The sequence below is a fragment of the Rhizobium sp. BK538 genome, from assembly GCF_014197575.1.
Taxonomy (GTDB): domain Bacteria; phylum Pseudomonadota; class Alphaproteobacteria; order Rhizobiales; family Rhizobiaceae; genus Rhizobium.
The window spans coordinates 171,167-268,215 of record NZ_JACIFT010000007.1; the positions used below are offsets into that span (position 1 = coordinate 171,167).

General features: G+C 58.9%; 96 protein-coding genes, 1 tRNA gene, 4 pseudogenes and 2 riboswitches (1 of these 103 cut by a window edge). Of the genes and pseudogenes, 45 read left to right on the top strand and 56 right to left on the bottom strand.

Annotated elements, in window-relative coordinates:
- The 7 genes from FHX09_RS10810 to epmA all read right to left on the bottom strand — a co-directional run.
- Positions 1-571 carry the beginning of a glycoside hydrolase family 2 protein gene (locus FHX09_RS10810; protein WP_132588639.1) on the bottom strand. It extends 1,904 nt beyond the left edge of the window, so 571 of the gene's 2,475 nt are visible here — the first part of the coding sequence; the start codon lies at positions 569-571; the stop codon falls past the left edge of the window.
- Positions 572-587: 16 nt separating this feature from the next.
- Entirely contained in the window at positions 588-1,550 is a 963-nt protein-coding gene (locus FHX09_RS10815) for a DUF1839 family protein (protein ID WP_184449924.1), read from the bottom strand.
- Between the two features lie 8 nt (positions 1,551-1,558).
- Complete coding sequence (locus FHX09_RS10820) at positions 1,559-2,467, bottom strand: amino acid--[acyl-carrier-protein] ligase (protein WP_184449926.1); 909 nt, start codon at positions 2,465-2,467, stop codon at positions 1,559-1,561.
- A gap of 4 nt (positions 2,468-2,471) precedes the next feature.
- Entirely contained in the window at positions 2,472-3,653 is a 1,182-nt protein-coding gene (locus tag FHX09_RS10825; RefSeq protein WP_184449928.1) for an acyl-CoA dehydrogenase family protein, read from the bottom strand.
- On the bottom strand, positions 3,654-3,905 hold the full coding sequence (locus FHX09_RS10830) for an acyl carrier protein (RefSeq protein WP_007794604.1): 252 nt from the start codon (positions 3,903-3,905) through the stop codon (positions 3,654-3,656).
- 261 nt (positions 3,906-4,166) lie between these two features.
- The gene (locus tag FHX09_RS10835) at positions 4,167-5,219 is read right to left on the bottom strand and encodes a lysine-2,3-aminomutase-like protein (protein WP_184449930.1); all 1,053 of its coding nucleotides are present in this window, start codon (positions 5,217-5,219) and stop codon (positions 4,167-4,169) included.
- On the bottom strand, positions 5,216-6,283 hold the full coding sequence (epmA, locus tag FHX09_RS10840; RefSeq protein WP_132588643.1) for an EF-P lysine aminoacylase EpmA: 1,068 nt from the start codon (positions 6,281-6,283) through the stop codon (positions 5,216-5,218). Before epmA ends, FHX09_RS10835 begins: the two co-directional genes overlap by 4 nt.
- 152 nt (positions 6,284-6,435) lie before the next feature.
- On the opposite strand from epmA, the gene efp reads away from it, so the two are divergent.
- The gene (gene efp / locus FHX09_RS10845) at positions 6,436-7,005 is read left to right on the top strand and encodes an elongation factor P (RefSeq protein ID WP_007794613.1); all 570 of its coding nucleotides are present in this window, start codon (positions 6,436-6,438) and stop codon (positions 7,003-7,005) included.
- Positions 7,006-7,093: 88 nt separating this feature from the next.
- On the opposite strand, the gene FHX09_RS29770 is transcribed toward efp, so the two are convergent.
- The 3 genes from FHX09_RS29770 to FHX09_RS10860 all read right to left on the bottom strand — a co-directional run bounded on the left by FHX09_RS29770 (position 7,094) and on the right by FHX09_RS10860 (position 8,820).
- Positions 7,094-7,654 carry a reverse transcriptase domain-containing protein gene (locus FHX09_RS29770; protein WP_348649165.1) on the bottom strand — a complete coding sequence of 187 codons (561 nt, stop codon included), beginning with the start codon at positions 7,652-7,654 and terminating at the stop codon, positions 7,094-7,096.
- A 719-nt stretch (positions 7,655-8,373) separates the two neighbouring features.
- A complete protein-coding gene (locus FHX09_RS10855) occupies positions 8,374-8,637 on the bottom strand; it encodes a YMGG-like glycine zipper-containing protein (RefSeq protein WP_132588644.1) in 264 nt (87 codons plus the stop codon).
- A gap of 27 nt (positions 8,638-8,664) precedes the next feature.
- Complete coding sequence (locus FHX09_RS10860) at positions 8,665-8,820, bottom strand: DUF3309 family protein (RefSeq protein WP_007794620.1); 156 nt, start codon at positions 8,818-8,820, stop codon at positions 8,665-8,667.
- 515 nt (positions 8,821-9,335) lie between these two features.
- Here FHX09_RS10860 and FHX09_RS10865 point away from each other — a divergent pair.
- From FHX09_RS10865 to FHX09_RS10885, 5 genes are all read left to right on the top strand, one after another.
- Positions 9,336-12,374, top strand: coding sequence for a helicase-related protein (locus FHX09_RS10865; protein WP_184449932.1), 3,039 nt, complete (start codon positions 9,336-9,338; stop codon positions 12,372-12,374).
- Between the two features lie 3 nt (positions 12,375-12,377).
- Positions 12,378-12,782 carry an RNA-binding S4 domain-containing protein gene (locus tag FHX09_RS10870; protein ID WP_132588646.1) on the top strand — a complete coding sequence of 135 codons (405 nt, stop codon included), beginning with the start codon at positions 12,378-12,380 and terminating at the stop codon, positions 12,780-12,782.
- A gap of 193 nt (positions 12,783-12,975) precedes the next feature.
- On the top strand, positions 12,976-13,314 hold the full coding sequence (gene fdxA, locus FHX09_RS10875) for a ferredoxin FdxA (RefSeq protein WP_007794632.1): 339 nt from the start codon (positions 12,976-12,978) through the stop codon (positions 13,312-13,314).
- A 389-nt stretch (positions 13,315-13,703) separates the two neighbouring features.
- Positions 13,704-14,276: a CarD family transcriptional regulator gene (locus FHX09_RS10880; protein ID WP_007528356.1), complete on the top strand. Its 573-nt coding sequence runs from the start codon at positions 13,704-13,706 to the stop codon at positions 14,274-14,276.
- A gap of 378 nt (positions 14,277-14,654) precedes the next feature.
- Positions 14,655-15,518, top strand: coding sequence for an RNA polymerase factor sigma-32 (locus tag FHX09_RS10885; protein WP_007528357.1), 864 nt, complete (start codon positions 14,655-14,657; stop codon positions 15,516-15,518).
- 53 nt (positions 15,519-15,571) lie between these two features.
- Here the strand turns inward: FHX09_RS10885 and FHX09_RS10890 are convergent, their stop codons facing one another.
- From FHX09_RS10890 to FHX09_RS10910, 5 genes are all read right to left on the bottom strand, one after another.
- On the bottom strand, positions 15,572-17,116 hold the full coding sequence (locus FHX09_RS10890) for a M48 family metalloprotease (protein ID WP_132588647.1): 1,545 nt from the start codon (positions 17,114-17,116) through the stop codon (positions 15,572-15,574).
- 247 nt (positions 17,117-17,363) lie between these two features.
- Positions 17,364-18,080, bottom strand: coding sequence for an ATP-binding cassette domain-containing protein (locus tag FHX09_RS10895; RefSeq protein ID WP_132588648.1), 717 nt, complete (start codon positions 18,078-18,080; stop codon positions 17,364-17,366).
- Positions 18,073-19,707: a thiamine/thiamine pyrophosphate ABC transporter permease ThiP gene (gene thiP / locus FHX09_RS10900; RefSeq protein WP_183719804.1), complete on the bottom strand. Its 1,635-nt coding sequence runs from the start codon at positions 19,705-19,707 to the stop codon at positions 18,073-18,075. Before thiP ends, FHX09_RS10895 begins: the two co-directional genes overlap by 8 nt.
- Positions 19,707-20,729 carry a thiamine ABC transporter substrate binding subunit gene (thiB, locus tag FHX09_RS10905; RefSeq protein WP_132588650.1) on the bottom strand — a complete coding sequence of 341 codons (1,023 nt, stop codon included), beginning with the start codon at positions 20,727-20,729 and terminating at the stop codon, positions 19,707-19,709. Before thiB ends, thiP begins: the two co-directional genes overlap by 1 nt.
- 44 nt (positions 20,730-20,773) lie before the next feature.
- Positions 20,774-20,885, bottom strand: a riboswitch (TPP riboswitch).
- A 60-nt stretch (positions 20,886-20,945) separates the two neighbouring features.
- A complete protein-coding gene (locus tag FHX09_RS10910; RefSeq protein ID WP_132588651.1) occupies positions 20,946-22,478 on the bottom strand; it encodes an MDR family MFS transporter in 1,533 nt (510 codons plus the stop codon).
- A 134-nt stretch (positions 22,479-22,612) separates the two neighbouring features.
- On the opposite strand from FHX09_RS10910, the gene FHX09_RS10915 reads away from it, so the two are divergent.
- The 4 genes from FHX09_RS10915 to FHX09_RS10930 all read left to right on the top strand — a co-directional run bounded on the left by FHX09_RS10915 (position 22,613) and on the right by FHX09_RS10930 (position 26,417).
- Complete coding sequence (locus FHX09_RS10915) at positions 22,613-23,128, top strand: MarR family transcriptional regulator (RefSeq protein ID WP_007794649.1); 516 nt, start codon at positions 22,613-22,615, stop codon at positions 23,126-23,128.
- Positions 23,129-23,176: 48 nt separating this feature from the next.
- Positions 23,177-23,827 (top strand): thiamine diphosphokinase, encoded by a 651-nt coding sequence (locus FHX09_RS10920; protein ID WP_184449933.1) that lies wholly within the window; start codon positions 23,177-23,179, stop codon positions 23,825-23,827.
- A gap of 3 nt (positions 23,828-23,830) precedes the next feature.
- Positions 23,831-25,657, top strand: coding sequence for an ABC-F family ATP-binding cassette domain-containing protein (locus tag FHX09_RS10925; protein WP_132588654.1), 1,827 nt, complete (start codon positions 23,831-23,833; stop codon positions 25,655-25,657).
- Positions 25,658-25,799: 142 nt separating this feature from the next.
- A complete protein-coding gene (locus FHX09_RS10930) occupies positions 25,800-26,417 on the top strand; it encodes a DUF5666 domain-containing protein (RefSeq protein ID WP_132588655.1) in 618 nt (205 codons plus the stop codon).
- Between the two features lie 4 nt (positions 26,418-26,421).
- Here the strand turns inward: FHX09_RS10930 and FHX09_RS10935 are convergent, their stop codons facing one another.
- Entirely contained in the window at positions 26,422-28,248 is a 1,827-nt protein-coding gene (locus FHX09_RS10935) for an ABC transporter ATP-binding protein/permease (protein ID WP_132588656.1), read from the bottom strand.
- Between the two features lie 151 nt (positions 28,249-28,399).
- A riboswitch (SAM riboswitch) is annotated at positions 28,400-28,477 on the top strand.
- 35 nt (positions 28,478-28,512) lie between these two features.
- Between FHX09_RS10935 and metA the strand changes: the two genes are divergently transcribed.
- From metA to FHX09_RS10975, 8 genes are all read left to right on the top strand, one after another.
- Positions 28,513-29,436: a homoserine O-succinyltransferase gene (gene metA / locus FHX09_RS10940; protein ID WP_132588657.1), complete on the top strand. Its 924-nt coding sequence runs from the start codon at positions 28,513-28,515 to the stop codon at positions 29,434-29,436.
- 93 nt (positions 29,437-29,529) lie between these two features.
- Positions 29,530-30,552: an aldose epimerase family protein gene (locus tag FHX09_RS10945; protein ID WP_007794665.1), complete on the top strand. Its 1,023-nt coding sequence runs from the start codon at positions 29,530-29,532 to the stop codon at positions 30,550-30,552.
- 113 nt (positions 30,553-30,665) lie between these two features.
- Positions 30,666-31,439 carry a GntR family transcriptional regulator gene (locus FHX09_RS10950; RefSeq protein WP_007794667.1) on the top strand — a complete coding sequence of 258 codons (774 nt, stop codon included), beginning with the start codon at positions 30,666-30,668 and terminating at the stop codon, positions 31,437-31,439.
- Positions 31,436-32,467, top strand: coding sequence for an SIS domain-containing protein (locus FHX09_RS10955; protein WP_132588658.1), 1,032 nt, complete (start codon positions 31,436-31,438; stop codon positions 32,465-32,467). Before FHX09_RS10950 ends, FHX09_RS10955 begins: the two co-directional genes overlap by 4 nt.
- A complete protein-coding gene (gene nagA / locus FHX09_RS10960; RefSeq protein ID WP_184449936.1) occupies positions 32,467-33,618 on the top strand; it encodes an N-acetylglucosamine-6-phosphate deacetylase in 1,152 nt (383 codons plus the stop codon). The genes FHX09_RS10955 and nagA overlap by 1 nt, the downstream gene beginning before the upstream one ends.
- A gap of 14 nt (positions 33,619-33,632) precedes the next feature.
- Positions 33,633-34,361: an SIS domain-containing protein gene (locus tag FHX09_RS10965; protein ID WP_007794676.1), complete on the top strand. Its 729-nt coding sequence runs from the start codon at positions 33,633-33,635 to the stop codon at positions 34,359-34,361.
- Between the two features lie 142 nt (positions 34,362-34,503).
- Complete coding sequence (locus FHX09_RS10970; protein WP_007794679.1) at positions 34,504-34,650, top strand: hypothetical protein; 147 nt, start codon at positions 34,504-34,506, stop codon at positions 34,648-34,650.
- 89 nt (positions 34,651-34,739) lie between these two features.
- Positions 34,740-34,892, top strand: coding sequence for a hypothetical protein (locus FHX09_RS10975; protein ID WP_165933042.1), 153 nt, complete (start codon positions 34,740-34,742; stop codon positions 34,890-34,892).
- On the opposite strand, the gene FHX09_RS10980 is transcribed toward FHX09_RS10975, so the two are convergent.
- Positions 34,889-35,614, bottom strand: coding sequence for a beta-ketoacyl-ACP reductase (locus tag FHX09_RS10980; RefSeq protein WP_007794687.1), 726 nt, complete (start codon positions 35,612-35,614; stop codon positions 34,889-34,891). The genes FHX09_RS10975 and FHX09_RS10980 overlap by 4 nt on opposite strands.
- Before the next feature lie 68 nt (positions 35,615-35,682).
- Entirely contained in the window at positions 35,683-36,864 is a 1,182-nt protein-coding gene (locus tag FHX09_RS10985; RefSeq protein WP_132588661.1) for an acetyl-CoA C-acetyltransferase, read from the bottom strand.
- A gap of 235 nt (positions 36,865-37,099) precedes the next feature.
- Here FHX09_RS10985 and phaR point away from each other — a divergent pair, with 235 nt between their 5' ends.
- Positions 37,100-37,672 carry a polyhydroxyalkanoate synthesis repressor PhaR gene (gene phaR / locus FHX09_RS10990; RefSeq protein WP_132588662.1) on the top strand — a complete coding sequence of 191 codons (573 nt, stop codon included), beginning with the start codon at positions 37,100-37,102 and terminating at the stop codon, positions 37,670-37,672.
- 3 nt (positions 37,673-37,675) lie between these two features.
- Here the strand turns inward: phaR and FHX09_RS10995 are convergent, their stop codons facing one another.
- The 4 genes from FHX09_RS10995 to mtgA form a co-directional block, all read right to left on the bottom strand.
- Positions 37,676-38,080: a hypothetical protein gene (locus tag FHX09_RS10995; RefSeq protein ID WP_007794698.1), complete on the bottom strand. Its 405-nt coding sequence runs from the start codon at positions 38,078-38,080 to the stop codon at positions 37,676-37,678.
- A 148-nt stretch (positions 38,081-38,228) separates the two neighbouring features.
- Positions 38,229-38,414 carry a 50S ribosomal protein L32 gene (rpmF, locus tag FHX09_RS11000; RefSeq protein WP_003543812.1) on the bottom strand — a complete coding sequence of 62 codons (186 nt, stop codon included), beginning with the start codon at positions 38,412-38,414 and terminating at the stop codon, positions 38,229-38,231.
- 156 nt (positions 38,415-38,570) lie between these two features.
- Positions 38,571-39,218: a glutathione S-transferase family protein gene (locus tag FHX09_RS11005; protein ID WP_184449938.1), complete on the bottom strand. Its 648-nt coding sequence runs from the start codon at positions 39,216-39,218 to the stop codon at positions 38,571-38,573.
- Between the two features lie 254 nt (positions 39,219-39,472).
- Positions 39,473-40,219 (bottom strand): monofunctional biosynthetic peptidoglycan transglycosylase, encoded by a 747-nt coding sequence (gene mtgA, locus FHX09_RS11010; RefSeq protein WP_183719796.1) that lies wholly within the window; start codon positions 40,217-40,219, stop codon positions 39,473-39,475.
- A 135-nt stretch (positions 40,220-40,354) separates the two neighbouring features.
- On the opposite strand from mtgA, the gene FHX09_RS11015 reads away from it, so the two are divergent.
- Together FHX09_RS11015 and FHX09_RS11020 are read left to right on the top strand one after the other, a co-directional pair.
- Positions 40,355-41,269 (top strand): polyprenyl synthetase family protein, encoded by a 915-nt coding sequence (locus tag FHX09_RS11015; protein ID WP_132588666.1) that lies wholly within the window; start codon positions 40,355-40,357, stop codon positions 41,267-41,269.
- Positions 41,270-41,387: 118 nt separating this feature from the next.
- Positions 41,388-42,026, top strand: coding sequence for a LysE family translocator (locus FHX09_RS11020; RefSeq protein ID WP_183719794.1), 639 nt, complete (start codon positions 41,388-41,390; stop codon positions 42,024-42,026).
- A gap of 14 nt (positions 42,027-42,040) precedes the next feature.
- Here the strand turns inward: FHX09_RS11020 and ispG are convergent, their stop codons facing one another.
- The 3 genes from ispG to FHX09_RS11035 form a co-directional block, all read right to left on the bottom strand.
- The gene (gene ispG, locus FHX09_RS11025) at positions 42,041-43,291 is read right to left on the bottom strand and encodes a flavodoxin-dependent (E)-4-hydroxy-3-methylbut-2-enyl-diphosphate synthase (protein WP_132588668.1); all 1,251 of its coding nucleotides are present in this window, start codon (positions 43,289-43,291) and stop codon (positions 42,041-42,043) included.
- 98 nt (positions 43,292-43,389) lie between these two features.
- Positions 43,390-44,583, bottom strand: a complete 1,194-nt coding sequence (locus tag FHX09_RS11030; RefSeq protein ID WP_132588669.1) for an MFS transporter — start codon at positions 44,581-44,583, stop codon at positions 43,390-43,392.
- Between the two features lie 52 nt (positions 44,584-44,635).
- A complete protein-coding gene (locus tag FHX09_RS11035) occupies positions 44,636-45,418 on the bottom strand; it encodes a DeoR/GlpR family DNA-binding transcription regulator (protein ID WP_184449940.1) in 783 nt (260 codons plus the stop codon).
- A 246-nt stretch (positions 45,419-45,664) separates the two neighbouring features.
- Here FHX09_RS11035 and FHX09_RS11040 point away from each other — a divergent pair, with 246 nt between their 5' ends.
- The 4 genes from FHX09_RS11040 (at position 45,665) to FHX09_RS11055 (ending at position 48,339) form a co-directional block, all read left to right on the top strand.
- On the top strand, positions 45,665-46,438 hold the full coding sequence (locus FHX09_RS11040; RefSeq protein WP_007794728.1) for an amino acid ABC transporter substrate-binding protein: 774 nt from the start codon (positions 45,665-45,667) through the stop codon (positions 46,436-46,438).
- Between the two features lie 30 nt (positions 46,439-46,468).
- Entirely contained in the window at positions 46,469-46,792 is a 324-nt protein-coding gene (locus FHX09_RS11045; protein WP_184449942.1) for a hypothetical protein, read from the top strand.
- Between the two features lie 108 nt (positions 46,793-46,900).
- Positions 46,901-47,581 carry an amino acid ABC transporter permease gene (locus FHX09_RS11050; protein ID WP_037083034.1) on the top strand — a complete coding sequence of 227 codons (681 nt, stop codon included), beginning with the start codon at positions 46,901-46,903 and terminating at the stop codon, positions 47,579-47,581.
- A complete protein-coding gene (locus FHX09_RS11055; RefSeq protein ID WP_007794738.1) occupies positions 47,578-48,339 on the top strand; it encodes an amino acid ABC transporter ATP-binding protein in 762 nt (253 codons plus the stop codon). Before FHX09_RS11050 ends, FHX09_RS11055 begins: the two co-directional genes overlap by 4 nt.
- A 21-nt stretch (positions 48,340-48,360) precedes the next feature.
- Here FHX09_RS11055 and FHX09_RS11060 read toward each other — a convergent pair whose 3' ends face one another.
- The 3 genes from FHX09_RS11060 to FHX09_RS11070 all read right to left on the bottom strand — a co-directional run bounded on the left by FHX09_RS11060 (position 48,361) and on the right by FHX09_RS11070 (position 53,308).
- Entirely contained in the window at positions 48,361-48,921 is a 561-nt protein-coding gene (locus FHX09_RS11060; protein ID WP_132588671.1) for an NAD(P)H-dependent oxidoreductase, read from the bottom strand.
- A gap of 66 nt (positions 48,922-48,987) precedes the next feature.
- A complete protein-coding gene (pyc, locus tag FHX09_RS11065; RefSeq protein WP_132588672.1) occupies positions 48,988-52,452 on the bottom strand; it encodes a pyruvate carboxylase in 3,465 nt (1,154 codons plus the stop codon).
- 115 nt (positions 52,453-52,567) lie between these two features.
- Positions 52,568-53,308 (bottom strand): LuxR family transcriptional regulator, encoded by a 741-nt coding sequence (locus tag FHX09_RS11070; RefSeq protein ID WP_132588673.1) that lies wholly within the window; start codon positions 53,306-53,308, stop codon positions 52,568-52,570.
- 325 nt (positions 53,309-53,633) lie between these two features.
- On the opposite strand from FHX09_RS11070, the gene FHX09_RS11075 reads away from it, so the two are divergent.
- The 3 genes from FHX09_RS11075 (at position 53,634) to FHX09_RS11085 (ending at position 57,948) form a co-directional block, all read left to right on the top strand.
- Positions 53,634-55,397 (top strand): glucan ABC transporter ATP-binding protein/ permease, encoded by a 1,764-nt coding sequence (locus FHX09_RS11075; RefSeq protein WP_007794748.1) that lies wholly within the window; start codon positions 53,634-53,636, stop codon positions 55,395-55,397.
- 113 nt (positions 55,398-55,510) lie between these two features.
- Positions 55,511-55,864, top strand: coding sequence for a VOC family protein (locus tag FHX09_RS11080; RefSeq protein ID WP_007794751.1), 354 nt, complete (start codon positions 55,511-55,513; stop codon positions 55,862-55,864).
- Positions 55,865-56,061: 197 nt separating this feature from the next.
- Positions 56,062-57,948 (top strand): MFS transporter, encoded by a 1,887-nt coding sequence (locus FHX09_RS11085; RefSeq protein WP_007794753.1) that lies wholly within the window; start codon positions 56,062-56,064, stop codon positions 57,946-57,948.
- 67 nt (positions 57,949-58,015) lie between these two features.
- Here FHX09_RS11085 and FHX09_RS11090 read toward each other — a convergent pair whose 3' ends face one another.
- Positions 58,016-58,777, bottom strand: coding sequence for a phosphatase PAP2 family protein (locus FHX09_RS11090; RefSeq protein ID WP_132588675.1), 762 nt, complete (start codon positions 58,775-58,777; stop codon positions 58,016-58,018).
- A 117-nt stretch (positions 58,778-58,894) separates the two neighbouring features.
- Positions 58,895-60,007, bottom strand: coding sequence for a 3-isopropylmalate dehydrogenase (gene leuB, locus FHX09_RS11095; protein WP_007794759.1), 1,113 nt, complete (start codon positions 60,005-60,007; stop codon positions 58,895-58,897).
- Positions 60,008-60,186: 179 nt separating this feature from the next.
- Here leuB and FHX09_RS11100 point away from each other — a divergent pair, with 179 nt between their 5' ends.
- Positions 60,187-61,119 carry a pyridoxal-phosphate dependent enzyme gene (locus tag FHX09_RS11100; protein ID WP_132588711.1) on the top strand — a complete coding sequence of 311 codons (933 nt, stop codon included), beginning with the start codon at positions 60,187-60,189 and terminating at the stop codon, positions 61,117-61,119.
- 61 nt (positions 61,120-61,180) lie between these two features.
- Here FHX09_RS11100 and leuD read toward each other — a convergent pair whose 3' ends face one another.
- From leuD to FHX09_RS11115, 3 genes are all read right to left on the bottom strand, one after another.
- Positions 61,181-61,789, bottom strand: a complete 609-nt coding sequence (leuD, locus tag FHX09_RS11105; protein WP_007794765.1) for a 3-isopropylmalate dehydratase small subunit — start codon at positions 61,787-61,789, stop codon at positions 61,181-61,183.
- Between the two features lie 138 nt (positions 61,790-61,927).
- On the bottom strand, positions 61,928-62,356 hold the full coding sequence (locus FHX09_RS11110) for a VOC family protein (protein ID WP_184449944.1): 429 nt from the start codon (positions 62,354-62,356) through the stop codon (positions 61,928-61,930).
- A 114-nt stretch (positions 62,357-62,470) separates the two neighbouring features.
- The gene (locus FHX09_RS11115) at positions 62,471-62,713 is read right to left on the bottom strand and encodes a hypothetical protein (RefSeq protein WP_007794770.1); all 243 of its coding nucleotides are present in this window, start codon (positions 62,711-62,713) and stop codon (positions 62,471-62,473) included.
- A 113-nt stretch (positions 62,714-62,826) separates the two neighbouring features.
- Between FHX09_RS11115 and FHX09_RS11120 the strand changes: the two genes are divergently transcribed.
- Together FHX09_RS11120 and FHX09_RS11125 are read left to right on the top strand one after the other, a co-directional pair.
- On the top strand, positions 62,827-63,735 hold the full coding sequence (locus FHX09_RS11120; RefSeq protein ID WP_184449946.1) for a CoA ester lyase: 909 nt from the start codon (positions 62,827-62,829) through the stop codon (positions 63,733-63,735).
- A 13-nt stretch (positions 63,736-63,748) separates the two neighbouring features.
- Positions 63,749-63,955: a DUF1737 domain-containing protein gene (locus tag FHX09_RS11125; RefSeq protein ID WP_132588678.1), complete on the top strand. Its 207-nt coding sequence runs from the start codon at positions 63,749-63,751 to the stop codon at positions 63,953-63,955.
- 8 nt (positions 63,956-63,963) lie between these two features.
- On the opposite strand, the gene FHX09_RS11130 is transcribed toward FHX09_RS11125, so the two are convergent.
- Positions 63,964-64,401, bottom strand: coding sequence for a metallopeptidase family protein (locus tag FHX09_RS11130; RefSeq protein ID WP_007794777.1), 438 nt, complete (start codon positions 64,399-64,401; stop codon positions 63,964-63,966).
- A gap of 161 nt (positions 64,402-64,562) precedes the next feature.
- Between FHX09_RS11130 and FHX09_RS29775 the strand changes: the two genes are divergently transcribed.
- Genes FHX09_RS29775 through FHX09_RS11140 form a run of 3 tightly spaced genes read left to right on the top strand, consistent with a single transcriptional unit; the run spans position 64,563 to position 70,403 of the window.
- On the top strand, positions 64,563-65,516 hold the full coding sequence (locus tag FHX09_RS29775) for a hypothetical protein (protein ID WP_246699418.1): 954 nt from the start codon (positions 64,563-64,565) through the stop codon (positions 65,514-65,516).
- 10 nt (positions 65,517-65,526) lie between these two features.
- Positions 65,527-66,972 (top strand): DNA polymerase Y family protein, encoded by a 1,446-nt coding sequence (locus FHX09_RS11135; protein WP_274533080.1) that lies wholly within the window; start codon positions 65,527-65,529, stop codon positions 66,970-66,972.
- Entirely contained in the window at positions 66,972-70,403 is a 3,432-nt protein-coding gene (locus FHX09_RS11140; protein WP_184449948.1) for an error-prone DNA polymerase, read from the top strand. The genes FHX09_RS11135 and FHX09_RS11140 overlap by 1 nt, the downstream gene beginning before the upstream one ends.
- A 594-nt stretch (positions 70,404-70,997) precedes the next feature.
- Here the strand turns inward: FHX09_RS11140 and FHX09_RS11145 are convergent.
- Positions 70,998-71,117: pseudogene (locus FHX09_RS11145) on the bottom strand (IS110 family transposase); the annotation flags it as partial.
- A 110-nt stretch (positions 71,118-71,227) separates the two neighbouring features.
- Here FHX09_RS11145 and FHX09_RS11150 point away from each other — a divergent pair.
- Positions 71,228-72,160, top strand: a complete 933-nt coding sequence (locus FHX09_RS11150) for a HEPN domain-containing protein (RefSeq protein WP_132588680.1) — start codon at positions 71,228-71,230, stop codon at positions 72,158-72,160.
- 81 nt (positions 72,161-72,241) lie between these two features.
- On the opposite strand, the pseudogene FHX09_RS29780 reads toward FHX09_RS11150, so the two are convergent.
- Both FHX09_RS29780 and FHX09_RS29785 read right to left on the bottom strand, forming a co-directional pair.
- Positions 72,242-72,391 (bottom strand): annotated as a pseudogene (locus FHX09_RS29780) (VapC toxin family PIN domain ribonuclease); the annotation flags it as partial.
- Positions 72,388-72,531 (bottom strand): annotated as a pseudogene (locus FHX09_RS29785) (type II toxin-antitoxin system Phd/YefM family antitoxin); the annotation flags it as partial. The pseudogenes FHX09_RS29780 and FHX09_RS29785, both read right to left, overlap by 4 nt.
- 126 nt (positions 72,532-72,657) lie before the next feature.
- On the opposite strand from FHX09_RS29785, the gene FHX09_RS29790 reads away from it, so the two are divergent.
- On the top strand, positions 72,658-73,032 hold the full coding sequence (locus FHX09_RS29790) for a (2Fe-2S)-binding protein (protein WP_081499037.1): 375 nt from the start codon (positions 72,658-72,660) through the stop codon (positions 73,030-73,032).
- The gene (gene bfr / locus FHX09_RS11160) at positions 72,998-73,483 is read left to right on the top strand and encodes a bacterioferritin (RefSeq protein ID WP_007528518.1); all 486 of its coding nucleotides are present in this window, start codon (positions 72,998-73,000) and stop codon (positions 73,481-73,483) included. The genes FHX09_RS29790 and bfr overlap by 35 nt, the downstream gene beginning before the upstream one ends.
- Before the next feature lie 37 nt (positions 73,484-73,520).
- On the opposite strand, the gene FHX09_RS11165 is transcribed toward bfr, so the two are convergent.
- From FHX09_RS11165 to rsfS, 6 genes are all read right to left on the bottom strand, one after another.
- On the bottom strand, positions 73,521-74,054 hold the full coding sequence (locus tag FHX09_RS11165) for an RNA pyrophosphohydrolase (RefSeq protein ID WP_184449952.1): 534 nt from the start codon (positions 74,052-74,054) through the stop codon (positions 73,521-73,523).
- 13 nt (positions 74,055-74,067) lie between these two features.
- On the bottom strand, positions 74,068-75,273 hold the full coding sequence (locus FHX09_RS11170; protein ID WP_183719780.1) for a divergent polysaccharide deacetylase family protein: 1,206 nt from the start codon (positions 75,271-75,273) through the stop codon (positions 74,068-74,070).
- Positions 75,274-75,354: 81 nt separating this feature from the next.
- Complete coding sequence (locus tag FHX09_RS11175; RefSeq protein ID WP_007791027.1) at positions 75,355-76,677, bottom strand: S41 family peptidase; 1,323 nt, start codon at positions 76,675-76,677, stop codon at positions 75,355-75,357.
- Positions 76,667-78,121, bottom strand: coding sequence for a murein hydrolase activator EnvC (locus FHX09_RS11180; RefSeq protein WP_132588684.1), 1,455 nt, complete (start codon positions 78,119-78,121; stop codon positions 76,667-76,669). The genes FHX09_RS11175 and FHX09_RS11180 overlap by 11 nt, the downstream gene beginning before the upstream one ends.
- Before the next feature lie 119 nt (positions 78,122-78,240).
- The gene (gene rlmH / locus FHX09_RS11185; RefSeq protein ID WP_007791021.1) at positions 78,241-78,723 is read right to left on the bottom strand and encodes a 23S rRNA (pseudouridine(1915)-N(3))-methyltransferase RlmH; all 483 of its coding nucleotides are present in this window, start codon (positions 78,721-78,723) and stop codon (positions 78,241-78,243) included.
- 115 nt (positions 78,724-78,838) lie between these two features.
- A complete protein-coding gene (gene rsfS / locus FHX09_RS11190; RefSeq protein ID WP_007791018.1) occupies positions 78,839-79,282 on the bottom strand; it encodes a ribosome silencing factor in 444 nt (147 codons plus the stop codon).
- A gap of 204 nt (positions 79,283-79,486) precedes the next feature.
- Between rsfS and FHX09_RS11195 the strand changes: the two genes are divergently transcribed.
- Positions 79,487-79,858, top strand: a complete 372-nt coding sequence (locus FHX09_RS11195) for a winged helix-turn-helix domain-containing protein (RefSeq protein ID WP_007791015.1) — start codon at positions 79,487-79,489, stop codon at positions 79,856-79,858.
- Here FHX09_RS11195 and modC read toward each other — a convergent pair whose 3' ends face one another.
- The 7 genes from modC to obgE form a co-directional block, all read right to left on the bottom strand.
- Positions 79,859-80,926, bottom strand: coding sequence for a molybdenum ABC transporter ATP-binding protein (gene modC, locus FHX09_RS11200; protein ID WP_132588685.1), 1,068 nt, complete (start codon positions 80,924-80,926; stop codon positions 79,859-79,861).
- Positions 80,923-81,624 carry a molybdate ABC transporter permease subunit gene (gene modB, locus FHX09_RS11205; RefSeq protein WP_007791010.1) on the bottom strand — a complete coding sequence of 234 codons (702 nt, stop codon included), beginning with the start codon at positions 81,622-81,624 and terminating at the stop codon, positions 80,923-80,925. Before modB ends, modC begins: the two co-directional genes overlap by 4 nt.
- A 74-nt stretch (positions 81,625-81,698) precedes the next feature.
- Positions 81,699-82,484, bottom strand: coding sequence for a molybdate ABC transporter substrate-binding protein (modA, locus tag FHX09_RS11210; protein WP_007791006.1), 786 nt, complete (start codon positions 82,482-82,484; stop codon positions 81,699-81,701).
- A 486-nt stretch (positions 82,485-82,970) separates the two neighbouring features.
- Positions 82,971-83,564: a nicotinate-nucleotide adenylyltransferase gene (locus FHX09_RS11215; RefSeq protein WP_210294156.1), complete on the bottom strand. Its 594-nt coding sequence runs from the start codon at positions 83,562-83,564 to the stop codon at positions 82,971-82,973.
- A gap of 37 nt (positions 83,565-83,601) precedes the next feature.
- Entirely contained in the window at positions 83,602-84,885 is a 1,284-nt protein-coding gene (locus FHX09_RS11220; protein WP_132588688.1) for a glutamate-5-semialdehyde dehydrogenase, read from the bottom strand.
- Positions 84,878-86,047, bottom strand: coding sequence for a glutamate 5-kinase (proB, locus tag FHX09_RS11225; RefSeq protein WP_132588689.1), 1,170 nt, complete (start codon positions 86,045-86,047; stop codon positions 84,878-84,880). The genes FHX09_RS11220 and proB overlap by 8 nt, the downstream gene beginning before the upstream one ends.
- Positions 86,034-87,116, bottom strand: a complete 1,083-nt coding sequence (gene obgE, locus FHX09_RS11230) for a GTPase ObgE (RefSeq protein WP_007790993.1) — start codon at positions 87,114-87,116, stop codon at positions 86,034-86,036. The genes proB and obgE overlap by 14 nt, the downstream gene beginning before the upstream one ends.
- An 84-nt stretch (positions 87,117-87,200) precedes the next feature.
- Here obgE and FHX09_RS11235 point away from each other — a divergent pair, with 84 nt between their 5' ends.
- Positions 87,201-88,064 carry an endonuclease/exonuclease/phosphatase family protein gene (locus FHX09_RS11235; protein ID WP_183719775.1) on the top strand — a complete coding sequence of 288 codons (864 nt, stop codon included), beginning with the start codon at positions 87,201-87,203 and terminating at the stop codon, positions 88,062-88,064.
- 41 nt (positions 88,065-88,105) lie between these two features.
- On the opposite strand, the gene FHX09_RS11240 is transcribed toward FHX09_RS11235, so the two are convergent.
- From FHX09_RS11240 to rplU, 4 genes are all read right to left on the bottom strand, one after another.
- Positions 88,106-88,693 (bottom strand): GNAT family N-acetyltransferase, encoded by a 588-nt coding sequence (locus FHX09_RS11240; protein WP_037082294.1) that lies wholly within the window; start codon positions 88,691-88,693, stop codon positions 88,106-88,108.
- Complete coding sequence (locus FHX09_RS11245; RefSeq protein WP_007790983.1) at positions 88,690-89,346, bottom strand: GNAT family protein; 657 nt, start codon at positions 89,344-89,346, stop codon at positions 88,690-88,692. The genes FHX09_RS11240 and FHX09_RS11245 overlap by 4 nt, the downstream gene beginning before the upstream one ends.
- A gap of 126 nt (positions 89,347-89,472) precedes the next feature.
- Complete coding sequence (gene rpmA, locus FHX09_RS11250; protein ID WP_007790980.1) at positions 89,473-89,742, bottom strand: 50S ribosomal protein L27; 270 nt, start codon at positions 89,740-89,742, stop codon at positions 89,473-89,475.
- Positions 89,743-89,777: 35 nt separating this feature from the next.
- Entirely contained in the window at positions 89,778-90,095 is a 318-nt protein-coding gene (rplU, locus tag FHX09_RS11255) for a 50S ribosomal protein L21 (RefSeq protein ID WP_007790977.1), read from the bottom strand.
- A 304-nt stretch (positions 90,096-90,399) separates the two neighbouring features.
- On the opposite strand from rplU, the gene FHX09_RS11260 reads away from it, so the two are divergent.
- The 6 genes and pseudogenes from FHX09_RS11260 to FHX09_RS11285 all read left to right on the top strand — a co-directional run bounded on the left by FHX09_RS11260 (position 90,400) and on the right by FHX09_RS11285 (position 95,537).
- A tRNA-Ser gene (locus tag FHX09_RS11260) sits at positions 90,400-90,489 on the top strand.
- 176 nt (positions 90,490-90,665) lie between these two features.
- Positions 90,666-92,210: an RNA-directed DNA polymerase gene (locus tag FHX09_RS11265; RefSeq protein WP_184449954.1), complete on the top strand. Its 1,545-nt coding sequence runs from the start codon at positions 90,666-90,668 to the stop codon at positions 92,208-92,210.
- Positions 92,211-92,291: 81 nt separating this feature from the next.
- Positions 92,292-93,382 (top strand): annotated as a pseudogene (locus FHX09_RS11270) (IS5 family transposase).
- Positions 93,382-93,726, top strand: coding sequence for a hypothetical protein (locus tag FHX09_RS11275; RefSeq protein WP_016555849.1), 345 nt, complete (start codon positions 93,382-93,384; stop codon positions 93,724-93,726). Before FHX09_RS11270 ends, FHX09_RS11275 begins: the two are co-directional and overlap by 1 nt.
- 165 nt (positions 93,727-93,891) lie before the next feature.
- The gene (locus FHX09_RS11280; RefSeq protein ID WP_184449958.1) at positions 93,892-94,431 is read left to right on the top strand and encodes an ImmA/IrrE family metallo-endopeptidase; all 540 of its coding nucleotides are present in this window, start codon (positions 93,892-93,894) and stop codon (positions 94,429-94,431) included.
- A gap of 317 nt (positions 94,432-94,748) precedes the next feature.
- Positions 94,749-95,537, top strand: a complete 789-nt coding sequence (locus FHX09_RS11285; protein WP_184449960.1) for a hypothetical protein — start codon at positions 94,749-94,751, stop codon at positions 95,535-95,537.
- 24 nt (positions 95,538-95,561) lie between these two features.
- Here FHX09_RS11285 and FHX09_RS11290 read toward each other — a convergent pair whose 3' ends face one another.
- Complete coding sequence (locus FHX09_RS11290; RefSeq protein WP_184449962.1) at positions 95,562-95,918, bottom strand: HNH endonuclease signature motif containing protein; 357 nt, start codon at positions 95,916-95,918, stop codon at positions 95,562-95,564.
- A gap of 283 nt (positions 95,919-96,201) precedes the next feature.
- Positions 96,202-97,049, bottom strand: an 848-nt coding sequence (locus FHX09_RS11295) for an IS66 family transposase (protein ID WP_184449964.1), incomplete at its 5' end; no start/stop codon positions are given.

A 97,049-nucleotide genomic window follows, 5' to 3' on the forward strand; every position in this document is an offset into this window, starting at 1 on the left:
GGCGCACGAGCGTGATGGCACGCCACGGCCCAACCGCATGAATTTCAGGACACCAACCCGGCATCCGTCCAAGCAACGTCGTGCGAACGTTCTTCAAGCCTTGCGGCGTGATCATCTGCGGACGCCAGCGGGCGCGAGGGCCGGATTCGGCCAGCTTTGGCGCAAGGGCTCGGAAGCAAAGTGCCAACTCATCGCCGCCCGAGAGCGTCACCGGTATCTCGTGCATGGTGAACATGCTTTCCGACGACAGGATTTCCTGGCCATTGAGGAAGACATGACACAGCGTTGCCAACCCCTCGAAGCGCAGGATCGCGTCGCCGGGCTGCGCGTCAAAAAGCCGGCAGAGATACCACGCGTCGCGGGTATCGAGCGGCTCCGGATTCTCGCGATCGAAGCGCCCGGCCTTTTCCAATGCCGCGGCGACAGTTCCCGGCACTTCGGCGGCGATGTACTGTGCGGATAAGGGAATGTCATGAGGGGTTGCGCAAGCGTCCGGCTCCGTCAGAACCAGATTCCAGCCTTCGGCGAGCAGAGTTTCCTCCGCGCCGACACTCGCCAACCGTCCCCGCATGCTTAGACTCCCGGCTTCACAGGCGCTCCTTGAGCGAAGCCATCATGGAATCCCATGCATCGGCTGCCGGATCAAGCGCTGCGCGCAGTGGATCATATTTCTTCCGCGTCACAGCCCGGGCGAGCTGGAACTGCACCGACTTTGCAATTTCGGAAATCCGGCGCGCATCAGCGATGGCAGACGAGAATTCGTTGCCAGAGAGCCAGGCGAGATGGTCGCCGGCAAGTTCGAAATTGGCGCCAAACTGGCGTAGCGTGTTGAACGCATACTTGTGAAAGAAGCCAAACGGCCGCTCTGCGACCGCTTCCACCTGCTGCGGAAACACTTCGGCGAAGGCCCGAATAGGATTCGAGACCGGCCGGCGACCGAAGTGACGTTCAAGAAGTTTGCGCGCGGTGGTGCTGACATGCGCAGCCTCAGGAATACGGGCGGGAAACTTTGCAAACTCCGTATATGGAAGGAACGACGGATCTTGTGGCTTCAGGTTGAGCTGGAACAGCCCATCGAAGTCTTCGCCCTCGAGCTGAAAGTAACCACCGTTGTGAAAATACTCGATGCGCTTGCCGGCGAAGTCGAGCCTGTTGATTGCGACGGTGGTCTTGCCATGCTCGGTCCGGTAGGCAGTGCCCTGCGTATCGGGCATATAGAAAGAATCCATCTCGATCAGGCAAAGACGCCCGCGTGCAATCTGCACCTCAACGTGCCGTTCGACGCGGTCGAAGATGGCAAGTTCGGTGACGCGGATGTCGTAGAGTGCCTCAAGATCCTCGAGGGGCACCTTGAAGAAGGTGAATTGATCGCCCTCGAAATCCTGGGTGAGCGTGAAGCCAAGCATCGCCTCCGGCGCAGCGCCGACGGCGTTCAGCACTTCGATCCAAAGGTCGACGTAGCAATTGGTTTCAGGCCACATGCGCTCGCTGGAGTGCAGCGGATGCGGCTGATAGCCGTCCGGGCGCACCCGTGGAAAGACGGCTCTCATCGTTTCGTTCAGCCCCACAGCGCTTGACGCACCTTGGAAGGCCAATGCTTGACCTCGAGCCCGTGGTGATGGAACAGCGCGAGCGCGATGCGTTCAAGCCCGAAGCCAACGCAGGCGGTATGCGCAACGCTGCCGTCTTCAAGATAAAGGCCCCATTTCGTGCCGAACGCATCCTGATGGTAGTTGAAGCTCATGCAGGCCGTCGGCTTAACAACCGAGGTGATCGGAATGAGCAGCTCGAACTTCAGGTTCTGATCGCGCTGATTGTTAGCCAGCATTTTGCCGGCGCGGCCGAAGAACGGATCGTTCGCGACATCGATGGCCACATCGAGGCCGACCGCCTTCATCATTTCGACGCCGCGGTCCATCCAGCGTTGACGGAAATCCGTGACGTGCTCTTCCATACCCATGCAAATATATTCACGCATGCGGAAGAGCTGCTGGCGCGCGGGATCCTGCGAAGGCTCATGGCGGAAGCAGTAGGATTGCAGATCGAAGAGGCTGCCACTCATCGGCAGTTTGCCGCGGCGAGCAACTGTCGGATAGAGCGGATAGCATGCCGCAGGAGTCAACACGATGTCAGTCGCCTGCTGATCCTTCGTCCAGTCGTCACCCACTTCCATGCATTGAAGGAGGCTGACGTGGTCGAGCTCGCTGCCACAGAAACTGTGAACGGTGCCGGCAAGCTGCGGGAAGCTCTTCATGTAGCCGCTCTTCTCGAAGAAGGCGCGATTCATCCCGGGCGGAAAACGCATCGCTTCAGCGCCGTCGGCGCCGCCGAACTTGTCGATCAGGCGTTCGAAGGCGGCGATCACATCTTCGAATTGTCCGCTGCGCCCGTAAAGACCGTCAACGCCCGTATCGATCAGGAGGCCCGATTCAAAAAGCCTGTCCAGAAACGTTGTCTGCACGTCCATGTCGTCACCCCAGTAAGCTAGTGTCCTGCTTGTGGACAAGAAGCATGCTCGACGTGTTGCCGAGGATGCGGTCGTTCGAGATCATGAGTTGTGCGGAGTGGGCATCGCGCAGATGTCGGCCGACGCTGAACGGCGTGCCATTCTTGTAGCCCATGATCCCGCAAATCAGCATCACGTGATTGACGATTTCGAGAATCGTTTCCGATGACGCAATCTTCACGTTGTTCATCGTCACGGCAAAGCCCATCGAGGAAAGCTTGTCTGCGTCGCTCTTGGCATCCTCGTAGGCCTTCAGGCCGGCGACGACGTTCGAGCGAACCATTTGCAGCAGATTGGAGACCTCGGCCAATCGCAGGGCTCCGGGCGGTGGCGCCCCTGGTGACTTGCGCGCCGCAGCGCGCACGAACGCCTGCGCCCGCCCCACGGCATCGACGGCGATGCCGTACCACACGCCGCTCCAAAGCAGGTGCGATGAAGCCAGCATGGATTGAGCCGCGATCTCCGCGAAGGGCTTCGGTAGAATTTGTCGAGCTGGGGCCTCGCCTTTGAAGAGGAAGCCATCCGAACAGGTACCGCGCATGCCGAGCGTGTTCCACGCGTGGGTCTTTTCCAGAGCGTACTGCTCCTTGAGGAAGACAGTCAGGACCTGATCGGAGGAAGCCGCATTTGCATGGGCGCGCGACGTAATCATGATCGCATCGGCGTAGGAGCCATAGGATATGACGGTCGCGTCTTTGTCGAGACGGCAACTATCACCCTCCACCTCGATCGCACAGATGCTATTCCTGAGATTGCCGCCAATGCCGCCCTCCGTCGTCGCCGATGCGATCAGCAATTGCTCGGCCGCCACGCGTTGCATGAAGGCCCGATGCCATTCGCTCTCGGCGCCGTGCTCGACAAGACTGCAGAGCTTGATGTGATGCATGGCGAAGACCATGGCAGCCGCCGAACACGCCTGCCCAAGCATCGAGCACAGCTCGGCTATCTGTACGATCGTCGCGCCTTCGCCCCCGCAATGGCGTGGGATCTGAATTCCGAGCAGTCGCTCGGCCCTCATTGCCTCCACCGCTTCGTGCGGGAACCTCCCATCAAAATCGACGGAGTCCGCATGCTTTGCCGCAATCGCTGACACACGGGCGACTCTGGAGGCAAGATCCTCTTCCGCGATTTTGACCGGAAAGTTCATTTAGGCGACCTTCCGGCTATCTTTGATCTGGTCGACAGTCTTCGCGATCGCCGCGATGCTGGCGAAAGACTTGCGATTCAAGAGATTGTCGGGAAACTCGATATCGAATGCCTCTTCGATGCCGAGCATAAGCTGCACGGAAGCGAAGGAAGTTAGGCCCACCGCATAAAGGTCGGCATCGTCGGCAACTTGGTCAACAGAGACGGGAAGCTTTCCAAATTTGACCAGGAGCTCACGGATCGTAGTATTCATTATGACTTCTCCAAGATGATCATATCTCGAGTGGCGAAACTGCCTTGTTCTCGGAATAGACGTAGTCTGGAAAAGACAAAATTCTCCTAAATGACGTAGTTAAAGTGAGCTAAGCACCTCAACTAAATTCTTATAGGAGAAACGGGATGACGTGGAACTTACGTTGGATTTCAATATCTTGCCTACGATTTATATTCTCGCGCCATGAAGAGGTCTCGCGACACATTGTTCAAGAACAACACTTCGCCCGCCCCGTTTTCACTAGGCGACCGGCGGATACAGGTGCTCGGCACCGCGATAATCCGAAACAGAATAGCACCCCTCGCCCGACTCTCTGATCGACTGCTCACCGATGACGGCCTTGCCATGGCCGCCCGGTATGTCGAGTATGTAGGTGGGTTGGCAGAGACCGGAGATCCGGCCGCGCAAAGCGGCGACGATCTTCTGCCCTTCTTCGATCGTCAGCCGAAAATGGCTCGTGCCGGGAGCGAGGTCCGGATGGTGCAGATAGTAAGGCTTCACACGCGTCTCGACGAAGGCCTTCATCAACCCTGCAAGTACTTCTGGATCATCATTGACGCCCCGCAGGAGCACCGATTGGCTGACCATGACAATTCCGGCATCGATCAGGCGGGCACACGCCGCGCGTGCCTCTTCGGTCAGTTCGCGAGGATGATTGGCATGCAGCGCCACGTAGGCGGTTTTGCCACTCGCTCTCAGGGCTGCAATCAAGGCTGCATCAACTCTTGAAGGATCCACCACGGGAACGCGTGTATGGAACCGCACGATCTTCACGTGATCGATCGATGCCAGTTCGCGAAGAATTTCTTCCAATCGTCGCGGAGACAGCACCAACGGATCGCCGCCCGTCAGGATCACCTCCCAGATTTCCTTATGGTCTCGAATGTAGGCAAAGGCTGCCGTCATTGCCTCGGGGTCTAGCGTGCCCAAGCCTTGCGGGCCAACCATCTCGCGGCGAAAGCAGAAACGACAGTAGACTGGGCAGACATGTACGGCCTTCAACAGTACCCGATCGGGATAGCGATGAACGATCCCCTGCACGGGACTATGGGCTTCGTCTCCGATCGGATCCGCACGCTCTTCGGGCACGACGTTGAGCTCGGCCGCATCTGGTACGAACTGCCTGGCGATTGGGTCTGCAGCGTCCGTGCGATCAATCAAGCGCGCGACCGCTGGCGTCAATGCAATGGCGTAGCGTGCGGCTACATCAGCCAACGCGTCCCGGTCTCTCTGACCCAGCAGCCCAGCGCTTTCCAGACCCTCGACGGTCTTGATAGGCACGATACTGTTCATCTGCCGTACTCCGCGACTGGGGCCCACATCACCTGATCGATCCGCGACGCGCCGGTTGCCAGCATCACCAACCGATCGAAGCCGAGAGCGATCCCGCTTGCCTCGGGCATGATGGCAAGCGCGTCCAGAAAATCCTCATCCAGAGGATAGCTTTCGCCGTAGATGCGGGCCTTCTCAGACATCTCGATCTCGAAGCGACGGCGCTGTTCCGCCGGATTGGTAAGCTCGCCAAAGCCGTTCGCAAGCTCGACCCCGCAAGCATAGACCTCGAAACGTTCGGCAACACGGGGATCACGAGCGGAGGGGCGCGCCAACGCTGCTTCCGACACCGGATACTCGTCAAGAATGGTCACTCGACCGAAACCCAAATGAGGCTCGACCTTCTCGACAAGGACGCGGCTGAACAGATCGGCCCAGCCATCATCGTCCGCAACACGCATGCCGATCCGCTTCATCTGGTCAGCGAGATGCGCCCGATCCGTCGCACCATCGGCGCAAACGGAAGCCAGGAGATCGATGCCGGCATAGCGTTCGAAAGCTGCGGCAACGCTTGTTCGGTCCGGCCCTGCGAACGGATCGCAGTCACTGCCTTTATAGGTGAGCCGTGCCGTCTTCATCGTTTCTGCAGCAAGCGCCAAAATGCGAACGCAGTCCATCATCAGGCTCTCATAGCTTTCGCCCACACGATACCACTCAAGCATCGTGAATTCCGGATGATGCAAGTGTCCACGCTCGCGATTGCGATAGACGTGTGCGAAACAGGCGATACGCTGCTCTCCGGCCGAAAGCAGTTTCTTGCAGGCAAACTCAGGCGATGTATGCAGGTAAAGCGGCGCCGCCGTCTGGCCGTCGGTCGTCAATGCTTCAGTGGCAAACGCATGAAGGTGCGCCTCGTTGCCTGGCGAGACCTGCAGCGTTGCGGTGTCGACCTCCAGAAAATCCTCGCTCAGGAAGTAGCCGCGCAATGCAGACTGGATCGCATTTCGTCCAATCAGGAACGGGCGGCGGTCCAAATGCATGCTCGGCGTCCACCACGGCGACACTTTGGCGATCGAGGGATTCATTGGCATTTGTCCTGACCGACCTGTCCAACCCTGGGGCTGGCTATTTGCCGGATTTTAGGTTAGTTGCGCCCCCAAAGAATAATCACTCGCGTCTCCGGGGCTGTATCGACAGTCCTCTACGACGCCAAAAGCCGAGTTACAAGGAAGTCTTAATGGTCAAGGTCATCGCCTCTTCCGTCCGCAAGGGCAACGTTCTCGACGTAGATGGCAAGCTCTACGTCGTTCTGACTGCCCAGAACTTTCATCCGGGCAAGGGCACGCCGGTTACCCAGGTCGACATGCGTCGTATCGTCGATGGCGTCAAGGTCTCCGAGCGCTGGCGTACGACCGAACAGGTGGAGCGCGCTTTCGTCGAAGACGTGAACTTCCAATACCTCTACGAAGATGGCGAAGGGTTCCACTTCATGAACCCGGCGACCTACGACCAGGTCGTCGTCGACAATGAAACGATGGGCGATCAGAAGGCCTATCTGCAGGAAGGCATGACCTGCATTCTGTCGATCCATGAAGGCGTTCCGCTTGCACTCGAGCTGCCGCGCCACGTAACTCTCGAAATTACGGAAACCGAACCGGTCGTTAAGGGCCAGACGGCTTCGTCGTCCTACAAGCCGGCAATGCTGTCGAACGGCGTGCGCACCATGGTGCCGCCGCACATCAACGCCGGCACGCGCGTTGTTATCGCGACGGAAGACAATTCCTACGTCGAGCGCGCAAAGGACTGATCGTCCGCTTCAGCGCTGAGAACTATGGCCGCTTCGGAAACGACGCGGCCTTTTCTTGTCGGCGACACGTTCGTATCGCGACCACTGTTCAAATCGGCATAGGGGGCGATCGTATTCGATCGCGCCCCTGCCACACCACCCGGCATGCGGATCCGCACCGGGCGGTTCGAGAGATTGAGGTTATGCGAGCCTGGGCATTCCGAGTTGGTCGGCCCATTTGATGGTGAGGATGCTGTTGAGGAGTTTGCCGCTGTTGCGCCACCAGCGACCGGCATTGGCTGCCACTCGCTGTGCCACAAGAGGGTTTGCCCCCTTTGCCAGCATTTCGCGGAAGATCGTCGTGCCACGCCTCCATTGTTTGAGCTGGATTGCTCACACGGTGACGCATCCATTCATCCAGCTCCAGGACGGCATCGTGCGCACTCCTTCCCGGACGGAAGCCGTAGCTGTGCTGGCTGAAGGTCGGATCAAGGATTGGCTGAAGGACTTGCAGGAGCGCCTGTTGGATCAGGCGGTCCAGCACCGTGGGGATGCCAAGCTCGCGCTCGCCGCCCCCCGGCTTCGGGATCATCACGCGACGCACCGGCTGTGGCCGATACGTCCCCTCCCGCAGCCTGTCGCGGATGGCAGGCCAGCACTGGCGTAGCATCGCGGCCGTCTGGTCGATATCCAGTCCGTCCGCGCCCGCAGCGCCTTTGTTGGCGCGCACTTGTTGGCGCGCACCTGCTTCCACGCCTGCAGAAGGTTCTCTCGCCGCAGGGCCGCCTCAAGCAGCCCAGCACCTGTGTCGTTCCCGATCCGCGGCGGGAGCGCGGCTTCGTCAAGATCGGAGCCTGGGCGGGCTTCACCCGCTTGCCCCTCCGATCTCCCGGACATTCCCGGCATCTGACGCATGACCTTGCTCATCCTTGGAGGAACTTCACTCTCTCTCGTTCAGCCCTTCGTTCGCACCTACCTGCTCCCTACTACGACCTCTGCTGACTTCTCGCTCCGGCTCGACACCGTCGCCCTTTCAGGCGCAAAACGAGATCTCCCAACAGGTAAGAACGCACTCCTTCACTGCACGACCGCCGGATTTACGCCACCGACCCTTGGTCACAAGAGCTTCGCGGTATGTTGCCCGCTCGCCCTGGTCGGCATCGCCTCATATCCGGTTCTTGTTCATCGACCCGCAGTTGCGATCCACGCTTCCTCCCCACGGTCGGTCGCCCTTCCGCAGTTGCGCTTCTCTTCGCTCGCGATGACCAGCTTACGGTGGGACTTCCACCCACAAGAATGCGCCCATGCTGGGCGCACAACAAAAAAGCGCCGATTCAGCCGGCGCTTTCGATCTCAAGATGATAAGCCTGCTAGGCGCTGGCCCGGGCCTTAGTAACGTGGGCAACGTGCTTCGTAGCGGCGGCCGTACCGATCCCTGTAGACGCAGTAGCCACGCCGCTCAACGGAGTGGCCGATCAATGCGCCAGCAAGACCACCGGCAACTGCGCCCACGGCAGCGCCGCCCCAGCTGTTGCTGACAGCACCACCGATAATGGCGCCTGTACCGGCACCGATCGCGGTACCCTGTTCAGTCGCCGTGCAGGAGGCAAGCGCACCAACGAGAGCGCCAATGAGCACAATCTTTTTCATCATGAGATATCTCCCAGTTTTTTCCGTCGCTTAGATGCGACCAAGCAGCACAAGAATAATAATAATCACGAGAACTAGCCCTAAACCGCCCGAAGGTCCATAGCCCCATCCCCGGCTATAGCCCCAATTCGGTAAGGCGCCGATCAAAAGCAGAATAAGGATAATCAGAAGTATCGTGCCAAGCATGGTTCAAGTCCTCAACGTCGTTACACTTGGAATGGACGAGAAACACACACCACCGTTTTTTGTTCCCTATGCATCAACTGTTCCGCTTTGATGGAAAAAACCAGATCGAGCCGCATTTTCCGGTTCCTCTCAGGAACGTTAGCATCATGGGGTGTCGGGGCGGGCTGGATCGATTGTCGATTTTCGGCGAAAGGCCGTTGACAGCCTAGATGCAACTCCGGCCACACGTATGGCGCGAATTTCAAGATTCAGCATCTTGTGGGAAAAAGTGATTCAAAATCAATACTTAGCCGTGAACAAACACTGAATCATCCGGAGTCAGCGATTCGTCTCCGATTCGTTCTCAAGCTGTTCCGAATCGCAAAACGAGCAATCTGCAAGCTTTTCGCGCAACAGAAAACCGCAGAGTAAATTCAAATCAGCCCTTGCGTTTGAGACAACGGCTGTCCATGTGTTGTCTGCTCTCGGAGAGGAGCTGACTTGACCTGGGGCACCCTCGCCTCACTTGCAGGACCATGACACTGACATCGCAGCCGATGATACTGAGCGGGCGCGGAGTAACCGCGGTGCTCGGGCCAACCAATACCGGCAAGACGCATTATGCCATCGAGCGCATGGTTGCGCACGGCACTGGCGTGATCGGACTACCGTTGCGGCTGCTGGCACGCGAGGTCTATACACGCGTCGCCGAAAAGGTCGGGATCCAGAATGTTGCGCTGGTAACGGGCGAGGAGAAGATATCGCCTCCCAGCGCCCGCTTTTCGGTCTGCACTGTTGAGGCGATGCCGCGCGAGACCAAAGCCGCCTTTGTCGCAATCGACGAAGTGCAGCTCGCGGGCGATCTGGAACGTGGTCATATCTTTACGGACCGTATCCTGCATCTGCGCGGTCGCGACGAGACACTGCTGCTCGGCGCCGGCACTATGCGTCCAATTTTACAGCAGCTTCTTCCGGGCATTATCGTTGTCGAGCGACCGCGACTTTCCCAGCTGTTCTACGCCGGACAAAAGAAGATCACACGCCTTCCTCAACGTTCGGCGATCGTCGCCTTCTCGGCGGATGAAGTCTATGCGATCGCCGAGTTGATCCGGAGGCAGCGAGGCGGGGCAGCCGTCGTCCTTGGAGCCCTTAGTCCACGTACCCGCAATGCGCAGGTGGCGCTCTACCAAGCCGGAGACGTGGAGTATCTGGTCGCGACGGATGCGATCGGCATGGGTCTCAATCTCGATGTCGATCATGTCGCCTTCGCGCAGGATCGCAAATTCGACGGCTACCAGTTCCGTAATCTCAATCCTGCCGAACTCGGGCAGATTGCCGGCCGCGCCGGTCGACACGTTCGCGATGGGACATTTGGCGTCACCGGCCAAGTCGATCCCTTCGATGAGGAATTGGTCGAACGCATCGAAGGTCACGAATTCGACAATGTAAAAGTGCTGCAATGGCGCTCAAAGAACCTCGACTTCGCCTCCATTCACGCGCTGCGCGCGAGCCTTGAGACCGGCCCCACCGTTTCCGGCCTGACACGCGCTCTGCCTGCCGTTGATCAACAAGCGCTGGAACACCTGTCGCGCTACCCTGAGATCATCGACCTTGCGAACAATCCGGCGAGCGTCGAGAAGTTGTGGGAAGCCTGCGCGCTTCCGGACTACCGGCGCATCGCGCCGGCCCAACACGCCGATCTCATCTCCACCCTCTTTTCCGATCTCGTCCGCTATGGCACGGTAAATGAGGACTTCCTTGCCGAGCAGGTACATCGCGCGGATCGAACGGACGGTGAGATTGACACGCTTTCGGCGCGAATCGCGCAGATAAGGACTTGGACCTATGTATCGAATCGGCCCAATTGGCTTGCCGATCCGACACACTGGCAGGAAAAGACGCGGGAAATCGAAGATCGATTGTCCGATGCGTTACATGAAAGGTTGACGAAACGCTTTGTTGATCGCAGGACATCTGTGCTCATGAAGCGCCTGAGAGAGAATGCGATGCTGGAAGCTGAAATCAGTGTAAATGGCGATGTCTTTGTTGAAGGACATCATGTGGGGCAGTTGTCGGGATTCCGGTTCACGCCCATTTCGGGAGCGGAGGGACCGGACGCCAAGGCTGTTCAGTCTGCTTCGCAGAAGGCGCTTGCTCTGGAATTCGAGGCGCGTGCGGCTCGCCTCCACGCGGCCGGCAATAGCGATCTCGCGATCAGCTCCGACGGTTCGATCCGCTGGTTGGGCGACCCGGTGGCACGACTGGCAGGCAGTGATCATGTCATGCGCCCGCGCGTCATTATTCTCGCCGACGAGCAGTTGACCGGCAATGCACGTGACCACGTGACCGCCCGTATCGAGCGCTTCGTAAATCATCATATCAGCACGGTTCTGAAGCCGCTTGACGATCTGTCCCGCGCAGAGGATCTGCAGGGCCTGGCAAAGGGCCTAGCATTTCAGCTCGTCGAGAACCTCGGCGTGCTGTTCCGGCGCGACGTGACCGAAGAAGTAAAGTCGCTGGATCAGGATGCCCGCGCTTCGATGCGCCGCTACGGTGTCCGCTTCGGTGCCTACCACATCTTCGTCCCCGCCCTTCTGAAGCCCGCCCCTGCAGAGCTCATCACACTCCTTTGGGCGTTGAAGAATGACGGTCTCGACAAGCCCGGTTATGGCGATCTCATTCCGGTGCTGGCTGCCGGCCGCACCTCGGTCGTCACCGATCCGGGTTTCGAGCGCACCTTCTACAAGCTGGCCGGCTTCCGATTCCTCGGTAAACGCGCGGTTCGCATCGATATCCTTGAGCGCCTGGCGGATATCATCCGCCCGCTGCTTCAGTGGAAGCCGGGCCAGGCAAATCGTCCCGAAGGAGCATATGACGGCCGCCGCTTCACGACGACGACCGCTATGCTTTCGATCCTTGGTGCAACACTCGAGGACATGGAAGAAATCCTGAAGGGGCTCGGCTATCGCTCCGATGCCGTCAAGGCGGAGGAGGCAGCAGCCCATCTGTCGGCTCAGGACGCCTCGGCAGCGGCGACGACGGGGACTGCGGTTGAGGATGGCGCAGAGAAGGCGGATCCCGACGATGCCGACAGCGCATCGGAGGAAGCCGCCTCGGAAGCTCCCGCTGCTGTTGAAGCAGTGGTGACCGAACAACCAGTCGCGGCAAATCCCGAAGACGCCGAGGAGCCGAAGCCGGTTCTTCTCTGGCGCCTCGGTGGCCGCACGGACAATCAGCGCCAGGCTCGCAACCCGGGCGAACGTCGCGGTGGCAACAATCGCGGCCAGGACCGGGGATCTGATCATCGCCGCCAAGGTGGTGCAAATGACGAGGGCCGAGACGGCAACCGCCAGCATCACGGCAAGGATGGCGGCAAGCCACATCAGGGACGCGGCGACCGCCACGAACAGCGCGGCGACCGTCAAGACCGTGGCGATCGCAAGGATCGCAACAACAATCGCGGCGGCCCACAGCCACTGCGCTTCGAGGCAAAGCCACCGCGCAAGGAAAAGCCGATTGATCCGGATTCTCCTTTCGCGAAGCTCGCTGCCTTGAAGGAGCAGATGAAGAAGTAGCAGATGAGCGGGGAGACACAGCCAGGAAGCGGTTCGCGGCAGCGCATCGACAAGTGGCTGTTCTTCACGCGTATGGTAAAGTCGCGCTCGCTGGCACAAAGCCACATTCAATCCGGGCATGTCCGGATCAATGGCGAGCGCGCCCTCCAGCCGAGTCAAACGGTCAAGGTGGGCGACAAGGTCGAGCTGGCACTCGAGCGGCGCGACGTTGTCCTCATCGTCAAATCAGGCGGCGAGCGGCGTGGCCCCTATGAGGAAGCCCGGCTCCTCTATGAGGATCTGACGCCACCGCCCGACGAGACAAAACGCCTGACACCTTATGAGCAGGCAATGCGGGCCACAGGGACGGGACGACCCACAAAAAAGGAACGTCGTGCAATCGACAGGCTGATGTCGGACGAGGATTAGAAAACTCTATCCGAACTGTCGAGTTCTGCGATTTCTTTATCCTTGAAATCCGCAGACAAAGCCGATACGTCACAATCAACTTGCCGGATAGCGTGAATGCCTCCCAAGCATCTCACCGCTTCCTTTCCGGTTGGGGGAAGGCGCGACGTTCCAGGTTGCCCGGCCCCATTGTATGGAAGTCCTGGAGTTCTTCATGACCTATGTCGTGACCGACAATTGCATTCGCTGCAAATATACCGACTGCGTGGAAGTCTGCCCCGTCGACTGCTTCTATGAAGGCGAAAACTTCCTCGTCATTCATCCTGACGAGTGCATCGACTGTGGCGTTTGTGAGCCGGAATGTCCCGCCGAGGCAATCAAACCGGACACGGAGCCGGGCCTCGACAAGTGGCTCAAGATCAACGCCGAGTATGCCAGCATCTGGCCGAACATCACGGTCAAGAAGGATGCCATGCCCGAAGCGAAGGAACTGGATGGCGAAACCGGCAAGTTCGAGAAGTATTTCTCGGAGAAGCCCGGAGCGGGCGACTGATCCTCCGGTAGGTCTGAAACCGGGTTCAGTGAGCTGGAAAACGCTTGAAGTGTGTCTGCGGCATATGGGTGTCATGTGTTGCGCGCATGACTCAGGCACAGTAAATTATTGATTTCCTCATATTTTTGTGATAGCTTTCTGACACTGATCCATTTTGCGGCATGAAGCATGCCCAAACCACCACGAAAGCAAAACAAATCCAAAAACGCGGTTTCCGTGACATATCAACGCCTTGAGCCGTGAGGTTCCAAGCTTGTGCGCATGGATATGTTTGCTTTTGTCCGGTGGGACCAGAAGTAAGTCACCCGACGGATCTGACCGTCTCATCCGGGCCTGACTGACCCGGCTCCGGCTGCAGCCGGAAGCGTAACAGGGAGTGTTTGAATAGAATGACGACCCAGCAGAAAAAACCTTCTTCCGCACGTCACGGCTTCAAGACCGGTGAATCGATCGTGTACCCCGCACACGGCGTCGGTACCATCAGCGCCATCGAAGAGCAAGAAGTAGCAGGCATGAAGCTTGAACTTTTCGTTATCGATTTCGAGAAGGACAAGATGCGCCTGAAAGTGCCGGTCGCCAAGGCCATGAGCATCGGCATGCGTAAGCTATCCGAAACCGATTTCGTCGAGCGTGCATTGAAGGTTGTGCAGGGCAAGGCGCGCGTCAAGCGTACCATGTGGTCCCGTCGCGCCCAGGAATACGATGCCAAGATCAATTCCGGCGACCTCATTTCCATCGCTGAAGTTGTCCGCGATCTCTATCGCGCCGAAAACCAGCCGGAACAATCCTATTCCGAACGTCAGCTTTATGAAGCTGCGCTTGACCGCATGGCACGCGAAATCGCTGCCGTGAACAAGATGTCGGAAACCGAAGCCGTCCGTCTCGTAGAGACCAACCTCAACAAGGGTCCGAAGCGCGGCAAGGCAATCGAAGAAGACGAATCTCAGGACGAAGCTGCATAAGCTCCTTGTTTTTCTTGAAAAAAAACCCGGCCTCGCGCCGGGTTTTTTATTGGAACTTTTTCCATCCTGGCGCGTTTTAGGGATGTAGCTGCGGACCGCGTCGGGAACTGACATCACCCTCGAACGCTCGCATTCCTGTAAACGTTCGATGAGGAGCGGATCATGCCTTCCACGTTCTGCCTATCCGGCAACTTGAAGAAACTGGTCCTACCCGGCCGTACTACCGGCGCATAACCCTAAGCTAGGGCCCCATCTGGAAACGTCCAGAGTTCGGGGCCTTTATACGTTCAAGACATGAATTTGGTCTGGGCAGCAATGTCCGGAAGCAAGCATTCTTTGCCCTTTTTTTGGCGTGACGCCTGAATTCAGGAGACCGATATGAAGAACATGTCAGCAGACCGGCGCATGATTAAAATCGCCATGGCGGCTCCCTACCTTGCTCGCGAAGAGGAACACGATCTCGCAATCCGCTGGAAAAACAATGATGACCGTGGCGCCCGCAATCAGATCGCCATGGCCCACATGCGTCTCGTTATCTCAATGGCGGGAAAATTTCGTAATTTCGGTCTACCGATGAGCGACCTCGTGCAGGAGGGCTACGTCGGGCTGCTGGAGGCCGCAGCACGCTTCGAGCCCGAGCGTGATGTCCGCTTCTCCACCTATGCAAGCTGGTGGATCCGTGCATCCATCCAGGATTACATCCTTCGCAACTGGTCGATTGTCCGCGGCGGTACGAGTTCTGCTCAGAAGGCCCTTTTCTTCAATCTTCGTCGGCTGCGCGCCAAGCTCGCCAGGGGTGACACACAGCTCACTCTCCAGTCCATCCACCAGGAAATCGCCGCCGCTCTCGGCGTTAGCCTCTCCGACGTCCAGACGATGGATGCAAGGCTTTCAAGCAACGACGCCTCGCTTCAAGCACCCTCGGTTTCAGGCGATGCCGACAGTGCCGAGAAGATGGATTTCCTCGTCAGCGATGAGCCGCTCCCGGACGAACAGGTATCAAACATGATCGACGGCGAGCGCCGACGCAATTGGCTCGCTTCTGCCCTGAAACACCTCAATGAGCGGGAAATGAAGATCATCAGCGCCCGCAGACTCGCGGAAGACGGCGCTACGCTTGAGGAACTCGGCGCCGACCTCGGTATTTCCAAGGAGCGCGTCCGGCAAATCGAAAGCCGGGCAATGGAAAAACTCCGCAGCGCGCTGGTCAGCGCTGACCCCTATATGGCCGCATCGGCCTGAAAGAGCTTACTCCCCCAGTGATGGAACTGGCCCGGTGAAAGCCGGGCCTCTTTTTATTCAGCGATAATCTTGACGCGGTCGCCCGGAGAAACGGAAGCACCCGTCGGCAAGGCGTTGATAAGCTTGAAGAGATCAAGCTTTCGATCCGTGCCCATCATCCGCGCAGCAAGCGTCGTGATATTTTCGCCCGGTCGTACTTTGACTACCCTGACGCGCAAAGGCTTCAGCGACGCAGTCTCCTCCGGCGTCATTCGGCGGAAGCTTGCCCGCAATACGTCGGCCGTCTGCTGCAGCGTCGGACTCCCCTTCGGCACGGCCGTCAGGAACCGGAAGATCTGCGCATTGTTGCGGATAACGGTGACGTCGAAGTCCCAGCGATCTGCACTCGCTCGCGCCGTTGCGGCTTCCATCCCGTTGACCGTGACCTGCTGGATGGTGGACGGATCAAGGCCGGTAACCCAGCCGCTGGAGATATAGTTGGTCAGGCTCTGGCTCTGATTATCCGCGACGCCATCGAAACGGATCGCGACATCACCCGGGCCGGTCGCCATGACCGCCTCGACCTTGTTGTCGATCTTGAAATCAGGTGGTACGTCGAAGCGGATACCAAGCCCGCCATGCAGGAAGGTCTGACCGCGGACATAGCCTTCCTCCGGGCTGTCACCGTAAAGCAGGCCGTCGATTCCATCGAGATAATAGTCCCTGCCCGTGTCACCAACCTTGCCTTCCTGGCCAAACGCACGGGCATGGTCGCGCGCAAGTTCGATGCGCTGCGCCGAATTCGGGTGGCTGGACAGGAAGTCGAGGCTCTGATCCGCCTCGGGATCGACCGACATGAAGCGGCTGTAGGCGGCCATCGAATCCAAGAACCGCGCAGCCGCATAAGGATCGTAGCCCGCTTCACCGAGCATGCGCACGCCGATCACGTCCGCCTGCAGTTCCTGTTGCCGCGAAAAAGCAGCCAATCGGAGCTTGCCGCGTGCCAGGGCCTGCTTTCCGGCAATATCGCTGGACAGCACCTCGGCCACGACGCGGCTGGCGATGACCTCAGCTTCCTCGCGCTTCTGCCGTTCGATGCCATGATTTGCTGTGACATGGCCCATCTCATGCGAGAGGACCGCAGCGACCTCGGAAGCGTCGTTGGCAAGCGCCAGCAAGCCGCGCGTTACATAGAGATAGCCGCCGGGCAGTGCAAAGGCGTTGATGGCCGGCGAGTTCAGGATAGTGATGCGATAGGACTGGCTGGGATTCTCGGAAACAGCCGTCAGTGCGCCCGCGATGCGGGCAACTAGGCGTTCGGTCTTTGCATCGTTGTACTCACCGCCATAGCTCGCAACGATACGTGGATGCTCACGGGCGCCCATGGCAGCGCGCGGATCGTTCTTCTGCACTTCATCGACGATCTGCGGACTGGAGGACGGTGCAACGCTCGGCTGGTAGGATTGTTCAAGGATGGACTGGCAGCCGTACAGCGCCACGCTCGTTGCACACACGAACGACACTCGTCGCGCCAGACGGCACGCAGACGAGAGCACATCACTGGAAGGCGCGGGGAATTTCCACGTCGTCATGCTGTCCAGTCTGGCTCTCCAAGTCATCTTGCTTGTCGGCCGGTCCGCTTCCGCGACCCGGTCGGTCTCATGGTGATTCAACAGGCGTCCGTCCCCGCTCTTGCACTGCACAATCGGGGACACAAGTCTTTGCTGTAACTGATTTCCGCATCGGTTGCATAGCGAGACTCTGACTAAATGTGGCGCCGTTGTATTTTAGCAAGCCTAACGTGCTTTGGAGTTTCCTCGGTCGCCTCAAATTATGGCGAAAGTGCCGTTGCGACCGCCAGATTCGTCAACTATGGAGAAATTGCGTCAATCCAGCGTGATCCTCGTGGCCCAGAAACTCATCAATCGGAGCCGCCACGACGATCCTGCCGTCCTCGATAAAAAGGCCGAAATCTGCGATGCGTTTGACTTCATCCGGATCATGAGAAACGACGACGACGGTATTGCCGGTCTCGCGATGCATATCGAGCAGCAGCGCTGCCATTCCAATTCGCAAGCCGGGGTCAAGTGCCGCGAATGGCTCGTCAAGTAGGAGCACCGGACGATTGCGAACAAGCGCGCGCGCGAAGGCCACCCGTTGTCGCTCCCCGCCGGATAGCGTCCCCGGCATTCTCCGCTCGAAACCGGCGAGCCCCACCTTTTCAAGCGAAGACGTGATCGATCGGCGATCGGCAGTCGAGAGTTTCATCGCTGGCTCAATACCCAGGCCAATGTTGGTGAAAATATCGAGATGCGCAAACAGATTGTTGTCCTGAAAGATGAGGGAGACGGGTCGTCGCGCAGGGTACTCGTCGGTCACATCTTTTCCCGCGATCAGAACGCGCCCTTGGGCAGCCGTGTCGAAGCCGGCGAGCAAATTCAGGAAGGTCGACTTGCCGGCTCCGGACGCACCCGTCACGGCAATCACGGCGCCGGCGGGAAGACGGCAATCGAAGTGAAAGTCTTGCGTGCCAAGTTGGAGGCCGACATCGTGCACTTCGATCGCGAACTGAGGATCACCCATGGACAGCCACCTCCCGGCGCGCGGGGCCCATAGTGCCGGCGATCGTGAGCAGCAGGCAGACGATGCCAAGGATCAATGCCAGCCCATCCGCATCGTTCGTCCGATAGCTACCCATGCGGCTATAGACGAGCCAAGGCAACGTGACGAAACTGTCCGAGCCGAACAGCGCGACGGCGCCGAGATCGCCGAGCGACAGCGCCATTGCAAACGAAAATGCCGTGAGCACCGGCTTGAACAGGGCTGGCATATCGATCAGACGTAGTTGCACCCAACCCATGATACCGAGGCTCGCCGCAAGTTTTTGTGTGCGGCGCTTATGAACGATGAACGCCGGCTCGAGGACACGCATCACAAAGGGCAAAGACATCAAGGCGTTGATGGCGACAATCAGCAGCGGAGCGACGGCGCTCACGTCGCCGAAACCTCTCAGCGCAAGGAACCAGCCCGTCGCAAGGACGATCGGCGGCACGAGCAACACCAATGACGACGCGCCACCCATGGCGGCAAAGAACGCTCCTGCGCCCGTAGCCCCGGAGCGCCGGAGAAGCGCCGCCCGGCGCGCACTCACCAACGTCATCGAGATCAGCAAGGCGAGGATGGCCGCAGAGATCGAAATGGCAAGGCTGGTTGCAGCCGACTGCCAGAAGATGCGTTCGCGCAGGAGCTTCATGAGATCAGACCGAAGGCCAGCCAGAAGCACCGACATCAAAGGTAGACCGAGGAACAGGGCGGCGAGCAGTAGGACGCCGCCATCCGCAAGCCGTGCACCCGGCAACCCGCCATCCGGCCGCCTGAGAGCCTTGCCGGCCGTCATCCCCTCATCCCCAGGCGCAGGAAGAAACGACAGCGCCCCAAGGATCACCGATGTAAGGACAATTTGCAGTAGGGAAAGAACGACGGCCCGGCCAGGGTCGAAATCAAAACGCAGCGATTGATAGATGGCAACCTCGACGGTCGTCGCGGCTGGCCCACCACCCAGCGTCAGCACCAGCGTGAAACTCGTGGCGCACAGCATGAAGATCAGACCGGCGATACCGGGAATGACCGAACGCAGAACCGGCCATTCAATGAAGCGGAAAATCGAGCCAGGCCGCATGCCGAGACCACTCGCCATCAACCAGTATTCCGCTGGCACGCGCTCTAATGCCGCCAGCATCAAGCGGCAAGCCAGCGGCATGTTAAAGAAGATATGCGCCAACAGGATCCCGGAAAGCCCGTAGATGCTGATCGGTTCCGCCATGCCGAGCTTGAGCAGCAGCGCGTTCATAAGGCCCTGCCGCCCCCAGATACCGACCAACCCGAGCGCCCCGATCAGAACAGGCAGGCCCATCGGCACAGCCATCAGCCGAATGATCCACATGCGTCCGGGGAAATGCTGCTGGCGCGCCAAGGCCTGAGCGACGGGAATCGCAAAAGCGATCGATAGCAGCGTCGAGAGCAAGGCCTGCAGCAAGGTGAAACGCAGGACCCGCAGGATGTACGGTTCAAGCACCGCCGCCAGAATGGACGAAGCACCGCTCGAGAGAAGCAAGGCGAAGACCGCAAGGCCGACGAAAACGGCAATGCCGGCAAGGCTTAGCGCCCCGCCCAACATCACCCGCCGCATCTCCGCCTTGGTCAAAAGCATCAATTCATGCTCATGGCAGCCAGCCACTCATCGATCCAGGCTTTGCGGTTCTCCGCGACTTCCTCCGAGCTCATCAGAAAGGTCTTTGACGGATTCACGAGCTTGCCGAACGCATCGGGCAGCGGTTGCGACGTCGCCGAAACCGGCATCATCCAGTTGTTGGTCGGAATGGTATCCTGGAAGCCCGGCGTCACCATGAATTTCAGGAAATCGCGCGCAAGCTCTTTGTCCGGCGCATTCTTAAGCAGGCCCGCCACTTCGATCTGTATGTAGTGGCCCTCTGAGAATGCAGCCGCCTGATAGCGGTCCGTATTTTCCGCAACCATGTGGTAGGCAGGCGAGGTCGTGTAGGAGAACACCATCGGCGCCTCACCCTTGGTGAAAAGTCCATAAGCCTCGGACCAGCCGGGCGTTACCGTCAACACCCGCTTTTTGAGTTTTGCCCAAGCCTCAGGCGCCTTATCGCCGTAGACGGACTTTACCCACAGCAAGAGACCGAGCCCGGGTGTCGAGGTGCGCGGGTCCTCAATGACGATCTTTTGCGAAGGGTCTCCTTCGACCAGATCCTTCATGCTCTGCGGCGGATTTTTGATCGTCCGGGTGTCGTAGATGACGGCGAAGTGGCCATAATCATAGGGCACGAATACATCGTCCTTGTAGTCCCCGGGCACTTTGAGTGCACTGACGTCGACACCACTCGCATCGAACAGGCCGGTTGCCTTCGCTTCCGTGGTCAGGTTCGTGTCCAGGCCGAGCACGACATCTGCCTTCGTACCAGTGCCTTCGAGCTTGAGGCGCGACAACAGCGCCACGCCATCAGCCACACTGACGAAATTGACGCTGCAGCCGCAGGTCTTCTCGAATGCTTCCTTGACCTTCGGCCCCGGACCCCATTCCGATGTGAAGCTCTCATAGGTGTATACGGTGAGCGTCTTGTCTGCCGCCCGTGCGCCTGGGCCGGCAAGGCCGACAGTCGCGACAAAGGCCGTGGCAAACAGCAAACAGCTTGTGAATTTGAACATGGCACCTCTCCTCTGGTTTGCTTGAAGGGGAAAAGGGCGGTGCCAGATGTCACGCGTCTAATCCCTCCGCCGGTGTTAGCCGGATCAGGTTCCGCGGGTTGGCTTTCAGCCTCTCAGCCGCGCACCGAATGGGCACGGGCACCCCGTTAGAGCGTTTGCAGATGTATCGCCACGCTTGGTGTCTTGCAAGTGGCGGCCTTAGCCCGCCACTGGCATTTATTCCGCTGCTTCGGTGCTGGCTGCCGGCCGCACCTCGGCCGCGCGCGGCAGCTGCGTCGGTTTCAGCATCAAGGCGGCGCAAAGGCCAATGAGCGCGATCGCGCAGGACGCCATGAAAAGCGGTGTGAACGCATTGGCATAGGCGTCGGCCACCGCCTGACGTGTCGACTCCGGCAAAGCCACCAGCATTTTCGGCGTCAGCTGCTCGATGTCAGTTACGCCGGGAATGGACAGTCCCGTCTTGCCGAGCTGTGAGCCAACGATCGCGCCGTAAATCGAGATAGCAATCGATGCGCCGCCCATGCGCGACAGCGTCACCGATCCCGTTGCGGCGCCGACGTCGCGCGCTGGAGCCGCATTCTGAACGCCGATGACCGGCACCTGTTGCGCAAGGCCGACGCCGAAGCCGTGGAGGGCCATCACTGCTCCGATCAGCAGGACCGGCGTTCCCGCATGAACCTGAGTGAGCAGCACGAATGCGATGGCACTGCAGGTCAGGCTTGCTACGGCAAACGGCTTGTAGCGCCCGGTGATGGAGATGATACGGCCCGCAGAAAGCGACCCGCAAACGATGCCGCCGGTCAAAAGAATGAAGAACGCGCCGGCCGCCGAGGGTGAAAGACCAGTCGTCGTCTGCAGGAACAGCGCGAAATAATTGACCATGCCGATGCCGATCGCGCCGCTCATGATCGACATAACAAGCAACAGGCTGAACGTGGAATTGCGGAACAGCGACAGCGGAACAATTGGCTCGGCGGCGCGGCGCTCGACGCGAATCCATCCGATGACTGCAGCAACGCCGAGTGCCATGATGACAAGGTTCTGCGGGGCCACCAGCGAACCGAAGAGCTGAGCGCCATCGGCAGCCAGCACGAAGCTCGCCGTCGTCCAGGCGAGCAGCAAGGCTCCGGCATAGTCGATCTTCGGACGGCGGTTCGGCTTCCGGTAAGGCAGCATGAGCACCAGACCGACAAGCACGACGAAGCCAATCGGAACGTTGACGAGGAAGATCGACCGCCAGCCGAAGAGATCGCTCATCGCACCACCGAGGACAGGCCCGATCGCACCGGATGCCATCAGCACAAGGCTGGAATAGCTTTGGTACCGCGCACGTTCGCGAGGCTCGAACAGGTCGGCGTTAACGGCGAAGATCGATACCATGATGCCGCCTCCGCCAAGCCCCTGCAACACGCGGGCTGCAATCAGCGTGTTCATGGATATGGCCAGTCCGCAGACGGCGGAGCCGATGGTGAAAATCATGATCGCGGCCATCATCACATACTTGCGGCCGAAGAGATCGCCGAGCTTGCCGTAAAGCGGCATCACCGCGCTCACGGCGAGCAGATAGGCCGAGCCGACCCAGCTGAATCGCTCGAGGTGGCCGAACTCACCGACGATTGTCGGCAGAGCCGTTGCGACGATCTGGTTGTCGAGTGTCGCCATGAACATGGCTGCCATTAGAAAAAGGAAGAGGATGAACCGCCGACGATGATCCGTCACAAGCGGCGCCGCGGCAATTTGGGTGTCCATGAAGCGTCGTTCCAGGTGATGCGTTGACTACGTTATGTGCTATTAGCATATAATTGTCAATGTCATGTTATTGACTTTGGCATATTCTCAATTGAGATGGGGCATGCTATATTTCCGGAATGAAAGAGAGCTTGATGAACCTGATCGACCCAGACGCTGCGACCGACGACCCAGGTATTCTGCGTATTGGCCAAAGCATGACCCGCATGCGCCTGATGACCGGGCGCCGACTGATCGGACGGCTCGCCATCCAGAGTGTGGCGCCCGGCCTTGAGCTGTCGCACCTTGACGTACTGGATGCCGTGCGGCGCGCACAAGAGGCCGGTGAAGTAACAGTCGGGACGATCGCCGAGATGATGCGGATCGATCCGTCGCGCGCAAGCCGCGTCGTCGCGGATATGGTCGGACGTAATATTCTGCGGCGAAAGGCATCCCAGACCGATGCGCGGCGGATCATCGTCGTGATGACGCCACTCGGACAGCGGCTGTTGTCGGAGATACGCGCGCAGAAGCTCGCATTCGTTTCCGAGGTGGTCAAAGACTGGAAACCGGAAGAGATCGAGGCATTCGGAGAACTGTTCGAAAAGTTCATTTCCGGCTACGAGGACATCTTTCAGGCGCGCATCAAGGATGTCCCTGACGAAGCCTGAGCAGCGGCCCTTTCCCTTCCCCCCTGCTTTGCGCTATGGGCAATGCGCATGAGCCAATCCACCTTTACCATTCTGCTTGGCGGCGAGTTGCAGATAACCGATCGCTTGCGTCACGCCATCTCGGGCAGCCGTTTCATTGCCGCCGACGGGGGAATGCGTCATGCGGCTGCGCTCGGCGCCGTTCCGGAGCTCTGGGTCGGTGATTTTGATTCGACGCCCGCTGACCTCGAGGGTGCTTTTCCTGATGTGCCGAAGCAACCCTATCCCGCTACAAAGGCTTCCACCGATGGCGAGATTGCGGTCTCGGAAGCGATCGCGCGTGGGGCGAAGCGTCTTGTCCTTGCAGGCGCCCTTGCGGGCGAGCGCTCCGATCATGCCATTCAGCACCTGCTCTATGCCGTCAGCCTTGCAGAACAGGGCTATGACGTACTTCTAACGTCAGGCAGCGAGGAGGCCGTGCCACTGATTGCCGGCGCAACCGAGCTGGACCTGCCGCCTGACAGCCTCTTTTCGGTTGCCGGTTTCAGCGAACTGCGCGGCCTGACGATCGAAAACGCGCGCTACCCGCTCGCCGATTTCCATTTGCCCTTCGGCTCGTCGCGTACCATTTCCAATGTCGCGAACGGCAAGGTGCGCCTTTCGCTCGAGAGCGGCCGCGCCATTGTGCTCGCCCGCCCCTGTGATCTTTCCGGAGTCTGATCTTTGGCGCCTCCCATTCTGAAACTCGATGACATCTTTCTCAGCTTCGGTGGCACACCATTGCTTGCCGGCGCCGCCCTGCAAGTGGAGCCCGGAGACAAGATCTGTCTCGTCGGTCGCAACGGCTCCGGGAAGTCGACACTGCTGAAAATCTCCGCCGGCCTCGTCGAAGCGCAGTCGGGTGAGGTCTTCCGTCACCCGTCCTCGACCGTCCGCTATCTGGAACAGGCCCCTGATTTCGCGGGCTTCAGTACCGTGCAGGCCTACGCCGAGGCTGGACTTGGTCCTGGTGACGACCACTACCGCGTGACTTATCTCCTCTCGCATCTCGGGCTGACCGGCGAGGAAGACCCCAAAAACCTCTCAGGCGGCGAAGCGCGCCGCGCCGCGCTCGCGCGTGTGCTTGCACCGGAGCCCGATATCCTGCTCCTCGACGAGCCTACCAACCATCTCGATCTGCCGACCATCGAGTGGCTGGAAGGAGAACTGCAGAAGAGCCGCAGTGCGCTCGTCCTGATTTCCCACGACCGGCGCTTCCTCGAGAAGGTCTCGACCGCAACCGTCTGGCTGGACCGCGGCACCTCGCGCCGGCTCGACAGGGGCTTTGCGCATTTCGAAGCCTGGCGCGACCAGGTGCTGGAAGCGGAAGAGCTCGAACAGCATAAGCTCGGCAAGGCGATCGAGCGCGAAGAACACTGGCTGCGTTACGGCGTCACGGCACGACGCAAGCGCAACATGCGCCGCCTCGGCGAGCTGCAAACCATGCGTTCGCAATATCGCGGCCACAAAGGCCCGCAGGGCACCGTGCAGGCAACAGTTTCCGACGCGCAGGAATCCGGCAAGCTCGTCATCGAAGCCGACAAGATCACGAAGACTTTCGGCGACCGGCCGATCGTCGCTCCCTTCTCCATTCGCGTGCATCGCGGTGATTGCATCGGCCTCGTCGGCCCGAACGGTGCCGGCAAGACAACGCTCCTGAAGATGTTGACCGGACAGCTCGCGCCGGACAGCGGCACGATCAAGCTCGGAACCAATCTGGAAATCGCGACGCTGGATCAGAAGCGCGAAGACCTCAATCCGGACGAAACGCTCGCCCATTACCTGACGGATGGCCGCGGTGAGAACTTGCTCGTCAACGGTGAACAGAGGCACGTGACGGGTTACATGAAGGAGTTCCTGTTCCAGCCTGAACAGGCGCGCACGCCGATCAGGAACCTTTCTGGCGGCGAGCGCGCGCGGCTCATGCTGGCCCGCATTATGTCGCGTCCGGCAAACCTGTTGATCCTCGACGAACCGACCAACGATCTGGATATAGAGACATTGGATCTGCTGCAGGAAATCGTTGCGGGCTTCCCCGGCACCGTCATCCTCGTCAGCCACGACCGCGACTTCCTCGACCGCACTGTGACGTCGACGATTGCGCCGGCCGTCCCGGATGCGCCTGACGGGCGCTGGATCGAATATGCGGGCGGCTATTCGGATATGCTTGCGCAGCGAAAGGGCGCCGTCGAGGAGCGGAGGAAGGCCGAAAAGGCGGCGGAACGATCGAAGCAGCAGGAAGCAGCAGATTCCGCCGAGACGGCGAAAGGAAAGGGCAAGCTTTCCTACAAGCAGAAGTTCGCGCTCGAACATCTCCCGAAGGAAATGGCCAAGGCCGAAACCGAGATCGCCAAACGCGAGGAGCGGATGGCGGACCCCGGCTTGTTCACCAAGGACCCCACCACATTCAACCGTCTGGCGGCCGAGATGGAGAAGCTCCGGGACAGTCTGACGAAAATGGAAGAGGAATGGCTGGAGCTTGAGATGCTGCGGGAGGAATTGGAGGGCTGAGGCACCCCTCGCGCCCGCTCAATCCGACCTGTCTCTGCCGCGCGAACTGGCTTTCACGTTTCATTGATTCGTCAGCGTTCGACCGGCAGGACTAAGCTGCGCCCCGTATCCGCAGCTTGCACGACGGCAAGGAAAGCAGACTATGCCACACAATCTTAAAGCATCTACCGCGCTCGTCTGGGCCGCGGGTTTCCTCGTTATTGCGTCGCACGGCGCGCTTGCCCAGGAAGCGCAGCGCGTGCGTGGCGCGATTGAAAGCCTGAGTGGCAACACGTTGGTGGTCAAAACACGCGAAGGCGCCGAGCAAACGGTGACACTGAAGCCAGACTGGAAGGTTCGCGGCATCAAGAAAGCCTCCGTCGAAGACATCAAGCCGGGCGATTTCGTTGGCGTTGCATCGCTGCCGAAAGCTGATGGCGGCGACGGCGCTCTTGAAGTGCTGATCTTTCCGGCCGCCATGAAGGGAACCGGAGAAGGCAGTCGCCCTTGGGACCTGAAGCCAAACAGCACGATGACCAACGCGACCGTCGCCAAGGCCGTGAAGGCGGTCGATGGCCACACGATCACGCTCACCTATCAGGGCAAGGAAAAGACGATATCCATCGCCGACGATACACCGATCGTCACCTTCGCCCCTGCCGGAAAGTCAGACCTTGTTGCAGGAGCGCACGTGATCGTGATGGGTGAAAGAGCACCTGATGGCACAGTGTCCGCCACAAACGTCACGGTCGGCACGAACGGGGTCGTCCCGCCGATGTAGGCGATCAGAGTGCTGGTGCGGGCGCGTTCGGCGCTTTTGCCACTACCTTCACTTCAGGCTTCGCATGCAGGGCTTCGAGATGCAGTATGCGCGGCTTGAAGGTCTCAACATAAACGTCTGACCGACCGATGTAGATCATCGCCGCGTCCGGCATGGAGGTAAGTACCTCCATCATCGTGGACTGCCATTCCGGCTCCATGCCTTCCAATACTTCGTCAAACACGATCCACTTCGGTCGTACAAGAAGCAGGCGAGCAAAACCGATCGCGCGCTGCTCGTCGGAATCAAGCAGCTTGTCCCACCGCGCCCGGGTATCAAGGCGGGAAACCAGATTGTGGAGTCCTGCCTTTTCCAGTGCCGCCACGACATCGCGGTTCTGATAGGTGTCCGCAGGCTCGGGAAACGCCAGCGCTTCACGAAGTGAACCACCCGGGATGTAAGCCGATTGCGGGACGAAAAGCATGTCGTCCGTGGGCGGCAAGCCGATCTTGCCGCCACCACACGGCCAAAGTTCGGAGAGTGCAAGGAAAAGCAGCTTACGGTTCACGTTGTGATCGCCGTTGATCATGACCTTTTCACCGGCCTTAATCGTCACCGCACTCTCGTGCACGCGGAAGCCGCCGCACTGGTCGATCTCTTCGCCAATCTTGGAAGCGATCCGCACGTGCTCCAGCGTTAGTGTTCCGGGCGGGCTGCGCTCGTAGCTGATCGTGCCCCTGAGATTGATCTCGTCGCTCATAGTGGTGAGCGCCTGCCGAAAATCGGTGACACGCATCAGCGTGGCGCGCCATTCGGCAATGGGACCGAAGTTCGCGACATACCAGCGAAGGGCCGTGTTGACCTGGTTGAAAGCACCGACCGATACCATCAGTTCGCCAAACGTCAGGCCGCCGGAGAAGTATGCCGGTGCAGCGACGATGATCGGGATGACCACAACGAGCCAGCCATAGCCGGCTGACACCCAGGTGAGGTTGACGTTGGCCATCGCCACCCGCTTGATGACGGCGAGCACCGCACTGATGTCGGTATTGATACGCTGCTGCTCATTCTCCTCGCCGCGTGCCACCGTGATCGCCGGCATGTTCTCGTTGGCATGCATCAGCGCAAAGCGAAGCTCCGCCTCCTTCGAGAAGCGATCCGCGTTGAGCTTCACAAGCTTGCGGCCCACCAGCTGGCTGAGAATGGATGCGGATGCCGCATAGAAGATTGCGGCCCAGACCATATAGCCTGGAATGGAAAAAGCGTGGGTGCCGAAGCGGAAGACAAAACCGCTGGACAAATCCCATAGCACGCCGATGAAACTGATGAGCAGGATCGTCGCCTGCACCAACCCGATCATCAGGCTCGTCGTGCTTTCCGCTAGGTTGCGGGCATCTTCGTGCAAACGCTGGTCGGGATTAACGCCGATGAGGCCGCTAGCCGAAAGCCGAAGCGCACGCTTGCGCTGGAGCCACTGGTTGACGAGATCGCGTGTCAGACCTTCGCGCATGTAGAGCGCGGTCATCTGGTTTAGCCACGCCTGCACGACGTTGAGCAGCAGCAGCATGCCTGCGATCAGCGCAAAGATCTTCAGCTGATGGAAGAAACCAGGCAGATCGCGCCGCGCGATGCTGTCATAAAAGGGCGCGTTCCACTGGTTGAGGATGACGGTCGCATAAGCAGTTGCGAGAATGATGGCAATCAGCGCAGTCGCGATCACCAGGACCCTTCCGCGCACGGAGGAATGCCAGAAGGCCGAGAACATGACCCTCAAGCGATAGCCCAGGCTCAGGTCGTATCCTACTCTGTCCCGCCCTTGAATGCTTGGCCTGCCTTCGAGGTCATCTGCCATTACGCGTCCCTAGCCATCATTCTACTTCAATAAACATGGTGATTCGCTGTGTCTACCAACAGATTCTAGCAGTCATTAACGCGGCAGTGACTTCATATCGATCCCACCCCTTCGTTTGAGCAATTGATTCGCGGCGCGAGTGACGCTATTTAAGACGCTCCGTGGTGATTTGGCCGGCCGGCTTGCAGCCACGTTAAAGAAGTTGCTAAAGGGCCGCGTGCGGACCGATAGCGATATATTCGTTGTTTTGATCGAGTGACCGCAATGCCCATCAAGATCCCCGATACCTTGCCTGCGTTTGAAACCCTGGTTCAGGAAGGCGTGCGCGTGATGACCGAGACGGTGGCTATCCGTCAGGACATCCGGCCGCTGCAGATAGGGCTTCTCAACCTCATGCCGAACAAGATCAAGACGGAATTGCAGATGGCCCGCTTGGTCGGCGCCTCTCCGTTGCAGGTCGAGCTTTCGCTCATCCGCGTGGGCAACCACAAAGCAAAGAACACCTCGGAAGACCATCTTCTCGCCTTCTACCAGACGTGGGAGGAAGTGAAGCACCGCAAATTCGATGGCTTCATCACTACCGGCGCGCCGATCGAGACGCTACCCTACGAGGACGTGAACTATTGGGGCGAAATGCAGCAGATTTTCGACTGGACGGAAACCAACGTCCATTCGTCGATGAACGTCTGCTGGGGCGCGATGGCCGCGATCTACCATTTCCACGGCGTTCCCAAGTATGAACTCAAGGAGAAGGCCTTCGGCGTCTACCGACACCGGAACCTGAAACCGTCGTCTGTCTACCTGAACGGTTTCTCGGACAACTTCGAGGTTCCTGTTTCGCGCTGGACAGAGGTCCGCCGCGACGACATCGAGAAGTCGGAAAGCCTGGAGATTCTGATGGAGTCCAGCGAAATGGGTGTCTGCCTCGTGCATGAACGGAAGGGCAAGCGGCTCTATATGTTCAATCACGTGGAATATGATTCAACGTCGCTTTCCGACGAATATTTCCGCGACGTGAATGCCGGCGTGCCGATCAAGATGCCGCACAACTACTTCCCGCACAACGATCCGTCGCTGACGCCGCAAAACCGCTGGCGCAGCCACGCGCACCTGTTGTTCGGCAACTGGATCAACGAGATCTACCAGACCACACCCTACGATCTCAACGATATCGGCAAGTGTGGCTGACAGCGTTTCTTTTTTTCGGCACACCCGTTGCGGTTTGCGGCAAATGGGGGCAGGTTCGCCGCCTCAATCGAAGATATATCAGGACGGTCAGTCATGACGGAAATGTTGAAGCGAGAAGTTTTCGGGCAGACCAAGTCGGGCGAAACTGTCTATCGCGTCGAGATCAAGGGCGGCGGGCTGACGGCCAAGATCATCAGCTGGGGTGCGGTCATACAGGATCTCCGTCTCGACGGCCATGATGCACCGCTCCTGCTTGGCTTTGACGATTTCGACAGCTATCCGGCGCATTCCTCCTACTTTGGCGCAACTCCCGGGCGCTGCGCCAACCGCATCGGCGATGGCAAATTCACGCTGGATGGCAAGAGCTATCAGCTTGATCTCAATGAGAACGGCGTGACTCACCTTCATGGAGGAAGCGACAACATCGCCAAGCAGAACTGGACGATCGTCGAGCACGATGTCGACCGTGTCGTGCTGAAGATCGTCGATCCGGATGGCCGCGCCGGTTATCCCGGCAACTGCACCATCCAGGCAACCTACTGGGTGCATGGAGACGGCGAACTCTCCGTGACCTACGAGTCGACCAGTGATCAACCGACGATCGCCAACGTTTGCCAGCACGCCTATTTCAACCTCGATGGCCGCGATGACGCGCTTGGCCACGACATCATGATCGCAGCCGACAGCTACCTCGTCACGAATGAACGGCAGATCCCGACCGGCGAGGCTCGACCCGTTGCCGGAACGGCCTTCGACTTCCGTCAGATGTCACCGATGAAGCGGTTCGAGGGTAGCGAACAGGCCCTCTACGATCACAATTTCTGCCTTTCCAACGAACGCACAGCAAAGCGCTCCGTCGCGCTTGCCCGAAGCCTGAATTCGGGCGTTTCGCTGGAAGTGCGCACGACCGAGCCTGGCGTGCAGTTCTATGCGGGCTTCAAGCTCAATGTGCCTGTCCCTGGCCTCGACGGGCGCAAGTACGGCCCGTTCGCCGGCTTCTGCCTGGAAACGCAAATCTGGCCGGATGCAATCAACCACGAGGGCTTTCCCGACGCGATCCTCCGCCCGGGCGAGGTACTGCGTCAGGAAACGGACTACATCTTCTCGAAGAGCTGACGCAAACAGATCGCCCCAACCGACAAACCCTCGCAGGCTACCTGCGAGGGTTTTTTTGTTCCGAAGTCATTTTCGACTTGCGATTGGTTCTAGATAGGTTCTATCTTCAGGGCATGGATAGAACCAGTCTGATCGCCGAACTGAACAGTCGAGGCCTGCGCGACGAGGCGCTCACAGGGCCGCTTTACAAGCGGTTGGCGCAGGCTCTGACGGGCCTGATCCAGGAGGGCCTGCTGAGACCTGGAACCGCGCTTCCCGGCGAGCGGGATCTTGCCGAGGCATTGAAGGTCGGACGCGTGACGGTCCGCACAGCTTATCGCGACCTGATGAACGCAGGCACACTTGAATCCCGGCATGGAAGCGGCACCTTCGTTTCCAGCAAGGTCGAACGCATGGAACAGTCGCTATGGCGGCTTTCTTCCTTCTCCGCCGACATGCGCTCACGCGGTCGCGCGCCTGCGGCTCGGATCTTGTCTCGAACCGTCAATACGCCATCTCCTGATGAAGCCTTTTTGCTTGGCCTCGGGCTTGATGAACCTGTGCTGCGCCTGGATCGTCTGCGTCTTGCCGACGGTCTGCCGCTTGCGATCGAACGTGCTGTCGTGCCGATTAAGTTCCTTGGAGAAAATGCCGGCGGAGAAGGATCTCTGTACGAGGCGCTCGCGGCGCGCGGCCACCGTCCCGTTCGAGCCCTCCAAAGGCTCACGGCTGTGACGCTCGATCCGTCGTCAGCGGCGGCGCTAGACGTGAAGGCGGGTGCGCCCGCCCTGCTGATCGAACGCGTCTCGCGCCTGGAGGACCAACGCGTCGTCGAATACACCCGTTCCCACTATCGTGGCGATGCATATGATTTTGTTGCAGAATTAAGAATCGGAGAAGACCTATGAGTGAAAGCCATTCGCTGATGTTGCAGGAAGCCGGCCAGTCGCCGGAGGTCGTCGCAACACTGCTTCAGAAAGAAAAGCCGGCCTTCGACGAAATTGCGAAGCTGTTTGCATCAGGCGCACCGACCATGGTGACGACGGCAGCGCGCGGGTCTTCCGACCATGCCGCGACCTTCTTCAAATACCTCTTCGAGATCACCTGTGGCGTGCCGGTTGCGTCGGTTGGCCCATCGATCGCGTCGGTCTATGGCGCGTCTCTACATCTGAAGGGCGGCATCCACTTCACGGTGTCGCAATCCGGCGCAAGCCCCGACATCATTGCCTTGCAGGATGCCGCAAAGCACGGTGGTGCGACGACGATTGCGGTCGTCAACGTCACCGATAGCCCGCTCGCCAAGCAGGCTGACATCGTTCTCGGCCTCAATGCAGGCCCGGAGAAGAGCGTAGCGGCGACCAAGTCCTTCATCGCCTCAGTCGCCGCGCTTTGCGGTGTCACGGCTGCCATCAGCGGCAAGCGCGATCTCCATACATCCTTGGAAAAGCTACCGGAAGCCCTCCAGGCGACCAGTGGGATTGATACGAAGGCAGCGGAGGATGTACTTTTCGAGGCCAGCTCGCTCTATACGGCCGGTCGCGGCCCCGCTTTCGCCATTGCGCTCGAGGCAGCTTTGAAAGCCAAGGAGACGGCCGGACTGCATGCAGAAGCCTTTTCGCTTGCCGAGCTGATGCATGGCCCGATGCGTCTTGTTCAGCCAGGCTTCCCGATCGTCGCCTTTACGCCTGATGATCCAGCATTCAGCAACAACGTCCAGGCGCTTGAGCGGCTGCGGAAGCTCGGCGCGACCACCGTGCCGTTCTCGGCCCAGCCGGTCTCTGGCATCAATCTGCAGGTGCCGACGACGGGCAGCGGCCTGCTCGACCCGCTCGTTTCCCTGCTCGTCTACTACCGCCTAATAGAGTCCGTTACGCGCCGCAAGGGCTTCGACCCTGACAAGCCAGCCAACCTGCTCAAGGTCACGGAGACGATGTGATGGTTCGCAAAATCTTCTCCGGCGCGCGGATCTTCGACGGTCAGCGCTTCCACGACGACAAGGCGCTCATAGTCTCGGACGGGCGTGTCGAGAGCATTGCGTCGACAAGCGAACTGCCAGAGGGCGAGCATACGCGCTTGGAAGGTGGCGTGCTTTCGGCAGGCTTCATCGATGCGCAGGTGAATGGCGGTGGCGGCCGAATGCTCAACGACGAGCCATCGGCAGCCTCCATGTACATGATTGCCGATGGTCATCGACCCTATGGCACGACTGCATTGCTGCCGACGCTGATCACCGATACGGCGGACGCGACCGCCGCGGCGATCGAGGCGGCCAAGGAGACCGTCAAGACGAACCGCGGCGTAGCTGGCCTCCATCTCGAAGGTCCGCATCTGGCGCCGGCCCGCAAGGGAGCCCACCTTGCTGAACTCATGCGGCCAGTCGAGGATAAGGACGTTAAAGCGTTCATTGCGGCCAAGGAAGCGATCGGCACACTGCTGGTAACGATGGCGGCCGAACAGGTCACCGCAAAACAGGTACGCGAACTCAGTGAAGCCGGTGTCACCGTTAGCATAGGCCATTCCGATTGCACCAGCGAGGCCGCGGAGGTACGCTTCGACGCTGGCGCGCGTGGCGTCACCCACCTTTTCAACGCCATGAGCCAGCTCGGCCATCGTTCACCTGGCCTCGTCGGCGCGGCCATCGATCATCCTTCGGTCTGGTGCGGCATCATCGCCGACGGCCATCATGTTGACCAGAAGGCGCTTCGGACCGCTCTTCGTGCAAAGCGGGGCGAGGGCAAGCTCTTTTTCGTCACCGACGCGATGTCGCTGGTTGGATCGGAGCAAGATTCCTTCACGCTGAATGGCCGGACCGTCCGACGCGAGAGAGGTGGCTTCTGTTCGAAGCTGGTCCTATCCGACGGCACGCTTGCCGGTTCCGACGTCGATATGGCGTCGACCATCCGCTATGGCGTTACCTATCTGGAACTGCCGCTCGCAGAGGCCCTTCGCATGGCGACGCTCTACCCGGCGCGCTTCCTGCGCCTTGAAGACCACGGCTACCTTTCGCCGGGTGCCCGAGCCGATCTGGTGCATCTGACCGATGCTCTCAAGGTCACTCGGACCTTCATCAGCGGCGAAGCGGCCTAGAAATCGAGGACGTGATGACAGCGATCACCGATGCTTACTTCTCCAATCTGATTGGCCGACTCGAGACTTTGAAGACGGAGCTTGCCGAACCCATGGCTTTGGCGGCCAATGCGATCCTAGAAGCCGCACGCAATGACAAGCGGGTCTATGTGTTCGGCACCGGACACTCGCACATGCTGGCCGAAGAGGTGCACTATCGGGCAGGTGGCCTCGCTTTCACCGTTCCGGTTCTCGTTGGCTCCGCGATGCTGCACGAGGGCGCGGTGATCAGCTCCGTCTATGAGCGGACAGAAGGATTGGTGCGGCCGGTGCTGGAGCGCTATGGCATGCAGCCGGGCGATGTCATCATCATCGCGTCGAACTCCGGCGTGAATGCAGCGCCGATCGAAGCCGCCGATTATGGCCGCGAGATCGGTGCCAAAGTGATCGCGATCACATCGGTCTCCTATTCGAGTGCGGTTGCCAACGGCCGACGTCGCCTTGCGGACATCGCCGACATCGTGTTGGACAACGGTCTTCCTCCCGGCGATGCGGTGATCGGGCTCCCAGGTACGGAGCTGAAAGTCGGTCCGGTTTCGACCGCTATCGGTGCAACCGTCCTCAACGCCATCTTCGCTGACGTCGCTTTGGAGCTGTCGAAAGGCGGCGACGCGCCGATTTATCTCAGTGCCAACATGCCTGGCGCTGCCGCGGTGAACCAGCGGCTGGTGACGAAATATCGGCCGCGTAATCCCCATCTTTGAGCGCGCGCGATGCCCGATTGTCAACGCCACGCTGACAGTCGGTCGCCAAAGTCCAATCTACCGGACCGTGAAGGTGAGGCGCATATTTCTTTCAAGAACAGCGGCGAGGCGATGTCCCGCCGGCTCGGAAAGGAACGGTCCCATGACCCAGATCATCTTGAATTCAGCGGTCGCCATCCTGATTGCGGCGGCCTTCGTAACGACGGCCACCGCCGCTCTTCGCGGCGAAGACCGCGCAATGCAGAAAGTGCCGGTCAGCGCTAAAGCAAAGCGCCACCCAAAGGGCTGAAAGACAGCCAAATAATTCCTCAAATCGGCCCCAATATCGACACCGGGTTGAACGACCAATGCGTCATGGGGAATCCGGAGTGCAGGGCAATGACGAGAATTATTGGTGCAGCCGCAATACTGACCATCGCCATGGCGGCCTATGCGGCATACTTGAATCCATACGATACGCGCAGCCAGCAAGGCCGCTATTCGCAGCAGATCGAGAGCCACGATAACGGCCTTACGGCGTCCATCCGCTAAACAAACAACTGACCGCCATTGGCGCTTAGCGTCGATCCGGTGATGAAACCTGCGTCGTCGGAAACCAGGAAGACGACGCAGCGCGCAACCTCCTCCGGCTCACCGAGACGGCCAACCGGAATCTGCGGAATGATCCGCTCGTTCAGCACTTTCTCCGGCACGGCAAGGACCATTTCCGTACCGATATAGCCTGGGCATATCGCGTTCACGGTGATGTTCTTGGCAGCACCTTCTTGCGCAAGTGCCTTGGTGAAGCCGAGGTCTCCGGCCTTGGCAGCCGAATAGTTCGCCTGCCCCATCTGGCCCTTTTGGCCGTTGATCGAAGAGATGTTGACGATCCGCCCGTAGCTTCTATCGCGCATGCCCCCCCAGACCTGGTGCGTCATGTTGAAGAGGCCGGTGAGGTTGGTATTGACGACCTCGTGCCACTGCTGCTGCGTCATCTTGTGGAACATCGCGTCTCGCGTGATGCCAGCATTGTTGACAAGGACATCGATCGGACCCAGTTCGGCCTCGACCTTCGCGATGCCCTCGCCGCATGATGCGTAGTCGGAAACATCCCATTTGAAGACGGGAATGCCTGTAGCGCCATGAAAGGCATTCGCCTTTTCGTCGTTGCCCGCGTAGTTGGCGGCAACCGTATAGCCCGCATTCTTCAGCGCGACGGAAATCGCGGCGCCAATACCGCGGGTACCACCAGTGACAACAGCCACCCTGCTCATGTTCCGCTCCCTTGTTTGAAGGCCCCGCTATGCTGCGGGGCTCAGGTTATGGTTGGATTGCCTGCTATTCAAAGAGTTTCAAAGCACATCGCAACGCCCATGCCGCCACCGATGCACAGCGTCGCCAGCCCCTTCTTGGCGCCACGGCGCTTCATCTCGAAAAGGAGCGTGTTGAGCACCCGCGCGCCGGACGCGCCGATCGGATGGCCGATCGCAATCGCACCACCGTTGACGTTGACAATCGAAGGATCCCAGCCGAGGTCCTTGTTGACGGCACAGGCCTGCGCGGCAAAGGCTTCGTTCGCTTCGACGAGATCGAGATCGCCGACGGACCAGCCGGCCTTCTCCAGCGCCTTGCGCGATGCCGGGATCGGGCCCGTTCCCATGACCTGCGGATCAACGCCCGCCGTCGCCCAGGAGACAATGCGGACGAGCGGCTGAATACCACGACGAGAGGCTTCAGCTTCGGTCATCAGCACGGCCGCGGCGGCGCCATCGTTCAAGCCGGAGGCATTCGCTGCGGTAACCGTGCCGTCCTTGTCGAAGGCAGGACGCAATTTGGCCATCGAGTCCAACGTCGCGCCGTGACGGATGTATTCGTCGGCATCGACCGTCACGTCGCCCTTTCGTGTCTGGATGACGAAGGGAATGATCTCATCGGCGAAACGTCCAGCCTTCTGCGCGGCTTCCGCCTTGTTCTGCGATGCGACCGCGAATCGGTCCTGCTCCTCGCGGGAGAGCTGCCACTGACGCGCAATGTTTTCGGCGGTAATGCCCATGTGGTAGCCATAGAAAGCGTCTGTCAGGCCGTCCTTGATCATGGTGTCGACCATTTTCATGTCGCCCATTTTGACGCCGCCGCGCAGATGTGCAGCGTGCGGCGCCATCGACATCGACTCCTGACCGCCCGCGACGATGATCTTTGCGTCACCGAGCGCAATCTGCTGCATGCCAAGCGCCACGGCGCGAAGACCCGAACCGCAGAGCTGATTGACGCCCCACGCGGTCGCCTCCTTGGGGACGCCCGCCTTCATGGCCGCCTGCCGGGCCGGGTTCTGGCCTTCGCCGGCCGGCAGAACCTGGCCGAGAATGACTTCATCGACTTCACCGGCCTCGACGCCTGCACGCTCCAGCGCGCCCTTGACCGCAGCCGCGCCCAGTTCATGGGCCGGAACGGTGGCGAAGGCGCCGTTAAATGAGCCAACGGCAGTGCGGCCTGCACTAGCGATGACGATGGATGAACCCGACATGACGATCTCCTCGTTAACTCCACCAGATTAGAGGAAACTGACAAAGCTTCAACGCCGAGTCAAACGACAAGACTCTACCATTCAATTTTAGGGATTGCTTACGCTGGGGCAAATTATCTCTGCCGTAAAAGGGGTTGCCGCATCGCACAAAGAGATTGTCACTGGGCTTCGTTTGCGTCTACATTCCTCGATGGAGGAATTTCCATAACAATCAGACGGGCTTCGGGAGACTGATATGGCGAAGAATGACGGGCAGATCGTAATCAAGAAATACGCCAATCGCCGCCTCTACAATACAGGCACCAGCACTTATGTGACGTTGGAAGACCTGGCGGAGATGGTGAAGAAGGGTGAGGATTTTACGGTCCAGGATGCAAAGAGCGGCGACGACATTACCCACTCGGTACTGACGCAAATCATTTTCGAACAGGAATCCAAGACGGGCAACACGCTGCTGCCGATCTCGTTCCTCCGCCAGCTGATTACCTACTACGGCGACCAGATGCAGATGGTCGTTCCGAGCTTCCTGGAACATTCCATGCGCGCCTTTACTGAACAGCAGGCACAGATGCGCGAGCAGGTGACGCGCGCTTTCGGCGAAACGCCGATCGGCAAAAACCTGCAACTGCCGATGCAAATGGTCGAAGACCAGGTCCGTCGCAACACCGAGATGTTCCAGCAAGCCATGCAGATGTTTTCGCCATTCATGACGCCACCGGCCAAGGAAAGCCGCAAGGCGGAAGCAAAGGACATCGATGAGCTGAAGGAACAGCTGCGCGCACTTCAGAGCAAACTCGACAATCTCTAAGCTTCAGAGCCCGATCGAAACATCGCGCCCGGCGGTGCGAATAGATACGGCAAAGCCGCCAATCACATCGATCAACGCAATCGTCATCAGGATGAAGAAAACCTGGGTGGCCGCATCCTGGACGAGAAGAAACTCGACCAGGAAGGCTATGAAGACGAGCATCGACAGCATGTGATTGGTTAGGCTACCGTCATTGCGCGTCGCCTTTAGTATCTCGAAGAACAGGACCGCAAGCGCGACGACGATAAAGAGGTCGCCGAGCGCCATGCTCCACATAGCTCCCGAAATCATCGATAAAACGATGACGTCGTTCTGCAGCGAGGGAAGCCCACCACTGCCCATAAAGCCCAGCATCGACATATTGTAAAGAATGAATGGAATAATCATCAGTGGCACGGCATTGAACATATGGCACAGCTCCCCCTCAGCCGGAGAATAGTGCCGTAAACAGCCGCATCACTTCAAGATATCATAAGAATGTATTTGCCGCGGGAAAAAGCAAAAGGCCGGCACTGGGCCGACCTCGCAAGTCCTACTCAGGCAAAACGTAAGTGTATTATGCGCTTTCCTTCGGCGTCAGAACCTGACGGCCGCGATACATACCGGTCTTCAGATCGATATGGTGCGGACGACGCAGTTCGCCGGAGTTCTTGTCTTCAACGTAGGTCGGAGCCTTCAGTGCGTCTGCAGAGCGGCGCATACCGCGCTTGGACGGGCTCGTTTTTCTCTTCGGTACAGCCATTTCTCTTACTCCACTTCACGGGCAAACACATCCAACGGCCAGACTGGCGGCCGAAACGACGTATCGCGATTTCGGAAATTTTGCGCGCTTATACATGCCTTGAGGGGGCTTGACCAGTCCCCAAGATTATTTTTTGGAATTCTGGCGATTCAAGAGTCAGACCTCGTCCTCCTCGACAATCCAGGGCTCGGACCGCGCTGCCTCTTCCCACTTCATCCAGGCCGGATGCGCCTTGACGGCGGCGATATAGCTCAGAGTGTCGCTGGCAGAAACTAGGTCGTAGACATCGAAGCGGCTGACAACAGGTGCGAACATGGCATCGGCGCCCGAAAAAGCGCCGAAAAGGAACGGCCCACTCGAATGAGCGCGCAAGTCACGCCAAATCGTCTCGATGCGGGCGACGTCGGCCATGACGCCGTCGGCGAGCGCAATCTTGCCCTTCGGCCGCCGGATATTCATCGGGCAAGCGCCGCGCAAGGCCCCGAAACCCGACAGCATCTCCATGGAAACGGCTCGCGCCACGGCTCGCTTGTCACGCTGCTTTGGCCAGATTCCGGCTTCCGGAAAAAGTTCGGCAACATACTCGATGATCGCCAACGACTGCCAGACACGAACGTCGCCGTGCTGGAGCACCGGCACCTGACCCGTTGGCGAGAACTCCTTGAAGTGCGGATTGCCCGCCGCGAAATCGAAGGGGACAAGCAGTTCCTCGAACGGAATACCCGCGGCCGTCATGGCGATCCACGGCCGAAGCGACCACGACGAATAGTTCTTGTTGCCGATATAGAGCGTCAGCCTGTCCAAGAGGGTCTCCCTTTTACGCTTCGGGCGCGAACACAAGCCGCTCCTCGAAATGGTTCATATCGTCGAAAGTGCAGAAGGCGGGCGGCCTCAACGTGGTGGAGTACGGTTATGGGTCGCGGAATAGGTGAGAAGCGCGGGCGAAAAGGCAGAAATCATCGCTGGCAGTCCAGTCGTTGGTGGCGGGGATTTCCGTCCATACTTTTAAAGCACGAATGCCAGATGACACTCATGAACACCAACGACTTATTCCAATATCAATCATAAATGCATCTGATGTAATCGCCCGAACCGCGCGCGCGCCGCTCGATGAGACTGGCAAGTCGTCGCAGCCCCCGCCCGGGCTTGCCGGCATTACGATCGAAGGGGTTGGGAAGCGACACGGCGAGTAGGGCGGCTTGCCGGCTGGTCAGCTTCGATGCCGGTACCTTGAAATGGTGACGTGCCGCAGCCTCGATGCCATAGATGCCCGGCCCCCATTCTGCAATGTTGAGGTAGATCTCCATCAGGCGCCGCTTTGACCAGATAAAGTCTGCCGTCACAGCCAATGGCAGTTCCAGCGCCTTGCGAACGAACGAACGGCTATTCCATAGAAACAGGTTCTTGACGGTCTGCATCGGAATCGTACTGCCGCCACGCGTGGAGTGACCGCTTAGCGTATCCTCCAGGAGCATACGCATCTCATCCCAATCGACGCCGCCATGGAAACAGTACTGCCCGTCTTCGGACATCATCACCGACTGAACAAGAACCGGCGAGATATTGTCGATTGAGACCCATTGCCGGTCATAGCCGCGCAGCAACACCAGATCACGGAGCATGAGCGTGGAAACGGGATGAATGAAGGGCAGCAGGTAAAGGACGATCAGGACATACGGAAGGATAACGAGCCCCGCCAGCGCGAGAACGATGCGCATGATCACCGGACGACCCTTAAGCCAAAGAAACGCGTGCCTGTAAAACGGCACGGTCATGCTTTCCTCTCTCTCCGGCGTTATGTCCAAATTCCCCGACCCGGTCTCTTGCCCTTCTCCTCCATAGCGTTTGCGACCTGGCATTGCCAGAGACAAAGGAAATCTTCGCCGCACCATCGACAATTCCGTTGCAAGCGGAAGCCGGCTCATGCCAAACAGCGCGCCATGGACGCAAGCTCTGAAACATTCGAAGCCAGATTGACCGCCACGGCGCGAGAGGTCGAGGCTGTACTCGATATTCTACTGTCGCCGTCCGTACTGAACGACGAAATCGCCCGGCCGGAACGGCTGCGTTCGGCCATGCACTATGCCGTCCTGAACGGCGGCAAGCGGCTGCGACCCTTCCTTGTCGTCGAAACGGCATCGTTGCTCGGCGGCGACAGGAACGCGGCACTGAGGGTGGGAGCGGCACTCGAATGCGCGCACTGTTATTCGCTCGTCCACGACGATCTGCCGGCAATGGACGACGACGACCTGCGCCGAGGCAAGCCGACCGTGCACATCGCCTATGATGAAGCGACCGCCATCCTCGCCGGTGACAGCCTGCTGACCTATGCCTTTGACATCATCGCCGCACCCGAAACGAAATTACCTGACGCGGCCAAGGTGGCTTTGACGCTGGCACTAGCGCGCGCTGCAGGCATTGGAGGCATGGCCGGCGGCCAGGCTCTCGACCTTGCCGCCGAGAAGCAGGCGCCAGACGAGCAGAGCATCGTCACGCTGCAGGCCATGAAGACGGGCGCACTCATCCGCTACGCCTGCGAAGCCGGCGCTGTCGTCGCCGGTGCTTCCCCAGAGGATCGCGCGCGATTGCGTCAGTTCGGCGAGAGGATCGGTCTCGCCTTCCAGCTCGCCGACGACATTCTCGATCTCACCTCCGATGCCGCCACCATGGGCAAGGCGACGGGCAAGGACGCTGGCCGCGGCAAAGGCACGTTGGTGGCAATGCACGGCATGGCATGGGCGGAAGCCAAGCTTGCCGAGCAGGTGCGTGAGGCACAAGCACTGCTGGCTCCCTATTCCGAGCGCAGCATCATTCTCGCGGAAGCGGCTGGCTTCATTGCCGGACGCAAGAGCTGAAAAAGCGTCACCGGGACAATATTTCCGCCAACACACGAGACACAATCTCTTGTCGATCGCCGCGAACCGCGCCTAAGAAATAGGGCCAATATTCAACCGGCCGAGTAAGAGACGCAAGATGCATGAGATCCTGACCTATCTACCGCAGATCCTGCCTGCCTACGTCGCTTATTTGATCGCCGTCATCAGCCCCGGCCCGGCAATCATGGCAATCGTGTCGACCTCTATGACGCATGGCCGAAAGGCGGGCATGACCATCTCGCTCGGCATCTTCGCCGGCTCGTTCACCTGGGCCTGCGCTGCCGCACTCGGCCTTGCAACCATCCTCCAGACCTACGCCATGGCGCTGGAGATCCTGAAGATCTTCGGCGGCCTCTATCTGCTCTACCTCGCCTACAGGGCCTTCAAGGCTGTTCGCGCCAACGATGAACTGCCGCAGACTGTCGTGCAAAAGCGCCTTACGACACCCGCCCTATTGCTGCGTGGCTACGGCATTCACGTCACCAACCCGAAAGCGATCTTCGCGTGGCTGGCGATCATCGCGCTCGGAATGCCGCAGGGCGCCCCGGCATCTGTCGCCGGCCTGATTATCGGCATTTGCATGACAACGGGATTCATCACCTTCATGGGCTATGCAGTGCTCTTCTCGACACCGCACGCGCTGAAGATCTATCGGAGCCTGCGACTCTGGATCGAAGGTGCCATGGCAGCCTTTTACTGCTTTGCAGGTTTAAAGCTTTTGACCAGCCGAATCTGACCCAGCGCCGCGGACTACTCCGCGGCCGTCTTCTGCCCGAACCGCTTTTCGATGTAGTCGATAACAAGCGCCTCGAAGTCTGAAGCGATGTTCGGACCGCGCAGCGTCAACGCCTTCTGGCCATCGATAAAGATGGGCGCTGCTGGCGTTTCGCCGGTGCCTGGCAACGAAATGCCGATGTCGGCGTGCTTGCTTTCACCAGGCCCGTTGACGATGCAGCCCATGACCGCAACGTTCAGAGCTTCGACGCCCGGATATTTTTCGCGCCAGACCGGCATGTTTTTGCGAATGTCGTTCTGGATGTTCTGCGCCAGTTCCTGGAAGACGGTCGAGGTTGTGCGGCCGCAGCCGGGACAAGCGGCCACGACAGGGATAAACTGGCGGAAGCCCATCACCTGCAGCAGTTCCTGGGCGACCTGCACTTCGCGCGTCCGGTCACCATTCGGCTCCGGCGTCAGCGACACGCGGATGGTGTCGCCGATCCCCTGTTGCAGGACATAGCCCATGGCAGCCGACGAGGCGACGATCCCTTTGCTGCCCATCCCGGCTTCGGTAAGACCGAGGTGCAAAGCATGGTCAGAGCGCTCGGAGAGCATCGAATAGACGGCGATCAGATCCTGTACCTGGCTAACCTTGGCCGACAGGATGATCCGGTTGCGCGACAGGCCGATCTCTTCGGCCAGATTGGCCGAAATCAAAGCGGACTGCACGATCGCTTCGCGAGTCACCTGGCGCGCCGAAAGCGGCGAGCCAGCCGCGGCGTTCTGATCCATCAGCGCCGTCAGCAACTCTTGATCCAGCGAACCCCAATTCACTCCGATGCGTACCGGCTTGTCGTAGCGGATCGCCATCTCGATGATATCACCGAACTGCTTGTCCTTCTTGTCCTTGAAGCCGACGTTGCCCGGGTTGATGCGGTATTTCGCCAACGCCTCGGCACAAGCCGGATGATCGGCAAGAAGCTTGTGGCCAATATAGTGAAAATCACCGACCAGCGGCACGTCCATGCCAAGGCGCAACAGCCTCTCGCGAATCTTCGGAACCGCAGCTGCACTTTCGTCGCGGTCTACGGTGATACGGACGATCTCCGAGCCCGCCTTGAAGAGAGCCGCCACCTGGGCAACCGTTGAGTCGATATCCGCCGTGTCGGTGTTTGTCATCGACTGGACGACAACTGGCGCGCCACCGCCCACGATGACGCCGCCAACATCGACGGCGACGGATGCGCGGCGCGGTTTCGGATCAAAATCTGCAGCAGAAGACATATAGAGTTCTTGAACCCCTAAAATTCGTGTCTTTCAGGTGGATCATGCCTGCTTTGTTGTCAACCCGCCCCGCGCATCACTTTTGTTTGGAGCTGGGCTCAGTGACCGCCGCCTGAAATACCATCGGCATAGCGCGCCAGGTTCGAGAACAATAGCACGACGACAAGCAACACAGGTAGCGCCATGAAGACCACACTAAAGCCGATGTGCTCGGCGACGAAGCCGATCGCAGACGGCGCAACCAGCATGCCGGAATAGCCCATTGTGGTGACGACCGACAGGCCGATACCAGCCCTCAGGCCCGGAACATTGCCGGCAGCCGAAAAGGCGATCGGAACCATGTTTGAAATCCCGATCCCACAGAAGGCGAAGCCGAGGATCGCAATTTCCGCGTTGGGAGCAAAGGCCGCGAGGAGCATGCCTGATATGGCAAACAGCGTGCAGATCCGAAGCGTCGTCACACCGCCGAGCCGGTCACGAACAAGATCGCCGCCAAACCGCATGATCGCCATGGTGAGGGAGAAGGCCGCAAAGCCGAAGCCGGAGACGGCGACCGATGCGCCCAGTTCCTGACGCAGATAAAGCGCGCCCCAATCCAGCACGGCGCCCTCCGGAACCATGGAAAAAAGTGCCATGAGACCGAGCAGCCAGGGCAGCGGCGTGAGCGGCAGTCGCAGCTTTTCCTTCTTTTCGTCGGGGTGTGGTTGATCGGTGAGGATCATCGTCCACGCGATTGCAAGGAAGATCACAGCCAGCACGGTTGCGATCTGCGCATGCCAAAGTACGCCGAATTCGGCAATCAGCAAGCCGCCGAGACCTGCACCGATCAACCCCCCCAGGCTCCAGAAGGCATGGCACGAAGACATGATGGCGCGCCGCATCGATTGCTCGACGGCTACCGCGTTCGCATTCATGGCAACGTCCATCGCGCCGATAAAACCACCGAATAGAAAGATCGAGATTGCCCCGGTCAAGACGTTCGGCGAGAGCGTCAGCGCAAGCAGGGAAGGCAACAGGCAGACCGCAGCAACCTGCGCCACACGCTTCGAGCCGTAGCGTGCGATCTGCGTTCCTGCGATCGGCATCAGCATTAGCGAACCGACGCCGAAAACCAGGATCATCAGTCCGAGTTCGAACTTGCTGAGTTGCAGGCGTTCGGCGAAATCCGGAATCTTCGGCGCCCAGCAGCCGACCAGAAAGCCGTTCATCAGGAACAGCAACGAGACTGCCACCCTGCCTCTGGTCACGAAGCCGCTTCTGGCGATCGTTGTCACATTCACTTGACTGTCCATGTCTCTTCCCAATATGCCTCGGCGACGGAACCGGTCCGCGCCCGATTTTGAACTATGTTCTCGCCGTCTCGCGAGCCACGATCGTCTTGCAGCCGCGTTCGCGATATTGCGCCAGCATGGCTGGATCGGCGTTGCTTTCGACCACCAGACACGCGCAATGCGCCACAGCGAGAACGCCATGCGGCGCAGCGGTGGCAAATTTTTCTGAGGTCACCGCAACGAGGACCTTCCTGCTCCGCGATGCCGCAAAACGCTTGAACTCGGCATCCTCGAACCCGAAGGTCGTAACGCCTGCTGCCAGATCGATGCCGCAGGCGCCGAGCACGCAGAGATCGGGGGACAGCGACTCCATGTCCCGCATGGCCTTCGCACCAAGCGTTCCACCAACCTGCCGATCGAGCAGACCGCCGATAAGGATGACATTGACCAAAGGTTTTTCGAGCAGCGCGGCAGCGATCGCCGGCGCGTTCGTGGCCGCAGTCAGCGCCATGTCGGCAGGTAGCGCCGCAGCGATGGCAAGATTCGTGCTGCCGGCATCGAAGAAGACTGTCGATCCGGGCGCTATCTGCGAAACGGCAGCAAGTGCCAATGCCTGCTTGCGATCCCGCGCAACCCCCATGCGGTGGTTGAGGCTGGTGCTGGCGGGTGAAACCGGCAACGCACCGCCGTAAACGCGCTCGCAAAGGCCTGCAGCTGCCATCTCGCGAAGATCCCGACGCACGGTATCCTCGGACACGCCGAACTCCTCCGCCAGTTCGGCGGCAAGGACACGACCGTTGATCTGCAGCTTCCGCGAAATGGCGCTTTGCCGCTCCTGCATGAGAAGTTCGTTCATGTTCGTGCCGGTTTCGTCGATCTCGTCATTAATCAGGCAAGAACATGCATAAGCAAATGCAATTACGCACACAAGGGCGCGCGCCATACACGTTTCGTCACGCTACGAAACAACGCCCACCGAAATCGTGAGAAATGAGAAAAATATTCGCACCTGCCGATTTTCTTTGCAGTTTTCTACGCTTCTTCTCAAATGCTTTTCTGCGATTTTCCGTGCATCGATTACATCTGGTGAACTGGAAAAGACATGAACCTCCTAAAGACCATCGCCGCCGCCGCACTGATACAGGCCGCCGCGCTCCTTCCTGCCATCGCCGGCGACAACCTCGCGGCCATCAAATCATCAGGTGTCTTGAAGATCGGCACCGAAGGAACCTATGCTCCGTTCACCTTTCATGACACGAGCGGCAAGCTGGTCGGCTTCGACGTGGAGATCGGCGAAGCGGTTGCCGCCAAGCTTGGCGTCAAGGCGGAATTCGTCGAAGGCAAATGGGACGGCCTGATCGCCGGTCTCGATGCGAAGCGCTACGACACAGTCATCAACCAAGTCGGCATCACCGAGGCGCGCAAGCAGAAGTATGACTTCTCCGAACCCTACATCGCGTCGAAGGCAGTCCTGATCGTTCGCGATGGCGACGACAGCATCAAGGGTTTTGCAGACCTCAAGGGCAAGAAGTCGGCTCAGTCGCTGACCAGCAACTTCGGTAAGCTCGCCCAGGAGGCCGGCGCCGAACTCGTCGGCACCGACGGCTTCGACCAGTCGATCCAGCTGGTGCTGACCAAGCGCGCGGACGCAACAGTCAACGACAGCCTTTCCTTCCTCGACTTCAAGAAGCACAAGCCGGAAGCTCCGGTGAAGATCGTGGCAGAGCAGGAAAATGCCGATTATTCCGGCATCATCATCCGCAAAGGCGAGCCGGAACTGCTGGAGGCGATCAACAAGGCACTGGACGACGTCAAGGCCGACGGCACCTACAAGAAGATTTCCGACAAGTACTTCGGCCAGGACGTTTCGAAGTAAGCTGAAAGCCATCAAATAGGGGCGGCACTTTTGTCGTCCCTGTTTTTACGCCGTCGGATCGACGTGATCATGCTGGCTGCGGTCAAGATTTATGTGCTGCCTCATCATGCGATCAATCCTTTTCCGCTGCCGGATCTCGGACCGGATGGCCAGGATAAGCGCTCCGACGACGATGAGCAGAACGGCGCGGAAAACCCAAAGGGCGCCGGTAGGACCAAGGAGAGCGACTATCAGGCGGCCGTTTCTCCCGCCGTCGACATCGCCGACAAGGATCAGGCCCGCAACCACCGCTGCAAGGGCGGCATACAATCCGAAAATCAAGCGATCTCTTCTCATAGTGGTGAGAGAATGTAACCGCGGGATGAAAAAAGCGCTACGCGGTCTGCTCTTGCAGGAAGTAGCCTGCGAAGGGTATCTCCCAAAGCACGCAACGATCGCGTCACTAGAACAGAAAGAACACCCGTGCCGCACTGGTTTCAACTGATGGCGGAGTCGCTTGGTCCGCTCCTCTGGGCCGGCCTGATCTTCACGATCCCGCTGACGCTCCTGTCATTCACATTCGGTCTCATCCTTGGATTGCTCACGGCAATCGCGCGGCTTTTCGCACCTGCGCCGATCGTCGCCATCGCCCGGTTCTATGTCTGGGTGATCAGGGGCACACCACTTCTGGTACAGCTCTTCGTCATCTTTTACGGCTTGCCGAGCGTCGGCATCCTGCTCGACGCGTTTCCGGCGGCGCTGATCGGCTTCACCCTCAACATCGGTGCCTACAGCTCCGAGATCATTCGCGCCGTTATCTCCTCCGTGCCGAAGGGGCAGTGGGAAGCGGCCTATTCGATTGGCATGAGCTGGCGTCAGGCAATGAGCCGCACGATCCTGCCGCAGGCTGGGCGTGTTGCGGTGCCGCCGCTCTCCAACACATTCATTTCGCTGGTGAAGGACACCTCGCTTGCCGCCGCCATTACGGTGCCCGAGCTGTTCCAGGCGGCGCAGCGCATCGTCGCAACCACTTACGAGCCGCTGATCCTCTACATCGAGGCCGCATTGATATACCTTGCTTTGAGCTCCGTCCTATCCGCGCTGCAAGTCCGCCTCGAGCGTCGCTTCGCGCGCTACGGCGGTATGCTGGAGGCAAACGCATGATCGAGCTTTCGCATATCGAAAAGCGCTTCGGCGACGCCGTCATTCTGAAAGACATCAGCATCCGCATTCCCGAAGGCAGCGTTACGGCGCTCGTCGGTCCGTCAGGTGGCGGCAAGAGTACGCTGCTGCGCTGCATCAACCTGCTGGAGATCCCGACAGCAGGCATGATCCGCCTCGGCGACGAGAAGCTGAGCTTTGCGCCAGGACAGAAGACCGGCTGGCAGGCGATCCAGAAGATCCGCCGGCAGACCGGCATGGTATTCCAGAACTTCCAGCTCTTTCCACATCAGACAGCCATCGAGAACGTGATGGAAGGCCTTGTCACCGTCCTGAGGTGGCCGAAAGAAAGGGCACGGGAGCGGGCAATGGAACTGCTGACGAAGGTCGGCATGGCGCACAAAGCCGACGCCTGGCCTTCGACGCTATCGGGTGGCCAGCAGCAGCGCGTCGCAATCGCCCGCGCGCTCGCCCCGTCTCCACGCGTTCTTCTCTGCGATGAACCAACCTCGGCGCTCGACCCAGAACTTTCCGCCGAAGTCGTCGATGTTCTCGGTCGTCTCGCCAGCGAGGGCACGACAATGGTGATGGCGACGCATGACTTGCGCCTCGCCTCCAAGATCGCCAATGACGTCGTCTTCCTCGAGGCCGGCAGCGTGGTAGAGACAGGAAGCGCAAGGAACATCTTTACGGCGCCTGAGCGCGAGCGCACCAAGCGCTTCATCTCGACGATCAATGCCGCCCACACCTACGACATTTAGGCACGGGCGGCGGTTAGAGCTTTAGACCGCGCGCGCCGCCTTCAGCGCTTTGCCCCACCAGACAAGCTGGTCGAGCTGGTTCTTAGCGGCCTCGACGAGGTGCGCGTAGTCGTTCAGACTCCTTCCGTTCTTGGCAACGGAGAGATATTCCGGGAAAGAAATGTGAACGCCTGTCTTCACGGAAACGGCGCTCATTTCGACGAAGATCAACCGCAACTGCTCGACCGCACGCGCGCCACCGACACCGCCGTAGCCGACGAAGGCAACCGGTTTATGGACGAAATGACCGAGATCGATCGCATTCTTGAGAACGGCCGTCGGCGCATGGTTGTACTCGGCGGCCGTGAAAATGTAGCCGTCGAACTCGAGCAGCTTCTTCTTCCAGCGCTCCGCCGTTTCATTCTGAGATTCAGTTGCGCTTGCCTGTCCGAGGAAGGACATCGGGTAGTCCAAGAGATCGAGAACTTCGACCTCCAATTCGGGGCGGCTTGCGGCTATCTGAGCAATCCACTTGGCAGGATGATCCGCAAAACGGCCAATTCGCGTGCTTCCGATGATGACGGCAATCTTGAGCTTACTCATATCAATCCTCTCACGAAAAATATAAGAGCGGCCCGAAGGCCGCCCTTTTTATCGTTCGAATGTCCGTCAGCCAGCATAGCTGACTAGCAGGTCCTTGGCATCGATCTGGTCGCCCGCCTTGACGAGCACTTCCGCAATCGCACCGTCTTTTTCGGCATGGATTGCCGTTTCCATCTTCATGGCCTCGATGGAAACAAGCACGTCGCCGGCATTGATCGCCTGGCCCGGCGAAATGAAGACGCGGGAAATGACGCCAGGCATCGGCGCGCCGACATGCGCGGCATTGCCCGGCTCCGCCTTGCGGCGAGCGGCAGCACCGGTCGCACCATGCGCGCGATCCGGAACCTTGATGCGGCGCGGCTGGCCGTTGAGCTCGAAGAACACCGTGACCATACCCTGGCTGTCCGTTCCGCTCATCGCCTGATTGACGATGACGAGCGTCTTGCCCTTCTCGATGTCGGCAAACAGCTCCTCGCCGTCGGCAAGGCCGTAGAAATAGGCCTGCGTCGGCAGCACGGAGACCGGGCCGTAGGTGTCGGAGGCCAGCGCAAAATCGGTGAAGACCTTCGGATACATCAAATAGGAAGCGAATTCGAAGTCGCTGACCTCACGCTCCAACTTGGTCTCGATAACTTTGCGCTCAGCATCGAGATCGGCGTCGGCAAGCAGCGAACCCGGACGCACGGTATAGGGCGCGTCGCCCTTCAGTGCCTTCTTCTGCAGCGCTTCCGGCCAGCCGGACGGCGGCTGTCCGAGATCCCCCTTCAGCATCGAGACAACCGATTCCGGAAAGGAGACTTCCTTGTCGGCGCTAACGACGTCAGCAACTGTCAGGTCTTGGCTGACCATCATCAGCGCCATGTCGCCGACGACCTTGGAGGACGGCGTCACCTTGACGATGTCGCCGAACATCTGGTTGGCGTCGGCATAGGCCTGCGCCACCGAATGCCAACGGGTTTCGAGGCCGAGCGAGCGGGCCTGCTCCTTGAGATTGGTGAACTGGCCACCGGGCATTTCGTGCAGGTAGACTTCCGATGCCGGTCCCTTGAGGTCGCTTTCGAAGGCCGCATACTGATGACGCACCGCTTCCCAATAGAAGGAGATGCGGCGGATCCATTCGGGATCGAGACCGGGATCGCGTTCGGAGCCACGCAGCGCCTCGACGATCGAGCCAAGGCACGGCTGCGAGGTATTGCCGGACAGCGCATCCATCGCCGCATCGACGGCGTCGACGCCAGCATCAACGGCAGCAAGAACCGTTGCCGCTGCAATGCCTGAGGTGTCGTGCGTGTGGAAATGGATCGGAAGGCTGGTCGCGTCACGCAGCGCCTTGAACAGGACTTTGGCGGCAGCCGGCTTCAGAAGGCCGGCCATGTCCTTGACCGCGATGATATGCGCGCCGGCCTTTTCGAGTTCAACGGCGAGGTCCGTGTAGTACTTGAGATCGTACTTCGGGCGGGCCGAATTCAGGATATCGCCGGTGTAGCAGATCGCCGCTTCACAGAGTTTGCTCTCTTCGGCGATCGCATCCATCGAGACACGCATGTTCTCGACCCAGTTCAGGCAGTCGAAGACGCGGAAGAGATCGATACCACCAGCAGCCGCTTGCCGGACGAAGTATTTGACGACGTTGTCAGGATAATTCTTGTAGCCGACGCCGTTTGCGCCGCGCAGCAGCATCTGCAAAAGCAGGTTGGGTGCGGCTTCGCGCACGAGCGACAGACGCTCCCACGGATCTTCCGTCAGGAAGCGCATCGAGACGTCGAAGGTCGCACCACCCCAGCACTCGAGCGACAAGAGGTTCGGCAAGGCGTGCGCATAAGTGCCGGCGATACGGGCGATGTCATAGGTGCGCATACGTGTCGCAAGCAGCGACTGATGGCCGTCGCGCATTGTCGTATCGGTCATCAGGATGCGCTTTTCATTGCGCATCCACTCGCCGAACTTCTTCGGACCGAGCTTGTCGAGAAGCTGCTTGGTGCCGTCGGGAACGCCGTTGCCATTGGTGTAGGGCACGATCGGTTCTGCGATACCTGCCGATGGCTTCGGCCGATCCTTGGCTTCGGGATGACCATTGACCGTGACATCCGCGAGGTAGGTCAGAAGCTTGGTTGCGCGGTCCTGTCGCTTGACCTGCTGGAAGAGTTCCGGCGTCGAGTCGATGAAGCGCGTGGTGTAGCTGTTATCCCTGAACTTCGGATGCGTGATGATCGCTTCCAGGAAGGTCAGGTTGGTGGCCACGCCGCGGATACGGAATTCGCGCAGCGCGCGGTCCATGCGGGAAATCGCTTCCGAAGGATTCGGTGCCCAGGCCGTGACCTTGACCAGCAGCGGATCGTAGTAACGGGTGATGATCGCGCCGGAATAGGAGGTGCCGCCATCCAGGCGGATGCCGAAGCCGGATGCCGAGCGATAGGCGGTAATACGGCCGTAATCCGGGATGAAGTTGTGCTCCGGATCCTCGGTGGTGATACGGCACTGCAGGGCGTGGCCGTTGAGGCGAATGTCTTTCTGCTCGGGCACACCCGATTCCGGCGTGCCGATCGCAAAGCCGTCGAGGATATGGATCTGTGCCTTGACGATGTCGATGCCCGTGACGACTTCGGTGACGGTGTGCTCGACCTGAATGCGCGGATTGACTTCGATGAAGTAGAATTTGCCGGTATCAGCATCCATCAGATACTCGACCGTGCCGGCGCCGATATAATTGGTGGCGCCAGCGATCTTCAGCGAATAGGCCGCCAGTTCCTGGCGCTGCGCCTCGCTCAGATAAGGGGCCGGCGCACGCTCGACAACCTTCTGGTTGCGGCGCTGGATCGAGCAGTCGCGCTCGAAAAGGTGAACGACGTTGCCATGCGTATCGCCAAGGATCTGGCTTTCGACGTGGCGGGCACGCTCGACGAGCTTTTCCAGATAGACCTCGTCCTTGCCGAAAGCGGCCATCGCCTCGCGCTTGGCTTCCGTCACCTCGCGCGCCAGGTCGGCTTCCGAGCGAATGACGCGCATGCCGCGCCCGCCACCGCCCCACGAGGCCTTCAGCATCACAGGGTAGCCGATCGCTGCCGCCATGCGGGCGACTTCGGCCATATCGTCGGGCAGCGGCTCGGTTGCCGGCACCACAGGCACGCCGACCGAGATTGCCAGATTGCGCGCCGCGACCTTGTTGCCGAGCTGGCGCATGGTATCGGCCGTCGGGCCGATGAAGGTGATGCCGGCCTTGTTGCAGGCATCGACGAATTCCGGGCTTTCCGACAGGAGGCCATAGCCCGGATGGATCGCATCGGCACCGGAAAGCTTGGCGACGCGGATCACCTCATCGATCGACAGATAGCTCTCGATCGGCCCGAGATCGCGGGCAAGATGGGGCCCACGGCCGACCTGATAGCTCTCGTCGGCCTTGAACCTGTGCAGCGCCAGTTTGTCTTCTTCCGCCCATATCGCGACCGTTTTTATCCCGAGCTCGTTGGCCGCGCGAAACACGCGGATGGCAATTTCCGAACGGTTGGCAACAAGTATCTTGGAAATGGGCAATGCTGTCTCCTCACGGCATCGAAACGGGCAATGCTGCACCCGCGAAGAGAAGTCTTAACGCGCTGTCACGGAAAGTTCAATTTCCAGAACCGCCGGAAATAGAATTTCTCTAGGACTAGGTGATGAGGCCATGCCGGAAGGCGACAGCGACTGCATGCTGTCTGTTTTTTGCTTTCAACTTGTCTTGCAGGCCGTTCATGTACCAGTCGACGGTGTGGTTCGAAATCTTGAGACGCTTGCCGATCTCCACGGAGGTCATGCCTTCGGCAAGATACTGAAGTATTTCCATCTCTCGGCGCGTCAAGCGCGTGTCGACGCCGGAAACTTCTTCAAGTGCCGGAGCCTCCCCCTTGAGATCAAGGAGCCGCCAGAAAGCCTTTCGAGCGACGGCGCCAAAAAGCGAGATCTCGACAGGAGAAAGATCCACGGGCGTTCCGCCTACGCTCATGTTACCGAGGATGCCGTTTCGGCCATGGATAGGGAAAATGTAGCCGTCCCTCAGGCCATGGCTATGGGCGTCGGCCATCATTTGCTCCATGCGCCGGTGATGCGGATCCTTGCGGAAAGCCGTCAAGCTGTCCTTCCAACGAAACGGTCTTTGCGCATGTGCGAGATAGCGCACCGTCGGGTCGGTCAGAACGTATTTCTTCGAAAGATAGATTTGTGCCCACTTCTCTGGCCAATGGCCGGCAAACATAAGGCTGACTGGATCTTCAGTCGCTCTGAGATGCCGCATAAGGCCATAATACTGGAAACCATAAGAGTGAACGACGTGCTCGAGCTCCGCGATGACGCCTTCCGCCTTCCGGCATTCCTCTAGAACAACAAGCAATTGAATTAACGAATGAATATTCACCAAAACGTCCCCACCCAATTGGGCTTCACATTGAATAGTAACAGCCAATAGGCCATGCCCCGATGGCGGGGCGCCTTTCGATGCAATCAAACATCAATCTAGAATATGTATTATCGTGTGCCAGCGCAGTCGTTCAACGCAAGCGAAAATTGCGAAATTTTCAAACCGCCCCAAAAAATTTCAGACCCAGGCATTTGCATGCGCTTCGGGACCCAAAGAATCTTCCTTGCGAAAGCCCCCTGAACGCTTCGTTAATCGCCGGTTCAGATATCTTTCTGTAGCGTCGCAGCATCCACTATTTCGCAGATGCACAAGAGGTATCGCTGTGTCGCTATTCAAGGTCTATGCAAGAGCTTTGCGCTATCTTGGCGCCTACAAGCTCCGCGTATCCCTGGTCGTTATCGCGAATATCGTGCTTGCCGCGATCACAATCGCCGAACCCATTTTGTTCGGCCGCATCATCGATGCGATCTCGGGCAAGGGCGAAGTTAAACCCATCCTTTTCATGTGGGCCGGTTTTGCCGTCTTCAACACCATAGCCTTTGTTCTGGTCGCGCGTGAGGCCGACCGGCTGGCTCATGGCCGGCGCGCCACGCTGCTGACGGAAGCGTTCGGCCGTATCATCTCGATGCCGCTGTCCTGGCATCATCAGCGCGGCACGTCGAATGCGCTGCATACGCTGCTGCGCGCATGCGAAACGCTCTTCGGCCTTTGGCTCGAGTTCATGCGCAACCACCTGTCAACAGCCGTGGCGATCGCACTTCTGATCCCGACCGCAATGTCGATGGACCTGCGTCTTTCGGGCGTACTGGTCGTGCTCGGCGTAGCCTACTGGCTGATCGGTCGTCTCGTCATGAGCCGTACCAAGGATGGCCAGGCATCAGTCGAGAACCACTACCACACAGTATTTTCGCACGTCAGTGACTCGATCAGCAACGTGTCGGTCCTGCACAGCTACAACCGCATCGAGGCCGAAACCAAGGCGTTGAAGTCCTTTGCCGACCGCCTGCTGCAGGCTCAGTTTCCGGTTCTCGACTGGTGGGCTCTGGCCGGCGCAATGAACCGCATGGCATCCACCATCGCCATGATGGTCATCCTGGTGATCGGTACGCTGATGGTCCAGTCCGGCGAGCTCCGTATCGGTGACGTCATTGCCTTCATCGGCTTTGCGAACCTGCTGATCTCGCGTCTCGACCAGATGCGTCAGTTCGCAACGCAGATCTTCGAGGCTCGCTCAAAACTTGAGGACTTCTACTCGCTCGAAGACTCGGTCCGCGAACGCGAAGAGCCGGCCGGCAATGCCGATATCGCCGACGTGAAGGGTGAAGTTGAATTCCGCAACGTGTCGTTCCGCTTCGGCAACACCGCGCAGGGCCTGCATAATGTGTCTTTCACCGCCAAGGCTGGCCAGACGGTTGCGATCGTCGGCCCTACCGGCTCGGGCAAGACCACGATGATCAACCTACTGCAACGCGTCTATGACCCGGACAGCGGCCAGATCCTGGTCGATGGTCACGATACGACGAAGATCACCCGCAAGTCGCTTCGCCGCTATATCGCAACTGTGTTCCAGGATGCCGGCCTGCTCAACCGCTCGATCAGCGACAACATTCGCCTCGGCCGCGAGGGCGCTTCGGATGAAGACATGCGCCGTGCCGCAGAAGCTGCTGCCGCAGCCGACTTCATCGAGACACGCGAAAATCAGTACGACACCCATGTCGGCGAGCGCGGCAACAAGCTCTCGGGCGGCGAACGTCAGCGTGTGGCGATCGCCCGCGCCATCCTCAAGGATGCGCCGATCCTGGTGCTGGACGAAGCGACGAGCGCGCTTGACGTCGAAACGGAAAACCGCGTGAAGGCCGCAATCGACAACCTGCGCCAAAACCGCACGACCTTCATTATCGCGCACCGTCTTTCGACGGTTCGTGAAGCAGACAAGGTCCTGTTCCTGGATAGCGGCCGTGTCGTCGAAGAAGGCAGCTTCGAAGAACTCAGCCAGAGCAACGGCCGCTTCGCTGCATTGCTCCGTGCGAGCGGCATCCTGACGGATGAGGAAGTTCGCAAGGCACACACGACAGAGGCGGCCTGATCGGAAACAGGTGCATCGATCGATCAAAGCCGGATGGTTCTGCCATCCGGCTTTTTTCTTGCCGACCAGCGACCACTTTCTAAGTATCGGAAACGAAACCGCGGGGAGGTCGTATGCAAGTCAGACGAATTGTCGCCAATCTCGAAACTCCCAGCCCGGCCGCCGCAAGCGCATTCTATCGGGATATCCTCGGGTTGGATCTCCTGATGGATCACGGCTGGATCGCAACCTACGGCTCAAGCCAGCAGATGTCCGTCCAGGTCAGCTTTGCAAGCGAAGGCGGCGCGGGAACGCCGATTCCGGGCCTGTCAATCGAAGTCGATGACGTCGATGAAGCATACGCAGCCATGCGCACCGCTGGTTTCGAGATTTGTTATGGCCCGGCCGACGAGCCGTGGGGTGTACGTCGCTTCTATGTTCGCGACCCCTTCGGAACCCTGGTGAATATTCTTTCCCACAAGGCCTGAAGGGCAAAGGCGCGACCGGCTCTTGCCTGCGACAATCTGCGCAACGGCGTTAGACTAAAGTCATAATCCCAAAGCCGCTCTCTTTATGGGGGAGCTTTTCTGGCACACTCTCGTCAGGCGAACCGCGACCTGGGGTACGCTTCGAGGAGAGTATGGTCGCGCGCCGCATTTCACATTCGCTCTGTGGAGGACAGAAAATGGCAAATGTCGTAAGCGTCGACGGCTCAAAAGCCGGTCCGATGACGGGCGAGGAGAAGAAGGTTATCTTCGCCTCATCGCTCGGGACCGTTTTCGAATGGTATGACTTCTATCTTTACGGTTCGCTCGCCACCTATATCGGCGCGACCTATTTCACCCAATACCCGGAAGCAACACGAAACATCTTCACGCTTTTGGCCTTTGCCGCTGGCTTCCTGGTGCGCCCGTTCGGCGCGCTCGTCTTTGGCCGCCTCGGCGACCTCGTCGGCCGCAAGTACACGTTCCTGGTGACGATCCTCATCATGGGCCTCTCGACATTTCTCGTTGGTATTCTTCCTGGTGCGGCAACGATCGGCATCGCGGCGCCCATCATCCTGATTGGACTTCGGCTCTTGCAAGGTCTTGCGCTCGGCGGCGAATATGGCGGTGCGGCAACATACGTGGCCGAACATGCGCCCAATGGACGCCGCGGCTACTTCACCTCATGGATTCAAACGACGGCAACGCTCGGCCTCTTCCTGTCGCTTCTCGTCATCGTCGGCGTTCAGTTCCTGATGGGCAAGGAAGCCTTTGCCGCGTGGGGCTGGCGCATTCCGTTCCTGGTATCGGTCGTCCTTCTCGGCGTCTCCGTCTGGATCCGTCTGAAGATGAACGAGTCACCGGCATTCCAGAGAATGAAGGCGGAAGGCAAGGGCTCGAAAGCCCCGCTGACCGAAGCCTTCGGTCAATGGAAGAATGCCAAGATCGCGCTGATTGCGCTTCTCGGCGCAACAATGGGTCAGGCAGTCGTCTGGTACGGCGGCCAGTTCTACGCGCTGTTCTTCCTGCAGAATGTGCTCAAAGTCGACCTGCAATCGGCAAACATCATGGTGGCCATTGCACTCTTCCTTGGCACACCGTTCTTCGTCGTCTTCGGCGGCCTGTCCGACAAGATCGGTCGCAAGCCGATCATCATGGCCGGCCTCTTGATCGCCGCCGTCACCTACCAGCCGTTGTTTAAGGCCATGACCTGGACTGCCAATCCGGCGCTTGCGGAAGCCCAGGCCTCCGTCCGCGCAACCGTGACGGCCGACCCGGCTGACTGCAAGTTCCAGTTCAACCCGACCGGAACCTCGAAGTTCACCAGTTCCTGCGACGTGGCAACGGCCTTCCTGACCAAGAACTCGGTTCCTTATGATGTTGTCCCCGGCCCCGCGGGGCAACCTGCTACGGTCAAGATCGGCGACGAAACCATCAACAGCTTCGATGCCATCGCCGCCGGCGACAAGGCAAAAGCAATGACGGGCGCTTTCGAAAAGGGCGTCAATATCGCCCTTCACGACGCCGGATACCCGCTGAAGCGCGGCGCCACCAAAGTTCCGGATGCCAAGCTGGATGCCTTCATTGCAGCCAACCCGGAACTTGCTCTCAACGTCGACGCAGTCCGTGCCGGTGAAAAGCAGACCGTGCCGGCTGACAAGCTTGTCGCCGATAAGCTGCTGACCGCCGACGAAGCCAAGGGCGTCACCGACATGGCGGTCTATAATATCGCCAATGGCGGCAGCTTTGCGATGACGGCTGACCCGTCCCGCGTCAACTGGATCGGCACGATCGCCATCCTGTTCGTGCTCGTTCTCTATGTGACGATGGTCTACGGCCCGATTGCCGCCCTACTGGTCGAACTCTTCCCGACCCGCATCCGCTACACCGGCATGTCGCTCCCTTACCATATCGGCAACGGTTGGTTCGGTGGCCTGCTGCCGGCAACGGCCTTCGCAATGAGTGCCGCTACCGGCGATATCTACTTCGGCCTCTGGTATCCAATCGTGTTCGCGGCGATCACGCTGGTTATCGGCCTGATCTTCCTGCCGGAAACCAAAGATCGCGATATCCACGCGATGGATTGAGACGAGTGAAGACTGCAAATCTGAACCCGGCGCTCATAAGGCGCCGGGTTTTTCATTTATGGAAGCCTCAGAGAAGGCGGCTTAGCCGCGGCGTCGGCCAGCCGCCATCGCGACCGATGGAGAAGATCAGGCCGAAGCGCGCGAAGAGGACCGAGGTGGCAAAGGCAAACCAGGCACCCAGCGCAAGGCCGGCCACGACATCGCTTGGATAATGCACACCGATGATGACGCGCGTGGCACCAAGCCAAAGCCCTATACTGATGAAGCCAAGGCGAAAGCGCGGGAAGAGCAGCGCGAGCGCGACGAACAGCGCGCCTATGTTGGCCGAGTGTCCAGAGGGGAAGCTCTGGTGCAGGAAATCCATGTTGAAGGGCGCAAAGCTGAAGATACCCTCCTGGTCATAGATCAGCGGCCGCGCCCGGCCGATCGCGAACTTCAGCAGATTGGCGACGATGCTGGTGAAGAGCACGGACAACGCGACATAGGCCGTCATCTGTCCGAAATAGACCATGCGAAACCGCCTGCGGACCTTCCAGAGCCGGCGACGAACGAAATAGCCCGTGGCGAAGATCGTAGAGAGGCCGGCAAGAATCCAGGCGAGCCTACCGATATCGGTAACATCGCCGGCAATCGAGATCAGCGGTGGCGCCAGATCCTTGGCTGCCAGGCCGAGCGGGCGATCGAAGACGAAGAAGGCGATGGCAATGGCATTAACCGCCGAAAATGCAAACCACTTCCAGGGAACCCGCTGATGGATCGTGCGCCGTGCCTCATAGCGCTTTCGCAGGTAGCTCCAAAAGATTGGCTTATGATCGACAGTCTCGCTCATTCCACTCTGCTCTTTCATCAATGCAGAACGGAGATAGGAGCGGCATCAGCCACCTTCAAGCAAAGGCCCTCCGCATCGGCAGATGCGGAGGGCCAGAAACGTGTTTCACGTGAAATATCAGGCAGAAAGCGCCTTGAACTCGGCGAGGATCGCGTCGCCCATCTCCGTCGTGCCGACCTTTTTGCAGCCTTCTGCCATGATGTCGCCAGTGCGGATGCCCTTGTCGAGCACGTTAGCGATCGCCTTTTCCAGGTTGTCGGCTTCCGTCACCAGGTTGAAGGAATAGCGCAGGCACATGGCGAAGGAAGCGATCATCGCGATCGGATTAGCAATGCCCTTACCGGCGATGTCGGGGGCCGAGCCATGCACCGGCTCGTAGAGCGCCTTGCGCTTGCCGGTCTTTGCATCCGGCGCACCGAGCGAGGCGGAGGGCAACATGCCGAGCGAGCCGGTCAACATGGCGGCAACGTCGGAAAGCATGTCGCCGAACAGATTGTCTGTGACGATGACGTCAAACTGCTTCGGCTGGCGAACCAGCTGCATGCCGCCGGCGTCGGCCAGCATATGCTCAAGCTGGACGTCGGAATACTTGGCCTTGTGCGTTTCCGTCACGACCTGGTTCCAGAGCACGCCGGATTTCATAACGTTGCGCTTTTCCATCGAGCAGACGCGGTTCTGGCGGGTGCGTGCCATCTCGAAGGCAACACCGGCGATCCGCTCGATCTCGTAGGTGTCATAGACCTGCGTGTCGATGCCACGCTTCTGGCCGTTACCGAGGTCGATGATCTCCTTCGGCTCGCCGAAGTAGACGCCGCCAGTCAGCTCGCGAATGATGAGGATGTCGAGGCCTTCGACGAGCTCCGGCTTCAACGAGGAAGCCGATGCAAGCGCCGGATAGCAGATGGCCGGGCGCAGGTTCGCAAACAGCTGCAGGTCCTTGCGCAGGCGCAGAAGACCAGCTTCCGGACGCACTTCATAGGGAACACTATCCCACTTCGGGCCGCCGACGGCACCGAAGAGAACGGCGTCCGCTGCAAGCGCCTTCTGCATGTCAGCTTCGGAGATCGCAGCACCATGCGCGTCATAGGCGCTGCCACCGACCAGACCTTCGTCCGTGACGAAGCCGGCATTCGTTGCCTCGTTCATATAGGCAATGATCTTGCGGACCTCACCCATGGCTTCTGGGCCGATGCCGTCGCCCGGCAGCAGTAAAAGATTGCGCGCTGTCATGAAATCCTCCGCGGAAAAACAAGTTGCGGCTTCTTAGACCCGCAAAAACGGCATTTCAAGCGAGCGGGAGGTCGATTCGGTACGGTTGCGGAATTACTGCCAACATCTCGCGTTGACCGATCGGCGCATGCGGGTCCACAAGGAGAACCTCTATCGCCACCTCATCGGATACCACCATGCTGCCATCTGCACCCCTGCATCTCGACACTCCGCTTTTCCGCACGTCAGCCGACTACAGCGCGAGCAACAAGCCGCTATGGCTGAAGCTCGATGCGCTGCAGCCCTCTGGAAGCTTCAAGCTTCGTGGTATCGGTCGGCTTTGCCAGCATGAGATCGAGAACGGCGCCCGCGAGATCTTCTGCGCCTCCGGCGGCAATGCCGGGATCGCTGCCGCTTATGCCGGACGGGCGCTCGGCATTCCGGTGACGATCGTCGTTCCGGAGACGACGTCGGCGGAAGTGCGTCAATCGATCGAGGCAACCGGCGCCACGGTTCTCGTGCACGGAACGGTATTCGATGAAGCCAACGCCTTTGCGATCGAGCACGCGAATGCCAGGAAGGCAGCCTATGTGCACCCGTTCGACCATCCGCTTCTGTGGGAAGGGCACGGCACATTGATCGATGAGGCTCTCGCAAAAGGTGCCGACTTCGATTGCGTCATCGCCAGCGTCGGCGGCGGCGGTTTGCTCGCGGGCATTGTTGCCGGTCTCAAGCGAAACGGCTTGTCCGATGTGCCTGTCATTGCCGTAGAGACCGAAGGAGCCGCTTCGCTTCATGCAAGTCTTGCTGCAGGAGAGCGCATCACCTTGCCGGCGATTACCTCCATCGCCAGCTCGCTCGGTGCGCGCCAGGTGGCCCAGCATGTCTTCGACCTGCCGAGGCATCATCCGATAGAGAGCGTCACGGTGACCGATGCGCAGGCTGTCGCCGCCTGCCTGAAGTTCGCCGACACCTATCGCATTCTGGTCGAGCCCGCTTGCGGAGCTGCACTTGCGGTGGCCGACGTAGATGCCGACATTCTCGCTCGCTTCAACAATCCGCTGATCGAAGTCTGCGGCGGCATCGGCGTTTCACTGGAGAAGCTGAAGGCCTGGAAAGAGCGCTTTCTGTAAGCCGGCCAAAGAAAAAGCCGGGCAAAAAGCCCGGCTTGACCAATGCTATGTTTTGTAAAACTTACGCAGCCCAGGGATGGGATGCAGCATTCTTGGCTTCGAAACTGTCGATCGCCGCGCCCTTTTCGAGCGTCAGGCCGATGTCGTCGAGGCCGTTCAGCAGGCAGTGACGCTTGAATTCGTCGAGATCGAACTTGATCGAACCGCCGTCAGGACCGGTGATCTCGAGGTTTTCCAGGTCGACTGTCAGGATCGCGTTGGAGCCGCGCGAGGCGTCGTCCATCAGCTTGTCGAGGTTTTCCTGGCTGACCTTGATCGGCAGAATGCCGTTCTTGAAACAGTTATTGTAGAAGATGTCGGCGAAACTGGTCGAGATGACGCAACGGATGCCGAAGTCGAGAAGCGCCCACGGCGCATGCTCGCGCGAGGAGCCGCAACCGAAATTGTCGCCGGCAACGAGGATCTTCGCATTCTGATAGGCCGGCTTGTTCAGCACGAAATCCTGGTTCGGAGAGCCGTCTTCATTGTAACGGGCTTCGGCGAAAAGACCCTTGCCAAGACCCGTGCGTTTGATCGTCTTCAGGTAATCCTTCGGAATGATCATGTCGGTATCGATATTGACAACCGGCAGAGGGGCAGCGACGCCCGTCAGCTTTACGAATTTGTCCATGGCCTGGCTCCAATGTCAGCAGACGTAGTTTTGTTGATCAGCGTTTAGTCCAGATTTCGACCGAAATGAAGAAAAATTTACATCGCAGGTGCGGCCGCGCGCGGATTCGACGCGCAGCCATCCATGGTCATCGTGAGATCAATTTGCATTCGCTAGCGCATTCATCGCCCAAAGAACCCCGAACGGGTCGCGAAGCTGGCCATATCGATCACCCCAGAACATCAGTTGGACGGGCAGGATCACCTCCGCGCCAGCGGCAACGGCGCGATCCCACCAGAAATCGATATCATCGATAACAAGCTGAAGGGTGAAGCCCTGATGCTTCTCGAAGGGATGGCCATGCTCGGGATAGGCATCGCATAGCATCAACGAGCTTCCGTTGATGTAGAGGTGGACATGCATCGTCCGCCCGTTTTCGTCCGGAGGGACGACAAACGCCTCCTCGGCGCCAAAAGCACGCTTGTAGAATTCCGCGGCCTTCAACGCACCATCGACCGTGACATATGGCAGCAAGCCATTCTTGACCGGCGGCATCTTCGCCACGCCGGTTTCCGTTGTGGTATCCATACTGTCCTCCATCGTTTGATTTGGTTCGGGCAGAAGCCCTGGCCTTTCAAAGACGCGGGAAGATCAGTCGAGCCGACAGCGATGCCGAAATTTTTCTGGAAAAGTATCCACCCGTCAGAGATCGATGATCGTGCCGCGGCCGTCATTCCAGATGCGCATGTTCTCGCCGGAATGAGGCTTGGTCTTGGCGGAGGCGCGGACCGGGGCAGGTTTCATCTTCAACGAAAGCGCGCGGCCAACCATAAGCACCGTCAGAATACCGCCGACTGCGAGCGTCACGGAAAAGGTGACGAGCGCCAGCGCAACGAAGGCGGTGATGCCTGCAAGCAAGAGGAAGACGGAACGAATGCTTTGCATGAGTTTTAGACCTTTCTTCGGAAAGGAATGTGGTCCTTCTTTTCCTTCTCTGCAAGGTGAGCATGGCTTTTTGTTGTCTTGCCACCTGTCACAAAGCTTGGCACACATTTGTGATGACCCGCAATTCTCCGACTCGTTCCTTGAATCTTCGCCGTTCGGTGCTGAGCGTTCCGGCCATTAATGCACGCGCCCTGGAAAAGACCCATGCGCTGGATTGCGATGCCGTCATCTTCGATCTTGAGGACTCGGTGGCACCGGAACGAAAGGCGGAAGCCCGCGAGAATCTGAAGGCTTTTTTTTCCGGGGCTCCCCTTGTGAATAAGGAGCGGATCATCCGCATCAATGCGCTTGGTTCCACCTTCGGCAATGCGGACATGGAGCTGGTCTTGGCATTGGAGCCGGATGCCGTACTCCTGCCGAAAGTGGACGAGCCTCAGGATGTGATGTCCGTCAGCGACCAGCTCGCCGATGCCGACGCGCCGGAAAGCCTGCGCATCTGGGCGATGATCGAAACGCCCCGCGGCATTCTGAACGCGGCGGCGATCGCCGAGGCCGGGCGCACACCGGGCTCAAGGCTTGATTGTTTCGTCGTCGGCCTCAACGACCTGCGCAAGGAGACCGGTGTCCTGCCGCAGCCGGGTCGCACCTATCTCGTGCCCTGGCTGATGCAGGTGATCCTGGCCGTGCGTGCCTATGGCCTTGATGCGATCGACAGCGTCTTCAACGATTTCAAGGATGCCGATGCCTTCGATGCCGAATGCGCGCATGCCCGCGCCATGGGCTTCGACGGCAAGATGCTGATCCACCCGGCTCAGATCGAAGCTGCCAACCGGCATTTCGGCCTGGACGAAGCGGCAATTGCCGAGGCGGAGGCGATCATCGCCGCCTTTGCCGACCCTGCTGCCGAAGGCCTGAATATCATCAATGCCAATGGTCGGATGATTGAGCGGCTGCATCTTGTCCAGGCGGAAAGTCTGGTTCATAAAGCCCGTCTGATTGCAGAACGCCAAACGGCGAAGTGAAAGACGACTTTAGATGAAGCTATATCGCCTTCTGACCGGCCAGGATGATGCCGCTTTCTGTCACCGCGTGAGCGCCGCCCTCAACAAGGGCTGGTCGTTGAACGGCTCGCCGTCGCTGACCTTCAACACCCAGACCGGCCAAGTGATGTGTGCTCAGGCGATCGTCAAGGAAGTCGAAGGCAAGGACTACCATCCGGACATGAAACTGTCCGAACAGTAAGCGCGAGCTTAGCGTTCGGCCGCCTCTTCGGCGCTCGCCTCGATCCGCTCCATATCGTCGTCGCTGAGACCGAAATGGTGGCCGATCTCGTGGATGAGGACGTGAGTGATGATATCACCCAGCGTCTCGTCGTTCTCGGCCCAGTAGTCGAGAATCGGCCGCCGGTAGAGGCGGATGCGGTTCGGCAATTCGCCGGTTTCCATCGTGAAGCGCTCCGAGATTCCTCGGCCTTCGAAGAGGCCGAGAAGGTCGAATGGCGTTTCCAGCGCCATGTCCTCGAATACGTCGTCGTCAGGGAAGTCCTCGATCTCGATCGTCAGATTGGTGGTCAGTGAGCGGAATTCTTCCGGCAGGTGGCTATATGCCTCCATCGCCAACGACTCGAAAGTGCTGATCGTCGGCGCGTGGCGATCCCGCCAATTCTCGCTCTGGTCTATGCGGGCCATGAATATTCCTTCCTTTGCGGCCCATATAGAACCTTTACGCACGATTTTCGAGAGCGGAATCAAAGGCAGGAATAAATTCACATCAAATGCCTGTTGACTCTTTCGCCCAGCTCTGGAATCCATAAGAACATAACAGGAACATTTGAAAGTTGGAGAACGTCATGGCACAGCCGGCCGTGACGCGCGAGCGGCTTTTTGCACTCCGCGAAACCATTGCAAAGCTCGAAGGAAAGCCCGCGCCGGCCTTGGCTGCAGCGGAAAGCCAGGCCTTGGGTGAAAATGACGGCCCCGCCGCTGGAAAAAACGAAGACATATTGCGTCTTCCCCTCGGAATACCCGCGCTCGACGAGGCGATCGATGGCGGCTTGCCGCTCGACGGGATTACCGAGATTCGCTCCGATCTCTTGCGGGAAGCCGGTGCTGGCAGCGGCTTTGTGCTGGCACTTGCTGCCATGCTGCAACGTCAGGCCGAAGAGAGCCACAATGTGCCGCTACCGATCCTGTGGATCGCCGATACGGTTTGCACGATGGAGGCGGGAGAGCCCTACGCCGTGGGGTTGCGGGATTTCGGCCTGAAGCCGGACCAGTTCTTCTATGCCAGTCCGCGCAAGCTTGAGGATGCCCTTTGGCTTGCGGAAGCGGCAGTCGAAAGCGGCGTCTTTCCTGCGACGATCCTGGAGGTCCGGGGCAACCCGAAGCCCTTTGGCCTGACGGAGAGCCGTCGTTTGAGCTTGCGGGCAAAGGCATCCAAACGCCCGCTTTTCCTGCTGCGGCAGGCTGGAGAGGAAGAAGCCAGTAGCGCTTATTTCCGCTTCCTTGCAGCACCCGCGCCGGCACAGGCGCGCCCCTTGCCGGATGGTACGATGCTGGGCGGTAGCATCGGCAACCCGGTTTTTCATCTCACCCTGGAGAAGAGCCGCAATCCGGCTCCCCTCTCCTTTTTACTGGAGTGGAACCCTCATGACCGCCGTTTTTTCGCCGTCTCCCAATCAGCCGACCCTCGCCTTCCAGACGAACGCGCAGCGCATTCTGGCGCTCCACTTTCCGCATCTCCCGACCGACCGGATCGCAAGAAAGAAATGGGGGCTCTCCTGGCGTTCGCACGGACGTCCTGACGCACCACCGATCGTCTGCTCCAGTCGCCTCAACAATACCATGAGGCTGACGGCGCTGGATGAGGCTGCAGAAGCTCTCAATCTCAGAAAGCATATGGGCGTCGCCGAAGCCCGCGCCATCTATCCCAAGCTCGATGTGATCGAGGACGACCTAGTTGCCAACCGACGCTTCCTGGAAGCGATCGCCGATTGGTGCGATCGCTATACTCCGCTTGTCGCTCTCGATGGCGTGGATGGCCTGTTTCTCGACATCACGGGCTGTGCTCATCTGTTCGGCGGCGAGACGGCACTTCTTAAGGATATTCTCGCAAGGCTTTTCCAGATGGGCCTTGATGCACGCGGTGCCGTCTCTTCATCACCGGGATTGTCCTGGGCGGTCAGCCGTTTCGGTCAAGGCGGGATCATCGAACACGGGAAGGCCGAGCAGGTTCTGGCGCCTTTGCCGATCGCGGCTTTACGCCTTGAAGAAGAAACCGTAGGCGCCCTGAATAAAATGGGGCTCAAATATGTGGGCGACCTACTGGACGCACCACGCGCCCCACTTGCCCGCCGCTTCGGAGGAGCCTTGCTTTTGAGGCTCGATCAGGCGCTTGGGACAGATGAAGAGCCGGTATCTCCACGGCTGCCAGTTGCGAGCCTCTCGGTCGAACGTCGTCTGATCGAACCGATCGGCGCGGAAGACGATATCCTCGCGCTCACCGGTCAGATTGCCGTCTCCCTGAAGCTCTCGCTGGAAGCCCGTGGCGTCGGGGGCCGCATCTTCGAACTGGTCTTGTTTCGCGTCGACGGCAAGGTGTTCCGCATTTCGGCAGGGACCGCGCAGCCCCTGAGGGAACCCAAGCGCATCGCCGCTCTCTTTGCCGAACGCCTGCAGGCAATCCACGACGATTTCGACGCGGGTTACGGTTTTGAAATCCTTCGCCTCAACGTGCGACGTCACGAAGATTTCGTGACGTCGCAAGGCGATTTCGAGTATCGCCAGCAGAAGGATGCGTCTCTTGCTGCCTTCGTGGATAGGGTTTCCGCCCGCCTCGGGGCAGACTGCCTGCAGACCTTCCAATTGCGAGAGAGCCACGTACCGGAAAGAGCCGTCATTGCCGTACCCGCAATCGATCACCTATCCGCCCCGAAGATCCGGCAAGGACATCCTCCACCGGCCAGGAACGAGCGGCCCGTGCGGCTGCTTCGCAAGCCGGAACCGATGGGCGCCTTTGCCATCGAAATTCCCGATGGTGCACCCGCCAGCTTTCACTGGCGGCGTATGCAGCATCGCGTCCTGAAGAGCGAGGGACCGGAACGGCTGGCGATGGAATGGTGGCTCGATGGATCAGATGCGGAGGATCGGGACTACTTCCGTATCGAAGACGATCAGGGACGCCGCTTCTGGATTTATCGCCATGGCCATTATGAGCGTGACGCAACGCAGAACTGGTACATGCATGGAGTCATCGCCTGATGCCTGCCTTCTTCGAGATCGGCGCCAAGACCAATTTCTCGTTTCTGGAGGGTGCATCCAAGCCCGAGGAAATGGTCGTCCGCGCTGCGGTTCTGAAGTTTGGAGGGCTTGGCATCGCCGACCGCAATTCGGTTGCAGGCGTTGTCCGGGCGCATGCCCAGTCTAAGGCGATCCGAAAGAAATTCGAGCGGATGAAGGCCGGGCTTCTGGAGGAGCATGAAAAGAATGACGTCATCCTCGATCCGATCCGTTTTCAACCGGGCGCCCGCCTGGTCTTCTCAGATGGAACGCCTGATATTCTTGCCTATCCGCAGGATCGCGGAGGCTGGGCGCATCTTTGCCGATTGCTGAGCACCGGGAATCTAAGAACCGAGAAGGGAAAATGCATTCTAACGGAAGCGGATCTGATGGAATGGGGCGACGACATGATGCTCGCGCTCATTCCCGATCCGTCCATTACCGATGGCAATCACGCAGCGTTCGAAGCCTGTCTGGAGCGCTTCAGAAAACGCTTCCGGAAAAAATTCCACATTGCGCTCGTCCCCGCCTATGACGGCCGTGACAAGCGCATGTTCGCGACCATCTCCATGCTGGCCGATCGCAACCGCATCCCGCTGATCGCCACCAACCAGCCGCTCTACCACGACACCACCCGTCGCCCCCTCGCCGATATCGTGACGTCGATCCGGGAACACGTTGCCATTCCCGAAGCCGGCTTTCTTCTGGCGCCGAATGCCGAACGCTATCTCAAGGATGGCGGCGAAATCCTGCGCCTCTTCAAAGACTACCCACACGCCGTAACGAACACGGGAAAGTTCTTTGGCAGCCTTTCCTTTTCACTCGATGAACTGGAACACAACTATCCCCCCGAGAATGACGAGGGGGAAACGCCTTATCAAACCCTGGAGCGCCTTACCAAGGCTGGCGCGGCAAAACGCTTTCCCGGCGGCATACCGGAGAAGGTCCAGCAGAACATCGAATACGAGCTAAGCCTCGTTCGTCAGAAGCAGTATGAACCATACTTCCTGACGGTCCACCGGATCATCCAGTATGCCCGACATGAGAAGAAAATTCTCTGTCAGGGTCGCGGCTCCGCGGCAAACTCGGTCATTTGCTATTGCCTCGAGATAACGGAGGTCAATCCGGAGAAGAGCACCCTGCTCTTCGATCGCTTCCTCTCGATGGACCGCGATGAGCCGCCGGATATCGATGTCGATTTCGAGCACGAGAGGCGCGAAGAGGTCATCCAGCATATCTACGAGAAATATGGCAAGGAACATGCCGGCCTGACGGCAGGGGTGACGACCTACCGCACCCGGTCCGCAGGACGCGAGGTCTCAAAAGCCTTCGGTCTCTCGGAAGATGTTCAGTCTGCGATCGGCAGCCTAGTTTGGGGTTGGTCGGAAGAGAAGCTGTCCGAGCGCGAGGCGAAAGCGGCCGGGCTCGACATTTTCGATCCCATGACCAAGAACGTGCTGAAGTATGCTTCCGAGCTTCTTGGTTTTCCCCGCCACCTCACCCAGCATGTCGGCGGCTTCGTCATCACCAGGGACAGGCTGGATGAAGTCGTTCCGATCATGAAGACGGCAATGCCCGGACGCTACATGGTCGAGTGGGACAAGGATGACCTCGACAATCTGAAGATCCTGAAGGTCGACATCCTGGCGCTTGGAATGCTGACCGCGCTGAAGCGGGCATTCGATCTGCTTCTCCTGCATTACGACGTCAAGAAGACGCTCGCTGATCTCGGCAACGACACGCATGAGGACGAAGAGCCCGTCTACGAGATGATATGCCGGGCCGACACGCTTGGCGTCTTCCAGATCGAGAGCCGGGCGCAAATGAGTATGCTGCCGCGCCTGAAGCCCAAAAAATTCTACGACCTCGTCATCGAAGTCGCCATCGTTCGGCCAGGCCCCATCCAAGGCGACATGGTCCACCCCTACCTGAAACGAAGGGAGGACAGGGATCGCGGTATCCCAATAGAGTATCCGAGCAAGGAGTTGGAAAGTGTCCTGGAGCGAACGCTCGGCGTGCCGCTCTTCCAGGAACAAGCGATGCAGATCGCAATCACGGCGGCGGGATTTAAGCCGGCTGAAGCCGATCAGCTGAGGCGCGCCATGGCGACCTTCAAACGGACAGGCACCATCGGCAATTTCGAAAAGCGGTTCATCGAAGGCATGGTCGCGAAAAAGTACTCTCGCGATTTTGCCCAGCAATGTTTCAACCAGATCAAAGGTTTTGGCGAATACGGTTTCCCGGAAAGCCACGCCGCCTCTTTCGCTCTGCTCGTCTACGCCTCTTCCTGGGTAAAAGCTTACTATCCCGACGTGTTCTGTGCCGCGATGCTGAACTCACAGCCGATGGGCTTCTATGCTCCCGCACAACTCGTCCGGGATGCCCGGGAGCATGGCGTTGTGATCAGGCCGGTCGATATCAATGAATCGAACTGGGATTGTCTGCTGGAAGAGGCCGAATTCAACAAGCGTGCTGTTGATTTCCGGCATGCCGCCATGCAGGAAGTTATCCAGACGAAGCGAGCCGTTCGGCTTGGCTTTCGGCAGATAAAAGGCCTTTCGGAAGTGAGCATACAGCAGCTCGTCGCCAACAGAGGCAGGGGTTATTCTTCGATCCGCGATCTCTGGCTGCGCTCAGGCCTGCAAAAGGCAGATATAGAACGACTTGCCGATGCAGATGCCTTTCATTCTATAAGACTGTCGCGACGGGAGGCACTCTGGGCCGTACGGGCACTCGATGCGAAGAGTGCTGCCGAAAAGCTCCCTTTGTTCGACCAGGTGAGCCACATCGATCTGCAAGTCGAGCCTGAGACACAGCTGCCGGAAATGCTGGCTGGTGAACAGGTCGTCGAGGACTACCGCTACCTTTCGCTCTCCTTGAAGGGCCATCCCGTCTCATTCCTGCGAGATGAATTCCGTAAAGTCGGGGTCGTTCGGAATGTCGATCTTCTTACCATCCCGAACGGAAGAAGGGTGACGATTGCCGGCCTGGTTTTGGTGCGTCAACGCCCGGGCTCAGCCAAGGGCGTCATCTTCATGACATTGGAAGACGAGACTGGCGTTGCCAATGCCATTGTCTGGAAGAAGGTATTCGAGAAGTACCGCCCGATCGTCATGGGAGCACGGCTCGTGAAGATATATGGCAAGCTTCAGAGCCAGAGCGGCGTGATCCACACTGTCGTCGATCATATCGAGGATATGACACCCGCACTTGGCATCCTGCAGAAGGAAGCCCGTCGTTTCGGCGTTAGTGATCGTTCGGATGAAGCGCTCAATCCGACGATGGATCCTCGCCAAAGGAAACTCGCAAACTCACTTGAGAAGGCAGTCATGGAGAAAAGGCTAATTTCAAGCAGTCATGTCGGAGCACTAGAAACAACTCAAGTCATGCCGAAAGGTCGCAATTTTCATTGAGGGCACAAAGTCGGTGTCAAGCGAATCGAGGAATTGACCCCTTTGCCGAATTGGAGAACTGCCCCCCTAACGAAGCAAAGAACTGCCCCCTCGTATCAAGACGAGGAGTGATAGATGACGATCGAGATGACTCTTGGATGAGGATATGGCCGCTATCATATCTCCGACTATACGCGGCGAGCCATTGCGATCGCGTCGCTACTCAACCCTGTTGAGAGCAGACCGCCCCGGCCGTGCCAGCGACCGGGCGATGTCAACGATATCGTCGCGCGAGGCGGTCGGGTCCTCCTCACATGAGGAGTTTGAGGTCAACGGCTATCAAGGCGGCATTTTGGCTTCCTCGTTTTGAATCCAAGCCTGAGCCCCATACTTTACCGGCTCAGCTTGCGAGCCTGTACAACCTCATCACATACGGTCGCCGCTCTGGGACGGCTGCACCACAATCCCGCTTGCGGCGGCAAGGGCTCAGGGAAACGGTACCAGTCTTGTTCCAGGCTGTCGCAGCCATTGAGGACCACGGTCCGTTCACCTGGATCCGCCAGCGCCAATCAGGCGCTGGGGATTGGAATCGCTTTGCAGTTGGATTGTCGTCGTTTAGGCGGATTTCATGACCGCGCCCTCGATGACAACGCCTGATCTCACATATTTCCATAGCGCGACCAAGAGCTTGCGGGCGAGTACCACGATCATCGTTTTTTTGAAGCGGCCGCCATTGCGTGTGGGCGCATTACGAATTTATCGTACAATGAGCACATCCTTTAATTGTGCACATGAACAAAATCCCGTAAAAGGATTTGGTGTGCAATCACGATGGAACCGCTACGATGGATGCGATTCTGACCGAAGGCTTTGACGCGGCTTTGACCCTGACCGACCATATCGAGCACCTGCCGGACCGGAAGCGGCGCGAACTGGCGCGCATCCTCGAGATCCTGTTTGCCGAGGTCGAACGCTTCCAGGCCGGCAAACTGTCGGCCAAGCGCCATGCCGGAAAGATCCTGATGGTCCTGCTCTATGGATCCTATGGCCGCGGCGACTGGATCGAGGATCACTTGAGCGGCTATCGCTCCGACTACGATCTCTTGATCGTCGTCAACAGCAAGTCATTTGCCGAGGAGCAGGAGCTCTGGGACGGTATCGAGGAGCGGCTGTTAACGGAGCAGATCGCGCACCGCATCGAAACGCCGGTCGTGCCGATCATCCACACGCTGGCCGATGTCAACGCCCAGCTGTCCCGCGGCCGCCCCTTCTTCGTCGATATCGCCAGGGACGGCATTCCCCTCTACGAGGAGCCCGGTCATCCGCTGGCGCAACCGAAGCCACTGATGGCGGAGGAGCGACAGCGAGAAGCAAATTCCAACTTCATGGAGTGGTCAAGGAATGCCGCCGGCTTCCTAGCAGCTCAAGGATCGCTCGGAGAGACGTTTCCAAAACAACAGGCTTTCTTGCTTCATCAAGCCACAGAGGCGCTATACCACTGTACGCTGCTGACACTCACGCTCTACAGTCCCAAGTCTCACCGTCTGAAGGTTCTTCGCTCTCAGGCCGAGGGGATCGACAATCGGCTGATTGCCGCCTGGCCGCGTGACAGCCGGTTTTCACGACGCTGCTTCGAGTTGCTGTCGCGGGCCTATGTCGAAGCGCGATATTCGTCGAAATACACAATCACCAGCGAGGAGCTCGCTTGGCTGGTCGAGCGCGTGAAGGCTCTTCAAACTCTCGTCGAAACGGTATGCGAGGAGCGACTTTCCCTGTGACGGTACCCCTCGCCTTGATAACCTAAGCAGTTCGCTCTGTGCCACTTGAGATAACGAGGATGAGGCAGCTCGTGATTGCGTCCCGCGCTCAATTTCCAGGATCGTAATCGCGGAAATGAACAAGTCATTGGAATCTTGCGCACCGACCCACTTCGTCACATTGGCATCTGCTTTACCGTCTCCAACTTTGCGCAGCTCGGAGACGACGTTTGTATCCAGCAGGTACTTCAAGACAGATCGACCTCGCGAGGTGCAATTTCGGCTCTCAGTGGCTCCCATTCGATCGTCGACAAACCAGGCATTGAAAGAGCCTCGACGAGATTCCGGCGCTTGTCGGTCAAGCGCTCGAATCCGCTGTACGTCATCAGCAATCAGGGTCTACGACATCAAAGCAGGCGCTGCTCATCAGGTCGTGACCTGCTGCATCGCAGCACACCTGAAGAGCCTCTATCGTTTCAATATGCGACGAATGGCTTGCCCTATGACTCGATTTTTTCTTGACACCTGCCGTCTTCTTTTGCAGAAAAGACGATAGTGAATGTCATGTTTGGAATGACGACGTGCTTGTCTGCAGCTGCAATTACATAACTGACCACGAAATCCGGGAAGTCATCAACGAGCTTCTCGAGCAGGATTGTTGGCAGCTTATCGTGCCTGCAAAGGTATACCACGCCATGGAAAAACGGGGCCGCTGCTGTGGCTGCTTCCCGAATGTGGTCGATATTATCATTCAGACAACCGAGGAATATCACGCCCGTCACCACTCGACGGAAGCCGAAATATTTGATTTCATGTCCCGCCTGAGAACATTCCATGAGGAAAACAGGAGAGCGGACATTGAAAGGCGACAAAAAAGTCATCGAGCGGCTTAACGAGGCCCTCTTTCTCGAACTCGGCGCCGTAAACCAATACTGGGTCCATTACCGACTTCTTGAAGACTGGGGTTACACCAAGCTCGCCAAGAAGGAACGGGCGGAATCTATTGAGGAAATGCATCACGCCGACCGCTTGGTCGCACGCATCATCTTCCTCGAAGGTCATCCCAACCTCCAGACCCTTGCTCCGCTTCGCATCGGCCAGAACGTCAAAGAAGTTCTGGAGGCCGATCTTGCGGGCGAATATGATGCGCGCACTGCTTACAAGAAATCGCGCGACATCTGTCACGAGGCCGGCGATTATGTCTCGATGAAGCTTTTCGAGGAGCTCCTGGCGGACGAGGAAGGTCACATCGACTTCCTCGAAACACAACTGGAGCTGCTCGGCAAGATCGGCGAATCGAAGTACGGCCAGCTCAATGCCGACTCCGCCAACGAGGCCGAGTAACGATTGCCATGACCGGCAGCCCTCGGCCGCCGGTTATTTACTCTGCGGCACCCAAACCAACCAGGTGCCTGAACTCGTCGACCACCTGCTCATAGACGGCCCGCTTGAAGGGCACGATGAGACCCGGCAGGCTTTCCATCGGCTTCCAATCCCAGGCATCGAATTCCGGCGCATGGCCGCCGGGCGGCGGATTGATCGCGATCTCGCTCTCGTCACCATCGAAGCGGAACGCGAACCAGCGCTGCGTCTGGCCGCGGAACTTGCCCTTCAATCCGATGCCGATCAGCTGGGGCGGCAAATCATAGTTGATCCAATTCCGGGCCTCGGCGAGCAGCGTCACGGTGCGAATGCCCGTCTCCTCGTAAAGCTCGCGGTACGCCGCCTCAAGCGGATCCTCGCCCTTGTCGATGCCACCCTGCGGCATCTGCCAAAGCTGCGGCGATCCGTCATACTCTGAATTTTCTTCCTGAATCCGTCGCCCTGCCCATACGAGGCCCTGGCGGTTGAGAATCATGACGCCGACGCAGGGGCGATACGGCAGGTCCTTGGCGTTGACGATCGGCTTGCTCATCGGCTCTCTCTATTCAAGGTCTTTTTGGATCATTCGCCAGTGCCGCAACGCCGACAATCTCAATACCTCGCATTGCAGCTTCCTGCGTCCATTGCGCAATGGCATCAATGCTCTCATCGAAGGCGGCGGCAACGCCGATCGCCTGGCCGTTGCGCTTTGCGACGCGTTCCAGTTCGTCCAGTTTCTGGATGATGGTGTTCACGTCAAGCTGCTTGTCCAACTGCACATCTGCGAAGGCATAGGGCAGTTCCGTTCCCTTTGCGATCACCGCGGTCTTGGACTGGGCCGACGTTCCGTCATCAAGGAACAGCAGCCCGCGCTTTCCGATATCGCGCATGACCGGTTCCATGGCGTTGGGATCGGAAAGGAAGCGCCCACCCTGGTAGTTCATGATGCCCGTATAATTGGTGATCTCGCCCATCGCCCTGTGCAGGTTTTCGATATTCTTCGCAAGCGACGTTGACGTTAGCAGCGTGTCTGGCCCCGGATCGTTTGCCGGATAATCAAATGGCTCAAACGGAACCTGCAACAGGATTTCGTGGCCATTGCGGCGCGCTTCCTGCATCCAACGCTGCAAGCTGTTGCCGCTGGCGGCAAAGGCGAAGGTGACCTCCTCCGGTAGTTGCTGGATAGCCCGCTGCGTGCCCGTCTGGCTAAGCCCGAGACCGCTGACGACGATCGCGATGCGTGTTCCATGAGCGCCGGACCATGGTCGCGCATACTGGTCCATCGGGCGACGTCCGTCCGGCCCGACGACCGGCAGCCGTCCCAATGGGGTGTCTTCCAGGAGAGCATCATTCGGTAGCGCCGCCATCCGTGGATCCTGCCCGACCTGCGAGGCATCGACCAACACCGGTCCATTTCCGTCGCGTTGTCTGGGAGAGTATTTCGTGACGACAGATCCGTCGCCGGTGACCATCCGCTCCACATTTGCGCCCGATCTCGGATCGGATGGCACCATACCATTCGGAGCGGCAGCGGACGAAGTCTGCGACGCCACCTGATCCTGAACGGTGTCGGACGGAGGCGCAGCCGTCTGGTCCTGCGCCGGCGGTGTCTCCCGCTTCAGCCCATCACCGCGAAACGCCGTATAGAGCGACGACGCCCCGATCAGAACGAGGCAAATCCCGGCGACGACACGCCCCGTGCGCAGAATTCCCGGCCGCTGGCGCTTGGCCTTTCGGTTCTGTCCCAGAGGGGCGTGCAGATCGGTATTCAAACTTCTTTTCCGCTTCAGAATCAGGACAGCAAAAAGGCGTCGGGCCGGACATACCATCCGGCCTGACGCCTCATATTGCAATTACTTGGCGCTGACGGCCTTGTCCGGATTGGGCGGGAAGGCCGGGTCGGTCTTCTTGCCGCGAAGCAGATCAAGCGCGTAGTTGAGCTGGACGTCGTCCTTCGGATCCGGCGGAATATAGGCAACCGAACCGGAGCCTTCATCCGTCTCGCTCTGACCCTTGATGTGCCCGCGCAGGCTCGACTCACCTTCCGTGACCATCTTGCCCTTCAGATCATCCGGCAGCGGCTCCTCGACCTTGATATCAGGCGTGATGCCCGTGCCCTGAATGGAGCGGCCCGACGGCGTGTAGTAAAGCGCGGTCGTCAGTCGCAGCGCGCCGTTTTCGCCGAGCGGGATGATCGTCTGGACCGAGCCCTTGCCGAACGAACGCGTACCGAGAACAGTCGCACGACGCAGGTCCTGCAACGCGCCAGCAACAATTTCCGAGGCCGATGCCGAACCGCCGTTGATTAGCACTATCACCGGCTTGCCGTCCGTCAGGTCACCCGGACCAGCGTTGAAACGGCGGGTCTCATCCGGATTGCGGCCGCGGGTGGACACCACCTCGCCACGCTGCAGCAGCGCATCCGAAACCTGGATTGCCTGATCGAGCAGACCGCCCGGGTTCAGACGCAGGTCGAGCACATAGCCCTTCAGCTTATCGGCCGGAACCGTCTTCTTGATCTTCTCGATCGCCTTCTCGAGATCCGGGTAGGTCTTTTCGGTAAAGGAGATGACGCGCAGATAGCCGACATCATCCTCGACGCGCGACTTCACGGCCTGGACCGCGACGACATCGCGGACAATCGTCAGCTGAATCGGCTTGTCGGCACCCTTGCGGATCAGCGTCAGCTTGATCGGCGTATTGACCGGACCGCGCATCTTTTCGACGGCGTCTTCCAGCTTCAGGCCGCGAACAGACTGACCGTCGATCTCGGAGATGTAATCACCAGCAAGAACGCCGGCCTTGGCTGCAGGCGTGTCGTCGATCGGCGTGATGACCTTGACAAGCTCGTCTTCCATGGTGACCTCGATGCCGAGGCCGCCGAATTCACCCTTGGTCTGGGTCTGCATATCGGCTGCATCCTTGGCATTCATGTAGCTCGAATGCGGATCCAGCGAAGAAAGCATGCCATTGATGGCGTTTTCGATGAGTTTGTCCTCGGCCGGCGGCGTCACATACTGCGCGCGCACACGCTCAAACACGTCACCAAAAACGGAAAGCTCCTTGTAAGTGGAGGCTCCGGCTGCTTCCGCAGGCACACCCGCCGAATAGATGACGCTCATCGCGGTCGCACCCATCAATGCGCCGACCAGAACAAGAGAAGCCCTACGAATCATTGCGTGCCTTTCCAGTGTCTTTAGCGGTCCACCATGGTCGGGAATCGACCGGCTTTCCATCTTTTCGAAATTCAATGTAAAGCGTTGGACGGTTGGTTTCCAGCGCCAATGCAGTCGCGCTCGCCACTCTTTTTGCACCCATGGCGGCAAGCGGCTCGCCGGCGAAAACGAACTTGCCCTGACGTGCGCTAATCGTCTCCATTCCAGAGATGACAAGGTGGTAGCCGTCGCCGGCGTCGAGGATGATCATCTGGCCGTAGCTGCGGAATGCACCCGCATAGACAACAAGCGCGTCTGCGGGAGCGGTAACCACCGTTTCCGGATTGGTGGCAAGCGTCATTCCCATCGCCCCATGGCCGGTTCCGTCAGCATCGCCGAACTGGCGCAGGATATCGCCAGCCACAGGCAATTCCAGCTTCGCCTTCAATTCTCCAAAAGGATATGCGGGCGCAATGCGGTTTTTATCAGGCACGCCGCTCTCTGCGAGAACCCTAGCCTGGGCGCGCTGCTCGTCGGTCAGAAGCTTGCGGTTCTCCTCGGCCTGGCGGGCGGCGGCGGCGGCTTCGCGAACCGATGCGATTTCGGTTTCCATCGATGCGACCAGCCCCTCCAAGCTTGTTGCCTTGCTGGCAAGATCTTCCGAGCGCTTCTTCTCCGCATCCAGTTCCGCGGTGCTGCTGCGGCTCAGCTTCTCGTTTTCGGCAAGAAGCAAGTCCATCCGGCGCTCTTCCTCGATGCTATTCGTCATCGTTGCGGCGAAGCTGGACTTCTCCGCAGCACTTGCCGCCTGCAGTGAAGAAAGGTTGGTGAGATCAGCGGCAAGCTTGTCGGTTTCCTTGCGGATGCCGGGAACCACCGCGCCAAGCAGGATTGCGCTCCGCACCGAAGCAAGCGCATCATCCGGCGTGACGAGCAGCGCAGGTGGCGGATTGCGGCCCATGCGCTGCAAGGCCCCCAACACCTCGGCCAGCAGGCCGCGCCGTTCATGCAGCGACCGGCGAACCGCGTCTTCCTTTACCCCCAGATCGGCTAGCTTCTTTTCGCTCTCCAGTATCTGTTTCTCGAGCGACTTGCGCCGCGTCGCTGAATCGATCAGCGCCTGACGAACGCTGCTGGTACTCTTGTCGAGCTCCGCAATGCTTTTCTGAAGCTCGGCAACTTTGTCGGAGGAAAGGTCAATCGTCTTCGACAAGGCTTCGAGTTCAGCGCGCGTCTCTTCCCGCTTCCTCGCCAGATTCGCTGCCGGATCGGGCCGTTCCTGGGCAACCGTGGCAGTTGTCGCAGGAGGCGCCTCGACCGGTGTCATCTGCACAGCTTCCGACGCATCCCGCGCAAAGGCACTGACGGCAAAGGGGCGGTTCGCAACTGCCGCCAAAGACACGCTCAAGCCTGCGGCCAAAGCCGACAGAATGACGTATTTTTGCTTGAACGCACGTGTCGGCATACGAGCTTCGAAATCCTTTCAAATCGCGTGGAGATTAAGCTGATTTGGCATTCTTTGCCAGATCGATTGAGGGGCCGCGCGCACCACGACGGATACGCCTGCGTGAGAAGCAGTGCCCATCAAACTCGATGATAGGGATGGCCCGAAAGGATCGTAACAGCTCGGTACAGCTGCTCAGCGATCAGCGTGCGAACCAATTGGTGCGGCCACGTCATCTTGCCGAGGCAAAGCGTGGCGTCGGCAAGGTTGTATAACGAAGGATCGAGACCATCTGCGCCGCCGATGACGATCACCAATTCGCGTTTGCCCTGATCGCGATAGTTTCCCAGGAGAGTGGCAAACCCTTCGCTATCCAGCGCCTTGCCCCGCTCATCCAACAGAATGAGAACGCTTCCGTCCGCAAGCGACTTCTGGAGCATCGCCGCTTCGTCGCGCTTACGGGTATCGGCGTTCGACGCACGACTTTCAGCAACTTCGGCCACGCGGGAAAATTCGAGGCCGACCGCAGGACCGGCCTTGGCAAAACGATCGAAATAGCGGGCCGCAAGATCCTTCTCCGGGCCAGACTTCAGCCGCCCCACTGCAAAAAGACCAACACGCATTATCCGCTCCCGCAGTTCGGCACAGGGCGGCACACACATGCCGCCGGCCGGGTTCGATCATCCGGCCAATAAAATGCCGTCTCTCAGGTGCCGGACACAGCGTCCAGGCAGCCTGTTAGTGCACTGTTTCTTCGTCCATATCAGGCGCGGCCCACATCTTTTCGATGTTGTAGAACTCGCGTATCTCGGGACGGAAGACATGGACGATGACATCGCCGGTGTCGATCAGGATCCAATCGCCGCCTTCCTGACCTTCGACACGGGCGCTTCCAAGGCCCTCGTCTTTGAGATCAGTCAGAAGGTGGTCGGAGATCGCCATGACATGCCTGTTCGAGCGCCCGGAGACGACGACCATGAAGTCTCCCAGTGCCGATTTTCCAGCAATGTCGATGGTGACGATATCTTCAGCCTTAGAGTCCTCAAGACTTGTGAGGACGGCGTGCAGGGCGCGGGCGGCAGCATCAGCGCCACGTTCCGGGCTCTTCGGGACAACGGCAAGCGTTTTTCCCTTGGCGTGTACTGTTGTCAGTGCTTTCCCTTTCTCGGAATGACAAAACATGCACATCACTGATTTGGTGACCAAATCATAGTTAAGATAGGCACCAAACCATTAACGTTTCAAGACGCGTGCAATCACAAAGCGTGAATGTCCGTCTTGATCACAAACCATTGTTGAACGGAGGAGTGCGTATGTGGCCCGCTGTGTACAGTCCCTATCACCGCACGTAAAGTAAGTTCCGTTCCGACCGCAAAGATCCGTCCTATGAAAAGCCCCGCCGAAGACACGCTCATTCCTATCCTCCGCATCAGCTTTCCTCATGAGGACCGTCTCGGGCGCGGCAAGATGGAACTGCTCGAACATATCAGGGAAACGGGATCGATTTCCGCCGCAGGCAGAGCGATGGACATGTCCTATCGTCGTGCCTGGTTGCTTGTCAGCGATATGAACCGGATGTTCCGGGACCCCGTGGTCGAATCCCAGCGCGGTGGCCAGAAAGGCGGGGGTGCAGCGCTCACGCCGTTCGGTGATGAACTCCTTGCCCGCTTCCGAAAGATGGAGCGGATGGTGAAGTTCACCCTTGCGGAGGATCTGGCCTGGCTGGAGGCCAACCGATCGCCGCAAACCGATCGTTGATCACTGTTCGAGCGCGACGGTTTTTATGACGGCAAAGACAAACACCCCAATGCGCACGCCCAGCCGCTCTGCCGAAAAACTCGTGATCCGTGAGAGAATGATATCCCCACCGCAATCGACGAGCACATCGATCGTGGCGTCATCTGCCTGCGTCATGTCCCGAACAGTGCCTTCAAGCACGTTCAGCGCGCTCAGCGCCTCGGGCCTTCTCATTGCGAGCATCACGTCGCGAGAGGGGATCCGGACCCGAACCACCTTCCCGGGTGTGAGCGCCGCGCCCGGGACATGAAGCTGCGTTGATTTCAGCGTAATCGTCGCAATGCGATGCAGCGCATCGACGCTTTCGACCTTTCCCTCGAGGAGTGCACCCGCATCACGCCGCTCGAACGAGGCAGGCGAGTGGTTCAGCACATCCACGGCTGAGCCGACCGCCTCCACCTTGCCATCCCGCATGACCACGACCTGGTTGGCGAGGCGCGCCACCTCGGCGATCGAGTGGCTGACATAGACGATCGGAATATCCATCTCGTCGCGCAACCGCTCGAGGTAGGGCATGACTTCCGCTTTTCGGGCATCATCCAACGCAGCGAGGGGTTCGTCCATCAACAAGAGGCGGGGAGCCGAGAGCAGGGCCCGGCCAATTGCCACGCGTTGCTTCTCGCCACCAGAGAGCTTTTCCGGTCGGCGCTCGAGCAGGTTTTCTATGCCGAGCAGCGCGACAATTCGATCCAGGTTCTGCGCCGGACCGGCCGCTTTGGTAAACCACCCACCATATAGAAGATTATGACGGACACTGAGGTGCGGAAACAACCGCGCCTCCTGGAAGACATAGCCGAATCTTCGGCGATGCTTGGCGACAAAGATCCGCCGGTCGGTATCGGTCATGACGTCGCCGTCCAGGATCACTTGCCCACTGTCAGGCCGCGCCAACCCGGCAATGATACGGATCATCGATGTCTTGCCGGAGCCCGAACGACCGAAAAGAGCAGTGATCCCACGCTCAGAAGTGAAGTCGGTATCAAGGGCGAAGGTGCCAAGCCGCTGCTTTGCTTTCACGACAAGCGTCATTCCGGATCAATCCTCCGTCCCGCGATGCGCGACAACAATTCCGACGCTAGCAACGCGACCATCGAGATGGCGACCGCGACGAGCGTCAACCGCAGGGCGCCGGCGTCACCGCCCGGCACCTGCGTAAAGGAGTAGATCGCCGAAGAAATGGTCTGTGTTTCCCCAGGGATGTTGGAGACGAACGTGATGGTTGCCCCGAATTCCCCCATCGCCTTGGCGAAGGAAAGGATCATTCCGGCGATGATCCCGGGCAGTGTCAGCGGCAACGTAATCGTCATGAAAACCCAGAGCGGGCTGGCTCCCAGTGTGCCGGCTGCCTCCTCCAGTTTTCGATCGACCGCTTCGATCGAGAGCCGGATGCTACGCACCATCAGGGGAAAGGCCATGACCGCGCAGGCGAGTGCTGCACCTGTCCAGCGAAACGAAAAGACGATGCCAAAATACTGGTCGAGAAAACTGCCGATCGGTCCGCGCCGCCCAAAGAGGATCAGCAAAATGAAGCCTGTGACGACAGGCGGAAGGATCAGCGGCAGGTGAACGACACCATTCAGGATCGACTTACCCCAAAACCGTCCGCGCGCCAGCAACAGGGCGACTCCGATACCGAATGGCAAACTTGCCAGCATCGCGACCACTGACACGCGCAGACTGAGCAAGATTGCCGTCCATTCATCATTGCTCAGGCCGAGTGCGTCCAAGCCAGTCTCTCCAAAAATAGAAGGCCCGTTCGAACGGGCCCTCTCAGGCTATGCTTTCATGCGAAAAATCGCAATCATTTCAATATGGTGAAGCCCTCCTCGGTAAAGAAATGAGCGGCTTTCTCCGACTTCAGGAATTCCAGGTAGGTCGCGGCATCCGGATTCTTGCTCTCGGAGAGAATGGCGATCGGATAAATGATCGGAGGATGCGAATCCGCCGGGAAGGTGCCGACGACGGCAACGCCCGCGTCCGCGGAGGCATCGGTCTGATAGACGATGCCATAGGGAGCCTCGCCGCGCGATACCAACGCAAGCGCGGCACGAACGCTTTCAGCGCCGGCGACCTTGGCTTCAACCGAGGGCCACACGCCAAGCGCTTCAAGCGCAGCCTTGCCGTACTTACCAGCCGGAACCGACTTCACCTCACCCATGGCGAGCTTGCCATCACCGAGCAAAGTCGCAAGGTCAAAGCCCTTCGTGATCTCGACCGGTTTGGCGTCATCCTTAGCTGCGACAAGCACGATCTTGTTACCCAACAGATTGGACCGGCTGTCGGCCTTGATCAGATTCTTCTTCGCAAGATAGTCCATCCAGTCCAGGTCGGCGGAGATGAAGATGTCCGCCGGTGCGCCGCCTTCGATCTGTTTAGCAAGCGCCGAGCTCGCAGCGTACGAGGCAACAGTCTCCTTGCCGCCCTCCTTCGCCCAAGCAGCATTCGCTGCATCGAGCGCGTTCTTTAGGCTGGCCGCCGCGAAAACGGTGACCTTCTCCGCAGCTGCGGCAGGTGTTGCGGCAACGCCCAGAAAAGCGGCCGAAAAGGCGGCGGCAGCGAATTTGATCCATTGGCGGCGACTGTGCATGATACCTCCCGAGTTTCGAAATATTTGTAGAAATATAACGTCGCCAGCACCTTGGCTAGCGCTATATTTCAACAAGCATAACCCCTCGGATCACTGGTCAACTTCAGACTTCACACATTCGTGAACTGCATGTCTAAACGCCTTCGGCTCCCAAATTTGCAAAAATGACCCCATGATTTTAGGGGAAGATTCCCCAAAGGTTTGGGATCTCGACAGAAATCCCCGAAACTGCGAAATAATTGGGCAGGATGATACCGGTCGCCTCGCATAGCCATGCTTTCAATGCATTGCTGCAATGCAATGAAACCGGTTCAAAAATCCGGTTACTATGGTACAACACACTCATCGAACGGCGATCTCCTCCTCCCAAAGCCGTTGGATATGGATCGGCAGCACTCCTCCTCCCAGTTGTCGATCAAGTTTACAAAGCCCGACGGATCTCCTCCCCCGTCGGGCTTTTCATTTGTCAAACCCGGAAAAATCGAACTATTTCAGAGCGCCGTTCGTGGCGCGGATGGCAGTCGAGCTTAGGCCGGAGCGCGGACCGTGTATGAAGGTCCAGGCTGGCGCCCGCCGCTTCCAGAGCGCGCGCGAATCGTCCTCGTCGATGCGAGCGAAATCAAACGTCCTTGCCATCTTCGATGACAAAAGCGACAGGGTGGAGCCTGGGCGGTCGATAACGGCAATCGGAAATGTGTTGACGATGTCCTGCCAGTGTTGCCACTGATGGAAAGTCTTCAGGCTGTCCGCCCCCATGATCCAGATAAAATGGACATGCGGATTTCGCGCCTTGACGCGAGCCAACGTGTTTGCCGTAAAGCTCGTCGCGAAATCGTGCTCGAACGCCGTGACCTTGACTAAGGGATGGCGGGCAAGCCGCTCGCTCAGCGCGATGCGTTCGGCAAGTGGCAAGAGATGGCGCCGATCCTTGAGCGGATTGCCGGGGGTAACAATCCACCACAGTTGATCGAGGCCAAGCCGCTTGATCGCGATTTCGGCAACCAGCGCATGTCCGTCATGCGGCGGATTGAAGGAACCACCGAAAAGACCAACGACCATGCCGCGCTCCGTATGCGGCATGCGAAGATAACGTCGGTCGACTTCGTCGTTGATCACGTCAGGGCCGGGTCTGTCCGGTGCCGTGCACCCGATACTTGAAGGATGTCAACTGCTCGACGCCGACGGGGCCGCGGGCGTGCATCTTGCCGGTCGCGATGCCGATCTCGGCACCCATCCCGAACTCGCCGCCATCGGCAAACTGGGTCGATGCATTGTGCAGCAGGATCGCGGAATCGACCTCGGTGAAGAATCGTTCGACCACATCGGGATCGTCGGCAATCACAGCCTCGGTGTGGTTGGAGGAATAGGTCTGGATGTGCTGGATCGCCCCGGAAATGCCCTCCACGACGGCAACCGAAACGATGGCATCCAGATATTCCGTCGACCAATCCTCCTCGGTGGCTGCCTTCACGCCAGGCATTGCCTGAACGACGGCTGCCGAACCGCGGATCTCGCAACCGGCTCCTGTAAGGGCGTCCAGCAGCGGGCGAAGATGCGTGCTGGCCACAGCGCCGTCGACGAGAATAGTCTCCACTGCACCGCAAATACCCGTGCGCCGCATTTTTGCGTTGACGACGATCTCCTTGGCCATTCCGAGATCGGCCGAGGCATCCACATAGATATGGCAAAGCCCTTCGAGGTGAGCGAAGACGGGCACCCTCGCCTCGTTCTGAACGCGCGCAACGAGGCTCTTGCCACCACGCGGAACGATAACGTCGATCGCACCATCCAGTCCGCGCAGCATCGCGCCAACGGCAGCGCGATCGGTCACCGGCACGAGCTGAATTGCGTGCTCCGGAAGTCCGGCGGCCTTCAGACCCTGCGCGAGGCAAGCATGGATTGCCTGCGACGAACGCCGGGAGTCCGAACCGCAGCGCAAAATGACCGCATTGCCAGCTTTCAGGCACAGCGCTCCAGCATCCGCCGTCACGTTCGGGCGGCTCTCGAAAATCACCCCGATGACGCCGAGCGGCGTGCGGACGCGCTCGATCTTCAAACCATTCGGCCGTTCCCAGGCCGCGATCACCTCACCGACCGGGTCCTTGAGAGCGGCTATCGCGCGGATGCCTTCAGCCATCTCGACAATGCGCTTTTCGGTCAGAGTCAAGCGGTCAACGAAGGACTTCAGCATATCCGTTCCGGCGACATCCTTTAGATCCTTGGCGTTTTCAGCGAGGATGTGATCCTTGTGGGCGAGAATCGCATCTGCCATGGCATTCAGCGCCCTGTTCTTCGCCTCGGTGGTTGCGAAGCCCAACGGTCGCGCCGCAGCCTTGGCCTTGCGGCCGATGTCATTCATCAGCGCGTCAATGTCAGGGCTCTGCGCAACAGTATCAAGCATAGCTTGTGTCCTTCTTCTGCCTTTCCGATTTTGAACTGATCTGCGACGTCATCACCATGTCGTCGCGATGGATCATGGCCGCGCGTCCTGCGTAACCGAGGATTGCCTCGATCTCCGTCGACTTGCGGCCAGTGATCCGCCGCGCTTCCTCGGCATCGTAGCCGGCAAGACCGCGCGCGATCTCGCGGCCGTTCGGGCCGACAATCGCCACCGTATCGCCGCGGCTGAAAAGCCCGATAACCTTGCGTACGCCCGCGGGAAGCAAGCTCTTGCCCGCGCCGAGCGCAGCGACGGCGCCCTCGTCGACGTGAAGTTCGCCGGCAGGCTGCAACTGGCCCGCAATCCAGGTCTTGCGTGCCGTGACGGGAGTCCTTGAAGGGGCAAACCACGAGGAGCGCGCGCCCTTTTCGATTGCCGAGAGCGGGCTGTCCGTCTTGCCGGAGGCAATGATCATTGCGCAGCCGGCCGTCGTCGCGATCTTGCCAGCATCGATCTTGGTACGCATGCCGCCACGCGACAGCTCGGACGCAGCACCCCCAGCCATGGCCTCGATTTCAGGTGTGATCTCAGCGATCGTGGCGAGAAGCTCCGCCTGTGGATCGAGGTGCGGTGGCGCCGTATAGAGCCCATCGATGTCGGATAGCAGAATGAGCAGATCGGCGCCGGTCATCGTCGCGACACGCGCAGCCAAGCGGTCGTTGTCGCCGTAGCGAATTTCGCTGGTGGCAACCGTGTCGTTCTCGTTGATGATCGGCACGGCGCCGATTTTCAGAAGCTGATTGATAGTGGCTCGCGCGTTGAGATAACGACGGCGCTCCTCGGTGTCGCCGAGCGTCAGGAGAATTTGGCCGGCAACGATCTCCTCCCGCGAAAGGCTCTCTGACCAGGCACGCGCCAAGGCGATCTGGCCGACGGCTGCCGACGCCTGGCTTTCCTCCAGCTTCAAGGCGCCCGAAGGCAGGTCGAGGACCGACCGACCGAGCGCGATCGCTCCCGACGAAACGACGAGGATGTCAACACCCTTGGCCTTCAGCGCCGCAATATCGCGGCATATTGCGTCCAGCCATGTCTTCTTCAGACCCGTCTTGCGATCGACGAGAAGAGCCGAGCCGATCTTGATGACGACGCGGCGATAGCGCTGGAGCGACTTACGCGTCGTCATTGACCTCGCCTTCATCATCCGAGACCATGTCGCGGTGGCGAAGCTTTGGTGCCTTGGCAAGCTTTTCCGCCGCGCCGGCATTCGCCTCGACGATGATATCGCGCAGGGCACGCAACACTTCGGTCATACCCTTGCCTGTCGCCGCCGAAATCTGGAACGGCGTCTTGCCGCAGGCCTTGGCAAGTTCCTTCGTCTTCTTCTTCAGCGTCGCGTCGTCCAACACGTCGATCTGCGAAAGCGCAACGATCTCGGCTTTATCGGTCAGTTCGTTGCCATAGGCTTCGAGTTCCGTTTTGACCGTCGTATAGGCCTTGCCGACTTTTTCCTCCTGCGCAGACACGAGATGCAGCAGCACGCGTGTGCGCTCGACGTGTCCGAGGAAGCGATCGCCAATGCCCACACCCTCATGCGCGCCTTCGATCAGCCCGGGAATATCAGCGAGAATAAACTCCTGCCCGTCGATGGTAGCGACCCCGAGATTCGGGTGAAGCGTCGTGAAGGGATAGTTGGCGATCTTCGGACGCGCACGCGTTACGGCCGCTAGAAAGGTCGACTTACCGGCATTCGGCAAACCGACGAGGCCGGCATCGGCAATCAGCTTCAGATGCAGCCAGACCGTCTTTTCTTCGCCGGGAAGCCCCGGATTTGCCCAATCCGGCGCCTGGTTGACCGACGACTTGAAATGCGCGTTGCCGAAACCACCATTGCCGCCAGTCGCGATCCGGAACCGTTGTCCCTCTCTCGTAAGGTCGCAAATTAATGTTTCCTGGTCCTCTTCGAGAACCTGCGTGCCGACCGGAACCTTGAGTGTCACGTCATCGCCGTTGGCACCGGTGCGGTTTCTACCCATACCGTGCGTGCCGATCTTGGCCTTGAAGTGCTGCTGGTAGCGGAAATCGATCAGCGTGTTGAGACCGTTGACCGCCTCGACCCAGACATCGCCGCCGCGTCCGCCGTCACCGCCATCGGGGCCGCCGAACTCGATGAACTTCTCGCGCCGGAACGAGACACTGCCCGCGCCGCCGTCTCCGGACTTGATATAGACCTTTGCTTCGTCGAGAAATTTCATTTTACTTCCATTGTCCAGTGGCAGTTCATCGCCCCTCTTGCCGCTTTCGATATAGGCGGTTCAATCGGAGGTCAAAGGATTATCGTGAAGTTTGCGAGCTATAACATACAGTACGGCTTCGGTCTTGATGGCATCTACGACCTCGACCGAATCGCCGCGAGCCTTGAGGGCAGCGACATCATCGCGCTGCAGGAGGTGACCCGAGGCTTCGTTCGCAACGATTATGCCGACATGGTTGCGGACCTCGCAGCGCTTTTTCCCGACCATTTCTGGGCCTATGGACCGGCTTGTGATCTGCATGTCGAAGAGGCTTCGGACGGTTGGCCGCCGCGCGGAACCCGCTTCCAGTTCGGAAACATGTTGCTCTCGCGCTGGCCTATCCTGTCGACCCGAACGCTGCTTCTGCCGCGCAGCCGAACGATCTCCAAGATCAATCTTCAGCGTGGCGCGACCGAGGCCGTTGTCGGGACACCCGCCGGCGCGCTGCGCGTCTATTCGGTGCATCTCGATCATGTCTCCATCGACGAGCGCAGCCGGCAGCTTTCCCATCTGAATGAGCACATCAACGCCTTTGTTGCCGAGGGCGGGTCGCTCACGGGCGGCGCAGAGTTCGACATCAGCGATCCGCCGCTGCCCGAGGATTACGTCGTGATGGGTGACTTCAACATGACGCCGGAATCGCCGGAATATTGCATTTTTGCCGGCGCCAGCGATGGCTATTACGGTCGTGTCCAGCGTATCGGTACACCGATCGACACGCTCGCGGCGCTGAAGGCCTATACGCCCGGCAGTTATAGCTGGATGGATCCCAAGGATCACGGCAAACGCATGCATCTCGACTACTGTTTCGTCAGCTGCGGCCTTGCAGGCCGCCTGAAATCCGCGAAGATCGACACAAATTCGGTCGGCTCTGATCACTTCCCTGTCTGGGTCGAGATCGATGGCTAAGGCTTGAGGCGTCCCGACACATCGGGACGTCTCCTTTCATCTCAAGCGATCCTGGCCTGTTGCAGGGCACCCGGCTTCAGCATGGTCTCGACATGCGTGACCATGGTGTTGCGCGCGTAGCTGTAGATTTCGCTACAACCGGTCATGCGGAAGCCGAGCTTTTCCTGCAACCTCAACGACGCCGGATTGTCCGCGAAGACGCCGGAATGAACCGTCGTCTCCGGCATACGGCGCGAAAAGCGCTCCAGCACGGCCGAGACCGCCTCGCTCATATAGCCGCGCCGCCAGTAGAAGCGGTTCAGCCAGTAACCGAGGTGCCAAAGGCCATGGCGAAGCTCGATCGCGACGACGCCGATATGGGCGTCGTCGCCGGCCGTGATGGCAAACTGCCAGTCGGGCATGCCACCCGCCGTCACCGGAACCAGCCAGTCCAGCGCATCCTGCCTGTCGTAAGGCGCAGGAACGCGCGCGAGCATGCGGGTAACGGCGAAGTCGGACAGCGTATCCGCGATCGCATCTGCATCGCCCAGCCTGTGCGGGCGCAGCACCAGCCGGTCGGTAGCGATGACCGGCAGCGGGCCGGGCGTCATCGATTGGCTCCTGGGCCTCTGAAGACTGATCGCGTTCATAGGACGCTCCCCCAGCTTCTCAGCGACATCCAGGTCTTGCGGTCGAGCCTGTACCACTCGACCGGCACGTTGCTGCCGAGCGCCAGCGATGCCGCCAGCCCCGATCCCTGGAACTGGAAACCGCACTTCTGGATGACCCGCCGCGAAGCGACGTTCATCACCCGGCAACGGGCATCGATCTGGTCGACATCCTGCCGTGTGCGGAAGACCATATCGACCAAAGCATGGCATGCCTCTGTCATAAAGCCTTGGTTCCAATAAGGTTCTCCGAGCCAGTAACCGATCTCGACGGTCCGCCCATCGAGATGCGGTTCGACCCCGCAGCACCCCACAAATGCGCCGTTCTCCGCCTTGGTGATCGCATAGACGCACTTGCCAATCTCGCCGTTTTTCGTGCGACGCACGAAGTCGGCAGCATCATTGGCCGTGTACGGGTGCGGCATGCGCGACACCATGGTGGCGACTTTGGCGTTGTTGGCAAGATGGGCAAGGGCGTCGATGTCTTCTTCGTGGGGCGCGCGCATGACGAGCCGTTCCGATAACAAGACAGGGCAATCGGTCCTTAACCGCTCTGGCCTCAGCCGTTCCTTGGGAGACCGCTGGTCTTCCCGGGGAGACCGCGATTGGCCTTCCCTCAACAATTCGCCTTGCATGTTCAGTCCTCCTTCGTTGGACAAGAAAAAAGGGGAGATGGCGCCCCATCTCCCCTGTTTTCTAGACTGAACCTGTTACGCTCAGCCGGGTCGATGAGACGCCGGCTGTTTTAGAGCGCTACCGGCTTATTCCGCTGCTTCCGCTTTCGGCATTACAGACACGTATACGCGACCGTTGGCCTTCGTTCGGTAGTTCACATTGCCGGCGGTAAGAGCAAAGATCGTGTGATCCTTGCCGAGGCCGACGTTGGAACCCGGATGCCACTGCGTACCGCGCTGACGCACGATAATGTTGCCTGCGATGACGGTTTCGCCGCCGAACTTCTTCACGCCAAGGCGCTTGGATTCAGAATCACGACCGTTGCGCGATGAACCGCCAGCTTTTTTGTGTGCCATTGGAGTTCTCCTTTAAACCTTAAAGTCCCGTGATCTTACTTAGCAGCCACGATGTCCGTGATACGGACAACGGTGTGATGCTGGCGATGGCCGCGCGTACGCTTCGAGTTCTGACGACGGCGCTTCTTGAAGGCGATGACCTTCTTGCCGCGGTTGTGCTCGACCACTTCGGCCTTGACGGAAGCGCCCTTGACGAAGGGAGCACCAATCGCAGCGTCGGCGCCTTCGCCGATTACGAGGACTTCGGTGAATTCAATTGCATCGCCAGCGGTTGCTTCAAGCTTCTCGATGGTCAGCACGTCGTTTGCTGCCACACGGTACTGCTTACCGCCGGTCTTGATGACTGCGAACATTTTTTATCCTTTCATGTTCGTTCCGGCTCGTGCCCGCCAAACAGCAGGTGGCCGTCTTTTTATCAGTCGAGGTTAAGCAGGGATTTCAGGAGCTTCAGCCCAGAACTCTCACTGCCGGTGATCTGCCCGCGCAAGCGCGAGACAGGCAGGCGCAGACTTCTCCACACCTATTGCGGAGCCGAGATACGCGAGCCCCAAAAAACTGTCAAGGCAAAAGGATGAAAAGCTTTGAGATTTCGTCTTGCCAGCTTGTCATTCTCTCGTTATGAGAACGCCCGCGCCGAACAAGCGCCGACCAGACCGCGGAGAGGTGGCAGAGTGGTCGAATGCACCGCACTCGAAATGCGGCATACCTGCAAGGGTATCGTGGGTTCAAATCCCACCCTCTCCGCCATTTGATCCCTTCAAGCGCAAGGCTTCCCCGGGGTCCGCTGATTCCTCTCGAAATCGAGTGCTTTTGCTAGATTTAGCCAGAGCCACAATTTCGGCACGCAACTATTGCCGCCACGCAACCTTTACAACTAAATCTCCCCTGTGCCAAATCGTGGCAACTTCTTGGAGCAATCATCTATGCCGCATCTCGACCGCCAGGCGCTGCTTTGGAGCCTTGAGCATATCGTGGAACACGGCGACACCGACATTTTCCCCTATCCCTTTGAATTTGAGTTTTTGCGCGAAAAGAAGCAAGAGATCGCCGACGCCCTTGCTGCCGAGAATACTGCTACCTTCAGGCCTCTTAGTCCGCTGGACTCTCTCGTGCCGAAGAGCAGGCACGGATTCCGGGTTGCGCATCAGCTATATCCGACCGACGCTATATTCTTACTCGCTGCGACGTCATCGGTTGGCCCACAAATTGAAGCGGCGCGTGGCGATGTCGACGCACGGCCGGGTTTCTCCTATAGATATGAACCCGGCGACAATTTTAAGATGTTCGCGGAGGGCTGCCGTTATAGCAATTGGCTTTGGACACAGTTTGCTCAGGTCCAGTTTGCGGAGCCCGGCGCCTTCACTCACGTGATCGAGGCCGACATCTCAGACTTCTATCAGAGAATTTACCATCACCGCCTCGAAAACAATCTCAGGGAAGCTGCGGGAGAAACAACAGAAACCCGATTGATTACAGCGTTCCTACGTGACATCCGCGCCAGGCAGTCGTTTGGAATACCGGTGGGCGGAAATGCATCGAGGCTTCTCGCTGAACTCGCACTTGTAGATATCGACAGGGCTCTGGTCGGCGAGGGGTATCTGGTTTCTCGCTATGTCGACGATTTCCGCATTTTCATACGAAATGGCCAAGATCCTTATGATGCCTTGGCATTCCTCGCGGACAGCTTGTGGGCCGGCGAAGGCCTTTCGTTGGCGTCATCTAAAACGCGCGTCATTCAATTTGAGATATATCGCGAAAACTTACAGCTCCTAAGTGGTGAAGACGCAGATCAAGCCGAGGCATCAGCGGTAGAACACCTCCTTTATACAATTTATGAGGCGGAGGACAGCACCGAGCCTCTAGCCCAACTCGCTAACGTTGATCTTGTTGCAGCGATCTCTGAAGAGATTGAAAAGGAGTTCTGGGACCTTGGCATGATCCGAGTGCTCCTCAGGGCTATGAAGCTAACGAGAGATCCGGCATCCGTCCAGTTCATCCGCGACAACTACGCTCGCCTTATTCCCTTCGCGAAAGAACTCGTCCTACTTATGGAGGAGCTTAAGGCGGATGGCCAGATATCGTTCCAGGATATGGAAAACTCTATCTTAGATCTGATCCTGAGCCCCGCTATTCGTCACCTCCACGTCACCAGGGCGTGGCTTCTTGAGGTATTTGTGAGGGGGGTTGTAGAGATCGGGGCGGTGCAAGCGCGACGATTGGATGCTTTAAATCATACACTCGATCAGCGCGCTCTTTTCCAGATTCGGGCACGCTTGGGCGATGTTCATTACTTCCGGCAGAGAAAAGCTCGAATCCACGAGCTCACACCGTGGCTGCAGCCTGCTTTTTTGTATTCAGCGGCTTGCCTGCCGGCGGAGGAGTATCGAACCTGGTTGGGAAACATCCGGCAAATTTTAAATTTCCCGCTATCGCTTTTGTTCGTCGAATGGGCGCGGGCTCGCCGATAGGTTTAGCAGGCTGTTGAAAAAGGCATGGCGCACGGGCTCTTGTCGTGATTCACTCTCGTTATTGCGATTTGGAGCTGATGGATGCGCGGCGGCGATGTGAGGACAGGCGAACTCTTCAGCTATGTGGATCTTGAGGCTCGTGTTCGAAAAGATCATCCTCCACGGGCCATCCGGCAGATCGTGAACGAAGCGCTCGTTTTATTGGAACAAGATTTTGCAGCGCTTTATTCACCGATCGGGCGGCCTTCGATTGCGCCAGAAAAGCTCCTTCGCGCCATGCTTCTGCAAGCCTTCTATTCGATCCGTTCTGAGCGACTTCTGATGGAGCGGTTGGAATACGACCTTCTCTTCCGCTGGTTCGTCGACATCGGCGTTGACGATCCCGCCTGGAACCATTCAGTGTTTTCGAAGAACCGCGACCGGTTGCTTGAGGGTGACATCGCTGCGAAGTTCCTGGGTGCAATCCTTTCCCAGCCCAAGGTAAAGCGGCTGCTGTCCACAGACCATTTCTCTGTCGATGGCACGCTGATCAAAGCCTGGGCGTCGATGAAGAGCTTCAGGCCGAAGGACGGTTCGGACGAACCGCCGTCGGATGGCGGTGGTCGCAACGCGGAAGCAGACTTCCATGGCGAAAAGCGTTCCAACGAGACGCATGCATCAACGACCGATCCGGATGCAAAGCTGTATAGGAAGGGAAAGGGCAAGGAGGCCAAGCTGTCCTTCATGGGGCATGGGTTGATGGAAAACCGCCATGGTCTTCTGGTCAATGCTTACCTGACGGAAGCAACCGGTTACGCCGAACGCATCGCGGCTCTTCACATGATTGAACCCTTCTGCGACCGGCCACAGGCAATCACGCTTGGTGCCGACAAGGCTTATGACACGAAGGACTTCGTCAAAGATTTGCGGTCGATGAAGGTGACGCCCCACGTGGCACAGAACGTCAATGGTCGCCGCTCGGCTATCGACGGACGCACGACACGCCATCCCGGCTACGGGGTCAGCCTCCGTATTCGCAAGCGTATCGAAGAGGCGTTCGGCTGGATCAAAACCGTCGCGGGCAGGACAAGACAAAATTCCGCGGTCGCGACCGCGTCGGATGGGCTTTCACCTTCGCGGCAGCGGCCTACAATCTTGTGCGGCTGCCGAAGCTCATGACGGAGACAGGCTGATGGCGAGAGTCTCTACTTTCGCCAAGGCCTTCGCCGGTCGTTGGCGCATCGTCGAGATGGACAACTGGGACAATGACGCCCTCGATCTCGTCGAAGAGGCGCATCTGACATTCCAGGGCACGGCCGACGGCGAAATCGCATTCGTCGCGCTCAAGGGCTTTCTCGATGTCCGCTACGGCGCACGCGATGGATCAGCCTGTGCGGAGTTCTCGTGGGAAGGACAAGACGAGAATGACCCGGTCTGTGGTCGCGGATGGGCAGCCCTTGGCTCCGCTGGACGCCTTGTCGGGCACATCTATATCCACAACGGAGACGATTCCGGCTTCGTGTGCGAACGCGACTGACTTCTTCAACAGCCTGTTAGAGGCATTCCGGGCTGGTGAGCGATTCGCGAAATCGGACTCTATCTCGAATTTCTGTCAACAGTTTTCTAGCTATTCGAGCCGAATCAGTTAGAATAGGAAGAGAATCCTGTGCGCACTTTCGACAGCGGTCAAAGCAGGTGGGAGATGTCAGAGAGCAAACCAATTCCAACACGCGCCTCAAAGGAGCGGATTCATGCGTTTGCCGAGGAGATCGCTAAGAAGCTGTCTTTTGGGCCAGGCGATGACATTGAGATGCTTGTCAAACGTCTCGGTGGCAAGATCCATATAAAGGATCCGATCAACTTTAGCGGCGAGTATCCCGAGTCGATCATTATCCGCTCGGCTACCGATTTTACTATCTTTGTGCCCAGTATGACCTCACCAGAGCGCGACCGATTTACGATAGCGCACGAGCTTGGTCACCTGGCACTTCACTATCCGCTTTTTCTGCAAAAATATCCCGGCACACCGATGATAGCTACTCGCTGGGTAGATGAGACTGATCAGATTCAGCAACGTGCTGAGTGGGAGGCGAATTGGTTTGCCGCTGGATTCCTCATGGGAGGCAAGGCTTTTAAAGAGGCATTCATTGAATGCAGAAAGAGTTTGTCGCTTGTCGCCAGCAAGTTCGGCGTGAGCGCCGCGGCGGCAGAAATTAGAGCGAAGAATCTAAGTCTTATTTGATGGCGAAAACGTGCCCTGAATACCGCCTCCGGTTGTTCTTATCGGTTGATTTGGTCGGCTCAACAAGTTTTAAGGCTCGGCACAACGGGCCAAGCATGGATTCTGCCTCCCCCAACCCTGCTTGGGTAGGGCAAATTAGACATTTTTACCGCGATTTTCCCGACAAGGTCAGAAGGGCCTTCGAGAAAGTTGATAAGCCCGCTACGTGGTCGGATGACTATGTATCCCCGCAAGTCTGGAAAACCATCGGGGACGAGATCGTATTTTGCTGCCAAATATCCTGTCTTTGTCACTTGGTAGTCTGCACGAAATCGTTTGTGGACGCTCTTGAGCAATACGGCAGATACCTTGATTCCCAGGAAAATATTGCCCTCGACGTAAAGGGCTATGGATGGATCGCTGCGTTCCCTTTCCCCAATGTCACTGTGCAAGTGTTCGATCCAGGCGATACTTCGAACATGACTACCACCGCGACCTGGGACCTCCCAGACGAGGGAGTTGAGTTGAACGCTGATGCTCGGCCAGCTCGGTTCGATTTTCTTGGCCGGGAGATAGATTCAGGGTTTCGAACCGGAAAATATTGTTCCGCCGATAAGTTGTCGATGTCTGTCGAACTCGCGTGGTTGATTTCAAAGTATGGAGACGAGGCTCCCATGAAGGGGGTAGAATTCACGTATGCTGGCCGACAATCCATGAAGGGCGTTTTGGGAGATCGTCCTTACCCGGTCGTAGCGCTCGATGTTGAACGCAGCGCCGCGCGTCGAAAGGTTCGCGATCGAGAAAGAGATCTCATGGCAGTTGCTGGCAAAGCCCTAAAGGCTGATGCCGTTCATAGCTTCTTGGACTCATTCATGGAGGACGAGGGCATAGTAAAACCATGGCTTCGCAAGAATCTGGCAGACAAGTCTCCTCCTGATCTTCCCGACGAGTATAAGGTTTTCAAGGATACTTGGGAGGCAATCGAAGTCGAAGTTAGCAAGCGGGCAACCAGCGAATTGCAAGCGGCTGAGCAGGACAACTTAGCCGACGAGGTCGACGACTTGGACGAAGCCGTGACCGCCGCCAGCGAGGCCATGATTGAAAAGGCGTCGCAAACAGCGCCCTAAACGTTGAGAGCTACCCTCTCTAGATTAGGAGGACATGTTCGGCGAACGAGCAGCAGCTTGCTCCTGCGCAAGTCGGCGATGTCTCGAAAGATAAACCTCATGCCTATCCGTCAGACCCCTCACTTTCTGTTGCTGAAGCTTATCAAGACCCGCCTGTGTTAGCTGCGCCTCGGTGAGGTTTGACACGACATCCCAACTCCCCTCCGGCGACAAAGTTATTAGACCCCTATCGAAGGCCGCGTCCAGGGCCGCAGAAAGGAGCAGCCCGTTGTAAGGGTCAAGGCGTTCCTGATCATCCGAGGCCGACCAAGGGTGTATATGAGACGCAACTAATAGGCTCTCGATATCGAGTCCAGTCGCACAGCATTTCGCTCCCCACATCTCAATAAGATCGGCACGGAATTTTCCTTGGCCAACTCGCGCTTGAGAGATAGCTAGGCGGGTCGTTTCTATGGGTTTGCCGCTGCCCTGAAATCCGCCTCGTGTGACACCCGCGTCGATGGAACCCGGTCGTTCCCTCTCAAGCAGAGTGCCAATGCGTTCGAATAACGGGACCGCGTCAACATCTTCAATCTGAGTTAGATAAATCGTAAGCGCGATTTTCGATGCGCATTGACGACGGCAAGACCGATGAACGTGCGCGCATTGGTAGCGAGATCCGGCTCTATCCGGCCGCAGTAGTCTTGGAGAAGTTGAACGGCAGCAGGTCGCCGATTTCGGCCGCTTCGCCCCGCTGCGGCAACTCTGTGAGCACGTGGCGCAGCCAGGCGAGCGGGTCGACGCCGCAGGCGCGGCAAGTCAGCATGAGACTGTAGATCACGGCGCTGGCCCTGGCTCCGTCAGCGGTATCGCTGAACAGCCACGATTTTCTTCCGGTGGCAAAAACTCTGATCTCGCGTTCCAAGATGTTGTTATCGATCGGCATCGTGCCGTCGCTGGTGTAACGCGTCAGGTAATCCCATTGGTTCAGGGTGTAGGACACGGCTTCGCCGAGCTTGGTATCCGGCACGACCTTTGGCGCGATATTGTCGAGCCACACCTTTAGAGCATTCAGAACAGGCAGGCTGTGCTGTTGGCGGAAACGGCGAATGCAGTCAGCCGTCGTCTCCCCGGCATCTGGGGTTTTGTCTCTTGCCTGCTTTTCGATGCGGTAGAGCTGCTCGAAGAACCGGAGCGCCTGTTCCGGCGGTCCGCCTCCATTCTTCCTGGTTTTGAGGGCCTCGACGAAGCGCCGCCGGGAATGCGCCATGCATCCGACATGGGTTGCGCCATTCAATGTGCGCCAGGCTGTATAGCCATCAGTGACGAGTATGCCTTGGTAGTCACCAAGGAAGGTCTGCGGGTGGATCTGACCGCGGCCGGGCTGGTAGTCGAGAAGCACGATCGGCTCGTCACTATCCTCGCTGCTGCGATAGGCCCACATGTACGACGTGCTGGTGGCTTCCTTGTCCTTTTCCTTGAGGACTTGGACCGTCGTCTCATCGCCATGAATGAGAGGCTGCGATCGCAACC

Excerpts from the sequence above, each read along its gene's own strand:
- FHX09_RS10995 (WP_007794698.1), bottom strand. The coding sequence starts at position 38,080 with ATGTTCAATGCCGTGCCACTGATGATTATTCCATTCATTCTTTACAAT.
- FHX09_RS11035 (WP_184449940.1), bottom strand. The coding sequence starts at position 45,418 with ATGAACGAACTTCTCATGCAGGAGCGGCAAAGCGCCATTTCGCGGAAG.
- FHX09_RS10895 (WP_132588648.1), bottom strand. The coding sequence starts at position 18,080 with ATGGGTGATCCTCAGTTCGCGATCGAAGTGCACGATGTCGGCCTCCAA.
- FHX09_RS11130 (WP_007794777.1), bottom strand. The coding sequence starts at position 64,401 with ATGGCCCGCATAGACCAGAGCGAGAATTGGCGGGATCGCCACGCGCCG.
- FHX09_RS10975 (WP_165933042.1), top strand. The coding sequence starts at position 34,740 with ATGACGAGAATTATTGGTGCAGCCGCAATACTGACCATCGCCATGGCG.
- FHX09_RS11180 (WP_132588684.1), bottom strand. The coding sequence starts at position 78,121 with ATGCCGACACGTGCGTTCAAGCAAAAATACGTCATTCTGTCGGCTTTG.
- FHX09_RS10910 (WP_132588651.1), bottom strand. The coding sequence starts at position 22,478 with ATGGACACCCAAATTGCCGCGGCGCCGCTTGTGACGGATCATCGTCGG.
- FHX09_RS11110 (WP_184449944.1), bottom strand. The coding sequence starts at position 62,356 with ATGGATACCACAACGGAAACCGGCGTGGCGAAGATGCCGCCGGTCAAG.
- FHX09_RS10890 (WP_132588647.1), bottom strand. The coding sequence starts at position 17,116 with ATGACTTGGAGAGCCAGACTGGACAGCATGACGACGTGGAAATTCCCC.
- thiP (WP_183719804.1), bottom strand. The coding sequence starts at position 19,707 with ATGCTTTTGACCAAGGCGGAGATGCGGCGGGTGATGTTGGGCGGGGCG.
- FHX09_RS11090 (WP_132588675.1), bottom strand. The coding sequence starts at position 58,777 with ATGAGCGAGACTGTCGATCATAAGCCAATCTTTTGGAGCTACCTGCGA.
- epmA (WP_132588643.1), bottom strand. The coding sequence starts at position 6,283 with ATGAATCCCTCGATCGCCAAAGTGTCGCCGTGGTGGACGCCGAGCATG.
- FHX09_RS11175 (WP_007791027.1), bottom strand. The coding sequence starts at position 76,677 with ATGATTCGTAGGGCTTCTCTTGTTCTGGTCGGCGCATTGATGGGTGCG.
- FHX09_RS11290 (WP_184449962.1), bottom strand. The coding sequence starts at position 95,918 with ATGTGGGGAGCGAAATGCTGTGCGACTGGACTCGATATCGAGAGCCTA.
- rpmF (WP_003543812.1), bottom strand. The coding sequence starts at position 38,414 with ATGGCTGTACCGAAGAGAAAAACGAGCCCGTCCAAGCGCGGTATGCGC.
- FHX09_RS11020 (WP_183719794.1), top strand. The coding sequence starts at position 41,388 with ATGCATGAGATCCTGACCTATCTACCGCAGATCCTGCCTGCCTACGTC.
- FHX09_RS10830 (WP_007794604.1), bottom strand. The coding sequence starts at position 3,905 with ATGAATACTACGATCCGTGAGCTCCTGGTCAAATTTGGAAAGCTTCCC.
- FHX09_RS10945 (WP_007794665.1), top strand. The coding sequence starts at position 29,530 with ATGACGGAAATGTTGAAGCGAGAAGTTTTCGGGCAGACCAAGTCGGGC.
- nagA (WP_184449936.1), top strand. The coding sequence starts at position 32,467 with ATGGTTCGCAAAATCTTCTCCGGCGCGCGGATCTTCGACGGTCAGCGC.
- FHX09_RS11240 (WP_037082294.1), bottom strand. The coding sequence starts at position 88,693 with ATGAACGCGATCAGTCTTCAGAGGCCCAGGAGCCAATCGATGACGCCC.
- FHX09_RS10860 (WP_007794620.1), bottom strand. The coding sequence starts at position 8,820 with ATGCTTGGCACGATACTTCTGATTATCCTTATTCTGCTTTTGATCGGC.
- FHX09_RS11040 (WP_007794728.1), top strand. The coding sequence starts at position 45,665 with ATGAACCTCCTAAAGACCATCGCCGCCGCCGCACTGATACAGGCCGCC.
- modA (WP_007791006.1), bottom strand. The coding sequence starts at position 82,484 with ATGCACAGTCGCCGCCAATGGATCAAATTCGCTGCCGCCGCCTTTTCG.
- FHX09_RS11085 (WP_007794753.1), top strand. The coding sequence starts at position 56,062 with ATGGCAAATGTCGTAAGCGTCGACGGCTCAAAAGCCGGTCCGATGACG.
- FHX09_RS10970 (WP_007794679.1), top strand. The coding sequence starts at position 34,504 with ATGACCCAGATCATCTTGAATTCAGCGGTCGCCATCCTGATTGCGGCG.
- FHX09_RS11060 (WP_132588671.1), bottom strand. The coding sequence starts at position 48,921 with ATGAGTAAGCTCAAGATTGCCGTCATCATCGGAAGCACGCGAATTGGC.
- FHX09_RS11150 (WP_132588680.1), top strand. The coding sequence starts at position 71,228 with ATGGATGCGATTCTGACCGAAGGCTTTGACGCGGCTTTGACCCTGACC.
- fdxA (WP_007794632.1), top strand. The coding sequence starts at position 12,976 with ATGACCTATGTCGTGACCGACAATTGCATTCGCTGCAAATATACCGAC.
- FHX09_RS10965 (WP_007794676.1), top strand. The coding sequence starts at position 33,633 with ATGACAGCGATCACCGATGCTTACTTCTCCAATCTGATTGGCCGACTC.
- FHX09_RS11080 (WP_007794751.1), top strand. The coding sequence starts at position 55,511 with ATGCAAGTCAGACGAATTGTCGCCAATCTCGAAACTCCCAGCCCGGCC.
- modC (WP_132588685.1), bottom strand. The coding sequence starts at position 80,926 with ATGACGCTTGTCGTGAAAGCAAAGCAGCGGCTTGGCACCTTCGCCCTT.
- FHX09_RS10930 (WP_132588655.1), top strand. The coding sequence starts at position 25,800 with ATGCCACACAATCTTAAAGCATCTACCGCGCTCGTCTGGGCCGCGGGT.
- FHX09_RS10955 (WP_132588658.1), top strand. The coding sequence starts at position 31,436 with ATGAGTGAAAGCCATTCGCTGATGTTGCAGGAAGCCGGCCAGTCGCCG.
- efp (WP_007794613.1), top strand. The coding sequence starts at position 6,436 with ATGGTCAAGGTCATCGCCTCTTCCGTCCGCAAGGGCAACGTTCTCGAC.
- FHX09_RS11030 (WP_132588669.1), bottom strand. The coding sequence starts at position 44,583 with ATGGACAGTCAAGTGAATGTGACAACGATCGCCAGAAGCGGCTTCGTG.
- FHX09_RS10935 (WP_132588656.1), bottom strand. The coding sequence starts at position 28,248 with ATGGCAGATGACCTCGAAGGCAGGCCAAGCATTCAAGGGCGGGACAGA.
- FHX09_RS11115 (WP_007794770.1), bottom strand. The coding sequence starts at position 62,713 with ATGCAAAGCATTCGTTCCGTCTTCCTCTTGCTTGCAGGCATCACCGCC.
- obgE (WP_007790993.1), bottom strand. The coding sequence starts at position 87,116 with ATGAAATTTCTCGACGAAGCAAAGGTCTATATCAAGTCCGGAGACGGC.
- rlmH (WP_007791021.1), bottom strand. The coding sequence starts at position 78,723 with ATGCGTGTTGGTCTTTTTGCAGTGGGGCGGCTGAAGTCTGGCCCGGAG.
- thiB (WP_132588650.1), bottom strand. The coding sequence starts at position 20,729 with ATGTTCAAATTCACAAGCTGTTTGCTGTTTGCCACGGCCTTTGTCGCG.
- rsfS (WP_007791018.1), bottom strand. The coding sequence starts at position 79,282 with ATGTTTTGTCATTCCGAGAAAGGGAAAGCACTGACAACAGTACACGCC.
- ispG (WP_132588668.1), bottom strand. The coding sequence starts at position 43,291 with ATGTCTTCTGCTGCAGATTTTGATCCGAAACCGCGCCGCGCATCCGTC.
- FHX09_RS11265 (WP_184449954.1), top strand. The coding sequence starts at position 90,666 with ATGCCGCATCTCGACCGCCAGGCGCTGCTTTGGAGCCTTGAGCATATC.
- metA (WP_132588657.1), top strand. The coding sequence starts at position 28,513 with ATGCCCATCAAGATCCCCGATACCTTGCCTGCGTTTGAAACCCTGGTT.
- FHX09_RS10865 (WP_184449932.1), top strand. The coding sequence starts at position 9,336 with ATGACACTGACATCGCAGCCGATGATACTGAGCGGGCGCGGAGTAACC.
- FHX09_RS10915 (WP_007794649.1), top strand. The coding sequence starts at position 22,613 with ATGAACCTGATCGACCCAGACGCTGCGACCGACGACCCAGGTATTCTG.
- rpmA (WP_007790980.1), bottom strand. The coding sequence starts at position 89,742 with ATGGCACACAAAAAAGCTGGCGGTTCATCGCGCAACGGTCGTGATTCT.
- FHX09_RS10815 (WP_184449924.1), bottom strand. The coding sequence starts at position 1,550 with ATGAGAGCCGTCTTTCCACGGGTGCGCCCGGACGGCTATCAGCCGCAT.
- proB (WP_132588689.1), bottom strand. The coding sequence starts at position 86,047 with ATGACGACGCGTAAGTCGCTCCAGCGCTATCGCCGCGTCGTCATCAAG.
- FHX09_RS11215 (WP_210294156.1), bottom strand. The coding sequence starts at position 83,564 with ATGCCGCATACGGAGCGCGGCATGGTCGTTGGTCTTTTCGGTGGTTCC.
- phaR (WP_132588662.1), top strand. The coding sequence starts at position 37,100 with ATGGCGAAGAATGACGGGCAGATCGTAATCAAGAAATACGCCAATCGC.
- FHX09_RS10825 (WP_184449928.1), bottom strand. The coding sequence starts at position 3,653 with ATGAACTTTCCGGTCAAAATCGCGGAAGAGGATCTTGCCTCCAGAGTC.
- FHX09_RS10980 (WP_007794687.1), bottom strand. The coding sequence starts at position 35,614 with ATGAGCAGGGTGGCTGTTGTCACTGGTGGTACCCGCGGTATTGGCGCC.
- FHX09_RS10885 (WP_007528357.1), top strand. The coding sequence starts at position 14,655 with ATGAAGAACATGTCAGCAGACCGGCGCATGATTAAAATCGCCATGGCG.
- FHX09_RS11015 (WP_132588666.1), top strand. The coding sequence starts at position 40,355 with ATGGACGCAAGCTCTGAAACATTCGAAGCCAGATTGACCGCCACGGCG.
- FHX09_RS11055 (WP_007794738.1), top strand. The coding sequence starts at position 47,578 with ATGATCGAGCTTTCGCATATCGAAAAGCGCTTCGGCGACGCCGTCATT.
- FHX09_RS10870 (WP_132588646.1), top strand. The coding sequence starts at position 12,378 with ATGAGCGGGGAGACACAGCCAGGAAGCGGTTCGCGGCAGCGCATCGAC.
- FHX09_RS10855 (WP_132588644.1), bottom strand. The coding sequence starts at position 8,637 with ATGATGAAAAAGATTGTGCTCATTGGCGCTCTCGTTGGTGCGCTTGCC.
- FHX09_RS11140 (WP_184449948.1), top strand. The coding sequence starts at position 66,972 with ATGCCTGCCTTCTTCGAGATCGGCGCCAAGACCAATTTCTCGTTTCTG.
- FHX09_RS10950 (WP_007794667.1), top strand. The coding sequence starts at position 30,666 with ATGGATAGAACCAGTCTGATCGCCGAACTGAACAGTCGAGGCCTGCGC.
- FHX09_RS10835 (WP_184449930.1), bottom strand. The coding sequence starts at position 5,219 with ATGAACAGTATCGTGCCTATCAAGACCGTCGAGGGTCTGGAAAGCGCT.
- FHX09_RS10920 (WP_184449933.1), top strand. The coding sequence starts at position 23,177 with ATGAGCCAATCCACCTTTACCATTCTGCTTGGCGGCGAGTTGCAGATA.
- FHX09_RS11165 (WP_184449952.1), bottom strand. The coding sequence starts at position 74,054 with ATGAGCAAGCCGATCGTCAACGCCAAGGACCTGCCGTATCGCCCCTGC.
- FHX09_RS11275 (WP_016555849.1), top strand. The coding sequence starts at position 93,382 with ATGGCGAGAGTCTCTACTTTCGCCAAGGCCTTCGCCGGTCGTTGGCGC.
- FHX09_RS11245 (WP_007790983.1), bottom strand. The coding sequence starts at position 89,346 with ATGCAAGGCGAATTGTTGAGGGAAGGCCAATCGCGGTCTCCCCGGGAA.
- FHX09_RS11125 (WP_132588678.1), top strand. The coding sequence starts at position 63,749 with ATGAAGCTATATCGCCTTCTGACCGGCCAGGATGATGCCGCTTTCTGT.
- FHX09_RS11280 (WP_184449958.1), top strand. The coding sequence starts at position 93,892 with ATGTCAGAGAGCAAACCAATTCCAACACGCGCCTCAAAGGAGCGGATT.
- rplU (WP_007790977.1), bottom strand. The coding sequence starts at position 90,095 with ATGTTCGCAGTCATCAAGACCGGCGGTAAGCAGTACCGTGTGGCAGCA.
- FHX09_RS11220 (WP_132588688.1), bottom strand. The coding sequence starts at position 84,885 with ATGCTTGATACTGTTGCGCAGAGCCCTGACATTGACGCGCTGATGAAT.
- leuB (WP_007794759.1), bottom strand. The coding sequence starts at position 60,007 with ATGACAGCGCGCAATCTTTTACTGCTGCCGGGCGACGGCATCGGCCCA.
- FHX09_RS11195 (WP_007791015.1), top strand. The coding sequence starts at position 79,487 with ATGAAAAGCCCCGCCGAAGACACGCTCATTCCTATCCTCCGCATCAGC.
- FHX09_RS10820 (WP_184449926.1), bottom strand. The coding sequence starts at position 2,467 with ATGGACGTGCAGACAACGTTTCTGGACAGGCTTTTTGAATCGGGCCTC.
- FHX09_RS10880 (WP_007528356.1), top strand. The coding sequence starts at position 13,704 with ATGACGACCCAGCAGAAAAAACCTTCTTCCGCACGTCACGGCTTCAAG.
- FHX09_RS29770 (WP_348649165.1), bottom strand. The coding sequence starts at position 7,654 with ATGCTACGCCAGTGCTGGCCTGCCATCCGCGACAGGCTGCGGGAGGGG.
- FHX09_RS29775 (WP_246699418.1), top strand. The coding sequence starts at position 64,563 with ATGGCACAGCCGGCCGTGACGCGCGAGCGGCTTTTTGCACTCCGCGAA.
- FHX09_RS10985 (WP_132588661.1), bottom strand. The coding sequence starts at position 36,864 with ATGTCGGGTTCATCCATCGTCATCGCTAGTGCAGGCCGCACTGCCGTT.
- leuD (WP_007794765.1), bottom strand. The coding sequence starts at position 61,789 with ATGGACAAATTCGTAAAGCTGACGGGCGTCGCTGCCCCTCTGCCGGTT.
- FHX09_RS11120 (WP_184449946.1), top strand. The coding sequence starts at position 62,827 with ATGACCCGCAATTCTCCGACTCGTTCCTTGAATCTTCGCCGTTCGGTG.